Source organism: Falsiruegeria sp. JB4-1, assembly GCF_055693495.1.
Map to the genome: position 1 here is coordinate 2,900,459 of NZ_JBVFTZ010000001.1, position 113,846 is coordinate 3,014,304.

The 113,846-nt window shown below is 57.3% G+C and carries 102 protein-coding genes, 1 tRNA gene and 10 pseudogenes (2 of these 113 running past the window's edge); 59 read left to right on the forward strand and 54 right to left on the reverse strand.

The features are described 5' to 3' along the window. The 4 genes in view from ACZ1HE_RS14830 to ACZ1HE_RS14845 are tightly spaced (at most 27 nt apart) and all read left to right on the forward strand, a layout consistent with a single transcriptional unit that may run on beyond the window. On the forward strand, positions 1-587 hold the 3' portion of the coding sequence (locus ACZ1HE_RS14830; RefSeq protein ID WP_472621966.1) for a DNA polymerase III subunit delta'. It extends 535 nt beyond the left edge of the window; only the last 587 of its 1,122 coding nucleotides appear in the window; its start codon lies beyond the left edge, outside the window; its stop codon occupies positions 585-587. Then, positions 584-1,399 (forward strand): TatD family hydrolase, encoded by an 816-nt coding sequence (locus ACZ1HE_RS14835; RefSeq protein ID WP_472621968.1) that lies wholly within the window; start codon positions 584-586, stop codon positions 1,397-1,399. Before ACZ1HE_RS14830 ends, ACZ1HE_RS14835 begins: the two co-directional genes overlap by 4 nt. Next, on the forward strand, positions 1,396-2,196 hold the full coding sequence (locus tag ACZ1HE_RS14840; protein ID WP_472621970.1) for an MBL fold metallo-hydrolase: 801 nt from the start codon (positions 1,396-1,398) through the stop codon (positions 2,194-2,196). The genes ACZ1HE_RS14835 and ACZ1HE_RS14840 overlap by 4 nt, the downstream gene beginning before the upstream one ends. 27 nt (positions 2,197-2,223) lie before the next feature. Continuing rightward, positions 2,224-3,156: an AEC family transporter gene (locus tag ACZ1HE_RS14845; protein ID WP_472621972.1), complete on the forward strand. Its 933-nt coding sequence runs from the start codon at positions 2,224-2,226 to the stop codon at positions 3,154-3,156. Positions 3,157-3,312: 156 nt separating this feature from the next. Here the strand turns inward: ACZ1HE_RS14845 and ACZ1HE_RS14850 are convergent, their stop codons facing one another. Further along, positions 3,313-3,915, reverse strand: a complete 603-nt coding sequence (locus ACZ1HE_RS14850; protein WP_472621974.1) for a HupE/UreJ family protein — start codon at positions 3,913-3,915, stop codon at positions 3,313-3,315. A 402-nt stretch (positions 3,916-4,317) separates the two neighbouring features. Then, the gene (locus ACZ1HE_RS14855; RefSeq protein WP_472621976.1) at positions 4,318-5,163 is read right to left on the reverse strand and encodes a peptidyl-prolyl cis-trans isomerase; all 846 of its coding nucleotides are present in this window, start codon (positions 5,161-5,163) and stop codon (positions 4,318-4,320) included. Between the two features lie 138 nt (positions 5,164-5,301). Here ACZ1HE_RS14855 and ACZ1HE_RS14860 point away from each other — a divergent pair, with 138 nt between their 5' ends. Continuing rightward, positions 5,302-6,021, forward strand: coding sequence for a CbiX/SirB N-terminal domain-containing protein (locus ACZ1HE_RS14860; RefSeq protein ID WP_472621978.1), 720 nt, complete (start codon positions 5,302-5,304; stop codon positions 6,019-6,021). Positions 6,022-6,039: 18 nt separating this feature from the next. Here ACZ1HE_RS14860 and ACZ1HE_RS14865 read toward each other — a convergent pair whose 3' ends face one another. The 17 genes and pseudogenes from ACZ1HE_RS14865 to ACZ1HE_RS14945 form a co-directional block, all read right to left on the reverse strand. Continuing rightward, entirely contained in the window at positions 6,040-7,329 is a 1,290-nt protein-coding gene (locus tag ACZ1HE_RS14865; RefSeq protein WP_472621980.1) for a peptidoglycan-binding domain-containing protein, read from the reverse strand. Positions 7,330-7,584: 255 nt separating this feature from the next. Further along, positions 7,585-9,144, reverse strand: coding sequence for a formylglycine-generating enzyme family protein (locus ACZ1HE_RS14870; protein WP_472621982.1), 1,560 nt, complete (start codon positions 9,142-9,144; stop codon positions 7,585-7,587). Further along, positions 9,144-10,340, reverse strand: coding sequence for an ABC transporter permease family protein (locus ACZ1HE_RS14875; RefSeq protein ID WP_472621984.1), 1,197 nt, complete (start codon positions 10,338-10,340; stop codon positions 9,144-9,146). Before ACZ1HE_RS14875 ends, ACZ1HE_RS14870 begins: the two co-directional genes overlap by 1 nt. Next, on the reverse strand, positions 10,340-11,047 hold the full coding sequence (locus tag ACZ1HE_RS14880) for an ABC transporter ATP-binding protein (protein ID WP_472621986.1): 708 nt from the start codon (positions 11,045-11,047) through the stop codon (positions 10,340-10,342). Before ACZ1HE_RS14880 ends, ACZ1HE_RS14875 begins: the two co-directional genes overlap by 1 nt. A 4-nt stretch (positions 11,048-11,051) precedes the next feature. Continuing rightward, positions 11,052-12,965 (reverse strand): vWA domain-containing protein, encoded by a 1,914-nt coding sequence (locus tag ACZ1HE_RS14885; RefSeq protein WP_472621988.1) that lies wholly within the window; start codon positions 12,963-12,965, stop codon positions 11,052-11,054. Then, a complete protein-coding gene (locus ACZ1HE_RS14890) occupies positions 12,949-13,926 on the reverse strand; it encodes an SEL1-like repeat protein (protein ID WP_472621990.1) in 978 nt (325 codons plus the stop codon). The genes ACZ1HE_RS14885 and ACZ1HE_RS14890 overlap by 17 nt, the downstream gene beginning before the upstream one ends. After that, entirely contained in the window at positions 13,923-15,743 is a 1,821-nt protein-coding gene (locus ACZ1HE_RS14895) for a virulence factor SrfC family protein (protein ID WP_472621992.1), read from the reverse strand. Before ACZ1HE_RS14895 ends, ACZ1HE_RS14890 begins: the two co-directional genes overlap by 4 nt. Continuing rightward, complete coding sequence (locus ACZ1HE_RS14900) at positions 15,736-16,545, reverse strand: virulence factor SrfC family protein (protein ID WP_472621994.1); 810 nt, start codon at positions 16,543-16,545, stop codon at positions 15,736-15,738. The genes ACZ1HE_RS14895 and ACZ1HE_RS14900 overlap by 8 nt, the downstream gene beginning before the upstream one ends. 8 nt (positions 16,546-16,553) lie before the next feature. After that, positions 16,554-19,619 carry a virulence factor SrfB gene (locus tag ACZ1HE_RS14905; protein ID WP_472621996.1) on the reverse strand — a complete coding sequence of 1,022 codons (3,066 nt, stop codon included), beginning with the start codon at positions 19,617-19,619 and terminating at the stop codon, positions 16,554-16,556. Positions 19,620-19,701: 82 nt separating this feature from the next. Further along, positions 19,702-20,547, reverse strand: coding sequence for a hypothetical protein (locus ACZ1HE_RS14910; RefSeq protein WP_472621998.1), 846 nt, complete (start codon positions 20,545-20,547; stop codon positions 19,702-19,704). 7 nt (positions 20,548-20,554) lie between these two features. Next, on the reverse strand, positions 20,555-22,243 hold the full coding sequence (locus ACZ1HE_RS14915) for a trypsin-like peptidase domain-containing protein (protein ID WP_472622000.1): 1,689 nt from the start codon (positions 22,241-22,243) through the stop codon (positions 20,555-20,557). A 4-nt stretch (positions 22,244-22,247) separates the two neighbouring features. Beyond that, positions 22,248-22,937 carry a hypothetical protein gene (locus ACZ1HE_RS14920; protein WP_472622002.1) on the reverse strand — a complete coding sequence of 230 codons (690 nt, stop codon included), beginning with the start codon at positions 22,935-22,937 and terminating at the stop codon, positions 22,248-22,250. A gap of 340 nt (positions 22,938-23,277) precedes the next feature. Next, complete coding sequence (locus ACZ1HE_RS14925) at positions 23,278-24,285, reverse strand: diguanylate cyclase domain-containing protein (protein WP_472622004.1); 1,008 nt, start codon at positions 24,283-24,285, stop codon at positions 23,278-23,280. Next, positions 24,282-24,868, reverse strand: a pseudogene (locus tag ACZ1HE_RS14930) (heme NO-binding domain-containing protein). The gene ACZ1HE_RS14925 and the pseudogene ACZ1HE_RS14930 overlap by 4 nt, the downstream one beginning before the upstream one ends. A gap of 135 nt (positions 24,869-25,003) precedes the next feature. Then, a complete protein-coding gene (locus ACZ1HE_RS14935) occupies positions 25,004-26,563 on the reverse strand; it encodes a trimethylamine methyltransferase family protein (RefSeq protein ID WP_472622006.1) in 1,560 nt (519 codons plus the stop codon). A gap of 333 nt (positions 26,564-26,896) precedes the next feature. Further along, a complete protein-coding gene (locus ACZ1HE_RS14940; protein ID WP_472622008.1) occupies positions 26,897-27,586 on the reverse strand; it encodes an HAD family hydrolase in 690 nt (229 codons plus the stop codon). A gap of 41 nt (positions 27,587-27,627) precedes the next feature. Beyond that, a complete protein-coding gene (locus ACZ1HE_RS14945) occupies positions 27,628-27,912 on the reverse strand; it encodes a DUF3572 domain-containing protein (RefSeq protein ID WP_472622010.1) in 285 nt (94 codons plus the stop codon). A 95-nt stretch (positions 27,913-28,007) separates the two neighbouring features. On the opposite strand from ACZ1HE_RS14945, the gene ACZ1HE_RS14950 reads away from it, so the two are divergent. After that, a complete protein-coding gene (locus ACZ1HE_RS14950; RefSeq protein ID WP_472622012.1) occupies positions 28,008-29,402 on the forward strand; it encodes a diguanylate cyclase domain-containing protein in 1,395 nt (464 codons plus the stop codon). 11 nt (positions 29,403-29,413) lie between these two features. On the opposite strand, the gene ACZ1HE_RS14955 is transcribed toward ACZ1HE_RS14950, so the two are convergent. From ACZ1HE_RS14955 to ACZ1HE_RS14970, 4 genes are read right to left on the reverse strand one after another with little or no spacing between them, the layout of a single operon-like run. Continuing rightward, positions 29,414-29,890 carry a periplasmic heavy metal sensor gene (locus ACZ1HE_RS14955; RefSeq protein WP_472622014.1) on the reverse strand — a complete coding sequence of 159 codons (477 nt, stop codon included), beginning with the start codon at positions 29,888-29,890 and terminating at the stop codon, positions 29,414-29,416. After that, positions 29,891-30,250 carry a hypothetical protein gene (locus ACZ1HE_RS14960; RefSeq protein WP_472622016.1) on the reverse strand — a complete coding sequence of 120 codons (360 nt, stop codon included), beginning with the start codon at positions 30,248-30,250 and terminating at the stop codon, positions 29,891-29,893. Next, positions 30,243-30,806, reverse strand: a complete 564-nt coding sequence (locus tag ACZ1HE_RS14965) for an RNA polymerase sigma factor (RefSeq protein WP_472622018.1) — start codon at positions 30,804-30,806, stop codon at positions 30,243-30,245. The genes ACZ1HE_RS14960 and ACZ1HE_RS14965 overlap by 8 nt, the downstream gene beginning before the upstream one ends. A 57-nt stretch (positions 30,807-30,863) precedes the next feature. Continuing rightward, positions 30,864-31,313, reverse strand: a complete 450-nt coding sequence (locus ACZ1HE_RS14970) for an EF-hand domain-containing protein (protein WP_472622020.1) — start codon at positions 31,311-31,313, stop codon at positions 30,864-30,866. 240 nt (positions 31,314-31,553) lie between these two features. On the opposite strand from ACZ1HE_RS14970, the gene ACZ1HE_RS14975 reads away from it, so the two are divergent. Next, the gene (locus ACZ1HE_RS14975; RefSeq protein WP_472624487.1) at positions 31,554-31,946 is read left to right on the forward strand and encodes a DUF983 domain-containing protein; all 393 of its coding nucleotides are present in this window, start codon (positions 31,554-31,556) and stop codon (positions 31,944-31,946) included. Positions 31,947-31,968: 22 nt separating this feature from the next. Then, positions 31,969-32,682 carry an NUDIX hydrolase gene (locus ACZ1HE_RS14980; protein WP_472622022.1) on the forward strand — a complete coding sequence of 238 codons (714 nt, stop codon included), beginning with the start codon at positions 31,969-31,971 and terminating at the stop codon, positions 32,680-32,682. Between the two features lie 259 nt (positions 32,683-32,941). Here the strand turns inward: ACZ1HE_RS14980 and ACZ1HE_RS14985 are convergent, their stop codons facing one another. The 3 genes from ACZ1HE_RS14985 to ACZ1HE_RS14995 are packed head-to-tail and all read right to left on the reverse strand — an operon-like array spanning position 32,942 to position 34,969. Continuing rightward, a complete protein-coding gene (locus tag ACZ1HE_RS14985) occupies positions 32,942-33,844 on the reverse strand; it encodes an EamA family transporter (protein ID WP_472622024.1) in 903 nt (300 codons plus the stop codon). A 20-nt stretch (positions 33,845-33,864) separates the two neighbouring features. Beyond that, a complete protein-coding gene (locus ACZ1HE_RS14990; RefSeq protein ID WP_472622026.1) occupies positions 33,865-34,773 on the reverse strand; it encodes a fatty acid desaturase in 909 nt (302 codons plus the stop codon). Then, a complete protein-coding gene (locus tag ACZ1HE_RS14995) occupies positions 34,766-34,969 on the reverse strand; it encodes a DUF2061 domain-containing protein (RefSeq protein ID WP_108792202.1) in 204 nt (67 codons plus the stop codon). The genes ACZ1HE_RS14990 and ACZ1HE_RS14995 overlap by 8 nt, the downstream gene beginning before the upstream one ends. A gap of 116 nt (positions 34,970-35,085) precedes the next feature. Between ACZ1HE_RS14995 and ACZ1HE_RS15000 the strand changes: the two genes are divergently transcribed. Further along, on the forward strand, positions 35,086-35,949 hold the full coding sequence (locus ACZ1HE_RS15000) for a helix-turn-helix domain-containing protein (RefSeq protein ID WP_472622028.1): 864 nt from the start codon (positions 35,086-35,088) through the stop codon (positions 35,947-35,949). Positions 35,950-36,020: 71 nt separating this feature from the next. Here ACZ1HE_RS15000 and ACZ1HE_RS15005 read toward each other — a convergent pair whose 3' ends face one another. The 4 genes from ACZ1HE_RS15005 to bcoG form a co-directional block, all read right to left on the reverse strand. Then, on the reverse strand, positions 36,021-36,782 hold the full coding sequence (locus ACZ1HE_RS15005; RefSeq protein WP_472622030.1) for an SDR family oxidoreductase: 762 nt from the start codon (positions 36,780-36,782) through the stop codon (positions 36,021-36,023). Next, positions 36,779-38,245, reverse strand: a complete 1,467-nt coding sequence (locus ACZ1HE_RS15010) for a carnitine 3-dehydrogenase (RefSeq protein ID WP_472622032.1) — start codon at positions 38,243-38,245, stop codon at positions 36,779-36,781. The genes ACZ1HE_RS15005 and ACZ1HE_RS15010 overlap by 4 nt, the downstream gene beginning before the upstream one ends. Before the next feature lie 9 nt (positions 38,246-38,254). Beyond that, positions 38,255-38,578: a hypothetical protein gene (locus tag ACZ1HE_RS15015; protein WP_472622034.1), complete on the reverse strand. Its 324-nt coding sequence runs from the start codon at positions 38,576-38,578 to the stop codon at positions 38,255-38,257. A 65-nt stretch (positions 38,579-38,643) separates the two neighbouring features. Continuing rightward, positions 38,644-39,558: a 3-dehydrocarnitine:acetyl-CoA trimethylamine transferase BcoG gene (bcoG, locus tag ACZ1HE_RS15020; protein WP_472622036.1), complete on the reverse strand. Its 915-nt coding sequence runs from the start codon at positions 39,556-39,558 to the stop codon at positions 38,644-38,646. Positions 39,559-39,692: 134 nt separating this feature from the next. Here bcoG and ACZ1HE_RS15025 point away from each other — a divergent pair, with 134 nt between their 5' ends. Next, entirely contained in the window at positions 39,693-40,679 is a 987-nt protein-coding gene (locus ACZ1HE_RS15025) for a GlxA family transcriptional regulator (protein ID WP_472622038.1), read from the forward strand. Between the two features lie 68 nt (positions 40,680-40,747). Here the strand turns inward: ACZ1HE_RS15025 and ACZ1HE_RS15030 are convergent, their stop codons facing one another. Then, the gene (locus ACZ1HE_RS15030) at positions 40,748-41,794 is read right to left on the reverse strand and encodes an aldo/keto reductase (protein WP_472622040.1); all 1,047 of its coding nucleotides are present in this window, start codon (positions 41,792-41,794) and stop codon (positions 40,748-40,750) included. A 114-nt stretch (positions 41,795-41,908) separates the two neighbouring features. Here ACZ1HE_RS15030 and ACZ1HE_RS15035 point away from each other — a divergent pair, with 114 nt between their 5' ends. From ACZ1HE_RS15035 to ACZ1HE_RS15045, 3 genes and pseudogenes are all read left to right on the forward strand, one after another. Continuing rightward, positions 41,909-42,307 carry a rhodanese-like domain-containing protein gene (locus ACZ1HE_RS15035; RefSeq protein ID WP_472622042.1) on the forward strand — a complete coding sequence of 133 codons (399 nt, stop codon included), beginning with the start codon at positions 41,909-41,911 and terminating at the stop codon, positions 42,305-42,307. Positions 42,308-42,370: 63 nt separating this feature from the next. Continuing rightward, positions 42,371-43,005, forward strand: a pseudogene (locus ACZ1HE_RS15040) (ImuA family protein). 144 nt (positions 43,006-43,149) lie between these two features. After that, on the forward strand, positions 43,150-43,737 hold the full coding sequence (locus tag ACZ1HE_RS15045; RefSeq protein ID WP_472622044.1) for a YceI family protein: 588 nt from the start codon (positions 43,150-43,152) through the stop codon (positions 43,735-43,737). Positions 43,738-43,791: 54 nt separating this feature from the next. Here the strand turns inward: ACZ1HE_RS15045 and ACZ1HE_RS15050 are convergent, their stop codons facing one another. After that, complete coding sequence (locus ACZ1HE_RS15050) at positions 43,792-44,385, reverse strand: hypothetical protein (protein ID WP_472622046.1); 594 nt, start codon at positions 44,383-44,385, stop codon at positions 43,792-43,794. A gap of 4 nt (positions 44,386-44,389) precedes the next feature. Here ACZ1HE_RS15050 and ACZ1HE_RS15055 point away from each other — a divergent pair, with 4 nt between their 5' ends. Next, entirely contained in the window at positions 44,390-45,613 is a 1,224-nt protein-coding gene (locus ACZ1HE_RS15055; protein WP_472622048.1) for an MFS transporter, read from the forward strand. A 511-nt stretch (positions 45,614-46,124) separates the two neighbouring features. On the opposite strand, the gene ACZ1HE_RS15060 is transcribed toward ACZ1HE_RS15055, so the two are convergent. Continuing rightward, on the reverse strand, positions 46,125-47,795 hold the full coding sequence (locus ACZ1HE_RS15060; RefSeq protein ID WP_472622050.1) for a flotillin family protein: 1,671 nt from the start codon (positions 47,793-47,795) through the stop codon (positions 46,125-46,127). A gap of 63 nt (positions 47,796-47,858) precedes the next feature. Then, positions 47,859-48,566, reverse strand: coding sequence for an OB-fold-containig protein (locus ACZ1HE_RS15065; RefSeq protein ID WP_472622052.1), 708 nt, complete (start codon positions 48,564-48,566; stop codon positions 47,859-47,861). A 235-nt stretch (positions 48,567-48,801) separates the two neighbouring features. Here ACZ1HE_RS15065 and metG point away from each other — a divergent pair, with 235 nt between their 5' ends. Then, a complete protein-coding gene (gene metG, locus ACZ1HE_RS15070) occupies positions 48,802-50,517 on the forward strand; it encodes a methionine--tRNA ligase (protein ID WP_472622054.1) in 1,716 nt (571 codons plus the stop codon). A gap of 445 nt (positions 50,518-50,962) precedes the next feature. Here metG and ACZ1HE_RS15075 read toward each other — a convergent pair. From ACZ1HE_RS15075 to ACZ1HE_RS15085, 3 genes and pseudogenes are all read right to left on the reverse strand, one after another. Further along, positions 50,963-52,284: pseudogene (locus tag ACZ1HE_RS15075) on the reverse strand (aspartate aminotransferase family protein). Then, positions 52,281-53,039, reverse strand: coding sequence for a beta-keto acid cleavage family enzyme (locus ACZ1HE_RS15080; RefSeq protein WP_472622056.1), 759 nt, complete (start codon positions 53,037-53,039; stop codon positions 52,281-52,283). The pseudogene ACZ1HE_RS15075 and the gene ACZ1HE_RS15080 overlap by 4 nt, the downstream one beginning before the upstream one ends. Positions 53,040-53,113: 74 nt before the next feature. Then, the gene (locus tag ACZ1HE_RS15085; RefSeq protein WP_472622058.1) at positions 53,114-54,091 is read right to left on the reverse strand and encodes a GlxA family transcriptional regulator; all 978 of its coding nucleotides are present in this window, start codon (positions 54,089-54,091) and stop codon (positions 53,114-53,116) included. 253 nt (positions 54,092-54,344) lie between these two features. Between ACZ1HE_RS15085 and ACZ1HE_RS15090 the strand changes: the two genes are divergently transcribed. The 4 genes from ACZ1HE_RS15090 (at position 54,345) to ACZ1HE_RS15105 (ending at position 60,439) form a co-directional block, all read left to right on the forward strand. Further along, on the forward strand, positions 54,345-55,526 hold the full coding sequence (locus tag ACZ1HE_RS15090) for an efflux RND transporter periplasmic adaptor subunit (protein ID WP_472622060.1): 1,182 nt from the start codon (positions 54,345-54,347) through the stop codon (positions 55,524-55,526). Positions 55,527-55,529: 3 nt separating this feature from the next. After that, on the forward strand, positions 55,530-58,688 hold the full coding sequence (locus ACZ1HE_RS15095; RefSeq protein ID WP_472622062.1) for an efflux RND transporter permease subunit: 3,159 nt from the start codon (positions 55,530-55,532) through the stop codon (positions 58,686-58,688). A gap of 152 nt (positions 58,689-58,840) precedes the next feature. Further along, a complete protein-coding gene (locus ACZ1HE_RS15100; RefSeq protein WP_472622064.1) occupies positions 58,841-59,110 on the forward strand; it encodes a metal-sensing transcriptional repressor in 270 nt (89 codons plus the stop codon). Between the two features lie 3 nt (positions 59,111-59,113). Beyond that, a complete protein-coding gene (locus ACZ1HE_RS15105; RefSeq protein WP_472622066.1) occupies positions 59,114-60,439 on the forward strand; it encodes an MFS transporter in 1,326 nt (441 codons plus the stop codon). A gap of 123 nt (positions 60,440-60,562) precedes the next feature. Here ACZ1HE_RS15105 and ACZ1HE_RS15110 read toward each other — a convergent pair whose 3' ends face one another. Continuing rightward, positions 60,563-61,585, reverse strand: a complete 1,023-nt coding sequence (locus ACZ1HE_RS15110) for a LacI family DNA-binding transcriptional regulator (RefSeq protein WP_472622068.1) — start codon at positions 61,583-61,585, stop codon at positions 60,563-60,565. Between the two features lie 135 nt (positions 61,586-61,720). Here ACZ1HE_RS15110 and ACZ1HE_RS15115 point away from each other — a divergent pair. The 8 genes and pseudogenes from ACZ1HE_RS15115 to ACZ1HE_RS15150 all read left to right on the forward strand — a co-directional run bounded on the left by ACZ1HE_RS15115 (position 61,721) and on the right by ACZ1HE_RS15150 (position 68,526). Beyond that, a pseudogene (locus ACZ1HE_RS15115) lies at positions 61,721-61,911 on the forward strand (hypothetical protein). A 23-nt stretch (positions 61,912-61,934) separates the two neighbouring features. Continuing rightward, complete coding sequence (locus ACZ1HE_RS15120) at positions 61,935-63,080, forward strand: TRAP transporter substrate-binding protein (RefSeq protein WP_472622070.1); 1,146 nt, start codon at positions 61,935-61,937, stop codon at positions 63,078-63,080. 113 nt (positions 63,081-63,193) lie between these two features. Continuing rightward, the gene (locus ACZ1HE_RS15125) at positions 63,194-63,706 is read left to right on the forward strand and encodes a TRAP transporter small permease (protein WP_472622072.1); all 513 of its coding nucleotides are present in this window, start codon (positions 63,194-63,196) and stop codon (positions 63,704-63,706) included. Between the two features lie 11 nt (positions 63,707-63,717). Continuing rightward, positions 63,718-65,045 (forward strand): annotated as a pseudogene (locus tag ACZ1HE_RS15130) (TRAP transporter large permease). 12 nt (positions 65,046-65,057) lie between these two features. After that, positions 65,058-66,364, forward strand: a pseudogene (hisD, locus tag ACZ1HE_RS15135) (histidinol dehydrogenase). Then, positions 66,357-67,118, forward strand: a complete 762-nt coding sequence (locus ACZ1HE_RS15140) for an SDR family NAD(P)-dependent oxidoreductase (protein ID WP_472622074.1) — start codon at positions 66,357-66,359, stop codon at positions 67,116-67,118. The pseudogene hisD and the gene ACZ1HE_RS15140 overlap by 8 nt, the downstream one beginning before the upstream one ends. Further along, a complete protein-coding gene (locus tag ACZ1HE_RS15145; protein ID WP_472622076.1) occupies positions 67,115-68,095 on the forward strand; it encodes an alcohol dehydrogenase catalytic domain-containing protein in 981 nt (326 codons plus the stop codon). Before ACZ1HE_RS15140 ends, ACZ1HE_RS15145 begins: the two co-directional genes overlap by 4 nt. 20 nt (positions 68,096-68,115) lie before the next feature. Next, on the forward strand, positions 68,116-68,526 hold the full coding sequence (locus tag ACZ1HE_RS15150; RefSeq protein ID WP_472622078.1) for a universal stress protein: 411 nt from the start codon (positions 68,116-68,118) through the stop codon (positions 68,524-68,526). Here ACZ1HE_RS15150 and ACZ1HE_RS15155 read toward each other — a convergent pair. Next, positions 68,511-68,684, reverse strand: a complete 174-nt coding sequence (locus tag ACZ1HE_RS15155) for a hypothetical protein (protein WP_472624615.1) — start codon at positions 68,682-68,684, stop codon at positions 68,511-68,513. The genes ACZ1HE_RS15150 and ACZ1HE_RS15155 overlap by 16 nt on opposite strands. On the opposite strand from ACZ1HE_RS15155, the pseudogene ACZ1HE_RS15160 reads away from it, so the two are divergent. The 3 genes and pseudogenes from ACZ1HE_RS15160 to ACZ1HE_RS15170 all read left to right on the forward strand — a co-directional run bounded on the left by ACZ1HE_RS15160 (position 68,604) and on the right by ACZ1HE_RS15170 (position 70,712). Next, a pseudogene (locus tag ACZ1HE_RS15160) lies at positions 68,604-69,066 on the forward strand (sulfopyruvate decarboxylase subunit alpha). The gene ACZ1HE_RS15155 and the pseudogene ACZ1HE_RS15160 overlap by 81 nt on opposite strands. Continuing rightward, a complete protein-coding gene (comE, locus tag ACZ1HE_RS15165) occupies positions 69,063-69,617 on the forward strand; it encodes a sulfopyruvate decarboxylase subunit beta (RefSeq protein WP_472622080.1) in 555 nt (184 codons plus the stop codon). Before ACZ1HE_RS15160 ends, comE begins: the two are co-directional and overlap by 4 nt. Beyond that, positions 69,617-70,712, forward strand: a pseudogene (locus ACZ1HE_RS15170) (alpha-hydroxy acid oxidase). Before comE ends, ACZ1HE_RS15170 begins: the two are co-directional and overlap by 1 nt. 39 nt (positions 70,713-70,751) lie before the next feature. Here ACZ1HE_RS15170 and modC read toward each other — a convergent pair. From modC to ACZ1HE_RS15190, 4 genes are all read right to left on the reverse strand, one after another. Beyond that, a complete protein-coding gene (modC, locus tag ACZ1HE_RS15175; protein WP_472622082.1) occupies positions 70,752-71,840 on the reverse strand; it encodes a molybdenum ABC transporter ATP-binding protein in 1,089 nt (362 codons plus the stop codon). Beyond that, the gene (modB, locus tag ACZ1HE_RS15180) at positions 71,837-72,532 is read right to left on the reverse strand and encodes a molybdate ABC transporter permease subunit (protein WP_472622084.1); all 696 of its coding nucleotides are present in this window, start codon (positions 72,530-72,532) and stop codon (positions 71,837-71,839) included. The genes modC and modB overlap by 4 nt, the downstream gene beginning before the upstream one ends. Then, the gene (gene modA, locus ACZ1HE_RS15185) at positions 72,532-73,347 is read right to left on the reverse strand and encodes a molybdate ABC transporter substrate-binding protein (RefSeq protein ID WP_472622086.1); all 816 of its coding nucleotides are present in this window, start codon (positions 73,345-73,347) and stop codon (positions 72,532-72,534) included. Before modA ends, modB begins: the two co-directional genes overlap by 1 nt. A 66-nt stretch (positions 73,348-73,413) precedes the next feature. Continuing rightward, complete coding sequence (locus ACZ1HE_RS15190) at positions 73,414-74,289, reverse strand: hypothetical protein (protein WP_472622088.1); 876 nt, start codon at positions 74,287-74,289, stop codon at positions 73,414-73,416. Positions 74,290-74,463: 174 nt separating this feature from the next. On the opposite strand from ACZ1HE_RS15190, the gene ACZ1HE_RS15195 reads away from it, so the two are divergent. The 22 genes from ACZ1HE_RS15195 (at position 74,464) to ACZ1HE_RS15300 (ending at position 100,133) form a co-directional block, all read left to right on the forward strand. Next, a tRNA-Thr gene (locus ACZ1HE_RS15195) sits at positions 74,464-74,539 on the forward strand. 1,081 nt (positions 74,540-75,620) lie between these two features. Further along, complete coding sequence (locus tag ACZ1HE_RS15200) at positions 75,621-76,874, forward strand: ABC transporter substrate-binding protein (protein WP_472622090.1); 1,254 nt, start codon at positions 75,621-75,623, stop codon at positions 76,872-76,874. 330 nt (positions 76,875-77,204) lie between these two features. Further along, the gene (locus ACZ1HE_RS15205) at positions 77,205-78,095 is read left to right on the forward strand and encodes an iron-containing alcohol dehydrogenase (protein WP_472622092.1); all 891 of its coding nucleotides are present in this window, start codon (positions 77,205-77,207) and stop codon (positions 78,093-78,095) included. A 12-nt stretch (positions 78,096-78,107) separates the two neighbouring features. After that, positions 78,108-79,538 carry an aldehyde dehydrogenase family protein gene (locus ACZ1HE_RS15210; RefSeq protein WP_472622094.1) on the forward strand — a complete coding sequence of 477 codons (1,431 nt, stop codon included), beginning with the start codon at positions 78,108-78,110 and terminating at the stop codon, positions 79,536-79,538. Positions 79,539-79,697: 159 nt separating this feature from the next. Further along, positions 79,698-80,522: a cupin domain-containing protein gene (locus tag ACZ1HE_RS15215; RefSeq protein ID WP_472622096.1), complete on the forward strand. Its 825-nt coding sequence runs from the start codon at positions 79,698-79,700 to the stop codon at positions 80,520-80,522. A 179-nt stretch (positions 80,523-80,701) separates the two neighbouring features. After that, the gene (locus ACZ1HE_RS15220; protein WP_472622098.1) at positions 80,702-81,712 is read left to right on the forward strand and encodes a branched-chain amino acid ABC transporter permease; all 1,011 of its coding nucleotides are present in this window, start codon (positions 80,702-80,704) and stop codon (positions 81,710-81,712) included. 3 nt (positions 81,713-81,715) lie between these two features. After that, complete coding sequence (locus ACZ1HE_RS15225; RefSeq protein ID WP_472622100.1) at positions 81,716-82,777, forward strand: branched-chain amino acid ABC transporter permease; 1,062 nt, start codon at positions 81,716-81,718, stop codon at positions 82,775-82,777. Beyond that, positions 82,774-83,565, forward strand: a complete 792-nt coding sequence (locus tag ACZ1HE_RS15230) for an ABC transporter ATP-binding protein (protein WP_472622102.1) — start codon at positions 82,774-82,776, stop codon at positions 83,563-83,565. Before ACZ1HE_RS15225 ends, ACZ1HE_RS15230 begins: the two co-directional genes overlap by 4 nt. Continuing rightward, positions 83,558-85,720, forward strand: coding sequence for a Tm-1-like ATP-binding domain-containing protein (locus tag ACZ1HE_RS15235; RefSeq protein ID WP_472622104.1), 2,163 nt, complete (start codon positions 83,558-83,560; stop codon positions 85,718-85,720). Before ACZ1HE_RS15230 ends, ACZ1HE_RS15235 begins: the two co-directional genes overlap by 8 nt. A gap of 3 nt (positions 85,721-85,723) precedes the next feature. Then, positions 85,724-86,548: a phosphoenolpyruvate hydrolase family protein gene (locus ACZ1HE_RS15240; protein ID WP_472622106.1), complete on the forward strand. Its 825-nt coding sequence runs from the start codon at positions 85,724-85,726 to the stop codon at positions 86,546-86,548. Between the two features lie 47 nt (positions 86,549-86,595). Then, complete coding sequence (locus ACZ1HE_RS15245; RefSeq protein WP_472622108.1) at positions 86,596-89,769, forward strand: flotillin family protein; 3,174 nt, start codon at positions 86,596-86,598, stop codon at positions 89,767-89,769. Beyond that, complete coding sequence (locus tag ACZ1HE_RS15250) at positions 89,770-90,666, forward strand: SRPBCC family protein (protein WP_472622110.1); 897 nt, start codon at positions 89,770-89,772, stop codon at positions 90,664-90,666. Then, positions 90,650-91,447, forward strand: coding sequence for an FAD binding domain-containing protein (locus ACZ1HE_RS15255; RefSeq protein WP_472622112.1), 798 nt, complete (start codon positions 90,650-90,652; stop codon positions 91,445-91,447). Before ACZ1HE_RS15250 ends, ACZ1HE_RS15255 begins: the two co-directional genes overlap by 17 nt. 1 nt (position 91,448) lies before the next feature. Further along, positions 91,449-91,835 carry a (2Fe-2S)-binding protein gene (locus tag ACZ1HE_RS15260; protein WP_472622114.1) on the forward strand — a complete coding sequence of 129 codons (387 nt, stop codon included), beginning with the start codon at positions 91,449-91,451 and terminating at the stop codon, positions 91,833-91,835. A gap of 95 nt (positions 91,836-91,930) precedes the next feature. Beyond that, on the forward strand, positions 91,931-93,310 hold the full coding sequence (locus ACZ1HE_RS15265) for a xanthine dehydrogenase family protein molybdopterin-binding subunit (protein WP_472622116.1): 1,380 nt from the start codon (positions 91,931-91,933) through the stop codon (positions 93,308-93,310). 14 nt (positions 93,311-93,324) lie between these two features. Next, a complete protein-coding gene (locus tag ACZ1HE_RS15270) occupies positions 93,325-93,780 on the forward strand; it encodes a hypothetical protein (protein ID WP_472622118.1) in 456 nt (151 codons plus the stop codon). A gap of 1 nt (position 93,781) precedes the next feature. Continuing rightward, positions 93,782-94,804, forward strand: a complete 1,023-nt coding sequence (locus tag ACZ1HE_RS15275) for a xanthine dehydrogenase family protein molybdopterin-binding subunit (protein WP_472622120.1) — start codon at positions 93,782-93,784, stop codon at positions 94,802-94,804. A gap of 197 nt (positions 94,805-95,001) precedes the next feature. Beyond that, positions 95,002-95,688, forward strand: coding sequence for an AAA family ATPase (locus tag ACZ1HE_RS15280; protein ID WP_472622122.1), 687 nt, complete (start codon positions 95,002-95,004; stop codon positions 95,686-95,688). Further along, complete coding sequence (locus ACZ1HE_RS15285) at positions 95,685-96,785, forward strand: vWA domain-containing protein (RefSeq protein ID WP_472622124.1); 1,101 nt, start codon at positions 95,685-95,687, stop codon at positions 96,783-96,785. The genes ACZ1HE_RS15280 and ACZ1HE_RS15285 overlap by 4 nt, the downstream gene beginning before the upstream one ends. Then, positions 96,782-97,657, forward strand: coding sequence for an amidohydrolase family protein (locus ACZ1HE_RS15290; protein WP_472622126.1), 876 nt, complete (start codon positions 96,782-96,784; stop codon positions 97,655-97,657). The genes ACZ1HE_RS15285 and ACZ1HE_RS15290 overlap by 4 nt, the downstream gene beginning before the upstream one ends. A gap of 43 nt (positions 97,658-97,700) precedes the next feature. After that, on the forward strand, positions 97,701-98,549 hold the full coding sequence (locus ACZ1HE_RS15295) for an N-acyl homoserine lactonase family protein (protein WP_472622128.1): 849 nt from the start codon (positions 97,701-97,703) through the stop codon (positions 98,547-98,549). A gap of 33 nt (positions 98,550-98,582) precedes the next feature. After that, positions 98,583-100,133, forward strand: coding sequence for an isochorismatase family protein (locus ACZ1HE_RS15300; RefSeq protein ID WP_472622130.1), 1,551 nt, complete (start codon positions 98,583-98,585; stop codon positions 100,131-100,133). Between the two features lie 74 nt (positions 100,134-100,207). Here the strand turns inward: ACZ1HE_RS15300 and ACZ1HE_RS15305 are convergent, their stop codons facing one another. Beyond that, positions 100,208-100,933 (reverse strand): SDR family NAD(P)-dependent oxidoreductase, encoded by a 726-nt coding sequence (locus tag ACZ1HE_RS15305; protein WP_472622132.1) that lies wholly within the window; start codon positions 100,931-100,933, stop codon positions 100,208-100,210. A 224-nt stretch (positions 100,934-101,157) separates the two neighbouring features. On the opposite strand from ACZ1HE_RS15305, the pseudogene ACZ1HE_RS15310 reads away from it, so the two are divergent. Further along, positions 101,158-102,270: pseudogene (locus ACZ1HE_RS15310) on the forward strand (fumarylacetoacetate hydrolase family protein); the annotation flags it as partial. Positions 102,271-102,457: 187 nt separating this feature from the next. Continuing rightward, complete coding sequence (locus tag ACZ1HE_RS15315) at positions 102,458-102,898, forward strand: hypothetical protein (RefSeq protein ID WP_472622134.1); 441 nt, start codon at positions 102,458-102,460, stop codon at positions 102,896-102,898. A gap of 10 nt (positions 102,899-102,908) precedes the next feature. Here ACZ1HE_RS15315 and ACZ1HE_RS15320 read toward each other — a convergent pair whose 3' ends face one another. The 8 genes and pseudogenes from ACZ1HE_RS15320 to ACZ1HE_RS15355 form a co-directional block, all read right to left on the reverse strand. Then, positions 102,909-103,649 carry an SDR family oxidoreductase gene (locus tag ACZ1HE_RS15320; RefSeq protein ID WP_472622136.1) on the reverse strand — a complete coding sequence of 247 codons (741 nt, stop codon included), beginning with the start codon at positions 103,647-103,649 and terminating at the stop codon, positions 102,909-102,911. Positions 103,650-103,690: 41 nt separating this feature from the next. Beyond that, positions 103,691-104,531 (reverse strand): annotated as a pseudogene (locus ACZ1HE_RS15325) (fumarylacetoacetate hydrolase family protein). A gap of 395 nt (positions 104,532-104,926) precedes the next feature. Further along, positions 104,927-105,322 carry a class I SAM-dependent methyltransferase gene (locus ACZ1HE_RS15330; RefSeq protein WP_472622138.1) on the reverse strand — a complete coding sequence of 132 codons (396 nt, stop codon included), beginning with the start codon at positions 105,320-105,322 and terminating at the stop codon, positions 104,927-104,929. Then, positions 105,294-105,563 carry a hypothetical protein gene (locus ACZ1HE_RS15335; RefSeq protein ID WP_472622140.1) on the reverse strand — a complete coding sequence of 90 codons (270 nt, stop codon included), beginning with the start codon at positions 105,561-105,563 and terminating at the stop codon, positions 105,294-105,296. Before ACZ1HE_RS15335 ends, ACZ1HE_RS15330 begins: the two co-directional genes overlap by 29 nt. Before the next feature lie 30 nt (positions 105,564-105,593). Continuing rightward, positions 105,594-106,547, reverse strand: a complete 954-nt coding sequence (locus tag ACZ1HE_RS15340) for an alpha/beta hydrolase (protein WP_472622142.1) — start codon at positions 106,545-106,547, stop codon at positions 105,594-105,596. Next, positions 106,544-107,491, reverse strand: coding sequence for a glycosyltransferase (locus ACZ1HE_RS15345; protein ID WP_472622144.1), 948 nt, complete (start codon positions 107,489-107,491; stop codon positions 106,544-106,546). The genes ACZ1HE_RS15340 and ACZ1HE_RS15345 overlap by 4 nt, the downstream gene beginning before the upstream one ends. Positions 107,492-107,547: 56 nt before the next feature. Next, positions 107,548-109,131 (reverse strand): glycosyltransferase family 2 protein, encoded by a 1,584-nt coding sequence (locus ACZ1HE_RS15350; protein ID WP_472622146.1) that lies wholly within the window; start codon positions 109,129-109,131, stop codon positions 107,548-107,550. Positions 109,132-110,041: 910 nt separating this feature from the next. Continuing rightward, positions 110,042-110,350 (reverse strand): DUF2312 domain-containing protein, encoded by a 309-nt coding sequence (locus tag ACZ1HE_RS15355; protein ID WP_472624489.1) that lies wholly within the window; start codon positions 110,348-110,350, stop codon positions 110,042-110,044. Positions 110,351-110,458: 108 nt separating this feature from the next. Between ACZ1HE_RS15355 and ACZ1HE_RS15360 the strand changes: the two genes are divergently transcribed. Further along, positions 110,459-110,677, forward strand: a complete 219-nt coding sequence (locus ACZ1HE_RS15360; protein ID WP_472622148.1) for a hypothetical protein — start codon at positions 110,459-110,461, stop codon at positions 110,675-110,677. 13 nt (positions 110,678-110,690) lie between these two features. Here ACZ1HE_RS15360 and ACZ1HE_RS15365 read toward each other — a convergent pair whose 3' ends face one another. Further along, positions 110,691-110,906: a hypothetical protein gene (locus ACZ1HE_RS15365; protein ID WP_472622150.1), complete on the reverse strand. Its 216-nt coding sequence runs from the start codon at positions 110,904-110,906 to the stop codon at positions 110,691-110,693. Between the two features lie 265 nt (positions 110,907-111,171). On the opposite strand from ACZ1HE_RS15365, the gene ACZ1HE_RS15370 reads away from it, so the two are divergent. From ACZ1HE_RS15370 to ACZ1HE_RS15385, 4 genes are read left to right on the forward strand one after another with little or no spacing between them, the layout of a single operon-like run. Next, positions 111,172-112,035 carry an MBL fold metallo-hydrolase gene (locus ACZ1HE_RS15370; protein WP_472622152.1) on the forward strand — a complete coding sequence of 288 codons (864 nt, stop codon included), beginning with the start codon at positions 111,172-111,174 and terminating at the stop codon, positions 112,033-112,035. 34 nt (positions 112,036-112,069) lie between these two features. Continuing rightward, positions 112,070-112,498, forward strand: a complete 429-nt coding sequence (locus tag ACZ1HE_RS15375; RefSeq protein WP_472622154.1) for a YeeE/YedE family protein — start codon at positions 112,070-112,072, stop codon at positions 112,496-112,498. Further along, positions 112,498-112,995, forward strand: a complete 498-nt coding sequence (locus tag ACZ1HE_RS15380) for a DUF6691 family protein (protein WP_472622156.1) — start codon at positions 112,498-112,500, stop codon at positions 112,993-112,995. Before ACZ1HE_RS15375 ends, ACZ1HE_RS15380 begins: the two co-directional genes overlap by 1 nt. Beyond that, positions 112,940-113,365 carry a protein tyrosine phosphatase family protein gene (locus ACZ1HE_RS15385; protein WP_472622158.1) on the forward strand — a complete coding sequence of 142 codons (426 nt, stop codon included), beginning with the start codon at positions 112,940-112,942 and terminating at the stop codon, positions 113,363-113,365. The genes ACZ1HE_RS15380 and ACZ1HE_RS15385 overlap by 56 nt, the downstream gene beginning before the upstream one ends. Before the next feature lie 279 nt (positions 113,366-113,644). Here the strand turns inward: ACZ1HE_RS15385 and ACZ1HE_RS15390 are convergent, their stop codons facing one another. Then, on the reverse strand, positions 113,645-113,846 hold the 3' end of the coding sequence (locus tag ACZ1HE_RS15390) for a FliM/FliN family flagellar motor C-terminal domain-containing protein (RefSeq protein ID WP_472624491.1). It continues 851 nt past the right edge of the window; 202 of the gene's 1,053 nt are visible here — the last part of the coding sequence; the start codon falls outside the window, past its right edge; its stop codon occupies positions 113,645-113,647.

Here is a 113,846-nt window from a genome sequence, read left to right on the forward strand (position 1 = left end):
TGCTGATCTCGCACCAACCCTCACGCCTGTTGCCCACGATCCGCTCGCGTTGTCGCACGCTGCGCTTGTCGCCGCTGGACGCAGACGACATGCAGGCCGCATTGTCCCAAACCGGGACAGAGCCGCCCGCCAACCCCGATCACCTTGCCGCTTTGGCGTCGGGATCGGTTGGCGCGGCGCTGCGGCTGATCAATCTGGGCGGGCTACAGATGTACAGCGAACTCATCGCCATTCTGGGCACCATGCCCCGTCTGGACCGCGCTCGGGCGTTAAAACTGGCCGAAGCCGCCGCACAACGTGGCGCGGCAGAGAAGTTCGAGCTGCTGCTGAACCTCATCGACATTTCCCTGGCCCGCCTTGCACGCACAGGTGCCACCGGTCAGCCCCCCGAACCACAAGCGGCTCCGGGTGAGGGAGAAGTGTTGTTGAAACTGGCATCCGATCCGCATCGCGGCCGCAAATGGGCGGAAATTGCCGCAACGATCACGGCCCGAGCACGCCATGGTCAGGCGGTGAACCTTGACCCCGCTGCACTTGTCCTAGATACGGTTTTCAAGATGCAGGAAACCGCCAGTTGGGGCCAATGAGCGACTACCAGATCACACCGGAAATCACCGATAGCCACTGTCACCTCGATTTTCCCGATTTCGAGGGGCAGCTGGATACGATCATTGCAAACGCGGCTCAGGCTGGCGTCACCCGCATGGTGACAATCTGCACCCGCTTGCGCAACGAACCGTCGGTGCGCGCCATTGCCGAAGCCCACGCGCCGGTATTCTACGCCGCAGGCACCCACCCGATGAGCGCCGCCGAAGAGCCCATGGCCACCGTCGATCAGCTCATCGCAATGTCAGCGCATCCGAAATTTGTGGGCATCGGTGAAACGGGCCTCGACTATCACTACACAGCCGAAAGCGCCGAGGTGCAGAAACAAAGCCTGCGCATCCATATCGAAGCCGCGCAACGCACCGGCCTGCCGCTGATCGTCCACGCCCGCGCCGCCGATGACGACATGGCGCGCATTTTGGCCGAAGAACACCGCAACGCGCCTTATTCCTGTGTAATGCATTGCTTCTCGTCCTCTGCCGAGTTGGGCAAGGCGGCACTTGATCTGGGCTTTTACCTGTCGATGTCGGGCATCGCTGCCTTCCCCAAAAGCCAAGAGCTGCGCGACATCTTTGCCATGGCACCGGTCGACCGCATCCTGGTGGAAACCGACGCGCCTTATCTGGCGCCCCCACCCTATCGCGGCAAGCGAAATGAGCCAGCCTATACCGCCCATACCGCCCGCAAAGGGGCCGAGGTTTTTGGAATGGACTACGCAGATTTCGCGTCTCAAACGCAGGCCAACTTCGACCGGCTGTTCGCCAAAGCCGCCAGCCACAAGGCCGCCGCATGACGGGCGAGCTGCGTTTCACCATTCTGGGCTGCGGCTCGTCCGGCGGTGTCCCGCGTCTTGGCGGTCATTGGGGCGATTGTGACCCCAACAACCCACGCAACGTGCGCCGCCGCTGCTCAATGCTGGTGGAACGTGAAGGGCCCGAGGGCACAACGACCGTGCTGATCGACACCACGCCGGACATGCGTAGCCAGCTTTTGGACTCAGGCACCGGGCGGCTTGATGGCGTGGTCTACACCCATTCGCACGCCGACCATGTGCACGGCATCGATGACCTGCGCATGATCGTCTACAACATGCGCGCCCGGGTGCCGGTCTGGGCTGACGGGGACACGCAGAACGCCCTGCTGTCACGCTTTGGCTATGCCTTCATCCAACCCGAAGGTTCACCCTATCCGCCGATCCTGGACCTAAAGACCATCGACGGTACATTTGAAATCGACGGTCCCGGCGGCCCGATCTCTTTCCGCCCCTTCACCGTTGGCCATGGCTCGATCGACAGTCTGGGCTTCCGCATCGGCGATCTGGCGTATCTGCCGGATGTGGCCGAGATTTATAACGACGCCTGGGCCGAGCTTGAAGGGTTGGATTGCTGGATTCTGGATGCCTTGCGCCGTGCCCCCCATCCCACCCATGTACATCTGGAGCGCGCGCTGGAGTGGATCGACAAGATGGCCCCCAAGCGTGCCGTATTGACCAACATGCACATTGACCTGGACTATGCCGAGGTCGAGGCCGAAACCCCCGACCACATCACCCCGGCCTATGATGGCATGGTGATCCGCTACAGTTTGTAACCCAAGCCGCAAAAGACGTCGCATCCCATGTTCCAAAGCCTGATCGACGTCATTCTGCCGGTTTTCCTGGTCATCGGAGCCGGATACACGGTCACCCGCGCCGGGTTTTTCAACCAAAGCCACATCGATGGGCTGATGCGGTTCACGCAGAGCTTTGCGATCCCCTGCCTGCTGTTTCGCGCCATCGCCTCGCTGGATTTGCAGGCCAGCTTTGATCCACGCCTGTTGGCCAGTTTCTACACTGGGGCTGCGCTCTGTTTCATTGCGGGCATGGCCGGGGCGCGGTTGATCTTCAAACGGGACTGGGAGGACGCGGTTGTCATCGGCTTTTGTTGCCTGTTCTCGAACTCGGTCCTTTTGGGGCTACCAATCACCGAACGCGCTTATGGGTCGGACAACCTGACAGGCAACTACGCAATCATCGCCTTTCATTCACCCTTTTGTTACGGCGTCGGCATCACCGTGATGGAGGTGATCCGCAATCGCGGCAATGGCGGGACAAAGATGGTGCGCTCGGTCCTGTCAGCCATGTTCAAGAACGTGCTGATCCTGGGGATCGCTCTGGGGTTCATCGCCAACCTGACCGGACTGGTGATGCCGCAGGTTGTGGATGATGCGCTCGATCTGGTGATCCGCGCCGCCCTGCCGGGTGCGCTCTTTGCACTTGGCGGTGTGCTGGTGCAATACCGACCCGAAGGCGACATGCGCACCATCCTATATGTCTGCTGCATCTCGCTGATGGTGCACCCAACACTGGTCTGGCTGTTTGGCAAAACGCTGGCGCTGCCGCAGGACCTGTTTCGCTCGGCGGTGCTCAACGCCTCTATGGCCCCGGGGTTCAACGCCTATATCTTTGCCAACATGTACGGCCGCGCCAAGCGTGTGGCCGCCTCCTCGGTTCTGATGGCAACTGGGGCATCGATCCTATCTGTTTGGCTGTGGCTGACGGTGCTGGGTTAGACCAATCTTCTGCGCCTTCGCGTTCCCGCAGCATTCATTGCATGCGTTCTGCATTGCCACCCCCAAGGCAGGGCGCTCGGCCCAACGGGAGGAGATACCCCGCAAGAGGCATCTACGACGGGCGGGAGCACCCCAAAAACAAACCACTACATAGGATCAGAAACCAGCCACCCTCTCCGCCAGCCAATAGGTGGCGATACCGCCAATGGTATAGCCCATCACCAGCGTCCCGTGTGAGGCTGGATCACGCAGAACCGCGGTCACCTTCGGGGCGACCCAGCGGAGAGCGCCAAAGGCCAACAGAACAACAGCCACAAAGGCGAGCTGCCCGGCCTCAACGCCTAAGTTGAATGCCAACAACGCCAGCGGAATATCCCCTTGCGGCAGCCCGATTTCGGCCAGGGCGCCAGCAAACCCAAGACCATGCAAAAGACCAAAACCAAAAGACAAAAGCCACGGGAATCTCTCTGTCAATTGATCGCCGCCTTTCCTGCGACGCAGAATTTCGACCGCAAGTAAGACAATGGACAGCGCAATCACTGCTTCGACGGGAGGTGACGGCACCCGGATCACATCAAGAGTTGCCAAGGCCAAAGTTATCGAGTGCGCGACGGTAAAGGCAGTAACTGCTCCCACCAACCGCCACGGGTCCCGGATCAACACCAGCAGCGCAAAAACAAAGAGAAGATGGTCTAACCCTTCGAGGATATGATCGAACCCCAATGCGACGTAATCGGCAAAAACCGCCCATCCGGTCATGGCAGCTAGGCACGACAAACTGTGTCTGTTCAGCTGTGAGCCGTCTGGTCAGTGATTGATCTTCGATCCCTGAGATGCGGATCAGAACATCTGTTTGTGTAGCTTCCAGACCCTCGATTACGATGGTGTGCCCTGCCAATCCTTCTGGGCATACTGCCACCCACTGCGACACCCAGGCCGCTCCATCAAATTGCGGGTCACCCTCGGCACGCCTTGGAGCGCAGTTGGTCGGCAAATTCGCGTCGATTGCCATCGGCATGCCAGAGACATCCGGCTTGCGCCAAAACACCTGCCATGCGTTCCCCTCCAAGTGTTGTATTTGAAGATACCCCGGATCTAGTGCGTGGGCTTGCGCCATTCCTACCCAGGAGAAGAACAGGAAAAATGCTGCCAGAAGCGGCTTCATTGCGACACCAGTTGGTCTAATTCGTCACCGGAAGGCGTTTGCACTTCATAAACCGACACGAGCGCTTCGTACTGAGCCTTTGACAAAGCATCGGCCTGTTCCCGCCTCCAGTCAAACAGCACCTTGTGTTCGACTGCGGATAATTCGGGTAGCTGCGCAGACTGTCTTTCCGTCACGCGCACAAGATGGAGACCAAATCCTGATTTTACCGGGCCAGCCCATTCCCCAACCGGCAATGCCCGTAAGGCGTCCGAAAACCCGCGCCCGAAACCGCCATCGATCTGGATCGGAACAGAGGCAGGCACAATTGCGGGAAGCAGGGACGCTTTGCCAACCGACAAGGGATCGGCGCCCTCCTGCAATGCAGCCAGCCCTGCTTCAATCTCATCCTGGGTTGGGTTTTCACCAAGCAAAACCTGTTCGAACCCCACAACGCCGGGTTTTTTAAAACGGTCGGAGTTGGCCTCGAGATGCGCTTGGAGCACGGACATCTCCGGTGTCAGTGCTTGCGCCGCACTGTCATTCAGGAACTGCATTTTCTGACGCAATCGATTTCGGATCACGTTGTCATCGTTGTCCAATCCCAGGGCCAAAGCCTCGCGAACCAAAACTTCTTCGCGGATCCTAGATTGAATCAGCCCATCCAACTCCTGACGTGTTGGTTGTCTGCCCCAAGCGCTTTTGTATTGCTCAATCAATAGCGTGACATCAGCCGGAGCGATCCGCACGACGGCATTCTCAGGTTCAATCGGCTCGGACTCAGCCGTTGTTTGAAAGTAGACAAAGAGAACGACCGCCAATAATGCGAAGTGAAAAATAGGTTCGCGTACCACCGAACGCATCAAATACATCTCCCCATACGTGTACCAAAGTCAGTCTTACCTGCGAAACAATGACTCGCAACAACTGCCAAGGTAGTGAGTTGACAACTGTGCCGTGCAAGACATTTATGGCACATCGCAAGGCAGAGACATTGCATTATGCCCAAGACTCCAAACCAGGCCCTGATCGTTGCGCATGGTCAGCCATCCGAACCCGCCCCAGCAGAGGCAGCACTTGCACGGTTCGCGCAAAGGGTCGCGGCTTGTCTACCCGGTTGGGATGTCCGATCGGCGACCTTGGCCATGCCAAAGCGGCTGGAATCGGAACTGTCGACCCTTTCACCAGGTGCAGTCGTCTATCCCATGTTCATGGCCAAGGGATGGTTTGTTTCCCAAGCCCTCCCAAATCGCCTTGGCGATGCACAAGTCACGATCACCGATCCGCTCGGGTTAGAGGCTGACCTTCCCAAAATTGCCCTGGCAGCTCTAATTCATGCGGCAACCGATCTCGGGTGGTCATCTGCAGAGACAACGATCCTTCTTGCGGCTCATGGGTCTGGGCGCAGTCCGAAGCCAGCCCAGATGGCCCGAAAATTTGCCGATGACTTGAGCCTGTTTGCGCATTTCAAAGACATTCATGTCGGCTTTGTGGAAGAAGCGCCTTTCGTCGCAGACACCGCATCCGATTACCCCGATCAAAGCCTCTGCCTTCCCCTGTTTGCATGCTCAGGGTTCCACACGACGAAGGACGTCCCGCAGGCCCTTGAACAAGCAGATTTTTCAGGACACCTGCTGGCTGTTCTGGGCGACGCACCCGGTGTTCCCGAATGCGTGGCCAATACGCTGCAACAGCATCGCCACGCCATGGTTCGGGAATAGGTTCCAGGTTTGAGGTCGTTAGTTTCCAGTCGTCGGGAATACCGGCAATGCCGCCGTTCCGGTTGACGCAGGCGCACCGGTTAACGCAGTCGACAAAACCGCGATGCGATCCGGCGTCTGCCCCAGAACGGTTGCGCCGCTTTGGGCCGCATTCAGAGCCATACGCATCCAGTCACCTGCGACATTCGATTGCCCCTTGGCTACGCCCATCCCTTCACGCAGATGATGGCTTACGATCTCGCCGTATCCGAGTTGTCCCGCAGACGCCAACAACACGCCTGAGGCCATCGCCATTTCCGCATCATCCGTGCGATATCCGACCCCCAAACATACTTTACCTCCGGAAATCAACTGATCCATCGGTCTACCAGAGTTGCGCAAAAACGTCGAAGTGTCGGCAATGATCTGGCTGGGAGATTTGCTGTCTGCCCCGGCCATATGTGGAGCGATTGCCTGTGAGACTCCCTGACATTGCGCCTCGATCTGAGGTCCTGTCATATTTGGTATCGTGGCCTCGATCCGTGTGCTTTCGGCCATGGCTTGAGTGCGCGCGAGGCAGAATTGCTCATTCAGAGCAAACTCCGGATCGCTCAGGTTTCCTGCAGTCGCCAAGCCACCATTCGCCGCCGTCAGAACATTGATCTCGTTACAGTGTTCATTGGCTGAACGCGGAACCTGACCAAAAGTGAAATCGGGTAGTGCCGCGGTATTGGCGCGTGCTGGTACCGTATTCTGGACCGGAGCTACCGCCTGTTTTACCGGCGGTTGTTGTGGTTGTGTCTGCTGCGGCGTCACGATGCCCAGTTGTTCATTGCGATATGTGCGAAGCAAACCCTGTTGTCCCTGGCTGGCCAGGATTTGATTGTAGGGTGCCACGTGCGCACTCCCCAGAGCCCGCTGATGACTACCCAACAGAAAGTTGCGTTCGTGCTCGTCCAGACGCCCGTCGATGTTATAGCCCATGTCGGCCTGATACCGAGAGATACCGGCTCGGCTCTTGCGTCCAAGGGAACCATCCACAGCGCCGACGTTGTATCCAAAGTAGTTCAGCGCCGTCTGTACATTGCGGTTTTGCTGCCGCTGAGCCGATGATATCCCCGAAGATCTGGTTGTTGTACGAGTGCGAGTCTGCTGCTGCTGTTGCTGCTGGCGCTGCCTGGCTTTGTTCTTGTTGACCTCATTGATGATAATCCCGCCTAGGATTGCCCCTCCGATCAGCGCCGCGGCTTCATCAGCCTGCGCCTTTTCAACAGGGGCCAAGACCAGACTTGCAGCAACAACGCTGGCACAAACGTATTTGGAAAACATAATAATAACCTCGCAAATCCTGGGAAAACTCAACAGTTGGTATTTCTCAACAGGATCTTTGCCAATGGACTTTGAACCTTGATTGCTCAAGCCCAACAAACGTCTTGAGATTTGTCAAGCTTACGCGCCCCCAAATCCCGGTTTCCGCCGCTATTGTGAACACAGGCGCTAGTGGACAGCAAGAACGTCAAGATACAGTAAGCTGCGTTTTGCCATTTGCTCGGCAAACTTGCGCTGAGATCACCACTGTTACTGTCACGGCGAGGAAACCAGTTCCAAAAGATCAGCGGCATCCATGTCGGGACGAGCAGAAAAGGCTAACAAATCTGCAGCAAAACGGTCCAACCCCTCTCGTAAGCGGGTTTGTTCGGACAAGGAAAGCTCCTCTCTCAGCACGCCCAAGACCGACGAACGCATTTCGGGATCAGTGTCAGATGTCAAAGTCTCCAATGCAGCCCGATAGGACAACAGATAAACATCCTGTTGACGACGCATCTCTGCGATCTCTTTGACATGTTTTTGCACCTGGCGGTCGAACAATTCGCTTTGTTGTCCGGTCCGTTGCAACGAGACCAACATTCGGATGTTGGCTGCCTTTGCTTCGATTGCCGCAGCGTTGTTGATCAAGGCCTCGACAAACACCGAGCCCGCCAAAAAGGTTGAGCGGGCCGATTGCTGCAACGCAGTTTGCACCCTATCCCGATTGCGACGCAGGTCTAGTTGCAGATCTGCCAACGCCGTTTTGCGTCGCGGGTCCGGTTCAGCCTCGATCAAACCAGACAGCAACCGGGCCGGGTCGGTTGCTGTGTCTTCAGAGACGTCAGACATTTCGATCCAACGGTCTCGGATTTGGGCCAATCTCGCTTCTGATGTCGCCACATGCGTTGCGATTACAAACCGCACACCAAATGTGTCTCCGCGCAAAGGCCGCCCGGTTCGGACATCGTGCGGCGGATATTCCGTACGTTGCGCCGAATAAATCTGTTCGCTGTTCGACAAAGCCGATCCACCGCGCGTCACGATGCCCCCGACCTGCCCATGTACACGACCCAGAGCATTCAGCCGATAAGCTTCCAGCATCAGTTCTTCTGCATTGCCGTACACATCATAAAGCCCTAGCGGATTGGGTTGCCGCAAACCAATGGGGTTCAGCTTTCCGCGTCCTCCTCCGGCCCCAAGATGGATGGCATAATCCCGCATCTCGCCTTCTGCGAAAAATACAAGTCCCGAAAACCTGTTACTGTCGATCCGCGCACCGCCTCGGGTCGCATATTCCCATTCGGTTTCGGTTGGCAACCGAACGTATGCTTTTGCACCATCTGACAACGGCAGAGCGTCAGGTGCGCTCGAGTACAGCCACGCGGTGTAGTTTTGTGCCAGGGTAACACCGTCAAACCAACTCAATCCCCCACGTGCAATTCGATCCTGTCGCGCCAATGGCCTGCAATCGCCTTGCAAGGCGCGAAACTGGCCTTGTGTCAGCTCATAGCGCGCAATGAAGAAAAAGGTCGCGTCCAAACCTTGCTCTGTGAAGGACCCGCGCAGGTGGCTTTGTCGCAAGAAGTCCGAATAGCCCGTCTGCTCCAGGCTTTGCCCCAAGCGTACACGTCGGTCAGCAAGCGGGTCAGAGGCATCCATCGGCACCAAAACCTTCTGAAACGCCATCTTGCCACCACAGGGCATGGGCAGGATCATGTCCGCAGGTGCGGTTTCACTGGCCGGGTCAAATTGTTCGGCAGGCCAATTGGGCGTTTCTTCGGCTTTGGTCAGACCGGGTGTAACCAGAAGAGCAAGAGTGAGAGCAAGTGCACGCATCACACCGCCTCACGTAGTATGGTCGCAGGGTCAATCCGTTGTGCAGACCACCCCGCAGCAACTGTTACGATCAATAGAAGCCCCAAAACTGCGCATCCGATCATGAGAGCCTGCCCCATAGTAATCAATGTCAGCGGGGCACCACCGGGTAGTCCTGTATCAAAAAGGGATTGCGCGGCACGCACGGCAACCTGATAGCCCAAATAGGACGCAGCAAGTCCGACAACTGCGGTGATCATTGCCTGACAAAGCGGAAACAGCACAAGAGTCCGACCCGGAATGCCCAATAGAGCGATTGATGCAAGGACGGTTCTTTTTCTCGAAACGTTGCTCCAGAACGCCACACCCAACGCCGCTCCCAGACCGACTGCCGCCAAAGCCACGGTCAACCCAAGCGCAAGGTTCAAATTTCGCCCCAGGTTTAGCAAAGCCTCGACCTCACCGGTTCGTGCCGTGGTCGCAACGCCAAGATGCGCTTCAATCCGTGCCTGAAGTGCGGACAAGTTTTCCAGACGATCTACATAGACACGAACACCGGCATAACTGGATACGCGATCAGTAAGCTGTTTGCCCCCCTCGATGCCATGTGCTGGCAAGGCATAGGAATCATAAAATGCTTCGATCAGATCCAACACCTCGAACGGAGCCAAAATGGCGCGTCCGGGAACATCCTCATCCGACAGAACCGCCGCGACATGTGCCTCGAGCACAAGTTGTCGTGGCCGGTCCTCGGCCTGAGTGATCAATTGAATTGCATCGCCTTCGTTCAGGCCCAGTTGCCGCGACAAGGCCGCGCTGATGGCAAGAGCATCCGGAGCAAGATCAAGTCCTTCGGGCAAGGTCGGATCCCCTGCCCCGGACGGGATCATCAGGGCGGCTTCGATCCGACGACCATCCTTTGCACGCACATTCACGAAATCAAATTGCCCCCGCACCTTCGGCGTCACGAATGCAACATCAGGCCAATCCCTGATCGCCTCAAATTCTTCTGAAGAAAACGAGGCGTTGCCCGCCGTGTCGATTTGCCGACTGGCAGGATCCGCAAGCATCTCGCCCAAGAGCGCGGCATAAACACCGTTCTTGACCCCAAAAAGCAAAAGCAATGGCACCAAAACCCCGACCAATATCGCGGTGTTGCAGATTAGAAAAACACGATCGCGCAACAAATCCCGCACAGCCAACCAGACAACCAACATCACGCGTTCTCCAGCCGACTGACAACCGGATCGCCCGCTTGAACCGCAAGCGCCCGTCTGATGATGCCGTGCCGATCCAGACGCTCCAGATCATGCGAGGACAGTATCACGCCGGTCTCTTGCTCGTCCGCAAGATCCAAAAACAAGGTCAGCACCTGATCTGCCGTCTCGGGGTCCAACGCTGATGTTGGTTCGTCGGCGATCACGAACTTCGGCCTGTGCGCCAGTGCTCGCGCGATGGCTGTGCGCTGCCGTTGCCCGATCGACAAGGCTTCAGGGAGCAGTGCAGCCTGATCCGCCAATCCCAATCTGTCCAAGAGTTCCGAGCACCAAGCAGGTTCGTCAACCCTGTTGACCTTTTGCGACAAGTGCACGTTCTCGGCCACCGTCAGAAATGGCAACAAGCCACCTGTTTGAGGAACAAACCCGAACAAGCGACCGCGCCATTTAGCCAGGTCCACGTTGCGCGGTCCCTTGTCCCACAAGCGCACGAGGTCAACATCACCTGCATGATATTCCGTGTGGCTGTCAGGCGCACGCAGCAGCCCCATCACTTCGAGGATCAGGGTCTTGCCCGATCCGCTGGCCCCGGTTATCGCAACCGCCTGACCGGCATTCAGTCCGAAATTCGGGATTTCAACGCAAAATCTGCGATCTCTGTCGGACAGGCTGATGCGCCCACCAGTCATGTTTAGGCCCGCACTCATCCGGTCACGGCAATACGTCAAACGGCATTGCGAACACGTATTCCCCATCTGGTGCGCCATCATAGAGCGCAGTCCACACCGTCGGATCGTGCAACCACTTGCGATACTGCACAAGTTTCTGCCGCATCCCGTCCAGAATGCTGCGTCGGTTCATTGCACTTTGTTGCCACCTTTGTTCAGTGGTCAGCATCAACTGACTCTCGTAGGGCAGATCTTCGAGAAATTCGAGTGCTCCACCAAGTGTGTCTGCATCCGTGGAAATCAACCGATCAGGGTTCTTAGCCATCCGTGCCACTACATTGCGCACTTGAGCAAAAAAGTTCGCCGCATCCCCGGGATTGCGACTCTGCTCGCCCAATGTCAGCAGCTCCGACAGCAAATCGGCCATGGTGGCCATTTCGTTCTTGGTCACCAGAAGACGGGGTTCTATGGCTAGTCGTGCTGGATCTTCGACCGCTTTTTCCGACACCCACCCCCGGATCACATCAGGCGCCTGTGTGTCCTTGAGCCGCCCCAGATAGGCCAGCTGCATCGCGAGCCCCAAGTTCACCACCTTGCCCGCTTCAGCCGGGTCCAGCACCGGCTGTTCGTCACGTGCCACCCGGATCACATCCGTCAGCGCCGTCACCAGACGCGTAACTGTCGACTTAAACGCTTCAGGCGAGCCGTTTTCGATGCCGTAATAATAGGTCTCGTCGTTGAACCGCGACAGCGCCTTGTATTGCTGTGCGGCCCAAGCGTGCTGCCCCTGCCCGCCTGCCGGCGTCTGCAGGTGCAGGGTCATCACTGCGATGCCCTTGTCCTGTGCCGCACGCTGCAACTCGGCCGGGCCGATGTCTGATCGCGCATTCGGGTCTCGCGGGTCCTTGGGACCTGCGTCGGTGATCAGGATCACGATGCGCGCATCAAAGGGATCATTCCCTGTGGGCGACCAGTCAGTCAATTCGATCGCATCCTCGACACCGGCCAGGCTGTCCTCGTTGAAACCCGGAGAGTTCACCTGGGCCACATCCGTCGCCGCCCGGATTGTGGCCACCACTTGTGACTGATCGCGACGGCGTTCCAGTGGCAACAGCGTCTTGGTTCGATAGCCAAGCCCCGGCGCGACCGTGTCGTTGTCGCGAAAGCCCACGACGCCGAACTGCACCCGCGTCCCCACCTCGGTTCCACGAATGCCATCGATAATTTGTTCCACCGCCTCTTGTGTGCGTTCGATGTAGGGATCCATCGACTGCGTGGTGTCAAAAACAAAGACGATGCCCGCATCAAAATTGTCTGCAATGGCCCCCGCCTGTACCCCGCCCTCTTGCAAGGGGACCGAGGCCACCTGCATCAGCAGGTTGTCCTCGTAGTTCAACGGATGCAGGTCCTGAGCAAACTCAAGGATTGGCATCAGGTAGAGACGTTCGACAATGTTGACGTATTCCTCTGGCTCCACCGCCACAACACCGCTGTCAGCAGGCAGGTTGTCACCAGCGGCCTGCTCCAGCAGCTTGGCTTGCTGAGCGCGCAGGGCTTCATGCTCCATCAATGCACGCAGCTGTTCCTCGGTTTCGAACAAGATTTGCCGCTCGCGGCCGGCGGCGTTGGTAAAGGCGGCAACGATGTTCTGTTTCCAGACCACCACCTGATCCGATTTGACCCATCCCTGCGGACCTGCTGACAGGGACGGACCGACCTGTTCCCAGTTCCCTTGGCGGGCATACACATACAGTGGCTGAAAGGCGGGATACTGGCGCAGCACGTCACCATCCGGAGCCGAAAACATCAGGGCACCGGGACGAGTCAGTACTCGCTGATAGACTGTTTCCCGGCCCTCAACCAAAAGGGGACGGTCATTGGCCACGACCGGCGCTGCGGTGAACGTCAACAGGGCCAAGCCTGCAATGGACAGCATCGCCCTAACGGCAAAAATCATCATAAGCCCCCTTTTCCAACGTCTGCGACGAACCTTTTAGTCGCTCGCAAGTGGCCGTGACACGTGACATGGCCTGGGTGTCCCCAGCTGTGACCGCACGGGCATAATATTCGACGGCACGGGCTGGATCATCGGCAAAACTGAGCCCTATGAGGTTTTCGATGCGCGGGTCCAACTGGTCGCCGTCATAGAGCGTACCGAATACGCGCAGAGCCAGCGGATCCTCGGCATTGGCCGCATCTTCGATCAGCTTCAGGGCCGTGTCCGGGTTAACGTCACGGCCACAGTTACGCAGCGCTTCCAGCTGCGTGGCAAACCCGTTCAACGCTCTGAGAGCGGGCAAACCGCAGCTTTCATTATTGGACACCGGTGTGGTGTTGATCGGCAAGCTCACACCTTCTTCGCGGGTCCAGAACCATGCGGCGGCTCCAGCGGCGACGAGCAACAGCAAAACGATCCACAGCCATAACAGACTACGCTTCTTGGGCTCGGCAACCAATTCCGGTTTCGGCGCCAAATCAGGTTCGGGGTCAGGCGGGCGCTTCACCTCGGGCTCTGGTGCGGGGGCTGGTTTGGGCTGCGCGGTTTGCAACCCACCCAAACTTGCCAACCCGGCGCGTGGTGGGATGGTATCGGGCCAGGTCACGCTGAAGGCGCGGCCGTCCACTTCGATCACCAGGGGCGTGTATTCTTCAAGCTTGTTGACGATGTCTGGCCCGATCCGCACCCAATCGGCCCCATCGTGGCGCAGCACATCATAGGGTCCGAAACTGGATTTTTGCGGCTGCCAATTGGGGTTTCCGACCTCGACACGCGCCTCGGCAACCGGTGTCAGCCAGCGTTCGGAATAGGCATCGCGCACCGCAACCGTGACCACATCCGGCAGGCTGCTGCCGGGCAGTTCGATAAACCCGTAACCGCCCATGGGCTGTTGCGGGTCAGGATGTAGCACAAGGCTCATGAATGCGCCTGCCCAACCAGATCAGACAGGATGCGACCCAGACGCAGATTCTGATCGACGTTGATCTGACCACCCAAACCGTCCTTGGCATTGGCCACAAACAGCGCCTCGATCGCAAAGACCCAATCGGTCCATATCTCTTCGGCTATCGCGCGCGGCTGTGCAGGTAGATCATCCACTGTGTCCGACGGGGCCTGCGGTGCGAAAATTGCACGGTTCTTGCCATCCGCCGTCTGCACCTGAGGACGTTTGCTTTCCGGCAAATCAGTCATGCCCAAGGTAGCCACAAAGCGGTTGATGGTCTCTGCCCCCAAGATTGAGGCAGGTTGCGCCTGTTTCTCGACTGTCAGACCAAAATTGACCTCTTCCAATTGCGCCGCCGTCTGCGCGCTCAGCCCTGTCCGGCGGGCGGCGTGGATCAGTTCGGTGACCAGGTTGCCGGATGTGTCCTGACTTAACCCATATGCCTCGCGCCGGGTGACATCGTCGCGAAATGCCTTCATCGCATCGATCCAGATTTCCAGCGCCGTATCCGCCTGAAACTGCTCCAGCGTCATGGTGCGCACGTCTGTCTGCGCGTCTTCGGTCGCCGGGCGCCCCGGACGCTGCCTGCCGGGACGTTGCCGGGTCGGTGTCTGTGTTTCGGCCGCAGCGGAACTGACGGCGCTGGTGATGCGAACAGAACTGGGCACCCGGGAAATCCGGCCTTCGATCTCTTCTTGATCGACCATCAAAGCCGCCATCAACGCGCCAAAGCGGTGCCGGTTAAGCGCTTGTTCCAGATCGTCGATGACCAGGTTGGCGGCCTCTTGTTTTTCGGTTACGCGCTTTTCCACGTCGTCTGAAACATGGAATGGCGTCATCGCGCGTGCCAGATCACCTCGCAACGCGTAAAGTTGCGCCGCGATCTGACGCAACTTGCTGTCCGGTTTGCAAACCGCTTGCAGCGCCTGCGTCAGATAACTGACCCCACCGTCATTCAGCGACAGAGCTGCATCCCAGGCCTGTTCCGGATTGTGGAAATGTCGCTGCACTGAGGGCGCTTGCAAGCATCCCTCGCGCAGCTCCGCCACGCGGCCTGCCTTTTGTGGGCGGATCTGCAGCTCTTGCTTGGCGTCTCCGTAGTCGATCAAACCGTCGACGTAGTAGTTGGGATTGCGCAACCAATAGCAGTTATCAAAGGGCTTTCCGGGCCGCCACTCAGCCACCCAAGGATCGCTGCCCTTGCCGAATTTCTCCAGCAAAGACGCCTGCATTCGCCGTTCAAACCGCGTTTCATCCCCACCTTCGGCTGCACTGTCACCCAGATGCTTATCGAATTTGGTCAGCACCATGAACAGAACGCATTCGCTTCCGTCGCGCTGCTCGGCAGTGGCCCCATGGGTGGCCGCAATCCAATTTTGTACCAGCCCCGGCAGGTCAACCGTTTCCATGTTGCTGTCTGGAATGCACAGCAGCATCGAGGTGATTTCCTGGTTCTGCACATAGCGGTCAAAGAGATAGGCCACCTTACCGCGCAACAGCAACTCTGGCAGGATTTTCTCTGGATCCGCAAAGGCTTGACTTAGGTCTTGCTCAAACCGATTGCGCGCACCAGGGAAATCCAACAGATCGGTTTCGGCAAACATCTGCGACGGCAGATCGCGCATCGGCAGCACCAGCTCCGCCGCCAACCCACAAACCACGGACCGGGGCAGCGTGACCTTGCGCCCATCAGTGGTGGTCAGGCTCAGTGGCGCACCGTCGGACACTCCAGACAACGTTTTGACGTCGATGATCGAGGTTTCACGCGGCACCAAAGCATCCAGGCTAAGCAAAAGCTTCTTCGGCGTGGCCCAATTGCGCCAAGGCTCCGGCGAGGCGGACAAAAAGGTCGGAAAACGGCTGATGCCCGCCCCAGATTAAGGCAAAGAACGCCGCCCGGTCCGCCTGTGACAGGCCTGGCGCGATCACGGCCGCCTCCTCCCATAGCGGTTTCAGCGCAGCGGCATAGGCTTCGCGCCCAAACGCCGCCTCGATATACTCACCGATCTCGTGAACCTCATCATAGCTGAGCCCCGGCTGCTCCCCTCCCGAGCGCGCTTTATAGGCATCCAGATGCGCGGCAATCTCGGCTGGTTCTGGCACCGGCTCGGATCGGTCACCGTCCATGAAAAACGAATTGGCGATTGTGCGGATGATGTCCGCCTCGGACAAGAGCGTCAGCTTGACTGGTGCGCCAGCGGGCGTGTCGGCCTTTTCCATCGTGAACCGGGTGACAAGGCCGGTGCTTTCGCCTTCGCCTTCCGGATTGATCTCGCGGATGTAGTCGAGTTGACCACCAGCCCCTTCGAAATTGGCGACCAAAGGCCCCGTATCTGGACGCGCCAAAACCGAGACCAGAAAGCTTTTGCCCGCCTGGCTTGGCCCAAAGACGCTGACCGACATGCGGGTTTGTGCCGCGCGACTTAGCTTGCGCGCACGACGAGCCGATTTGCGCATCATCTGCACCAGAGAGCGCGCCTCGGCCCCTACCAGATCTGCGTTTTCAGGGTCTTCAACCCAAGCCAAAGCCTCGCCCGTCAGCTCCGCGATTTGCGTGCAGGCTTGCGCCAGTTGGTCTTGTTCTTGACTACTCATGCCCAACCTCACAACCGGAACAGCCCGGTGTCGATCCAATATTCATCTTCAAACCCCAGCGTATGCAACCGCAGCTGCACCTCTGCCGGTTTCATGGCGTCGCCTTCAGCATCTTCGACCTCGGTCACGGAAAACGCCTCGCGCATGGCTTCGCGTCGCAGAACGGTTTCCGAGGTTTCGATCTCGGGGTCTTCGTCAAATTCGGTCCGTTCGAAAGTGACCCGCAAAGGCGCGCGTGACTGCGCCGATTGTGACGCGAAATCAAGCCGGTAGAGCGGCGTTGTTGTCCACCGTTCCAGCGGCAGTTGCCGCGCACCCAGATAGACGGGTGTGTACATCGTGATCTCGGCCTCTAGGTCCTGAGCTGACTTACGCGCGTCCAGATCGACATTCGAAAACAGGATGCGATCCGACATGATCTGGCCAGAACTGTCCATCTCGCCAATGTAACGTGCGGTGGATTGCATGCGAAACGCCTGCGTCGTGACCTTGAAGTTAGGGATGCGCGCCTCGCTGAGTGCGATCAGCATGCCCCCCACGGCAACAGTGGATTTCGGGTCGCCAATGCGTTGTGTGACCGGATCGCGGAATGGATACCAGCGCCCGGTCTTGTAGCTGTGCATGGGGATCAGCCGATGTGGTGGCACTACCATCATTTCTTGCAAGATAGCCCGCACCGCAGGCAAGCGCGAGGGGCGTCCGGTCAGCAGCACTACATCGACGCCAAGATGCGCGATCACCTCGGCCAGATTGCTGAGCACCTTCTGGAACACCTCGCGCGCAATGGCATCCACATCCTCGCGGCTGAAGGACAGTGTAACTTCGGCCAAATTGAATTCTTCTGCGCCCAGACTAGCGGCCGCCTCCTCAAGATAGGCGGTCAATGCTTCCGGCACCGCATGATCGGCAAAAGGTAGCACGTCTGAGAGGGCAATCGAGAGCCCCTCGAACTCATCCGCCGTTTCGCATGCTTCGAGGATGGCGACGGCCACGGGCATCAGCACGCGCAGAGCAAATTGCCGACGTTTCTGAATGCTCTGCTGATCCAGCCCACCGGTATCTCCGGTGAACAGCTCGCGGATCTTCTCTTCGGCATAGCGTCCGCCAGCATCCTCGATCGCGCGGCGTAGCCCCGGCAGGATCACCGTGGCGATCACCCGTTGCAGCAACTCGTCGCCCGCCACCCGAAACCCTTCGCGGAAAGTTTGTTGCGGATGCAGAACGCGCCCAGCCTCTCCCCAATAGGTCGTGACCATCAGATCCGTCGTGCCGCCACCGATGTCGATGCAGGCCAGCCGCAGGGACGGTTCCGGCTCAGCCCCCGGCGAGGGCGGGCGGGCAGTGCCCTTGAGGTTCAGGAAGCGATCAATGCGGCCGTCGAACTTCTGCGTCAGTTCCGAATACAGGTAGACCAACTGGGAACAGCTCGCCTCGTCCCAATCCACGATCAGTTCGGGCGGGCGTGAAATTGCACTTTCACCTGCGTTCAACCCCATGAGTGACCAAACCAGATCCAGCGCGCCTTTGGCCTTGGACCGGATGATTGCCTGTTCCTGCGCGGTGGTGGCCGTGGGCAGGGTCAGAATAATGCGATCCAACCGGCGCGGCAGTTCCGATTGTTGTCGCCGCGCGCGGGATGCAGGTGCGTTCACCTGAGCCAGTGCATGGGCAATGATCTCGGCCAGCATGAAACCAAAGAGCGAGGCACGGGAGAACCGGGGGCGGATCGCTTGCGCCTTGTTTGTCTTACCACGCGGGCGCAGTTTCGCGCGTTCATCCGCTTCGATCTGCGTCAGCACGTCGCCGGTTTCATTGAGGAACCGCATCCCTGCCCGCAGGGACTTGGGCAGGTTGTTCGGGTCGGAATGGTGATGGAACCGCCAGTCCTGTTGCAATGGGCTGTCATCCCATAGGTAGCGTTTGGGACTGCTGAGACCAGACGCCGTCTCGGTCCCCTCTTCCCCCGCCACAAGGCGCAGCGCCTCGGGGCCTGTGCGTACAAAGCTGGGCCAAATGAACGCGTTGCGCCGACCAGATCGGCTGGCAAAGCGGTCATTGCCCATGCGGAATTCGGAAAACTCCACGCGACTGTCAAACAGGCCGGAATACATCCTCTCGGGCTGACTGAGATCGCGAATTTCCAGTGGGAAAGACCGTGCCAGATCAAGCCGCGTTTCACCCGGAAACCGCTCGATCAAAATACCACAGGTACGCGAGTTGCCGACGTCCAGCACCAACTCGACCTCGACCGGCGTTAGCCCCTCGCGCTTGGATACGGTGTTGGTCAGTCGCAAACGCGGGATGCTGATCGCGGCGTCTACCAGCCGCAGAAAGGCCAGATACCGCGCCCAATGTTCGAACTTGTGTGGCAAGGTGTCATGGATAATCCGGCGACCGGGGCGCTCTGCACGTTTGTAGGACATGAACAGGTCATCCAGCCAGTCAGACACCCATTTTTGCAAATCAAGCAAAGTGCCGTCCGCGTCCGGCTCCAACCGCCGCAGGAACCAATCCATTCGCGCAGGATCAGATACAAATTTGAAATCCCTGGATTTTTCCGCATCCACCCGTTCGGGTGCCAGATATTGCATCCCCTGCTCTGCATCTGCCAGCGCGGTGTCCAGTGACAGCTGCACCCGGTGGGTGTGACCAGTATCGCGATCAGGCTCGTCCAGCTCAACCACCCGCATCCTTGCCCAAGTCGACGGGCCGGGATCAAACCGCTCTTCGCCACCCGCGCCCCGGTCGGATTTGATCCGCAGCACCGGAACGGGTACCCATTTCGACAAGAAAGGCTCGAGCGCAGCCACGGAACGCACGGAATAGGCGTCATCATCGGCCTGTTCTTCACCCATCAACGTCAGATCGCGCTCCTCATCCCCGCTTAGCGGTAAAAGCGCCCATTCCTCTTGCGCGTCGTCGCCACCCACGACCCGTTCGACAAAACGCGCACTTTTGAGTTCCAACGAGTCCAGCTGAAAGCCGAAATCAAGAATTTGCACCCCGGAATAGGGCACCAGGGTGATCTCATCCCGCCAATCCACCAACCGGGCCAGATGTTCAGAGCTTTGCATGCGTATCCCTTAATTCGCTGATGAGAATGGGTTTAACCGAGTGTAGAGCGCCTGCGCCCGTCCTGCCAAGCGCCTGAGCGTCTCATTCGGAGATGGGGGCAAGGCGCCTTTCTGCGTGGGTTTGGGTTTGGTTTCTGGGGCTGGCGTTGCTAAGCAACACCGGGACCACGGCGCGGCAGGCCCGATCGGTCAAGGCTATCTCATGCTCGAGGCGTGCAACACGTTCCTGTACCACCTGTTGTTCCGAATATGCTGCCGAGAGCGCCGCCGCCTCTTTCTTGCAATGATCCGGCCCCCACGGCGCCAGCGCACAGGGAGCCAGCACCAGCCATAGGATTAGTGTCAGGATCGCTGCCAACAGAAGCCATCCCAGCACGATCAACCACCACCAGATTAAACGGAACCGGCCTTGCCTGTCGGCCCCCTGCTGTGTCAACGGTACGGAACGGGGCACCATGGCGGTCAGGATGCCGCGCACACCGTGCTGCTCATCGCGAACCCAGGCCCAATGCACCAGAACCGGCTGTAACCCGGCCTCGCCCTCAACCACATGGATCATACTGTCGGCTGGGATTTCAACCGCGTTGGCCCAGGCCTCTCCTAACCGTTGGTCATCGGGTTGATCGCTGTTTCGCAGGGCCTCAGCCAAGGCCATTATTTCTCCAACAAGCCGCCCAAGGGTTGCCTTGACCACCGCTTGTTCAGGCGGTGGCAAGTCGGTCAAACGCTGCGACTGCCCCGGGAGACGCGCATACCAGTCAATCTGATCTCCGTGATCGGTCACCATTGGCTCGGCAAAAAGGGCGGCGTGCTCAGCACCCAGCCGCTGCCGGATCGTGGTTGCTACCAATTCGTACGATCTCTGCGCGGCCGAACCCAAGGGCTGCAACCCTTGGGTCGAGGTGGTGACAAGAAGCGCGCCGGTCATTTCTGGATCACTCCTTGGCCGGTTCGCTGGCTGCTGCAGTAAAAGGGTGCACTACGGGCTGGCAAGGGGTTTCGACCACTTGTGGGGCGGCCGCCGTACCAGCCAGGAAAGACAACAGATCATTGATCGCCAAAGCATAACCACGGTTCTGCAACGGCCCCTTGCGTACAAAGCTATTTACACCCACTACGCGCCCGCACATATCCACCAGCGGTCCGCCGGAGTTACCACTGCTGAGCGCTGCTGAATGCATCAGTACGTTGGTGTCCGGTCCAATCTTTTGTTCTGTATTGACGATACCGTCCGTCACAGTCAGCCCCGGAACGGCCCCGACCTCGCCCGATTGAAGAGCTGCAAAGTCGCCATCGATCTCAAGCACATCGCCAGGGTATCCGGCGGCAATCACATTGTTGAGCTTCAGCGATCCTGTTCCACCAAACAGGTCGAAGGCAGGTGCCTCGAGATCTGGAACCTCAAGCAAGGCAAAGTCCTGCCCCGTGTCCGCCAATGGCCCTGCCGACTTGACAACACTTGCGGTCATGGGTTTTCCGGCGGCCTGTCCAGCAACGGCCAATCGCCCAGGTGCGGCACCTTCGATCACATGATGATTTGTCACGACCAATCCAGGCCCAACCACAAAGCCTGACCCGGCCGTCAATCCATTCGCCGTTCCCGCAAGAACTAAAACCGTACGCGCTTCGATCATGTGCAGCAGCGACTGCGGAGATTCCGGGTTTTCCGGGTCTTGAACCACAATGCGATCCGTCGCATTGGGCAGGAACGCATCTGGAGCCGCCTCGGTGGTTTGTGGGAAAGCCTCTCCCTGTTTGGGCGGCACCAACCCTTCGGGCGTTTGCCCGTTTGGCAAAACCAACACCCCGTCAGCGCGGCACACTGCACCATCCAATGCCTCGCGCAACGTACCTGCCCGGTCCCGTAACGCGTCGTTGTGGGCAAGCTGTGCCTGAAGAGTAGACTTTTCGGTCACAACCAGGTCGTTCTTCGGAAACAGGCGTGTCCCCGGCTGTAGCAACCACACCAGAATTCCGCTTGCGAGCAGCAGCAGAATTAACAACGGAACCCATGCAAGGTAGGACAAGCGCCGTTCGGGACGCGAGGGTTCGACAGGGGCGGGCGTCGGCTGCGCAGTAAAGTCCGGGGCCGTCACGGGCGTCATCGCAGGTGTCTCGGATGGCGGGCGCGCGGGTGCCTGAAGGTAGCGCCCCAATGTGGCGTCGAAATGTGCCATCCGCGTCGACACATTCGCACCATTGCCGCCTGGCAATAGCCCCCAATTTGTGATCACCGGACGCCCGTCTGCGACCATCACGTCTTTGGCGCCAAGTGTAGACAAAGCGCCCCATACCAGATCTGCATGAGCAGGTTCTTCGGCCAAAGCCCGTAAGGGTCGCAGATGATCTGACAAATACGCGGCGATCTGGGATTGTTCGGCAGACGACAACTTTGACATCGGCAAAGCCTCTTCCGAGGCCTCTGCGTACCAAGAAATGCTTGGCGCTGCGGCATCGTTGCCCCTGCTCAAAAGCGGGTCAGCAAAAAGATTTGCCACCTCAGGCCCCGCACGATCGGTCAATAGGGCGTGCAATTCGCCGTATCGTTCCAGTACCGGTCGACCGCCCGCATCCACCAGATCACCTGTAGTAACCTTGGTTTTGGAGAGAAACTGTTCGGCCATGGCGTTATCTCCTTGCCCTGCGCAACGTCGCATTACTGCGCCCGTTGGTTTCTGGCTGATAGGTATCGCAATTCGCGTTGCCTTGATTGTCTAAGCGGCATGTGATGTCGCGACGGAAGATAGAGGAATTGTTGTCACATTGCAGGTTACCAGGTTCGCGCATGGTCAACCGTCCATTGCCAGGCATCCGCCCCGTCAACCTCCCCTCGCACCGAACGCCATTTGTTGAACGCATGACTTCCGTTCCATTGCCGTTCTCGTCAAAACAAATTCGCCAATAACGAAAGCGGGTGATGGCGCCTGTGTTGATTTCGCGCACAGCATAGTTTGACGACAGTTGCCAACACCCTTCCATTACAGAAATATCGTCGTTGTCAAAGGCATCCGGAGCAAGCCCACTCGGGCTTTTGGGTTTCGGTGGTGGCGGCGGAGGTGGTGGAGGCGGCGGCGTAGCCTTGCATTGCATCAGGGCAAGTTTCCGCTCCAACCCAAGAATATCAGCCGTCAGGCTGGCTGTCAGACGATCCGCCTCTTTCAACTTTTGTCGATCAGCCAGAACCTCTTTGTCGGTGCAAAATGAAATGGTGCGGTCGCTGAACGGCATCCGCACGCCGCAAGAACGCAACAACAAATGGGCGCTTACCCCAATCACCCCGACAAGTAGGACGGCCATCGCCGCTACGACAATTCGCATTCAATTCTCGGTTTCGACCCGCTTCACAGTGTACAGCCCCGCCGCATCAGGCCTCTGGTTCTTGCATTGTAATTGCAGTCAAGCTTAGGCGGTGAGTGCAGAAACCTGCAAGCACTTGTTTCGCAGGCGTTTTCCCAGTGCGGGTTTTCGCCGCTGGTCATACCAGTCTCTGGATTTAGAATTGAGAAGACCAAACCGGCTTGGCCCAGCGCCGATAGTCAACCCTGACAACCCGACACGGCCTTAACGAGCCAAATTTTCAGATGTGGCAACATCCCTTTGTCGTCACCTGACACGTCTACCATCGTCTCGTGAGGTGCTCCTGTGCTCTCCCGAGGTTCTAAGGCTGAGATGATCCCATCATGTCCTGCATCTTAGGTTCATATAGGCGGTGACACGCGCGCCCGGCTCTTTTCGCCGAATAAAGAGCGAGATCTGCAGCATGCAGCATACCCGCGGGATCAGGTCTCAAAAACTGCGAAGACTGAACGATGCCAATACTGGCAGAGATCTTGCAGATCTCTGACTGAAACGGAATGGGTTCCTCCAGGCGTGTGATCAGTCGATGCGCTATGCTACTTAGTCGATTTTCATCTTGCAGGCCGTTGAAAATCAACACGAACTCATCACCTCCAACACGTGCTACGGTGTCGTCTCCGCGAGTTTCTTCAACCATGACCCGAGCAACCTGTTGCAAGACATGATCTCCGGCGGCGTGTCCTAAAGTATCATTCACGGCCTTGAAGAAATCCAGGTCGAGATGCATCAGCGCAAAGCTTGATAATGACGCGGTCAACCGATCCAGAATATGATCCGTAGCGCGCCGGTTCTTGAGCCCTGTCAGCGTATCCGTGAAAGCCTGTTCCTCAGCAGCAATCATTGCGCCCTGCAGGCGAAGGTTCAAGGTGCGCGAGGCTTCCATCGCGGCGGATTTTGCTTCGACCAGATACAACAGTTCGATGGCCAGATCAGTACCCGAGAAATCTGCACTGGTCAGGGCATAGTCTCTCACTGCATCCAGGATCGAAATACCGAAGGACAAGTTTACAACTGCACCTTCGTCACCCGGAAGCGGTACAATAACGCCCTTCAAAGCAGTTCTTGGATCATCGCGAAATTGCAAATGCAGTTTTGCACCAGATACCGCCAGCAGTGCGGGCATGGTCGAAATGGACCGCGGACGCATCAATTCAAACAATTCGAGAAACCGTTGACCCTGCATCGGTTGATTTGGCCGCAACTTCTGCAGCGTTGGTCCAACTTGTTGCACCCGCCCGTATTGGTCCAGCAATACAAACATTGGACAAAGCCGCTCAAGCAGCACTGCCAATTCCATGCGATCAATCATATGGAAGGCGCTCCCAACTCGAAACTGCGCCCTTCGGCAAAAGCACTTTCGATCAATGTGATCGAAATCACTTCGGCTTTGCCCCTCGATCCACTGTGCTCCAACATCGCCAATGCGCCATAGTCGTCGGCCATAGCTCGCAAAACACCAATCATCACATGTTCAAACCCTGGCAGTCCTGGGTGGCAGGTTAGCGTGAACTCGTTCTGAGCGTGCTCGTCAAGCTCAAGAGGCGGTAGATCCAGGTCCGACACTGCGAGCCTCGCCCGATCTGGAAGATCATCCAGGGAATGCAGAAAATCGACATAGTTTACCCCCCGAACCGTAGCAACCTTCGCAACGCTTCGGTGTTCGGGTTTGAAACCAGATAAGTTCCCAGATCCTCCAATACTTCTCGCTGCGGGCGTCCCAATTCCGCACACATGGCATCCAGCACCTGCGCAGTCAATTTGGCATCATAAGTCAGCATGGCCTCAAACTCGACCAATCCCAGGTTGGCCAACTCCGTCATGCGAATCCATCGAGATTGCCCGTATGTGTTACAGACAAAGGATTGTATTGCCCTGTTGATCAGCCCATGCATGCAAGGGTCCCCGAGTTCTTTGCCTTGCTACTTTCACACGGGATTACTTAATAAAGCGCCAACAGACGCACAGTTCGCCCAGAAACCTAGGCCCCTTGAAAATATCTGCGATTTCAACCAGTAGCGTGCGCCAAATCAGAAATCTGTTGGCGCGCCGCCTTCGGATTTGCGCCGCGCGACAAACTCGGCCAATTCCTCTCGGATCGAAGCATCCATTGGTGGTTCTTCAAAGTTGGCGATGATTTCCTTGAACAAATGGTGGGCGCGTTCTGGTGTCCAAATACCACCGGCTGCCTCCCAGCCTTCGTAATTCTTCCAATCGCTCAGAAACGGTTGGTAGAAGGCCGTGGTATAGCGATCCTGAGTATGTTGGATGCCAAAGAAATGCCCGTCATTGCCAACCGCCTTGATCGCGTCCAGAGCGATGTCATCTGGTGTCGTAGCGAAGGTCTCGGGTTCGAAATACCGTTGGATTTGCTGCAAGATTTCGCAATCCATGATAAATTTTTCTGGGCTGGCTATCAGGCCCCCTTCGAGCCAACCTGCAGCGTGATAGACCATGTTGGTTCCCGATTGGACGGATGCCCAGAGGGAATTCGACGTCTCCCACATCGCTTGCCCATCTGGCACATTCGCCGCACAGACCCCGGACGACCGCATCGGCAGGTCATAAAACCGCGCCATTTGCCCTGTCATCTGTGTGGCACGCATGTATTCAGGCGTACCAAAGGCGGGCGCCCCTGATTTCATGTCCACGTTAGAAGTGAACGTGCCGATGACGCAGGGGATGCCGGGCCGCACATATTGGAACAGCGCTATGGCGCAGAGCGCCTCGGCCAGCGACTGCGCCACAGCCCCCGCCATCGTTACCGGTGCCATTGCCCCGGCCAAGGTAAAGGGTGTCACAACAATCGCCTGCCCCCGCCGCGCCAGACGCAGGCAACCATCGATCATCGGGTGATCATGTTTCAATGGCGAAGTCGAGTTGATGTTGGTGTACATCCGCGGCTTGGCCTGGAACTCTTCTTCCGTCAGGCCACCCGCTATGCGTACCATTTCCATCACGTCCTCGACCCGCTCCTTGCCAAGCGAGTAGGCATGCATGGCCTTGTCGGTGATGGTCAGTTTGTCATAAAGAACATCCAAGTGACGGACGCTGGCATGAATATCGACGGGTTCGACCGGATATCCGCCTGCGAAATGGATACAGTTGAAATACTGTGTCAGCTTGAGAAGGTTGCCACACATCTCGCGATTGCCGGGAACCTTCTTGCCGATCTCCATATCCCAATAGTTTGGCGGGGACGAAACATTGCCGAACAACATGACATTGCCGCCGACAGTCAGTTCACGGTCTGGATTGCGCGGCGTGATGGTGAAAGTGCTGGGTGCCTTGGCAATCATCTCCATGATCCAGTGGCGATCAAAGCGAACAATGTCGCCGTCGATTTTGCACCCCGCTTGACGCAAGATACCCAAGGCCTCTTCGTTCAAAAAGGCCACACCAATATCTTCGAGGATGCGCATGGCGCCTTCGTGAATGGCTTCAACGCCTTCTGGGCCAAGGGGCTCTGTCGGCCGATCCACGTTGACCGGCAAGCGCCACGGCATTTGATCAATCACTGCTCCACCACGTCTGGCAGCCGCCCCTGCCCGGCCACCGCTGCGTCGTTTTCGTCCTGACGTCTCTGCCATGGGTCCTCTCCTCTGTGCCCTAAAGAATAGAAGGCCCCAGTCACACAAAGGAACGCCGCTCTATCCGCGACAATTCTTGTCGTATTTCAAACAAGAACAGGCGCTTTGGACCTTTGGCTGGATTGTCAGGTTTTTTTGCAGGGCTCCCGCACCCGAGCCATTCCGGCATTGTCGGTACCGCTAGCGACTTTGGGCCAGGCTCATGTGGGCTCTGCCCACATGAGCCTGGCCCAACGGGAGGAGGTGTTTCGCTAGAAACATCGACGACGGGCGGGAGAATTTGGCTGTTTCCTGGTCAGGTATTCGGCCTGACCGATTGTTAGGGCAGCCCGATCAGCGAGCCAGCCAGTCGGCGATATGGCCAATGTTTGGCAATACCACATCGGCATGTGGCGTCAGGTCATTTTCAGACGCCATACCTGTCAAAACGCCGATCGTAGTCATGCCCGCAGCCCGCCCCGCCATCAGGTCGTGGGTGCTGTCGCCAACCATGGCGATCCGCCCGGGTTCAACGCCAACGTGCGCGGCAAATGCCAACAACTGCCCTGGTGCTGGCTTGGCGCCATGACCGCTGTCAAACCCTGCGATGAAGTCAAACTTGTCCTGAACACCGGCTGCAGACAGATGTGCGCGTGCCGGACTTTCTGCATCGTTGGTGGCAACGCCCAGCTTCAACCCTTTTGAGCGCATTTGATCCAGGAATGCGGCCAGTGGAACGGCTTCGGCCTGCGGTGCATGCGCGGCCTCTTCGTTGATCATATCCACCAAATCAACATGAGACGTATCTGGAAAAAAGACCTGAATGGCCTCGGCCACTTCGCCTGGCGTGCCCGCAATCACTATGCTGTCGGACGCATATGTGTTGGTTTCCACATCAAACCCGATGGCTTGACCAATCTCTTTGGCGCGTTCCCCATCACCACCTGAAATCCGCAACAAAAAGGACGTGGCAAAGGCTTCCCATGTGGCGGCAAACTCAAAAAGTGTGCCGTCCTTGTCAAACAATAGCGCGTCTACAGGCATCAAAAGTCTCCGGCCATTAAGGGTGATCGCTGTCCATTGGATCAGGTCCAATGCATATCTGAGGGTCCGGCCAACGCGGCGCGGGCCTGCATCGGATGGTCATAAGGGATGGTATTGGCATCGCAAAACGACACCACCCAAGCATCATCCATCATAAGGAAATCCAGTACCGAGCCCAGGAATTCGGGGTTGGCGACCTGCTCTTTGACGTCCGCCTCAGAAGCGCCTGTGGAGCCTAGGAAAACCGGCAGCAATTCATCGTTCCCGATCAGCCAACTCAGAGCCTTCAGAGCCAGGGTTTCGGCGGCATCGGCGGAAAGTCGCATGGGTGCTCCGTCAAATTCAGGGCGGAAAGGGTTTGTTAACCAGTCTCATAAACACTTTAGCAAGAATTGAAAGCAACTGTCGAAAGGTTGGACCTGTGCAAGGGACAATTTTGATACTGGATGGCGTCTCGACCAATCGCATCATGCTCAAGGTGCAGCTGTCGGCTGCCTGGTATCACGTCGTGCAGGGCGATCGGCTCATGGGGCTGGAAACACTGGTTCGACGTGCGCAGCCGGATCTGATCCTGACTGCTATGGCACTTCCGGATGGAAATGCCTTGGACGTGCGGAACTTATTGCAAAAGGATGAAGCAACTGCAGGCATCCCGATCGTTGCGATCGCCGCCGAGAACGATCAGGCCGCGCGCCTGACGGCTCTGGGCGCGGGTATAGATGACGTGCTGAACCAGCCTTACGACGACGTCATTTTGTTGGCGCGCATTCGCAGTCTGATTCGCGCCCATACCGGATCCGAGGAATTGCGTATGCAAAGTGGGTCACAGGCTCTGGGTTTGGCAGAGACCGCACCTGCCTTTCATGGTCCCCTTCCAGCCAGCAATATCGCTCTTGTCACACAGACCCCTGGCACAGGCGCTGTGTGGCGGGCCCGTTTACAAGGGCGCACGCGTCATCGTCTGGATCTGCACAAGATCGACGACATGCAGAACCTGCTCAGTGAGCGGGAGCCTGACGCAATCGTGGTCGAGCTGTGTGACAGTCAGACGGGCTTGCGTTTGTTGGCCGATTTGAGGGCACGAAGCGTTACCCGTAACTCGGCCGTGATTGCCGTTCCCAACCCCGCCAATGCCCATCTTGCTGCGGACGCGCTTGATCGTGGCGCGGATGACGTAATGCCATCAGGGTTTTGCGTAGAGGAACTGACGTTGCGCCTGGATACGCAATTGCGTCGCAAAGCGCGCGTAGATCGGTTCCGCAGTTCCGTGCGTGACGGCTTACAGGCTGCCCTTCTTGATCCGATGACCGGGCTGCACAACCGCCGGTTTGCGATCCCTGAGTTGTCACGTATCGCTCGGAATTCCACCTCATCTGGTCAGAGCTTTGCTCTGATGATGGCAGATCTGGATCATTTCAAACAGATCAATGACAGCTACGGCCACCCGTCCGGAGACGCCGTCTTGATAGAAACCGCGCGACGCTTGCGATCTCAACTACGACCAGGCGATGTACTGGCACGTGTTGGTGGAGAAGAATTCATGATGGTATTGCCGGACACGAACCGGGCTCAGGCACTCGAGATTGCAGACAGGTTGTGTCAGCGCATCAACCGAGAACTGTTTAGGGTTCCCGGCCGAAATACTCCGATCCCGGTCACTACCTCGATTGGTCTTTTTGTCAGTGACTTACCTTGTCTGAAGTCGTCACCGCAGGCACAGGACGTTCCCAGCTTGATCGAACAGGTCGATCGGGCCCTGTATGAAGCCAAAGGCGCGGGCCGCAATCAGGTATCACTGATCGCGACCGCCGCCTAAGACACCCTGTTTTAGTCCCTTTTTTTGTGTTTTGACTTTCGATGACGCACGACTTCTTCAAGCCTGTCAGCGTAGGCCGTGCGCTCAGCGTCGGTCATTGTAGAAATGCGCTGGAACCAGGTGTCCTGCACGGAACGGTGAAACTTCTCTCGGTCTTCAAGCTGCCGGTTCATCAGATCGCGCAACCTGTCGCCATCAAAGGGCACTGCACGCATGGCATTTACAATTGCATCCACATCGCGAAACCCGTCACGCCGCCGCGCTTCGTGCCCGGAGCGGCTGTGCTCGCGCATCTCCTTGCGCACGTCATCTGGCAGGGCTCGGTACAAGGCCGACCCAAGGCTGCGCGGCGGATGTCGTATGCTATCGGGCCCGCCGAAACGCAGTGCCGCACCAATCATCAAACCAATCACCAGAAGGTTCAGAGCTAGTGAGACTATCAACAGAATACGCAGCCAGTTCCTTTTTGATCCACTATTGTCCGTCATCTACCCGTCCTCCGTCAGAATCCCGGTGTCATCGACACCGAAAAGGAGATCCACTTCGATCTGTTGTTGAAAGATCAACCCGACTGGATCGGGAAGAAAGTCCGGCGGCGCCAACCCGATCCACACCCCTGCGGCACAAGTGGTTGCAAGGCCGCCTAGGCCAGTCCACCCTCCCAACGTTTCGTTGATCTGCCGTAAAATGCCACGACGGTGCACCGGTGTGTCCTCGGTTGCACTCAGTGCCGTTTGAACTGCCCTCGCCTCGGCCAGAATTTTGGATTTCAGATGGTCGGGCAGCAAGTCTCGCTGATTGCGCGCTGTCGCAAACATCCGTTCAAGTTCGCTATCGTTCTCAGTCATCGCCATACCCCAGTTCTGGTCGCCGCGCCGCCAAGGTTGCGGCCAATGTACGTTTGCCCCGGGCAGTCAGACTTTCTACCGCCTCGACGCTAATATCCATGATCCCCGCAATTTCGGGGTTGCTCAGTTCCTCGATGTGGCGAAGCACCACAGCTTGCCTTTGTCTTTCGGGAAGTTGCATCAGAGCCTCTTGCAGCGCATCCATCCGGTCACCATCCAGCATCTTTTCGGCAGCACTGGGGGCGTCATCTTCAGGCTCGGGAACTGCGTCCAGATCAACCGAGCGACGCTTTCTTTTGATATCCAGACACAGGTTCAGAGTCACTCGGTATAGCCAAGTCGAAACTTTGGCTCGACCCTGTTCCCACTTTGGTGCAATCCGCCACAATCGCATCATTGCATCTTGTGACACATCCTCGGCCTCTGCCCGATTGCCAAGCACACGCAGCGCTACAGAATAGGTCCGAGGACCCAATCGCGCGGTCAAGTCCTTCGCCGCCTGCCCGTCACCATTGGCAAAAAGCACCAGCAACGCATCGTCGCTAATGTCGGTCATGGCGGTGCACCCGCCATGACCGGTTTCAGGTATGAAGGCAAAGTCTTCCACCCCCGATCAGTCTTGATCCTTGTGACCACGTTTCTTGCGGTGCTCCTTCATGCGTTCGCGAGCCTGGGCAAATTCTTCGGCCGAAACCCCGCCACTGCCATCTGCATCCATACGGTCAAAGAACTTGCCTGCGCGCCGTGGTTTCGGCAATTCGTCGGCTTCCAGAAAACCGTCCTTGTTGGCATCGTGCCGTTCGAACATCTTTTCTGCCCGTTTTCCTGCACGTTCCTGTGCCATTGCCGTCGCTTCTTCAATGCTCAGCTTACCGTCGCCATCGGTGTCAGCTTTGGTGAAGCGTGCTGTACGATACGCGTCCATCTCCGCCTTGGTGATTTCTCCATTCCCATCGGTATCAAGTTCTTGAAACGTAGCGTGCGAGCCTTTGGCCAACACGACTGTCCCCGTCATCCCAACAGCGGCAACCACAATCGCAGCGATAAATCCTGTATGTTTCATTGCGGATCTTCCTTTGCTTTTCAGACGGCCCTGCGCCGCCCTCCATAAAGTTCAAACGAAGTACATCTCAATTTCCGTCGCCGTCGTCGTACCTTTTTTGTACACCTCTTCATATGGTCCTATATGTTTGTAGCAGGGAACAGAGTTTGCGACATCCAGCCGCAAGGACACAAAGACCTCTTCCTGAAGTTCGCGAACAGGCGCACAAGGTCGAATGAACATTGCATGAGTAAAGATGAAATGACCGATCAAACTGTTGACCCTTCGACCGACCGCCCGACTTGGCCAGCGGTTTTCAACGGATTTCGTTGCAAATGCCCCAGCTGCGGCAAAGGCAAATTGCTGCACAGTTACCTGAAGGTAAACGATACCTGTACTGAATGCGGGCAAGAATTGTTTCACCATCGTGCCGACGACGGCCCCGCATACCTGACGATTCTGATTGTCGGGCATCTGTTGGCGCCAACCCTTCACGTGGCTTATGTTCAGTTCCGACCCGACCCGATGACGCTGTTTACAATCTTTGCTCTTGGTTGTGTGGGACTGTCGCTCTACCTTCTCCCCAGATTGAAGGGAGTGGTTGTCGCCTATCAATGGGCGCGACGCATGCACGGATTTGGAAAACCCGGCTGACCCTTCGAATTCGCGAGGGGCCATGAGCACAACTGAAAGCATCGATAAAACCGCAATCCGCAATGCGGCCACCGTCATCGTTTTGCGCGACCGCATGGGCGATCCATCCATTCTGATGGGGCAGCGCGGCGCCAAGGCCGCATTCATGCCGAACAAGTTTGTTTTTCCCGGGGGTGCAGTGGATGCAGCAGACGCGCGTGTACCACTGGCCACTCCTTTGCCTGAAGTATGCAATAATCGCCTACGTGACGATTCTCCCGAGGGGCTTCAACACCCACTGGCAGTAGCGGCGATTCGCGAACTTTGGGAAGAAACCGGCCTGGTTCTGGGCAAGCCCGGATCGTGGGACGGCGATGTGCCTGCGGATTGGACGACATTTGCGGAAACGGGCCATTTGCCGTCAGCGCAAAGCTTGCAATTCGTTTTCCGTGCACTGACCCCGCCGGGTCGCCCCCGCCGGTTCGATGCGCGGTTCTTTCTAGTCGATGCCAATGACATTCAGGGGGATCTGGATGACTTTACTCATGCCTCGGACGAGCTGTCACATCTGCAATGGATCAAATTGACCGAGGCCCGCCAGTTCGACTTACCGTTCATTACCGAGGTGGTTCTGGCCGAAGTCGCCGGTCGTGTCCAGGATCACAACCCGCCAGAATCGGTACCCTATTTCCACAACAACGACGAGGCTAGTTTGTTCTTGCGTCTGCGCGGTTATCCAATGCCGGACCATCCCTGACCGGGGCGTCCGCGCAACTTAGGCAAACGCCGCTTTTGGGGGAAAGGGAACACTCCCGCCCGTCGTCAGTTTTTCTGACGAAAAACCTCCTCCCGTTGGGCCGGGCCTCGCTGCGCTCGGCGGTTGTTTCTTCATAATTGATCTAAGCACTCCATCGGAAACGGACTTGACCGCGCCGGGCACCGCCCGGCGCTATGCCCAAGTCCGTTAGCGGAGCTGACGCAGTCAGGTCTGCTCGGACGCGGGAGTTCCCCGTCCTTCAGATAGCCATCACCAGAGCTAGGATGGACACTCCAAGAAGGGCAATACCCGCAATCTCGCGTCCCGTAATCTTCTCTCGGAAAAACAGAACCGAGGCCATAAGGCTGAAGATCAGCTCTACTTGCCCCAACGCTTTGACATAGGCCGCGTTTTGCAGCGTGAACGCCAGGAACCAGCAAAACGACCCACCCATGCTGGTCAGACCAACAAACAGGCCTGTGTTCCGTGTCTCCCAAACCGCGCGCAATTCAGCCCGGTCGCGCCATGCAAGCCAGGCCGCCATAGCGATCATCTGAAAGCTGGTCACAGCTGCCAAAGTGATCCCCGCCCGGAACGCCGGTTCCAGATCGCTCAATTGCAGCGAAGCGCCACGATAGCTAACGGCGGAAAAGGCGAAGAGAACGCCGGAACCCAGTCCCAACACCGACGCTCGATTTGTCAGGTGGCTCCACCATTTGCCATCCCCACCCGGCGTCTTGGACAGCAAGAGCACTGCCATCAAACCGATAAGGATGGCGACGAAACCCCAGATCGACACGCCTTCGCCCAGAACAATCAGACCTACCAGAGCAGTCTGGATCACCTCGGTTTTTTTGAACGTGATCCCGACCGCAAAGTTGCGCTGCTTGAACAGTGCCACCACGCAAATGGTGGCCAGAATCTGCGCCGTCCCCCCGACAACGGCAAAGCTCCAGAACGTCAGGTCAAGCGTCGGTAGGCTGCGCCCGCTGATCAGCAGATAGGCCAGCAATCCGGCAACAACCAGCGGCGCAGAATAGGCAAAGCGTGCAAACGTCGCGCCAGCCGCTGAAAGCTTCACGGTGCTGAGCGACTTTTGCAGCATGAACCGCACCGTCTGAAAGGCCGCGGCGGCAAGGGTGACAGGTATCCATAAACTCATGCGCCCCGTATGACCGGGATTTACGCGTCAGGCCAGAGCGGATGCGGCACCGGATCTTTAGGCTTCAGGAAATAGAGGCGAAAAACCTCTGCATATGAGCGATAGACATAGCCCTCGTTGCAGCCCAGATAGCGATCCTTGTCGGCGCGATAAAGTGCTGGCAGCCGATACCAGGGGGCCTGCGGGTTCATGTGGTGCACCACGTGCAAGTTGTTGTTGAGGAACAGAAACGCCAGCAGGCCACGTTCTTCTATCACCACGGTCCGGGCACGAGATTTCTCATGCGAGCGATGTTCAAGAAAGGTGCGGATCTTAACCAGACCAAGCCCGATGTAGGCCGAAAAAACCCAGGCCCAGACCGGCATTGCCGATTGCATCACGATCCACAGAACAATAGCAACGCCGGGCAGATGCAAGCCCCAGGCCAACCAAATCGCCCGGTCCCCGCGCGCCGCACCGCGAATCTCTTCCAAGGTAAAGCAGATCTGCCCGATCAACGGGCCCAAAACAATCCGGCCCAGCATCGTATTGTTGACGGTATAGAGTACGCGTTTCCATCCCGGCATGGCGTTCCATACCACGGGGTCCTGAAAATTCGATTCCGGGTCATCATAGGGATCGGTCAGGTTCGCGTCCTGATGATGCGCCAAGTGCTGATCGCGAAAGCGATTGTAAGGAATGAACAGCGTCAGCGGCAAGGCCATCAGCGCCTCGTTCAGCCATTTGGTGCGGAACGGATGCCCATGCAGTGCCTCATGCGTCAGCGACGAATGCATTGCGGCGATCACGCCGCCAACAAGAACCGCGGCCAAGATCGACCATTGCGCAAACCAGAAAATGACAATGGCCCACGCGGCGTAGCAGGCAAGGATCAGAGCAAATGTGCCCCACTCGGGGGTCTTGGCGGGTTTACGAAGATTTTCAGACATTGCGGCCCCAACGGATACCTGCCCAAACGCGTTCATAGATCAGATACATCGTCAGGCCGATGGCCGTGTTGACGAGTGCCAAAGTGCCGCCAATGGCAGCCGAGCCGGTGGCGATGAGCCCCACCAGGGTCATCATGCCCAACCCCATCAAGTTCCAGATCACCGCCTTGACCAGGGACCTTTGCCGCGTTTCCATTCTGCCTCCGTTTGTGCCGTCTTTTTGGTATTCACAGATTTGTTACCCGCACGAGAGGCCGTTGAGAATTCCGAATATGATTAACAAAACTCAGCAGATGTGATAATTATCAGCATATGATTGAAAAGATCGACAAACGCATCCGCGCGGCCCAGTTCCGCCTGCGCATGGCCAAAGCGATGGAGGACGGCAAAGTCAGCCAAAGCGCTCTGGCGCGCCAGGTTGGCGTAGACCGCTCGACCATTTCTCAGCTGCTGACCGATGATGGCGCACGGCTCCCCAACGCCCATGTTGTGGGCGCCTGTGCCAGCGCCTTAGGGGTCTCGGCGGACTGGCTGCTCAGCCTGTCGAACCGACCGGAAAGCGCCGCCGAACTGCTGGCCGGGTCGCTTAGTCTGACCGAAGCGCCGCGTGCTCTGGTGGATGAACGTATCTTTGATTGGCACCAAGAGGCAGCAGGTTACAAGATCCGTTATGTCCCGGCGACCCTGCCCGACATGCTCAAGACACGCGCGCTGCTGGAATGGGAATATGCCCCGCATCTGGGACGTACGGCGGATCAGGCCATCGGCGCGTCTGAGGATCGCTTGACCTGGATGCGCAGTGCGCAGTCGGACTATGAGATCGCAATGCCGCTCTATGAGATCCATTGCTTTGCTCATGCGTCAGGATACTACCATGGGCTGCCATTGGACGTGCGGTTGGGACAGATCGATCATTTCCTGACGCTCGCAGAACAGCTCTACCCCAGGCTTCGTATCTATCTCTTTGACGCCAAGCGGCTCTATTCAGCGCCGGTCACGATCTTTGGCCCCTTGATGTGCGTATTTTATGCGGGCGGTCATTACTTGGCGTTCCGAGACAAGGACCGGATCGAGACATTCACGCGCCATTTCGACACCCTCGTGCGCGAGGCTGATCTGACCGCCCGCGACTTTCCCAGGCATCTGCTTCAACTGCGTGATGAAATCACAACATGACCCATCCACTCACGGGACCACGTTTTTAAAAAAATCGTGGTCCAAAGTTTTTCTAAAACTTTGCGTGCCCCTCATACCTTAGGGTCAGGGTTCACCGTGTGCCCGTCGACGGCAATCACCTGCCCCGACACCAGCCGCGCGCCATCCGAGGCCAGGAACACCGCCATCGCCCCGATGTCGCGCCCTTCGATGAAGGACCCCATCGACGTGCCCGAAGCATAGCCCGCATAGACCTGATCGCGGGTCATGCCTTTGGCCGCGGCCTCACGCACCATTACGCCTTCGATCCTCGGACCTTCGACTGATCCCGGACAGATCACGTTGCACCGTACGCCATGCGGCCCAAGTTCCATCGCCAGCGTCTTGCCCAGACCAACCATCCCCCATTTGGCCGCCGCATACGGCGCGCGGTTGGGGTAGCCGTATTGCCCGGCCGTGGATGACGTGATCAGCACACACCCGCTGCCCTGCCGTTTCAGCATCGGTGCCGCGTATTTCGAACACAGGAACGCACCTTCGAGGTTGACCGCAAGACAGGCCCGCCAAGCGTCTAGTTCCACATCCTCGATCAGTGCTGTTGGCCCCGCGATGCCAGCGTTGGCACACAGCACATCCAATCCACCCCAGGCGGCTTCGACCTCGGCAAACCACGCCGCAACCGAGGCTTCGTTGGCGACGTTCACCTCGCTACGCTTCCAGCCCTCAGGACATGTGGCCAACGCGGCGGTATCTACATCCGCGACCCAGACCTGAGCACCGGTCTCGGCAAAAGCCTCGGCCACGGCGCGCCCAACCCCGGACGCACCAGCCGTAATCAATACCCTCTGTGTCATGCAGGTTTGCGGATCGCGTTGCCCGCCCCTTCGGGATAGGGCAATCCGCCCTGCCCCTCGGCAATCCGCGCCATCGCCGCTTCAATCGCCTCGGACGGCGCACAGGGGCGCCGCGTTTCTAGATCTACATGTAGCAAAAAGCTTTCACCCGTCGCCAGCAGCTTGTCCCCCTCATACATCGAATGGAACAGATGCAGCTTTTTACCTGCCCCCAACAGCATCTGCGTTCGCACTTCGATCTTTCGGCCCGCATGGGTTTCATCAATGTGACGGATGTGCGTCTCGGCAGTGAAATAGCTGCCTCCGCTCGCGATGTAGTCCGCATCACAACCAATGATTTCCATGAACCGGTCGGTGGAGTTGGCAAAGGCCTCCAAGTATTTGGACTCGGTCATATGCCCGTTGTAGTCGGTCCAATCCAGCGGCACGGCGCGCGCCAATGTCAGGATCGGCTGGCTCAGGTCCGCCTGATCCAGGGACGGCAAAGCCCCCGGTTTCAATACCGCATCATGAGCGTTCAGCACCGCACCGGCACCCCAGTTCTGCGCCTTGAGCGCGCGCATCATTCCAACCAGGTTGTTGTCCCGAATACGTTCCAGCTCGCGGATCGAATGCATCCCCGATTGCGCGTCCGACTGACCGGCGATCAGATCGACCAGCTCATCTGTAAACTCGGGCACGTCCATTAGTTTGGTCCAGGGCCATTCCAGTGCGGGGCCAAACTGCGCCATGAAGTGCTTCATACCAGCCTCGCCACCCGCGACGCGGTAGGTTTCGAACAGACCCATTTGCGCCCAACGAATGCCAAACCCCATGCGGATGGCTTCGTCGATCTCTTCGGTGGTGGCGACACCATCCTTGACCAACCACAACGCCTCGCGCCAGACGGCCTCAAGGAAGCGATCCGCAATATGCGCGTCGATCTCTTTCTTGACGTGCAGCGGGAAGAACCCCACCGATTTCAGCAGGTCCTGCGTATGTGCCACAAATTCCGCGCTGTTGGCGGCGGTCGGCACCACCTCGATCAGCGGCAGCAGGTAGACCGGGTTGAACGGATGCGTCACCATGATCTGCTCGGGCCGCAACGCGCCTGTCTGCAGCTCGGACGGTTTGAACCCACTGGTCGAGGAACCGATAACCGCACCGGGATCACACGCCTCTTGCAAGCCTTTGTAAACCTTCAGCTTCAGGTCCAGCCGCTCTGGCACGCTTTCCTGAATCCATTCCGCCCCCTGCACCGCATCAGCCATTTCAGCGTGAAAGGTCAAAGCCCCTTCTTCGGGCAGCGGCACATCGCTCAACCCCGGCAGCGAACGACGCGCGTTGTCCAGAACTTCACCAATCTTGCGCTCGGCCTCAGGGTCCGGGTCAAACACCCGCACGTTCCAGCCATTGAGTAGGAACCGCGCGGCCCATCCGCCGCCGATCACACCACCGCCGATGATTGCTGCCGTTTTTGTCATGTTAGTCCTCTAGTCGATGCAGATCACCAATTCGCGTCCGGTTTCGTCCAAATGGGGAATGCAACCGTATTGCGGGGTGACCGCGCTACATTGTTTGGTTTCCGACAGACAGAACCCTTCGCAGTCCGTCGCAGTTTCACAAGTCTTGCCTGCATCCGAGAGCGGGAGAACGCACGTCCGCCGTTGCGCCTTGCCAACGATCTCAACGGTTCCACCTTGCGCCGTGCAGGCCTGATCTTCGGGCTTGTTGGCGATTTCAACTGGATCCGAAGGCAAACACGCCCCCAGCAGAGTCGTGGCGGCAAATGCGAAACAAACAGACATCATGCGCATGTTGATACTCCTTCACATGATGCCTGCTGTATTTCCTTTTCGCTTCATCGCCCACAAGGGGAACTTCAGCCCTTGGGAGCCCGTTTCACCAGACCCAGCTTCTCGCGGACTTCCTGCGGCCCGATGACCCGCGCGCCCATGTTCTCGATGATCGAGCCCGCCCGTTCCACCAACTGCCAGTTCTCGGCCAACACGCCTTTCTCCAGCCACAGGTTATCTTCCAGACCGACACGCACGTTGCCACCCGCCAGAACGGCTGCTGCAACATAAGCCATCTCGTTGCGACCCAGCGAGAACGCCGAGAAGGTCCACTCGTCTGGCACGTTGTTGACCATCGCCATGAACGTGTTCAGATCGTCGGGTGCGCCCCACGGCACCCCCATGCACAGTTGCACCAGCGCGTTGGGTTCCAGAACCCCCTCTTTCACCAGCTGTTTGGCAAACCAAAGGTGCCCAGTATCAAAGGCTTCGATCTCGGGCTTAACGCCCAGATCGGTCATCATCTGCCCCATGGCGCGCAACGCGCCGGGGGTGTTTGTCATGACATAATCGGCTTCGGCAAAGTTCATCGTGCCGCAATCCAGCGTGCAAATCTCGGGCAGGCATTCGGCCACATGGGCCACCCGCTCGGACGCGCCAACCAGGTCAGTTCCTGCCTCGGCCAATGGCAACGGGTTCTCGATCCCGCCGAATACCATATCGCCGCCCATGCCAGCAGTGAGGTTCAGTACCATGTCCACTTCCGCGTCGCGAATACGGTCCGTCACTTCACGGAACATGCCCAGATCGCGGGAGGGGGCGCCGGTTTCAGGGTCGCGCACGTGGCAGTGCACAACTGCCGCACCTGCCTTGGCCGCCGCAATCGCACTGTCGGCGATCTGCTTGGGCGAACGGGGCACATGGGGGCTGCGATCTTGCGTCCCGCCCGAGCCGGTCACGGCGCAGGTGATGAAGACTTCGCGGTTCATTTCCAAAGGCATTTGCGTTTTCCCTTCGATTTACCGTCTTTTGCCTGTGCTTATCCCCAGGCTTGTCCACGGATTCCAATTTGCGTTCATCCCCGACTCTGGCGCAGCTTTGTCACGAGAACTTCACATGATGCGAATCGAACTTGATGAAATCCGCAAAAAACATACTTCAGCCCGAGCACCGCGCCCTGAAAACGGCCGTTTTGGTGCTGGATGATTGCAACACGCTCAGCTTCGCGGCGGCCGTTGATCCGATGCGCGCAGCCAATCGGCTGGCCGACCGCCCGGCGTTTGACTGGGACTATGTCACCGCAACGGACGCGCCCGCGCATCTGACCAGCGGCCTGGCCGTACCCGGCATCCCGCTGGCTCGGTTGGAGGGCTGTGATCTGTTGATCGTCATCGCCGGTTTTCAATTGGCGCGCCACGCCACCCCCAGCTTGCTGGCCGGTCTGCGCCGCATCGCGGCCAGTGGAGCCACAATTGCTGGCATTGACGGTGGCCCCTGGCTCATGGCCGAGGCTGGTTTGCTGGATGGTCACTCTGCCACCACCCATTGGGAAGACTTGGACAACTTCGCTAACCGCTTCCCCGAGATCGAGGTTCTGCGCGACCGCTTCACCCTATCCGAAGGCCGCCTCACATCCGGCGGTGCCATGCCCGCAATCGAGATGATGTTGCACATAATCGCCGCCCGCCATGGGTCCGGCTTTGCCTCACGCGTTTCGGGCCTATTCCTGTATGATGGCGCGCCCGCACCAACAAAACCGCAAAGCCGCACCGGGTTGCCCTATCGCCACAACGCGCTGACCGCCAAGGCCAACGCCCTGATGGAGGCCGCGCTGGATGAGCCGATGCCACTGACCGACATTGCCTCCACCCTGGGCACCAGCCCTCGCACGCTTCAGCAACAATTCCGCCTGCGCCTGAACACCACGCCGCAGGATCACTATCTGCACTTGCGCCTGGCCGAAGCTCGCCGTCTTGTCACCGACACGGAAATGCCGCTGATGGATGTGGCCATGGCGACCGGCTTCACATCGCAATCCAGCTTTGCCCGCGCTTTTCGTACGGCGCACGGCCTAACGGCCCGCGACCTAAGGCAGGACCACGGGCAACCCACACACCACTAGATTTCTTCTCGGTGAAAATACGGCGGGGAGAGCCGCAGGTGGGGGGCAGCGCCCCCTTCCCGTCCGCATCAATAGGGCATCGGATGCGCTCGATGCGCGGCGTTGATTTCATCCAGCACCTCTGCAGACAAAACAACATCCACCGAGCCCAAGATGTGCTCCAACTGCTCCATCCGCGTTGCCCCAAAGATGGCCGAGGCCATGAACGGACGGGTCCGGCACCACGCCAAGGCCATATGCACCGGATCCAGCCCGTGCTTTTGAGCAATTGTTAGATAGACATCCACCGCATCGTAGACACGCTCGGAATGACGCCCTCCAAGTTCAGGGCTGATTGCCTTGCGAGACCCGTCCGGCACCGCCCCGCCTTGATACTTACCTGTCAGCAACCCTGTGCCCAAAGGTGAAAAGGCCATCAGCCCCACATCTTCGTTCACGCTCAATTCGGCCAGATCGGTGTCATACATCCGGCACAGCAGCGAATATTCGTTCTGGATTGTCGCCACACGCGGCCCATGTCCGGCCTCGGCCAATCGCAACCACTGCGCCGTGCCCCAGGCGCTTTCGTTCGACAGCCCAAAGGCCCGGATATTGCCCTTGTCGACCTGAGCCTGCAGCGCCTCCAGGCACTCGACCATATTCTCCAACACCTCAGCAGGGTTCTGCCCCGAGGGATCAAAGGTCCAGTTCTGCCGGAACATGTAGCTGCCGCGATTGGGCCAGTGGAATTGGTAGAGGTCGATGTAATCCGTCTGCAACCGCTTCAACGAGCCCTCAATCGCCTCTGGAATGGTCGCCGCCGAAATCGGCGCGCCGTCACGGGCGTGGGCAAAACCCGCGCCCGAGTGTTTCGTGGCCAGAATGTAATCGCCCCGCAGGCTTGCGTGGGCCGCATTCCAAGTGCCAATGATCTCTTCAGTCCGCCCCACGGTTTCCGCCGAGATCGGGTTCACCGGATACATTTCGGCCGCATCAACAAAATTGATGCCCGAGGCCAGCGCCAAATCCAACTGCGCATGGGCCTCGGCCTCTCCAGTCTGAGTACCAAAGGTCATCGTGCCCAGGCACAGTTCGGACACCTGCAGGCCGGTGCGGCCCAACGGGTTCATCTTCATGGGAAATCCTCTCACTGCTTGGGCGCAGACCCTAGCGGGCAATCGGGCAGAGGCAACCCCTTGTCGGCCGCCCTAATTTCAGACAGCCTGCATAGTGACAAAGGGGAGAGAGCAATGCCGCAAACCATTACCAAAGGGATCAAGACGCTTCTGGCCGAGGCCAACGAACAGGTCGAAACCATGCCCGTTGCCGAGGCCAAGACGCTTTACGACAATGACGACTATGTCTTTGTCGACCTGCGCGACATCCGCGAGCTTCAACGCGCAGGCATGATCCCCGGCGCCTTCTCCTGTCCGCGCGGGATGCTCGAATTCTGGATCGATCCCGACAGCCCCTATCACAAGGACGTCTTCAACCAGGACAAAACCTATGTCTTCTACTGCGCCAGCGCCTGGCGCTCCGCACTCAGCGCCAAGATTGCCCAAGAGATGGGCCTCTCCCCTGTGCTGCACCTTGAGGGTGGGTTCACCGAATGGCTGAAACAGGACGGAGCCGTGCAGGAAAAGTCCTAAAGAAGCGTTGCCTCTCTTCGCACCCCAATTGAGAACAAAGAGGGAACATGATACAGTGTGATCATGTCGACTCACCTGCTCAAACGCCACACCAATCGCCGTACCGGGCCAGCGCTGCCCCTGCACCCCGAGGTCTCCTTGCAATTGGCCCGCGTGCACGAAGCCTGCGGCCCGGCGCGGCGCAGCTTTGCCCTGTGGCTGGCCGGGAAAATGCAAGGCCCCATCCTGTGGATCGCACCCGCGTGGGAGGCGGACCGACTGAACCCCGACGGGATGCTGGATTTTGCCGATCCGGCGCGGTTCATCTTTGTCCACCCCCGCCGGACCGAGGATCTGCTGTGGAGCATGGAGGAAGCCTTGCGGGCCGGCGCCGTGCCGCTGGTAATTGGGGATCTACCCGCAGCCCCTGCCCTGACACCCGTGCGGCGGATGCATCTGGCGGCAGAAACCGGCGGCACCCTGGGCAAGGCACCGCTTGGGTTGCTTCTGACCCTGGTGATGGTGGCTCGCAAGGGATTGAGAGCCGCTGGCACATGGCCCCCACTCACAGTGGTACGAAACGACGCTGGCAGCTGGAGCGCCGCCGCGCCCGCGCCCTGCCCCCAATGACCTGGATCGCCACACAAACCCGGCCCCGCGCCGGATTGACCCTTGCACGGCATTCCGACGAACCGTGTTCTGGGATCACACCCGGCTGACAATACGGTGAAAACCGCAGACTTTTGCACATGCGCAGGCCATTTCATGTCAGGCTAGTCCCACAAGGATGCCCAATGAAGCCTATTCCAAGACCAGACCAGCCTCGACAGCCCACTAGTTGCGGATTGAACTCAAAACCACAGTTGAGCCGCCGCGCGATGGTTCTGTCACTGGCCAGCCTTCCGTTTGCCAGAGCAGCCTATGCGAGGCCCACGCGCTATGAGTTGGACAAGCAAAATTCGTCTGTCGGCTTTTCATTCAAACTCTCAGGGGCGGCACAACATGGCACGATGCCGGTCAAAAGCGCCGACATCATGATTGACCCGCAAGACCTGGCTGCTAGCTCTGTCGACGTGACTGTAGATGTGACACGCGCCAAAACAGGGCTGTTTTTTGTCACACAGGCCATGACCGGCGCCGAAGTACTTTACGCCGAGCGATATCCGGTCATTCGCTTCACCTCGACCCGCGTCCAGCTGGGGGCCAGGGGGCGCATATCCGACGGCGCACAAATACATGGCAAACTGAAAGTGCGTGACGTTGTTCAGCCAGTTGTTTTAACAGCAGAAATCTACCGGCAACGTGGCAGCGCTACTGGAGACCTCAGTCAACTCAACGTCCGGCTGGGCGGGCAGATCAGCCGCGACACATTCGGCGCTTCTGGCTACAAGGATCTTGTTGCCGACACGGTCGCATTGGACATAAGGGCGACTGTCAAACAGGTAGAATGACAGCCGTGAAACGAGGTGGCCATGGCAATGAATACCTGGCCTGCATAAGTCCCCTCACTTGATGCGGGCGACATAGCGCTCCTTGTTCTGATTGACTAAAACGAGTTTGCCGCCGTTTACCACGTAAAGATCGAACCGCGGGTTGCTATATCCGATGCAACGCATTCCGCTGTCGTAGAACTGGTATGTATTTGCGGCCCACTTCTGCGAACCAGAATGGTAAGAGTATGAGCCATTCTCCCAATATTGCTCGTATTCGCCACTGGGAAAAATGACCTTTCGTCCTGACAGGTTCTTTTTCAGCCAAGCGGCATTCACACGCTGATCTCCGCTTTGCAAGAAACTCTTTGCAACTGCAGGAGACGATTTCGGACAGGCAGCCAGAGCAACCGTTCCAATGCAAACGAACACCAACGACAAGATCAATCGACCCATAAAAATTCTCCGAAATAAGTTCTGTTCAATCCAGCGTTGCGAAACCAAGAGATGCTCCGCCCGCCCAAGAACACCATAATCACAAGCGATCCACATCACGAAAGAAAAAACGGGGACCGGAAACCATCCAACAAATATTGAAAATCGACCAAAATCGACCTGCACAGGTCGATTAATCGCGTGCATCCCACGACAAAGCACGTAAGGCTGCACAATTATGCGCCTGATCGTTTCATTTGCCGCCCTATTCTTGTCCGTCGTCTTGTTGCAACTTTCGACCGGAGGTGTCGGCCCGCTCGATGCCATCTCGGGGCTGACATTGGATTTCAGCAAAGAGCACATCGGTTTGCTGGGGTCGGCGCATTTTGTCGGCTTTTTCATAGGTTGTTGGTGGGCGCCACGCCTTATGGGAAGCATTGGCCATTCGCGGGCTTTTGCCGTGTGCACGGCATTGGGTGCCATGGGATTGATCGGCCATACTTTGACCGAAAACCCATATATCTGGGCCGCTCTTAGGATTGCGTCAGGCACATGCGTTGCCGGTTGTTATACCGTGATCGAAGCTTGGCTGAATTCCAAAGTCACCAACGAGAACCGGGGCCGCGCAACTGGTACCTATCGTATCGTGGATATGAGCGCCTCGCTGGGAGCGCAGCTGATCATCGCCATTCTTCCGCCTGCGTCATACGTCTCGTACAATCTCCTGGCCATTCTTTGCTGCGCTGCTCTACTGCCTCTCACCCTGACGAAAGCCAGTCAGCCCGAAACACCTAAGGCGCCGCGTTTGCGACCTAAATTGGCCTGGCGTTGTTCTCCGCTTGCAGTTGCTGGCGTGATCGTGGCGGCGCTTAGTTCGGCCTCGTTCCGAATGGTTGGCCCCGTATACGGGCAGGAAGTAGGCTTGGAGATCGATCAGATCGCCTTTTTCCTGGCCTCATTCGTTCTGGGCGGCGCACTGGCACAATATCCAATGGGCTGGTTGGCAGACAAATTCGACCGCCGCTGGGTCTTGATCTGGCTATCTGCAGTGGCGGTCGTCAGCTGCGGCATTACAATGGCAGCCAGCGGCACAGGTACTCTGGGTGTGATGTTGGCCGCAGGGTTCTTTGGTTTCACCACCTTCCCGATCTTTTCGGTTTCTGCCGCGCACGCCAATGACTTTGCCACATCCGAACAACGGGTTGAGCTGTCGGCCGCGCTCATGTTCTTTTTTGCACTAGGCGCAATAGCATCGCCTTATGTGTCATCCTCGTTGATCGACGCCTATGGGCCAGGGGCGCTATTTGCCTTTGTCGCATCAGGCCACGTTGTACTGATCGTCTTCGGCCTGACCCGTATGCGAGCTCGTCCAACACCCGATGAGCGCACCAACTATGTCTACGCGCCACGCACGTCGTTCACCATCGGGCGACTTCTGCGCAAGCAGCGCGAGGGAAAATAGGAACACGAGACAACGAAGAAGGTCATCACCGAAGAAAACCGACGGGATCCTGTGGGCTGCTTTGTTGGTAATGCGCTGATTGTGCTTCGAGAGGCAAATTGTAAACTGGGGCGATGAAAAAGTGGTTCAGGAAAACAGTCTTTGTAGTTTGCACGGGTTTTTCAGCAATTTTCCTCTTTGCGTACTATCAGTCCAACTTCAAAAAGAGGGACTGTTTCAACGAGTTGGGCAGATGCTTTGAGAGCGATGCAATGGTTGTTCATTTGGAACAGTCAGGTGCAGCATGGCTGCCCTTGGCCATGCTCGCATCCGGTGTTGCGCTCTATCAACTCTGGTGTTTGACCCGTTGACCCATGGCACTTTAGCCTCTCAGTGAACAATTGACTAAGTTGCTGGACATTTGCCGACCGAAGCCGGAAGGCCAATGGCTTGCGTCATGTGCCCATTTGTTCCGGCTTCTACGGAACAAATGGGCCGGAAGAACCGGCCCATTTAGCTTGCTAATCGTTGGTTAATGGGTCGTGGATTCAACGTCCGCAGCTTCGATGTTTTGAGCAACCTCCTCGGTCACCGGCCCCAACACGCCATTTGCCACGCCGCTCACGCCGTTTTCCATCGACAAGCCCAACTCTTCGCCCAGCTTCTTGAGCGCGGGCATCTGCACGGCCATGCCCATGATCGAATCCAGTGCCTGGTTCACCACTGGCTTGTCGCCGCCTGCACCGCCGCCGGTCGCTGGCATGCCGACACCGCCCACTTGGTGGATCTTGATCGAGTCGATCTTTTCGGCCGGTTTGACCATCTCGGCCACGATCCCCGGCATCGCCTCGATCCGTGCCAAATCGACCTTCATGTCGATCAGCTCGGGCGACAACACATTCTCGGCCTCGACAATCGCGCGCTTACCTTCAGCTTCGGCCAGCATGTCGTTTTTCTTGGCCTCGGCCCGGATGTTGAGCGCATCGGCCTCGGCCTGCGCCTCTTCACGGCGTGCTTCGGCGCGGTCTGCTGCAGCTTCTTTCTCGGCTTGCGCCGCCAATCGGATCGCGGTCGCCTGACGCTCGGCCTCACGAGTCGCTTCGATCAAAACGATCTGCTTCTGACGCTCGGCCTCGGCCACTTCGCGCGCGGTTGCCACGGCTTCGGTCGCTTTGGTTGCTTCGGCCCGGGCCAGGTCGGCAGACGCACGGGCGCGGCTTTCCTCTTCAGACTTCTGCGCGATGATGATCTGGCGTTCCTGTTCGGCAACCTCCAGTTCGCGCTCTTTCGAGATTTCAGCATCGCGGATCTTCCGCTCGCGCTCAATCTCGGCGGCGCGGATGGCCTCTTCCCGCGCAATCCGGGCGCGTTCGGTTTCACGCACCGAATCCTCCATCCGAGCCGCAATCTCGGCCTCTTGTGCAGCTTTCATGGTTTCGACCTGCTGCGCCTGCTCGATGCGGGCTTGCTCTTCGTCTTGCTCGATCAGCATCCGCTGACGCGCGGCTTCCATCGCAGCACGGCGCACTTCGACCTCGGCATCCGCATCAATCTGCGCGCGCTCTTTCTTGGACGTCGCGATGACTTCGGCCAATTTGCGCATACCAACGGCGTTAAAGGCGTTGTTCTCGTCCAAAGCTTCAAATGGGGTCTGGTCCAGAGCCGTCAGCGAGACGGACTCCAGCGACAGGCCGTTTTTCAACAGATCCTCGGACACCGCATTCTGCACCTCTTGTACAAAATCAGCGCGGTTTTCATGCAGACCGTCCATGGTCATCTGGGCCGCCACAGCGCGCAGGCCGTCGATCAGCTTACCTTCGATCATCTCGCGCAGTTGCTCGACATCGAATGTCCGGCTGCCAAGTGTTTGCGCAGCCCGCGCGATCCCCTCCTCAGAAGCCTGTACGGAGACGTAAAATTCAACGCCCACGTCCACACGCATACGGTCTTGGGTGATCAGAGCAGCCTCGCCGTTGCGCTGCACTTCAAGGCGCAGGGTTTTCATGTTCACCGGGCTCACCTCGTGCAGCAGCGGCACGACAATGGTACCCCCGTCCATGATCACCCGCTTGCCACCTGCCCCTGTCTTCACAAGGCTGATCTCGCGGGTAGACCGGCGATACAATCGGCCCAGAACAAGGCCAATCAAAAGCAAAACAACAATGACTGAGGCGACAACAATCGCCAGGAATTCAAATTCCATGCTTAATCCTCCACTTTGGAATTTTTTGATAGTTTTCGACCTAGGTAGGTCGGGCCTGTCGCGTCACTCGGACAGGCCGATCAGAACAAATGCACCGTTTCGGCGATTGCGTAACACCAGCACTTCGGTGCCTTGACCCAGTGTCTCACCGTCTTGCAGGGGTTCGGCCCGCAGGTAGTGGGAGTTTCCGTAGCGGTCGGTTACACGTACCTCGGCCGGGCGACCGCGCGCGGCAGTGCCTTGGGTGATCACCCCACGGCTGCGCGCCAACATGCGCTCAGACACGGCTTCGGTCTCGGTCTTGGGTAAAAGGCGGGCAAAGACCGCGCCAAAGCCACGTGCAAACCACAGACCGAAGGCCCCCGCCGGGATCGCAGCCCAGATCGCAGGCAGGTCAGCCCCGATCAGATTGCGCAAGGCGATCTGCAGGCCCATGCCGCTCAGGCCAAAGCCCATCAGCAAAACCGCAAGCCAGATCATAAAGGGCATGCGCCCCAGACCTAGCCAGCTTGCCGGACCCGGAGCGGCCATTTCAGGCGCAACATCCGGTTCTACGTCAGCGATTTCAAAGGCATCCGCATCCACGTCGATGTCCAGATCCAGATCACCAAGTTCCGGCGCAACATCGACATCCATGTCGAGTTCCCCGTCACCGGCCATCAGGCTTCCACCCAAGAGCAGCGCAACCAATTCCAGCCCCAGCAAACCGACAAGCAATGCCAGTGCCAAAGTGAACGGTGCAAAAGCTGCATCAAGTAGAAATTCGAACATCAAAACCCCTTCGGTATACATTTGTATGCAATCAAAATGGGAAGCCCGCCACAACTTTTCAAGACATTACAACCACAAAAGACAACCAAAGGTAATGTCAACATGAAGCCAAAGCGACCTTTCGCGCCTGTTTCATGTCAAAGCGGTGACAGGAAAATCGCGCCAAACAAAGGCCGCCCTTTTGCTGGCCCGCGACATGGGTTAGACGGGCCACAGACATCAGACGGAAGCGGATATGGCACGGATTCTCATCACCTCGGCGATTCCCTACATCAACGGGATCAAGCACCTCGGCAATCTGATTGGCTCGCAGCTGCCTGCGGACCTGTATGCGCGGTACAACCGCGGCCGGGGCAACGAGGTCATGTTCCTGTGCGCCACCGATGAACACGGCACCCCGGCCGAACTGGCCGCCGCCAAGGCGGGCAAACCGGTGGCGGAATACTGCGCCGAAATGCACGGTGTGCAGTCGGATATTGCAGACCGGTTCGGGTTGAGCTTTGACCACTTTGGCCGCTCATCCAGCCCGCAAAACCACAGGCTGACCCAGCATTTTGCGGGCAAACTGGCGGACGCCGGGTTGATCCGTGAAGTGAGCGAAAAGCAGGTCTATTCCAACGCCGACGGTCGGTTCCTGCCAGATCGCTATATTGAGGGCACCTGCCCCAACTGCGGCTATGACAAGGCGCGCGGCGACCAGTGTGAGAACTGCACCAAGCAGTTGGACCCCACCGATTTGATCGAGCCACGTTCGGCTGTCAGCGGCTCGACCGATCTGGAGGTGCGCGAAACCAAGCACCTCTATCTGTGTCAGTCGCAGCTCAAGGATCAGCTGGACGCCTGGATCGACGGCAAAGCGGATTGGCCGGTGCTGACCACGTCAATTGCCAAGAAATGGCTGCATGACGGTGACGGCCTACAGGACCGTGGCATCACCCGTGATCTGGATTGGGGCATTCCGGTCAAAAAGGGCGACGCCGACTGGCCCGGCATGGAAGGCAAGGTGTTCTACGTCTGGTTCGACGCGCCGATTGAATACATCGCCTGCGCTGGCGAATGGGCCGAGGCGAACGGCAAGGCGGACGCGGACTGGGAACGCTGGTGGCGTACCGACAAAGGCGCGGGGGATGTGAAATACGTCCAATTCATGGGCAAAGATAACGTGCCATTCCATACACTGTCGTTTCCGGCGACCATTCTGGGCTCGGGCGAGCCATGGAAAATGGTCGACCACCTGAAATCGTTCAACTACCTGAATTATGACGGCGGTCAGTTCTCGACCAGCCAGGGGCGCGGCGTGTTCATGGATCAGGCGCTGGACATTTTGCCCGCGGATTACTGGCGCTGGTGGCTGTTGAGCCACGCGCCAGAGAACAGCGATAGCGAGTTCACTTGGGAAAACTTCCAAACCTCGGTGAACAAGGATCTGGCCGACGTGCTTGGCAATTTTGTCAGCCGCATCACCAAATTCTGTCGGTCCAAATTCTCGGAAGCTGTGCCAGAGGGCGAATACGGCGAGGCAGAGCAGACGCTGATTGCCGATCTGACCACCCGCGTACGCGCCTATGAGAAGTACATGGAGGCGATGGAAGTTCGTAAATCCGCTCAAGAGCTGCGCGCGATCTGGGTTGCAGGCAATGAGTATTTGCAAAACACCGCACCATGGACCGCGTTCAAGACTGATCCTGCCAAAGCTGCGGGACAGGTGCGCATGGGTTTGAACCTGATCCGCTTCTACGCGGTGCTGAGCGCGCCGTTTATCCCTACAGCCTCAGCCAAGATGCTAAGTGCGATGAACACGCTCGACACCAGCTGGCCCGACGACGTCGAGGCGGCGCTGAACGCCCTGCCCGCCGGGCATGAGTTCACCGTGCCAGAGGTGCTGTTTGCCAAAATCACCGACGAGCAGCGCGAAGAATGGCAAGAGCGGTTCTCGGGCATTCGCGACTGATCAACACATCCGCGGACACGACTAGCCACCTGCTGTTCTCAAGACGGCAGGTGTTCCTACGTTTGCGGGACTCTTAGTCGACGATCGGTTGCGACAGCACGAATTCCTTTTGTTGCTGTTCGGCTGTGGTACCGCCTTCAGCCTCACGTACGCTGTGCCCTATGTCGGAGCAGACCTGGAAATTGCCGCTGCAGCACAGGCGGACTTTTGGGACTGTAACCCCTCGGGCAGGCTTTTGACCGGATTGCTACAGCCAGACAGAACCAATGGCACTGCCGCCAAAACAATAAGTTTCTTCATTAGACATTCCCCCAAAATTTTTTCCATTTTGCGCGAAAATTCAGAAAACGCCAAAGATTCCTTGCAGCCCCTTGTTTATTAAATGAAAGTCTCGGCTCGAACTGTTTCCGAAATTATAACAATCCCGGGCAATTTCCCTCATTGTCTACCCAACTGCAGTTTCGATCGCCTCCGCCAGGCGTGTCGCTATCAATTGCGGATCGGTGTCGGACATAATGAATGGAGGCGCGAGCAGGACATGATCCCCAGATCGGCCATCACGGGTGCCCGGCATAGGATAACATATCAATCCGTTCGCGACCGCTGCCTTCTTTATTTTCCCGGCCAACCCAAGCGCCGCGTCAAAGGGTGACTTTGTATCCCGGTTTTCCACCAGTTCGACCCCCCAGAACAGACCGCGCCCCCGAATATCCCCGACGTACGGGTGTTGCCCCAGCGTGTTGTTCAAGGCGGTTTCCAACACCCCACCCAGCTCGCGCACCCGTGGCATCATGCCAGGATCCGTCAATTCACGAACCACAGCCAGACCAGCCGCCGTCGCTGTCGGGTGACCGATATATGTGTGACCATGTTGAAAGAACCCCGATCCCTCTGAAATGGCGTTATAAATCGCCCCAGAGCACAGCATCGCGCCAATTGGCTGATAACCTGCCCCCAACCCTTTGGCGATGGTAACGATGTCAGGTCGCACATCCTCGCCGTTACATGCGAACAGATGACCCGTACGCCCCATCCCGCACATGACCTCATCCAAGATCAGCAAGACGCCGTATGCGTCACAAATTTCACGGATGCGCGTGTAGTAGCCTTCAACCGCCGGAACAGCTCCCAACGTGGCACCGACAACTGGTTCAGCCACAAAGGCCATAACCGTTTCTGGTCCAAGGCGTAAAATCTCTTCTTCCAATTCATTCGCAACGCGCTGGCCATACTCATAAAGGCTCTCACCCGTGTCGCGTTCGGCATATTCATAGCAAGGCGCAATATGGCTTACCCCGATCAGTAACGGGTCAAATTGCTGACGACGCCAGGCGTTCCCACCCGCCGCTAGCGCACCAAGCGTGTTGCCGTGATAGCTTTGTCGACGCGCAATCAAGTTACGGCGTTCGGGCTGCCCGATTTCCAAAAATACTGCCGAGCCAATTTGATCGCCGCCTCAACCGCTTCGGAGCCACCGGATACGAAATACACGCGCTCGATCCCGGCGGGGGCATTGGCAATCAGCAAGTCAGCCAGTTGTTCAGCAGGTTCCGAGGTAAAAAAGCCGGTATGTGCAAAGGCCAAAGTGTCAATTTGGTTTTTGATCGCCTCTCGTATGCGTTCGTTTGTATGCCCCAAGCACGACACCGCCGCCCCGCCAGAGGCATCAAAGTACCGTTTTCCATCGCTGTCGATCAAATAGCATCCATCTCCGGCAACCGCGGTAGGCAGGGATGAATGGCAATGACGCGGAAATACATGACTCATGCGGCGTTCCTTTCAAAACAGGCTTTCAAAGATGATACCGCATCGGCATTGCTACGCCAAAGCGCTCCGTCTGGAGCGGTCAGATTATTCTCGAATCCAACTCGCAGGATTTCTGCACCTGACGCTGCAGCCCGGTTCAGGCAGGTTTGTTCGCTTGCTCCAAACGCGCAAACTGAAAACCGCAGATCGCGCATGGCAGCGACAAATTTAAACAATTCGTCCTGTGTCCCGGCGCGAGGCGGTTCATAGGTCCCCAGTACACAGATGACCTCGTCCTGTTCCGGGTGCACGACGCCTTCTCTTCTCCAACGATGCAGCAAGGCAATATCCGTGGCGTCATAGGCAATATGCTGCACACGTGTGCCTTGGTCGGCGCATAGATGGTAGAGTCCGCGTGCAACTTCTGGGTCGCGGTTGATTTCACGAACAGAAACGCTGGCCCAATCCGGTGAGACTTTGGCCAGGCAGTCGAATTGGTCCTGTGGGCCATAAAGGCCCGCGGATTCAGTCGTAAGTTGAACCTGCATCTCGGGTACTGCTCCGCCCAGCGCAGCAATCGCTTCATTGTATCGCCCAGCGTCCAAAGAGTGTCGCCCTTGCTCATCGCGCACATGCAGATGCAATGCTCTCGCTCCCGCGATAAAACAGCTCTTCGCGGTGGCAACGATCTCGTCCAGATCGACTGGCAGGTTCGGATGATCCTCTTGAGTTTTTCGAGCACCGTTCGGAGCAACCATGATCAATGGGATAGGCATATGACGCTGTCCTTGCTTCAACTGCCACTGAACTAGTCCGCAATTTCAATTAAGAACTTCGAATTTTCGACATGTCAGCGCGGATTTTCCGACATCCCTTTTTCTCGCCCCATGCGATCATCCGAGGGCAACACGCCAAAAAACTTTTGATAGTTGCGCGAAAAGGTGGCCGCTGAATACCCGTAGTCCATCGCAATTTCGAGAAGGCTTCTGCGCCCGGCCATTACATCCAGACGCGCGTCTTCCAGTCGCAACTCTTTATAAACATTTGAAGGGGTTCGACCAAACTCCTGCAAAAAAAGCCGCTCAAGCTGGCGTTGTGAAAGTCCTTGCGCCGCAGCTATGTCCGTAAGCGGTAGCGGGTCAAACAAATTTGCCCTCATCGCACCCAGCGCCGCATAGACACGCTGATTGGCCGTTTCAAATCGCATGTCAGAAACACGTCGCTGCGTGGTCCGCCCGTCTCTTACTGCGTCAATAATCAAGCGAGAGGCAATATCATCGGACAAGTCTGCGCCAAACTCACGACGCACCATCCACAACATCAAATCTGTGGCCGCCCCGCCTCCAGCGCAGGTTGCAAAAGAACCATCGACGACAAACAACGAAGCGCTCACCTGAACCAGCGGATGTGACTGACGCAAGTATTGCACGTCTTCCCAGTGAGCAGCGACCCGTCGCCCATCCAACAGCCCGGATTGTGCAAGACGAACCACCCCGGATGAAATTCCCCAGACCGGGTGACCAAGCCTGGCCCAGTCCCGCAACTGTGCTACATAGTTTGAGGCCCTAGTCCGATTGGCACTGGCACCTGCCACGGCGACAATCACGGTGCGTGGCGCAATGTCATCCAATTTGGCGTCCGGAATCAGCTGCAACCCATTGGAGGCCGCAACTGGTGCGTTGGTCATAGACACGGCGCGGTATTCTATGCCTGAGTTGGTTTTCAACTGACCAATCAACCTAAGAACTTCTACTGCAGACGAGAATGCTTGCATCGTAAAGCCTTCGTCTAGAAGAAAGGCAAAGCTCCTTAGATTCTGATTGTGCATCCTATGGTCCTCGGAACCCGCAATTCCAACTGGGTCGACTGAGAGTCGTTAATGATAGCTACCCTGATCGCAAATCAAAAAATCAGTGTGTGATCAATGTTAAGCCTACCACTGTCAAAAAAACCATTGGTTGAGATAATCCCGGAATACGGCCATCCTATGGACAAATACACGCCGACTCGCGTCCGAGGCCGAACCTTTACAGGTGTTTGGCTCATTGTGCGCCAAATACAAAATCCGAGGGGCTCTTCGAATGATCGACAGATCCGATTACTTACGTCCAGACAATAAATACACTCTGCGTCACGGTCTGATTGGCCTCGTCGCTTCGTTCAGCATTTTTTCGACACCCGCTTTGGCGCAGGATGAAGCCGCCGAAAACACGCCTGCCCCGAAAGTCAGCGTTGCCGCGGCATACACCCAGGACATCACCGACGAGGCCGTTTTCATCGGTCGAGGCGAGGCCATCGACAAAGTCGAAATTGTTGCACGCGTCAGCGGCTTTTTGCAAAGCAAGAAGGTCGAAGACGGTAGCTCGGTGGATGAAGGCACACTTTTGTTTGAGATTGAGCCCGATCTCTATGAGGCGACCCTGGAAGCCCGCAAAGCGGACCTGGACCGGGCCGAAGCCGAACTGGAATTGGCAACTGTAGAGTTGGAACGAAAGGAAGAACTGCTGCGGCGAGACGCGGTTCCCGTTTCTGAACGCGATATCGCGCGCGCCAATGAACTGGTAGCCGAAGCTTCGGTCAAATCGGCGCACGCCGCAATTCAACAGGCCGAGCTGGATTTAAGCTACACCAATATCCATGCACCGTTTGCGGGGCGTATTGGCCGCACTGAAACCTCGATTGGTGACATCGTCGGCCCCTCAAACGCGCCGCTGGTTACCATTGTTCGCGAAAGCCCGATCTATGTGGAATTCTCGCTGAATGAAAAGCAGTTGATCACTGTTCTAGAGCAGTTGAATCAGTCAACCGCATCCCTCGTAGAAAGCGGACAAAGCCCCGACGTGTTCCTGGAACTTCCCAATGGCACACCGTTGGACGAATCTGGTGAGATCGTGTTTGTCGACAACCGGATTGACCCATTGACTGGTTCGATTTCATTGCGGGCCGAGTTCAAGAACGAAAGCCGCTTGATCGTGGACGGAGCCTTTTTGCATGTTCGCATTCAGGCGCTGGAGCCCACACCGCGGGTTCTGATACCACAAGCTGCTTTGCAGCGTGATCAGCGCGGGGATTTTGTTCTTGTCGTGAACAATCAGCAAATGGCCGAACAGCGCTATATCACCACCGGAGAGGTAGTTAACACGGCAATCATTGTGCTGGATGGGCTACAGGCCGGAGAAAGTGTGATCGTCGAAGGATTGCAACGAGTTCGACCGGGGGTTGCTGTGGATGCCGTAACTGCGGCTGAAAGCGTCGGGGACTGATCGATGTTCTCAGCCATTTTCATTAGCCGTCCGAAGACGGCGCTTGTCATTTCGCTGGTGCTGACAATCTTGGGCGGCATCGGTTATTTCGCCCTGCCCGTCGCACAATTCCCTGACATTACGCCGCCTGTGGTGAGTGTTTCTGCCAACTACACCGGAGCCAACGCAGAAACCGTCGAAAACGCGGTGGCCGCCCCGATCGAGGCGCAGGTCAACGGCGTGGACGATATGATCTATATGACGTCCACGTCAGCCGACAGCGGATCGTACTCGCTTAATGTGACGTTTGAAGTTGGTACCGATCCAGACATCGCTTCGGTCAACGTTCAAAACCGTGTTGCACAAGCGCTGGCCTCTTTGCCGACCGAGGTTACTTCGTCCGGCGTGGTTACGCAGAAGTCCTCGACCAACATGCTGATGGTGATCACGCTGACGTCACCGGACGGCACCTACGACGACGTGTTCTTGTCGAACTATGCATCGATCAATCTCAAGGATGCGCTGGCAAGGGTCGCAGGCGTTGGCAAGGCCGATGTTCTGACGGACCTGAGTTATGCCATGCGCATATGGATGGATCCCGACAAGATGGCAGGCCTCAGCATCACGCCCGGCGATGTCATCAATGCAGTGCGTGAACAAAACACTGAAGTGTCAGCAGGCGCCATCGGTGCGCCGCCTGTACCGGGCAACCAGACGTTCCAATACACGATCAAAACCAAAGGCAGGCTGACATCCGCGCAGGAGTTCGAGGACATTGTCGTTCGCACAGGCGACGCGGGATCGGTCGTACGTATCAGGGACATTGCCAAGGTTGAATTGGGTGCTCAATTCTATTCCGCTTCTGGTTTCTACGAAGGCCAGCCCGCCACTGTTTTGGGAATTTATCAAGCGCCCGGCGCAAATGCTCTGGCCGTTTCTGAACGTGTAACTGCTGAATTGGAACGTCTGTCCCGCACCTTCCCGGACGATGTTGAATACGAGATCCCGTTCAACTCCACTGACTTTGTGGAGCAATCGTTGAATGACGTGGTTTCAACCCTCATGCTCACCTTTGCACTGGTGATCTCTGTGGTGTTCGTTTTCCTCGGCTCACTGCGCGCGACGTTGATCCCGGCGGTGGCGATCCCGGTTTCCCTCATTGGTACATTTGCCTTCCTGTTGGCATTTGGCATGTCGCTGAACACCATCTCGCTCTTTGCTCTGGTTCTGGCCATCGGGATTGTTGTGGATGACGCCATCGTCGTGGTGGAAAACGTCGAACGGATCATCGCCGAAGAGGGTCTGCCCCCAGTAGAGGCAACGCGCAAGGCCATGGGACAGATCACTGGACCGGTTATTGCGACCACGCTGGTTCTGCTCGCTGTTTTCGTACCTGTAACCTTTATGCCCGGGATCACGGGGCAACTGTATTCGCAGTTCGCGGTAACGATCTCGACCGCCGTTGTCATTTCCTCGATCAACGCGCTGACGTTGTCACCTGCCATGTGTGCGCTTGTGCTCAAGGCGCGTTCCGGCCCTCCCAAGGGATTGCTGGCCGTGTTCGAAGGGTTCATTGGCGGCATGCGCAACGGCTATGTCGGTATCGTCAGGCGATTGTTGCGGGTACCAATGATCGGTCTGGCGATCATCGCAGCTTTTGGTGTCGGTACTGGGGTGCTTTTCACAAATACTTCCAAAGGATTTATTCCACTCGAAGACAACGGCTACCTCTTTGTCGATGTTCAGTTGCCCGACGCGGCGACGCTGAACCGCACCGAAGAAGTTACCGCGCGCGTCAACGAACAATTGCGCGAGATCCCGTGGGTTGCAAATACAGTCCTTGTGAATGGATTTTCACTGCTCAATGGGCTGATCACCAACGGCGCGATGATCATCGTCAATCTGGATAATTGGGACGAACGCCAAACGGATGAACTGAGTGCCAATGGCATTCTAGATCAGGTTCTTGCAGTTGCTTATGGAGAAGCTGCGGCCTCGATCGTGGCGTTCAACCCACCGCCCATTCAGGGTCTGGGCATGTCGGCAGGTGTAGAAATGGAGGTGCAGCAGACAGCAGGCGGATCAGCACAGGAACTTTCTGCTGCTGTGGGTTCATTTGTCTACGCCGCCAACCAGAGCGACGAGATCGCGCAAGCCTATACCACCTTCCGCGCCAATGTTCCGCAGCTCTTTGTGGATCTGGATCGCGAAAAGGCCAAGACGCTACAGGTGTCCGTGGCAGAAGTGTTCCAGACCATGCAGGCGCACTTGGGATCGTACTATGTCAACGACTTCAATCTGTTCGGTCGCGTCTATCGCGTTATGATACAGGCTGACGGTTCCTACCGGAACAAGGTCGAAAGCATCGGCAATCTTTATGTGCGCTCGACCCAAGGTAAAATGGTGCCACTTGGAACGTTGATTGACGTCGAGAACGTGCTGGGCCCGGTATTGCTCAAACGGCACAACCTGTTCCGCTCGGCCACTGTGACTGCTGTTCCGGCCCCAGGCCTGTCGACCGGGGACGCGATCCGGGTGATGGCCGAGACTTCAGAAACCGCTCTGCCGCCTGGATATGCGTATGAATGGACGGGCACCGCACAGCAACAGCTGGACTCTGCTGGCCTTGTGCAAGTGATCCTGATGCTGGCGGTTCTCTTTGGCTATCTGTTCCTTGTCGGGCAATACGAAAGCTGGACCATGCCAGTGTCGATCCTATTGTCAGTGATTGTCGCCATGTTCGGTGCCGTCGCTGCAGTTGCCATTGTTGGCAGCGACATCAATCTCTATACGCAAATCGGGATGATCATGCTGATCGGGATGGCCGCGAAGAATGGTATTTTGATCGTTGAGTTCGCGATGGAACAAAGGGCCGCGGGCAAGACCATCCGAGAAGCAGCAGCTGAGGCCGCCCATCAGCGTTTCCGCGCTGTCATGATGACGGCCTTGTCATTCCTTCTGGGTGTTGTACCGCTGCTTGCCGCAAGTGGTGCAGGTGCGGCAAGCCAGAAGGCCATCGGTGTGGCCGTGTTTGGCGGCATGTTGGCTGCCACGGTTGTTGGGGTTGTTGTTGTCCCAGTACTCTATGCTGTGATGCAGGGAGCTCGAGAGTGGATTAAGGGAGAAAGCCGCAAGGGCGATGATCCCGAGCCGCCCGACGGAACAACCACCCCTGCTGAATAGTCAAACCCAAAGCCCCGCCAATCCGGCGGGGCTTTGTCGATTTGGCCTTCTGGACGGAGTTATTTCTCGTCTGGAGCATCTCTGGTTTCTACGCGTGAACCCATCCAGGTTGCCAATATTGACCCATCCCCCCGGGGGGATACAAACTCAAGATGAACGATCCTCATCTCCATAAATCCCATCCCAGAATTTCAGCAAGATTGAAACGTGCCAGAGGACATTTGGACAGCGTAGTCGCCATGATCGACGAAGGTCGTCCTTGCACTGATATCGCCCAACAGCTGCATGCGGTTGAAAAGGCCATCACAAGTGCAAAGCGGGCGCTAATTCATGAACATATTGACCACTGTCTCGACGCGACCATGAACAGTGCAGATACTGACAGCACGGCCGACTTTAAAGAAATCACAAGGTATTTGTGACCAATGCTGAACGTTCTGCGGCACCGGGCTTATCGCCACATGTTTCTGGCACAGCTGATTGCCTTGCTTGGTACAGGGTTGGCCACAGTTGCCCTGGGGCTTCTCGCGTTTGACCTGGCCGGTGATCAGGCCGGTCTCGTTCTTGGCACCGCTCTGACCATAAAAATGGTGGCTTATGTGACATTGGCGCCTGTGGCCGCAGCCTTTGCAGAACAATTGGACCGGCGTAGGCTTCTGGTCGTACTTGATATCGTTCGGGCCAGTGTCGCCTTGTGTCTGCCTTTTGTTACCGAAATCTGGCAGGTCTACACGCTGATATTCGTCTTACAAGCAGCATCGGCAGGATTTTCCCCCACATTTCAGGCGACAATACCTGACCTGCTTCCAGACGAGGAGGAATACACCAACGCCCTGTCTTTGTCCCGGCTGGCATACGATATGGAAAACCTGCTCAGCCCCATGCTCGCTGCTGCCTTGCTGACACTTGTGGCCTTTGATGCGTTGTTTGTCGGGACCTCTATTGGCTTCATTGCGTCTGCCTTATTGATCGTAACTGTCGCGCTCCCATCACCCAAACCCAGCAAGCGGCGCGGCGTTTGGGACCGGACCACGCGCGGCCTGCGCATATATCTGGCGACCCCCCGTTTGAAGGGTCTGCTGGCCTTGTGCATGACGCTTTCCAGCGTTGGCGGAATGGTATTGGTCAACACTGTGGTTCTAGTCCGGTCAGATCTTCAACTGGGGGAAACAGCCGTGGCGCTGGCCCTTGGCTGCTTTGGAGCCGGGTCCATGATGGCGGCTGTTCTGTTACCCAACTTGTTGCGCACCCTTTCAGACCGCCCTGTGATGATTGCAGGGGCAACACTGATGTGTGTCACCTCTCTGACACTTGCCATTTGGGTCGCTCTGCTGGGTTTGTCCCTATCGGCACTTATGTCGAGCTGGTTCCTGATCGGCTTGGGGTATTCCGCAATCCTTACCCCCTCCGGTCGGCTTTTGCGACGATCGTCACAAGCAGAAGATCGCCCTGCCCTCTTCGCGGCGCAATTCACCCTAAGCCACGCGTGCTGGTTGATTGGTTACCCGCTTTCCGGTTGGTTGATGTCCAACTATGGAACCTCTCCAACCCTTGTCATTTTGGGGGCTACGGGTGCGGCAACGCTGGTGTTGGCAATTTGGCTGTGGCCAGCACGTGATCCCGATATCGTACCACATGAACACACCAACCTGCCTGCGGACCACCCGCATTTGCATGACGGCCACGAACACGGTTTCGTAATTGACGACTTGCACAAGCGCTGGCCGGGACACAACCAGACCCGCCGATGAACCTCGCAAGAACGACCGTTAAAAACTCACCGAGAACGAGTGTTGCGGCACTTTGTACTGAAATATGACGACGTCTCGACGGTCAAACTTCTGAGAAAAGCAGGCATGCAAAGGTCATTGTCACTATCGGGGCGGTTTGCCGAGGGATTGACGCGAGACAATATGTGTCTCGATGCATGTCGAGACACCCGGCGAGCGCCCTTCGACCATGGCAATCAATTCCAAGGCAGCCTTGCGCCCCATTTCCCGATGCGGCACGTGAACCGTGGTCAGAGATGGAATGACAATATCCGCCAGCTCTATGTCGTCAAAACCGGTAATCGACACATCGCCTGGAACCGAAAGACCCATGCGCTGCGCCTCACGCAACGCGCCTACTGCCAGGACATCGTTTCCGCACATGACTGCAGTCGGAGGATCTTGTGCATTCATCAGTTGACCAAAGGCTAATGCTCCCTTGTCAATTTCATAAGGTGTTTCAATCAACTGTATCGCGTCCGGGTCCACACCACTGGCTGTCAGAGCGTCCTTGATTCCGCGCACACGATTGAGAGCCCTATCATTCCCTGTTGTAATACCCGAAATCACACCGATCCGGCGGTGCCCAGAAGAGATCACGCATTGTGCCAATTCGAACATCGCACCAGAGTTGCTGAACCCAACTGACGGCCGCCGCGCATCGGGCAGAAATGACCATGCAACCAGTGCTGGCACCTGATGCTGGTCCAAATAGCCATAAATCTCTTCCGCTCGTTCATGGCCAATAAGCAAAATTCCGTCGACGCCTCTCGCCACCAAGGTTCGGATCTGCTCGCTTTCGACTTCGGGCCTATAGGCTGAACTGGAAACAAGTAATGAATATCCCTGTTCATGAAGCTGATCCTGAAACGCCTGCAACCCTCGCGCAAAGATCGCATTATCCATCGTCGGGATGATTGCTCCAATACTATAGCTGCGATTGGCTGCCATGATGCGTGCCGCGATGTTCGGCGTATAGCCTAGTTTCTCAACGGCTTGCAGAACCCGGGTTCGGGTTTCCGCGACGACACGACCAGAAGAATTCAGGCACCGGGAAACAGTAGCCGTCGAAACGCCTGCCTCTTTGGCCACGTCGTTAAGTGTTGGTACAGTACGGCTTTTTCCCATTTCCGCTTCTATCGAGTTGTCTGACCTTCTGTCTATCACAAATTTCACAATCCGCCACCAGTTGATGTAAGCGCTTGCATTTCAAATGTAAGCGCTTACAACTTACGTTGAACCGACTCACACTGGGAGTGCTACATGTTTCTTGCTGCCGCGATCGCAATCTTTGTCTTCTTCTTTACAAATGTTGCTTTGGGGGCTTTTGCTTAAGCAGCGCATTTCTCGGTGACGTGGGAGAAATGTTGGTTCTATTTGCGGCATCGATCATGTTCGTCGTCGCAATTCTGAAAAGAGAAGCTGACGAAACAAACAAAAACAACGGCAGCTGAAACAATCCATTGGGAGGAATACAATGAAAAATGAGACGGATTCACTAAAGTCTGCCGAGCGACGGAACTTTTTGAAGCTCAGTGCTGGTGGAAGTTTCACCGCCGCAATGGTTGCAGGTGCCGGGGGTGTATTGTGGTCATCCGAAGCTGCTGCTCAGACCGCCAGGGAAGAAAAAGAGCGCGAATCCGCAGCGGCCCACATCATGACCGTCGCTACCGCATATGTATTGGGTGCGTCACGCAGCTATCCGATCATGCAGTTGGATCTGAAAGAGAACATTCAGAATGCCACCAACGGCAAAGTTTACGTCAAGCTTGCTCCAGGTGGACAGTTGGGCGCCGGTGGCGCACTGGTGCAAAAAGTTCAAGGTGGCACGATCCAGGCCGCGCAGCATTCGCTGTCAAATTTCGCCCCCTTCGCATCGACCGTTGACTTGATTAACATGCCTTACCTGTGCGGCTCGAACCAACGCTTTACTAATCTGGTAAACTCGGACTTTTGGAAGGCCGAGGTAGAACCCAAGGTCGAATCCAATGGTTTCAAGGCACTGTTCTATGTGAACATCGACCCCCGCGTCGTCGCGGTCCGGAAGGGTGGAAATAAGGTGATGAGCCCGGGCGACATGTCCGGTGTCAAATTCCGCGTTCCGGGTTCCAAGATGCTACAACAATATTACCGCATGGTCGGTGCCAACCCAACACCCGTTGCTTGGGGAGAGACCCCCTCCGCGATCAAACAGGGTGTCGCCGACGCGCTAGATCCCTCGGTCGGTGCACTTTACGTGTTTGGTTTCAAAGACATCCTGAGCCATGTGACATTTACCCAAGCCGTGCCAGACAGTCAGGTTTATTCCTGCAATCTGGAATGGTTCAACTCTCTGCCCGCCGATGTGCAAGAGGGCGTGATGTGGGGTGCGGAAATGACCGGACACCAGAACCTGTCCAAGGTTCCGTCCGCGCGCGCCTACGCCATGTCGGAACTCGCCAAAGCTGGCGTCGAATTCCACTCGCTCAGCGATGATCAACTGGGTGAATGGAAGGAGGCAGGCGGCTATCAGCGTTCGGAATGGGATGAGTTCAAGAAAGAACTCGCCGGGTCCATGGATAACTTTGCCAAAATGGAAGAGGCGGCCAGCACGCAAGGCAAGTACTTCGTGCACGACGCCTGATTTCTCATGACACAGGCGCTCTTGTCGGGCGCCTGTTTTCCCTTTTGATGGCATGAACTGTGAGCGTCTTGACGGGGCGCTTCTCAAGGCGTGTCGAACGTTTAGGATTGACGATGAATATCCTGCGAACAATCGACAAAAATGCGGAGCGTTGGCTGCTCTTGACGTTTTACGTGATGCTGGTGGCCACGATGGCAATCGAAGTCATCCGGCGCGAACTCTTTGCCTATTCCTCGATCTGGGGTGAAGAGATCGTGCGTTATTCCTTTATCTACCTGGCCTGGATCGGGGCTGCAGCAGCAGTCAAGGACCGAGCCCACATCCGAATTGACGTGATCCTGCATTACTTCGGGCCGCGGATGAAGGCTGCGTTCTACATCTTTGGCGATCTCGTGATGCTCATCGTTGCCCTCGTGGCGCTCTACTGGTCGTACGAGACCGTACATGTCTCGGCGAAGTTCGGCTCGGTCAGCCATGGACTGCGCATCTCTATGGTGTGGTTCCTTATGGCGGTCCCCCTTGGCTTTGCCCTGATGACATGGCGCCTGCTGCAGTCTTTGTGGCGCGATATCAACGACTTTCGAACCGGACGCCCCGTGTTCGAAGGCGAAAAAATGTTTGATTGAGGGAACGCAACATGCTTTGGCAACAAGTCAATCAAACCGTTGAATTGGGTTGGGATTTCTATCTGCCCGTTCTGATGTTCGTGGGTCTCATCGCCATGGCCGTGCCTGTCTGGGCCGCCATCGGTGCCGCTGCGATCACCATGCTTATCATGTCCGGCGATCTGCCGCTAAGTGCCGTTGGTGAAAGCCTGTTCACTGGGATCGACGCCTTTGCCCTGACGGCTGTTCCGCTGTTCATCCTGACCGGAGACGTTCTGGTACGCACTGGCCTTAGTCGCAAATTTCTGGACGTGGCCGAAGCGCTGACCTGCTGGACCAAGGGCGGCTTTGGCTCGGCCACGGTTCTGGTCTGCGGTATGTTCGCAGCCATATCGGGCTCGGACGCGGCAGGCGCGGCGGCGGTCGGTCGGATGACCATCAACCGTCTGGTCGAAAGCGGCTATCCCCGTCCCTATGCCTGTGCGCTGGTGGCCGCCGGTGCCTGTACCGGTATCCTGATCCCGCCCTCGATTGCCTATATCATTATCGGCCTTGTACTGGGTATTTCTGCCTCGACCCTGTTCCTGGCAGCCCTTATCCCTGGCCTGGCAATCCTGGTGTCGATCCTTGTCACCAACATCATCATGAACCGCCTCTACAGTTATGAAACCGGTGGCAACATGAGCGTTAGCGAATGGTCTGCCAATCTGCTGCAGTCGCTGAAATCCGGTTGGTATGCCTTTATCGTACCTGGCATCATCTTTTATGGCATCTTCTCAGGTCGTCTGACTCCGACCGAGGCCGGTGCCACCGCTGTGGTCGTGACCATCATCATGGGTTTCATCCTGAAAACTTTGAAACTGTCCGACTTCCCGGCCATGTTGGTAAGTTCAGCCAAGGTCAACGGTGTTATCCTGCCCATCATCGCATTCTCGGCCCCCTGGCTGAAGCACTGGCGATCATGGGTGTTCCACAGGGGTTCGTCACCGCCGTGACCGGTCTGACCGATGATCCGGCCATGTTGATCCTGCTGATGATCGGGATCCTGATCGCCGCCGGTTGCGTCATGGAAACGACACCAAACATTGTGATCCTTGCACCGATCCTGAAGCCGCTGGCCGACAACATCGGCATGAACGAGATTCAGTTCTGCATCATGATGATCACCGCGCTAGGTGTGGGTTTCATCACACCACCCCTTGGTCTGAACCTCTTTGTGGTTTCGGGCATTACCGGCGAATCGATCCTGAAAATCGCTGCACGCGCTGTGCCCTTTGTTCTGACCATGCTGATTGTGGTACTTCTGATCGCATATGTTCCCGCGATTTCCACAACCCTTCTTCCTGATATCTACAAATAGGACCTCCCTGCAATGACACGCGAATACCTCAAGCAGGCAACGCTAACTCCCAAATCAAACGCCGCCGAGACGCACCTGATCGTCAAGGAAATCCTGGACGAGATCGAAGCGGGCGGTGATGCGGTTGCGATGAAATACGCCGCCAAGTTCGACCAGTACGAAGGCAACGTTTTGCTAACTGCAGAAGAGATCCAGGCCGCCTGCGACCTGGTGCCTGAAAAACTCAAGGCCGACATCCGCTTTGCCCATGACAACGTGCGCCGCTTTGCTGAACTGCAGAAAAGCACGGTGTGTGATGTGGAAACCGAGATCGCGCCGGGCTTTGTCACGGGGCAAAAAGCAATCCCCGTGGATGCAGCAGGCTGTTACGTCCCCGGTGGCCGCTACAGCCACATCGCCAGCGCAATCATGACCGTGACCACGGCCAAAGTGGCGGGCTGCAAACACATCACCGCATGTTCCCCCCTCGCCCCGGCGTTGGCGTGGCCCCCGCGATCGTTTACGCCGCCCACATCTGCGGCGCGGACAAGATCATGGCCATGGGCGGCGTGCAGGGTGTCGCTGCGATGACCTTTGGTCTGTTTGGCCTACCCAAAGCCAACATCCTTGTTGGTCCCGGAAACCAGTTCGTGGCCGAAGCCAAGCGCATCCTTTTTGGTCGTGTCGGCATCGACATGATTGCAGGCCCCACCGACAGCCTGATCCTGGCAGATTCAACGGCGGACGCCCATATCGTCGCCACCGATTTGGTGAGCCAGGCCGAACACGGCTATAACTCGCCCGTCTGGCTGGTCACCGACAATCGCCCCCTGGCCGAAGAGGTCATGGCATTGGTCCCCGACCTTATCGCCGATCTGCCCGACACCAATCGCGAAAACGCCACCGCAGCCTGGCGCGACTATGCCGAGGTAATCCTGTGTTCCGACCGCGAGGCGATGGCCGCCTGTTCCGATGAATACGCGCCCGAACACCTGACCGTGCAGGCCGAGGATCTGGATTGGTGGCTACAGCGGCTCACCTGCTATGGCTCTCTGTTTTTGGGTGAGGAAACCACGGTGTCTTACGGCGACAAGGCGACCGGCACCAACCACGTGCTGCCCACCTCTCGTGCAGCCAGCTACACCGGCGGTCTTTCGGTACACAAGTACATGAAGATTGTTACCTGGCAGCGCGCCACACGCGAAGGTTCAAAGGCTGTTGCCGAGGCCACGGCTCGCATTTCGCGTCTGGAAGGAATGGAGGGCCACGCTCGCGCGGCCGATGTACGTCTTGCCAAATACTTCCCGAATGAAACCTTCGATCTGACTGCAAATGGCTGAATCAGGAAACCTGTTTGACCTGACCGGAAAGGTCGCCTGCATCACGGGTGCAAGCTCAGGGTTGGGGCGTCAGGCGGCCCTCACCCTGGCTTCTGCAGGCGCGCGCGTTGTGCTGGTGGCGCGCCGCGAAGACGCATTGCGCAAGGCATGCCAGGACATTGGAGCAGGAGCAGCCCATGTAAGGGCAGACATAGCCGACAGGTTTCAGATAGACGATTTGTGCTCGGCAATTTCGTCCCCATTTGGTGCGCCTGACATCCTGGTTCACGCCGCAGGTGTCAACACGCGTGAGGCCGCGGATGACGTAACCTTGCAAGGTTGGGACGCCACTTTGGCGTTGAACTTGTCGGCTCCCTTTTTCCTTAGTCAGGCATTGGTTCCGGCAATGAAGAAGAAAAACTGGGGGCGGATCGTGAACTTTGCGTCGTTACAGACAACTCGCGCCTTTCCAGGTGGCATCGCTTACGGCGCCACCAAAGGCGGGATCGCACAGCTGACCCGCGCTATGGCCGAAGCTTGGTCTCCGTTTGGTATCACTGCCAATGCCATTGGACCTGGTTTTTTTCCAACCGAGTTGACGCAGGCAGTCTTCGAAGATGATGAGCGCGCTGCGCGCAATGCGGCTCAGACCTGTATCGGTCGCAATGGCAGGCTTTCCGATATGGACGGTCCAATCCTGTTTCTGTGCTCTGAAGCATCCGCTTATGTGACCGGCCAGGTTCTGATGGTTGACGGAGGGTTCACCGCAAAATGAAAGCACTGGTCTACGAAGGGGTAGAGACCCTTGTTTGCAGAGACATACCTGAACCGGTCTCGAACGTCGGAGAACATCTCGTTCGAGTTTCAGCCGTCGGCATCTGCGGCTCCGATATGCATGCCTACCTGGGCCATGATGCGCGTCGCCCTGCCCCGCTTATCCTAGGACACGAAGCTGCGGGCCTGATCGAAGGCGGACCACAAAGCGGGCGTCGCGTCACAATCAATCCTCTGGTCAATTGTGGTAATTGCTTGGCGTGCACGTCCGGCCGTGAAAACCTTTGCCCCGAGAGGCAGATCATCTCCATGCCACCGCGCGAGGGAGCCTTTGCACAATATGTCTCAATGCCAGACGCCAATTTGGTGACAGTTCCCGATAGCGTTTCCCTGACCAAGGCTGCTCTGGCTGAGCCTCTGGCAGTCAGTTGGCACGCTGCGCGGTTGGCTCTAGAGGCCCTGCACCCTGCCATGGATCGGCGCGCCGTCGTGATCGGCGGAGGTGCCATTGGGCTTGCTGCTGCTTTGGCCCTTAGGGCAATGGGAGTCGAAGATGTGGTGATCGTTGAACCAAACGAAAGCCGACGACGTTTTTTGAACGAACGCTGCGGTCAAATAACTGCGACGTCGATAAGCCATACTGCTCCATTGGTGGTCGATGCCGTAGGCTATGCCAAAACCCGCGAAATTGCTTCAACATATGTACAGGCAGGTGGTGTAATCGTTCATGTGGGCCTTGGCGAAGACACCGGTGGCCTCGACATCCGGCGGATGACACTGCAGGAAGTTACCTTTATCGGCACCTATACCTATACGGCTCAGGATTTTCGCGATACGGCCCAAGCCATTTTTGATGGCAAGCTAGGTTCCCTGGATTGGATTGAAGAACGCCCACTATCAATGGGTGCCAAAGCCTTTAAGGATCTGAGGCAAGGGATTGTCGCCGCCCCGAAGATCGTGCTTGATCCTTGGAATTGACGCCCGAAAGGAGACCCCTAATGTACGACAAGATACTGGTTCCTATGGCCCTGGACCACGGCCTGTCCCCAGATACGCTTCAGGTGGCCCAATCCCTCAGGGCCCCAGGCGGCCAGATCATGGCGCTACACGTTCACGAAGCCCCGCAAGGGTCAGTTGCCGCTTTTTTGGACAAGGATGCTGTGCGTGAGGGGTATGAACGGGCCGTACAAGTACTCAAGGAAAAAACCGAGGGTTTGGACGGTGTCGAGACGGCAATCGTCAAAGGTCACACATACCGGTCAATCATTGACTATGCCACCACCCATAACATCGGGTGCATCGTCATTGGATCGCACCGTCCGGGGTTCAGCGATTTCCTCCTCGGATCGACTGCTGCCCGTGTGGTCCGCCATGCGCCCTGTGCAGTCCACGTTTACAGAAGCACCTGAAACATTAAGTTCACACAGAAGGCATACTGCCCATGACCATAGACGCCCGGATAACGGATGATCTGATCTCGAACGGGATCGAATTCGTCACCACCGTACCCTGCAAACAATTGGCCGGGGTGATCGAGGAAATCGACGCCCGCCCTGAAATCCACCATGTCCCCTCGAACAAGGAAGACGAAGGGATGGGCCTGTGTGCTCGGCGCCTGGATGGGTGGCAAACGCCCCGCCATCATCATGCAAAACACCGCCATCGGGGTGACCATCAACACCCTGGCGACGCTGATTCAGTACTATCGCATGCCACTGCCGATGCTGATTTCATACCGTGGAGAGTTGCGCGAACCGGTCGCCTGCCAGGTCGAAATGGCCGTTCACACCAAGGCGCTTCTGGCGCAGCTGAACATCCCAACCTACCATTTTCATTGGCAAAAAGACGTCGAAGAGCTGGATAACATCCTGAAATATACCTTCATGTGCAACAAGCCCGTGGCGATCCTGACCGACGCCAACTTCTGGGGAGGCTATGGCGACCAATGATCCGTTCAGAAATTCTTAAAGAAATCGCCCCTATCCTGCGCGAGCAGCTTGTGGTGTGTAACATCGGCATCCCCAGCCAGGAGCTGCACGCCATCGATGATCAGCCCAGCAATTTCTACATGCTGGGGACGATGGGACTTGCGTCCTCGATTGGCCTGGGCTTGGCTTTGGCCCAACCCAAACCGGTGGTGGTGATTGACGGCGATGGCTCGATCCTGACCAATCTGGGGACCTTGCCGACGATCGCCAACAACGTGGCGGACAACTATGTGCTGCTGATCATCGACAACGGGTCATATGGCTCGACCGGGGATCAGCCGACCTATGCGGGGATGAAAACCTCGCTGACGGCGATGGCGCGCGCGGCAGGGTGCGAGAATGTGGTCGAATGCCAAGCGGAAGAGACTGGCGCGGCACTACAAGCGGCGCTGGACAGCGGCAAGATGACCATCATCGTCAGTAAATGCGAAAGCGGCAACGCAAAGATGCCTGTCATCACCATGGACCCTGTCGTCATCAAAGACAGGTTCATGAAAGCCGTCATAAGCTAATGAGCGCCACATCCATCCATTCAGCGGAAGACGCCCGGCGTCTGGCCAAGCGGCGTCTGCCCTGGATGATTTTTGACTATATTGACGGCGCAGCCGGGTTAGAGACTGGCGCTGTCCGCAATCGAGCTGCATTGGACGACATCGTTTTACGCCCCCGCATTCTGCGGGACGTGAGCCGAAGATCGCTGGCGACCGAAGTATTTGGTGTCCCGACTGATCGCCCTTTTGGCATAGCCCCGATGGGCATGTGCAATCTGTCAGCTCCAGGCGCCGATCTGATGCTTGCGAGGCTGGCTGCCAAATACAGTGTTCCACACGGCGTATCCACGGTTGCCTCAACACCATTGGAACAAATCATTGAAACTGCAGAGGGTCACGCCTGGTTTCAGTTGTATTTCAGCGGGGATGGAAGCGGCACGTTCAAACTCTTGGACAGGGCTGTGACGGCGGGCTACGAAACCTTGGTGCTGACGGTCGATGTTCCCGAAGTTGGCCGCCGCCCGCGGGAGTTGCGTCATGGGTTTACCATGCCATTTCGAATTGGCCTCAGCCAGTTCATCGACTTTGCGCTGCACCCCCGCTGGTCTTTGACCACCTTGCTCAAGGGCAAACCGACCATGGCGAACTTCGACATGCCCGGGTATGATTTTGATCGCACAGAAAGCCGGGCCCGAGCGACCTGGGACACACTGGCCCAGCTCAGGGAAAGGTGGCCTGGAAAACTGGTAGTAAAGGGCGTTCTGGATGTAGAAGACGCTCTGCGCCTCAAACAAGTAGGTGTCGACGCCATACAAGTGTCCAGTCATGGCGCAAGACAACTTGAGGCCGCGCCGAACCCGGTCGAGATGCTCTCCGCGATCCGCGGCAAATTGGGAGCGGACTTTCCGGTGTTCTATGATTCCGGGATACGGTCGGGAGAAGATGTTCTAAAAGTACTTTCCTCGGGCGCAGATTTTGTATTTATCGGACAGAATCCTGCAGTTCGCCATCGCTGCAGCGGGTGAAGCTGGTCTGCATGCGCTTTGGGATGTCCTCAGCAGCGAACTAAGCATAGCTATGGCACAGACAGGTACGACATCGCTGAAACGCGCTTAGAACTGATTGAACAGAACCTGCGCTAAGCCTTTCGCAGAATCAGCGCGTTGCGATATCAACCCGAGCAACGGCCACAGCCTTGATCACGGCATGTACGTCTACGCCGGGTGTTAGCTTCAACGCTTCCGCCGACCGACGTGTAATCCGCACAAGCAAATGATCCTCGCCGGATTTGATCCGAACCAGCATTCCCGGCCCACTTCCAGGCCGCATCTCGGTTACCTGCCCTTTGAGAATGTTGAGAGCGGAAATATCCTTGGGGCGATTGCGCGCAATCATGATGTCGTGCGCGAGAATGCGAACTCGCGTTGAGGTGCCTTCTTCCTGATCCATTTTGGGAAGGAACAATCGCCCTCCAGACACGTCCAGTTCGGTCAGGCCGTCGACGTGGTGTCGATAAACCGTAGCGGGCAAGACCGACCCTGTTTCGCGCAGTCCCAGTTGCTGGACCGACGCCGGATCGGAAAAGACTTCACCCGCTGTTCCCGATCGAGAAACCCGACCATTTTCTAACATGACTACGGATGTTGCCAACCGGGCAACTTCGGCTACCGAATGGCTGACGTATAGGACAGGAATATCTGTTTTTTCGTGCAGTTTTTCCAGAAACGGCAGGATCTCTTCTTTGCGTGCATTGTCCAGCGCCGCCAGGGGTTCATCCATTAGCAACATGCGTGGCCGCGACAACAGCGCCCGACCTATGGCCACACGTTGTTTTTCCCCGCCGGACAAAGACCCCGGTCGCCGATCCAGCAAAGCACCAATGCCCAACAGGTCAACCACCTCGTCCTGCTTTGGACCGACCGCTTCGGGTGGAACAAAACGGGTGCCATAAAGCAGATTTTGTAGAACACTCATATGCGGAAACAGGCGACCGTCCTGAAAAACATACCCCAGACGCCTTTTGTGAGGTGGAATATCAACGTTTAGAGCAGTGTCGAAAATCGGTTCTCCATCCAGAATGATGCGTCCGCTGTCTGGGCGCAAAAGCCCGCTTACTGCGTTGATAACACTCGTCTTACCAGCCCCGGATGCGCCAAACAGCGCGGTGATGCCACGAGGCGCTTCAAAACTCACATCCAATGAGAACTCTGGCAGACCGTGTTTTATTGCCAAACTCAGACTCATGAACCAGACACCCGGTTTCTGGCCCGTCTTGCGAGCAATTCCGACGCCACCAAAGCCCCAAGTGCAAGGACAACCGACAAGGTGACCAGACGCAAAGCCGGTCCCTCACCCCCGGGGATTTGGAGGAACGTATAAATCGCGGAAGGCACAGTTTGAGTTTGTCCGGGAATATTGGACACAAAAGTAATCGTTGCCCCAAACTCTCCCATTGCTTTGGCAAACGCCAAAACCATGCCAGTGATGACACCCGGTAAAACCAATGGCAGCGTCACTGTCATAAAAACCGAAACACGTGACGCCCCAAGTGTGGAAGCCGCCTGTTCCAGCCTGGGGTCAACCGCTTCGATCGCAAGGCGGATGGCCCGAACCATAAGAGGAAAGGCCATAATGGCCGCTGCCAGAACCGCGCCAGTCCACCTGAACGCCAAAACCAGACCAAAGGTGTCTTCGAGCCATCCTCCGATCAGGCCGCGCCGCCCAAACACCAACAGCAACATATATCCTGTCACAACTGGCGGAAGGATAAGGGGCAGATGTACCAACCCATTCAAAACCTGATGCCCCCGGAACCGCCAGCGGGCAAGCGCATAGGCGACGAATACTCCGAAAGGCAGACTGAGAAAAACAGCCCAGAATGACACCTTCAGAGACAGCATAACGGCTTGCCATTCTTCGGGTCCAAACCAGCCCATCATTCAGGCTCCTGCGTCGTGCTGAATCCGTGTTTGGCAAATATCTCGATCGCAGGCTTAGAACTCAGGTATTCCAAAAATGCGCGGGCATTTGGTGTGTCTTCGTGGCTGACAATTGCAGCAGGGTAAATAATTGGATCGTGGGTCTCTTTGGCGAAAACTCCAAGCGTTCGAACCTCGTCACTTGAACCGGCATCGGTTGAATAAACGACACCCAACGGCGCTTCACCAATGGCAACCAGTCGCAAAGCCGCCGCGACATTGTCCGTCTGGACCAACTTGTCCTGCACCTGCTCCCAAAAGCCCATGGCCGTCAGCGCCTGTTTCCCGTAGATCCCTGACGGCACAGCCTGAACAAGTGCAATCGCCAGTTTTTCGTCACCCAAGGCCTCATCCATCCGCGCACCAGACACAGGCTCAAAATCTGTTTCAAAGTCCGATGAGGCAATCAAAACAAGGCGATTGGTCAACAGATCACGCCGCGTATCCTCAACGAGCAGGCCCTCTGCCTCCAACAGATCCATCCACGCCGTGTTTGCAGAGATGAAAACCTGCGCTGGTGCCCCATGCTGAATTTGACGAGCCAAAGTGGAGCTGCCCCCATACGAACGATGCACGACAACTTCAGTTTCCATTTCATAGCCACGGACAATCTCGTCCAGCGCGGGTTTCAAACTTGCAGCAGCAAAAACAGTTACGGGGTTTGCCCAGCCCGGCACAGACGTCGCGAGTAGAGCAACAAAAAAGGCTGCCAGAAACCCCCAATTTCCTATTCGTTCAAGCATGTCAGGCCCAGTCGTATCGTCGGTGGCCATATCCCAGTTTCACAAACGCGCAACGTTCAAGGTGGAACGCTGAACCAGAGTTGGGTAGACGACGCGTCATGGGGCTATGAAGGTAACGCCAGGAATGCGCTGGATTGCCAGAACATCCTCGTCGTAGATCTCTGTTACCTCTTCCACCATTTCTTCCGTCCACCCCTCGAGGTCAAGTTCTTCCTCGACCTGATCTTCGATGGCATACTTGTCCAGAAAGGCAGAAATCACGCGTCGGCGCTGCATCTCGGTCATACCTTGGTGTTGATGCAGATAACCCCGGAATCGTTTCATGCCTTCGGTACTCATGATCTCAGACAATAGTGAAAACCCACCCGTCATTCGGGCACCGTGTTCCAGCCCTGCAAAGTCTCGCATGATTTGCCCCCATAACAGAGGCGTATCCTCATTGCACCAGATGGTCAGGGGTACATCGGGCGCAGCATCCCGAATGCGTTGGATCATTTCTGACCAGCGCAGGTTCAGGGGATTCGTGCTTAGAAGGACCTCATTGATGCGCGCTTGGGACGCGTTGGCCAAAATGGCAGGAATAAAGAAAGCCGGGTTGCAGATGGCCATGAAGATTTCGATCTGATCATAAGGGAACAGCTGACTCAATTGCCGAACTCGAATGTCAGCCAAAGGATAGAAGATGTCCCCTTCCACCGAAAAACGCTGAGATCCAAAAAAATGCGGATTGGACAACAACATGCGATCCGCCACCTCGTCGTCCAGAATCGCATCTATAAGCACATCGCGTGCGCCATCCGAAGGCTCTGCCTGCTCCATAGCTTCAAAAGCATCCTTGAGCAGCGTTCGATATTTCCCCGGCCCCGGAACAGCGATCCCTCGTTTGCTAAAGGCTTCCTTGTTGTACAACATGCATTTCAGCAGACGTTCGTCATCCGTGCCGTGTGCTCCGGTATGAAAGATGATCTGCATCTTTGCGCCTTTTGCCTTTGAAAAATAACAATCATCTTCTGAGTTATCGCGTTGTCAGAACCCAGTCAAACGCGTTCGCTGAACGGCCATGGAGGTGGAAGGTAAAACAATCTGCGTGTAGCGTTTTTTTTCGTCTTGCAGAACCTGTACTTTGTCTTTAATTCGAGCGCCACGGCCCCTATAGCTCAGCTGGTAGAGCAACTGATTTGTAATCAGTAGGTCCGCGGTTCGAGTCCGTGTGGGGGCACCATTTTTCAAAGACTTAGCAGGAACTGCCCATCGTGGTATGCTCAGAAGGGCAGCGAACAGGCGTTTTGCGTCGCTGATTTCGTTTGCCCTTTTCGTGAGCTATTGTCTCCAGTTCGAGGCCGACTCTTTCAAGGCGAAGAGTGCTGAAATCAAAACGGCTTGGATAAGAAATCCGATCATAATAAGGGCCTGCTCGTTTTGTTCGTGCAGGTCCTAGCAAGCCAAACCTGTATCCGCCTTAGCGTGGGATTAAATTCAGGCGAGCGTTAACCCTTTCTTAATTCTTCGCCCTCTCCTCATCTCGGTGGCAATGCCAGAGATCAGCACGGGCTCTGGCATGACACCATCGATCAATTTGAGTTTCTCCTCCCCCGTTATCCAGTCTGTAAAAGCCAGCTGCTTAACCAGACCACCCAGCGGTGTCTGGTCGTCAACTTCGATCGGTGTATGTTTCAACCCTATATGATCGATCGCGCCCTACCATATCGTGTATGTGATGGATCTGGGATTGACCCCCTATACACGCGCAGCTTGGGCCCCGCCAATGTAACGAATGACACTTAACTGGCTCCAAAACCGGCCCTGTAAACAGGGTCCGCTACAAGTACTGCTGCATTTCGTGAGGCGTGTCGGCCGTCCAGCACGATCCTGATCTTCTCTTCCGCTGAATACTGCTTGCGGGTGGCTCTTAAGTGTTCCGGGTTTCTGTCTCATCTCCACTCCTTGGTGGTTACGATGTGCCAGAAACCCTCTCTTATCAAATCACCCTAAACTGTCCCATTGGTGCTGACGTCAGACAATTCAGCCGGAAAATTAGGTCAACACTATACCTGAAAAAGTGACTTGGAAGTTGGCCAAAGCACCGCAGCATAGGTGGATAACCACGTCTCTTGAACTACACGGGCCTTTCCCCGCACGTAGCGAAACGGCGCAAAACCGCTAGCAATTCAAAAAAATCAGACCAAAGGTTACATCGCATCACTCTCCGAAATTTGGATTGGAAACTTCCTGACGCAGGCTTGGTTGGTCTGCCGCGCGGCTTCCGCGCAAAGGGCCAATTCAAACATCGCAGGGAGGAAAACATGCGATTGAAGTACCTGACTACTATATCCGCCGCCGCGCTGATTTCGGCTGGCGTGGTACAGGCGGAACCGCTCAAGGTAGGTTTCCTGGCCACGCTTGAGGGCACCTATACTGTGCTGGGCGAAGATGGCCTTCGCGGCTTCAAGGTCGCGTTGGATGAACTTAACAACATGGCAGGTGGCCGCGAAATCGAAGTGATTATCGCAGCAACCGACGCCAGCCCCGACAGCGCCGTGCGCGCCGCCCGCAAGGTCGTTGAGCAGGATAAGGTCGACGTCGTGATCGGCCCGCTTTCCGGCTCGGAAGGGATCGCGTTGCGCGACTACTCCAAGACGCAGCCGCAAGTGACCTTTATCAACGGCATTTCGGGCGCGCAGGAAACCACCTGGGTTGATCCTTCGGAAAACTTCTTCCGGTTCAATATGGACGGCGCGCAGTGGTCGGCAGGCCTCGGCTCGTATGTCTACAATGAAAAGGGTTATGAGACCGTCGCCACGATTGGCGAGGACTATTCCTTTATCTACACGCAGGTCTTTGGTTTTGCGCTGGAATATTGCCAGGCGGGTGGCGAGATCACCGACCGTTTCTGGGTCCCGCTGGGCACCAAGGATTTTGGCTCGATCATCGCGGCCCTGCCGGATGACGTCGACGCGATCTATCTGGGTCTTGGCGGCGGCGACGCGGTCAACTTCCTGAACCAGTACCAGCAGGCCGGTGGCGACGCCAACCTGATCGGCGGCACCATCATGGTGGATGGCACGGTTCTGAACTCGAAAGGCTCGGCCAAAGAAGCGCTGATCGGCGTGCCCTCTTCGGGTCCGCAAGCGGATGACTGGGACAACGCGAACTGGAAGAAGTTCGTGAAAGCCTATCAGGACCTGTTTGCCCCGGAAGATCGTTTCCCGAGCCCGGCGCTGATGGCCACAGGCTATTATAATGCGACCACCGCCATGGCGCGTTGCATGGATGCGGTGAACGGTGATCTGTCCGACGGTCATGCAGGGTTCCGCGGTTGCCTGTCCACCCTCGTGCTGGAAGACGCCCCCAACGGCCCGATCAGCCTTGACGGAAATCGTCAGGCCATTGGCACCAACTTCCTGACCGAAGTGGTTGAAAATGCCGATGGGACGCTGTCAAACCAGCTGATCCAGGTGATCGAAGGTGTGAACCAGACTATGGGGATCGACGAAGCAGCCTTCCGCGCGATTGGCTTACCGAGCCGCGAAGTGCCCGAGTGTAAAACCTCGTACTAACCCGGCACCAATGCCCCTCGGGCCAACGGGCCCGGGGTGTTTTATGCAAATCTCATTTTAACTTTGGCACCCGGAAGGGGAGGAGACGTCAGTGACCCTGATAGACTACCTGAACCGAGTGCATTTTGCCGAAAGCATCCTAGAAGAAGCGCTCTGGGGGGAACTGGATCAAAGGCGCGACGCCAAGTTCCTTATCCTGACCACGTCTGAAGATTTGGAAGGCGAACTGGGCGAGAGGATGAAAAGCGGCCTGCCAAGCCAGTTGGATACCGTCACCTGCGAAGTGAGCGGCGGCGTTCCGACCGAGGCCGAAGCCAAAAAGCAGCCGCAGTGTTTCGTGAAACCCAATGTGATGCAATCCTCGCAGGTGGTCGGGGTTACGTTGTCAATCTTGCCAAGGCGGTGCGCCTGCTGGTTGGGCACGATGCCTCGCTTTCACGGTTTTCTGAATCGCAGGGCGGCGCCGTCCATGTACCCCGAACCTTGCCGGACCTGATTGCGGTGCCGCGGTTGCAGGGGTTTGTCGCCGGGTTCAACGGGCTAATCTCTATCATTCTGGAAGACGGGAGGATGATCGACATCGCCAGCCGCGGCATCGTCCCCACCGTGACAATCGGTGATCCGACCGTGGCAACGACTGAACCCGCGTCTGTTCAGGCAAGCGCCTGTATCGATGCCGTGACGCTATGCGCCGAGGCATTGCTGTCGCCAAACTACAATCCCCCTGCAAGCGGGCTGGCGATGGATGGGTTCAGAAGAGGAATGCAGACACTGGGATCGATTCCACATCACGCCAAACCTGAAACCATCCGCGAAATCATGGCAGCAGGCATTAATGCCGCACTGGTCCAGCAAAAAGGTCTGGGGTTGGCCCATGCGATCACCAGCAGCCTGTGCGCGACCGTTCTCGGATCCTTGGACAAGGGCGCGATCAAACGGCTGCTCTTGCCCGAAGTCATTGATTTTTATCATGACAACTCCGTTCTGTCCCGATCCGCCCTGATGACCGCGATGGAGATGACCAATCCACTTGATGTCGCCAAGACCCTCCGCCGGGCAATGCGCGACATGCCGCTGGAAAACTCTTTGGGCGCGATGGGAATTGAAGAAGACCACATTTCACTAGCCTGCGCCCGGGCCGCCGGGCACCGCGCCATGTCGAACACACCGCGCCACGCAAGCGCGGCGGATATCCGAAAAATACTGACATCTCTACTCTGAGGAATACAGGTTATGAAACCACTGCTGATCAACGGCGAAACGATCGTGACGACCGCCGCCATCGAAAACATCAACCCCTCTGACACAACGGAAGTGATTGATCGCTTTGCGGTCGCAGGCAAAAGCGAGACGCAAGCGGCAATTGACGCAGCACGTGCGGCGTTTCCTGCGTGGTCGCAATCGGGGCTTCAGCAACGGCACGACATCCTAAAAACCGTTTCGGACGAGATCATGGCCCGACGCAGTGAACTGGGCGAGTTACTGGCCCGCGAAGAAGGCAAAACGCTGCCCGAGGCCATTGGTGAAACCATCCGCGCAGCCCAGATCTTTGATTTCTTTGCAGGGGAAGCCCTGCGCCTGGCGGGCGAGGTTGTGCCATCGGTCAGGCCAGGCGTCGGTGTCGAAATCACGCGCGAGCCGGTGGGCGTCGTTGGCATTATCGCGCCGTGGAATTTTCCGATCGCCATACCAGCGTGGAAGATCGCCCCTGCCCTTTGCTACGGTAACACGGTGGTTTTCAAACCTGCCGAGCTTGTTCCGGGTTGCGCATGGGCGCTGGTCGACATTATCCAGCGCGCAGGCGCTCCGGCGGGTGTCATCAACCTCGTGACCGGACCGGGGAGAATTGTCGGGCAGACCATGCTGGACAGCCCCGATATTGACGCGATCAGTTTCACCGGGTCGGTGGCGACGGGCCAGATCGTGGCCCACGCCTGCACGGTGCAGATGCGCAAGTTCCAGCTTGAGATGGGCGGCAAGAATCCGTTGGTCATTCTGGACGACGCGGACATGGAGATTGCTCTTGATTGCGCGGTCAACGGCGCATTCTTTTCCACGGGGCAACGCTGCACGGCGTCTTCGCGGCTTATTGTGACCGAGGGCATTCACAACCGGTTCGTGGAAGAACTCGCCGAACGGGTGCGGTCGCTGCATGTCGGCCACGCACTGCACGAGACAACACAAATCGGACCGGTCGTTGACGAGACACAATTGAAACAGGACCTGGATTATCTGGATATCGGGGTTTCCCAGGGCGGCAACCTGCGGGCCGGGGGCGATCTGGTTGAGCGTGAGACCAAGGGGCATTTCCTGCAGCCTGCCCTGATCACCGACACGTCCAATGACATGCGCATCAACCGCGAAGAGGTGTTTGGTCCGGTGGCCTCTGTCATTCGGGTCAAGGACTATGACGAAGCGTTGGACGTGGCGAATGACACCGAATTCGGGCTGTCCTCTGGCGTTTGTACGACCTCATTGAAACACGCGACCCATTTCAAACGGAACGCACAGGCAGGCATGGTCATGGTCAACCTGCCAACGGCGGGTGTTGACTATCACGTGCCGTTCGGAGGCACCAAGGGATCGAGTTATGGCGCCCGCGAACAGGGTCGCTATGCCGCCGAGTTCTTCACCACGGTCAAAACCGCATACACCCTGCCCTAAGCATGAAATCCGGCGTCTCTCAAAGAATGCATACATTACCCACAGTCTCTTTCTTGGCGCGGGAGTCTTGCTTTTTGTCGCTGGACCCCGCGATAATTTGGGTGCGGAACTAAACGCCAAATCAAAAGAGCGTTGGTCCGCACAAAGGGAGGAACAGCCATGAGTGAAGCCGTTGCGGTTCACCATGGTGCGTTTGGGAGGACGGCTCTTTATGAGCTGGACAAGTCATTCGTGACACATGCGCACCGTGAGGGGCATCTGATATTCTATGTGAACGGAGGCCCCGCCGGCGTCGATGTCGGCAACACGCCGATAGACCTGAGCGAGACACGCGCTGCCGCTGTCAGTCCGTGGGAGCCCCACAATTTCCTCAAACCCGAAGGCGACCCGACCCTGTGTCTGGTCATGTACATCAAGCCGATGTGGTTTCTCGAAAACAGCCAGTCCGCCGAGGGGGTGCTGGATTTCGGGCGTCCCGAGATCCAGGTGACCACTGAAATCCGGCGCTGGATCCTGCGCCTGACATCCTTGCTCTTGGAGCCTCAGGACGATGCGGCCATGGATGGCTACATGTTTGAAATGACGCGCATTTGCTATGACCAGAGCTGGAAGCGTTGCAAGGAACGCTCACCGCTGGGGCGTCTGAAATCACGGTTTAGCGATTTTCGTGTGCGGCGCAGTCTGCGCCTGATGCAAGAGAACTATTCGGAAGAAATCCAGATGGACGATCTGGCCCGCCAGGTTGGTCTGTCACGTCCACATTTCTTCAAGCTGTTCAAGAAACAGATGGGCATTACGCCGAACCTCTATCTGAACACCCTGCGCGCGGAACATGCGATTACCGAGCTCATGACCACCGGAAAGTCGGTCACCGACATCGGACATGATCTGGGGTTTTCCTCGCAGGCGAGTTTCACCCGGTTTTTCGCGTCGAACGTCGGAATCCCACCCAGCGAATACCGCCGTGTCGCGCATGAGACCTGATGCTTTTCCCGATGCGGGGTGAAGCGAGAAGACTGACGGGTATGCCGATTCTGCAACGACCTCTTCTAGCCTTTCCTCAGGACCAAACGGGCATCACGACCCGCGGTCTTCAGGGAGGAAGAACTCATGAATCGATACCGTTTCGATAACGGTAACGCGCAGCTATCTGCGAGGATAGCATGAGGCGATTGGTCGACAAACATCCTGTCTGGTCCGTTATCCTGTTTGTGCTGGCGGCAATCCTGTTGTGGATGATATTTGCGATCTGGCCAGATTGGCTGAAAGACCTGATTGGCCGTAAGAAGGTGTTCCTGAACGCGCTATTCAACGGCATCACGTTGGGCGGATTGTACTTTCTTGTCGCCAGTGGATTTACCCTAATTTTCGGCCTGATGCGCAATGTGAATCTCGCGCATGGCTCGCTGTATTTGCTGGGCGGTTATGTCGGTTACATCACAGCGGAGGCTACCGGTTGGTGGCTACTGGCTTTTCCGGTGGCCTTTATTGTCGTGGGGGCCTTTGGCGTACTTCTGCAAATCTTTGTGTTCCGCCGCATGGAAGGTGAGGACCTGCGCCAGACGCTGGTGACTATCGGAATCTCGATCGTCATGGCCGACCTGATGCTTTGGGCCTGGGGCGGTGATTTCTACAATATCTCACCGCCGGAATGGCTGAGCGGGCCAATGCAGACGTTCTTTGTCACCACTGTCAAACGCTCGGGAGATCTGGTTTACATGAAGTACCCGCTGGTGCGGATCGTGATCTTTGCCGCCTCTATTGTCGTGGGCGTGGGTATGTGGCTGCTGTTGAACCGCACTCGCATTGGCATGCTGATCCGCGCAGGCGTGGATGACCGCGACATGCTGTCGGCCACGGGCGCTCGGATCCAACTGGTCTTTGTTGCCGTCTTTGCCTTTGGCGCGGGACTGGCAGGCGTCGCCGGAGTCGTCGGGGGAACCTTCCAATCCGTAGCCCCCGGTGAAGATGTCCGGTTCCTGCTGGCGTCTCTTGTCGTGGTGATTGTCGGCGGTATGGGGTCGATCCCCGGCGCGGCGCTCGGGGCACTTTTGATCGGGTTGGCCGAGCAATTCGGCTCAGTCTATTTCCCGACCTACGCCGTGGTCCTGACCTTCCTGATCATGGTTGTCGTGCTGGCCTTCCGGCCGCAAGGCCTGATGGGGAGGGGCTAAGCCATGGCCGTGATCGAAGATAAGATCGCCTCTACCGACATCGAGCGCAAAAGTTGGCTCGAGCGTATTCCGGCAGCCTATTGGCTGGTTGGCTTTGTCCTCTTGGTGATGCCGACCTTCGCGTCCAATTTTGTGCTGTTCCAGATTTTCGGTTGGACCTTTATTCTTGGCATCATTGCCCTGAGCCTGATGTTTCTCGGCGGATATGGCGGCATGGTCAGCCTGGCCCAGATGAGCATAGCGGGGTGCGCTGGCTACATGGTGGCCATCTTTGGGACCAGTGCCATCAGCGACATTTCGATGAACTGGCCGTGGTACATCGCAATCCCAATAGCCTTGGCGATCGCGGTATTGTTCGGCACGCTGATCGGCTGGCTGGCGGTGCGCACCGAGGGCATTTATACGATCATGATCACGCTGGCTATTGCCGCTGCATTCTTTTATTTTGCACGGCAAAACTATACTATTTTCAACGGTTTTTCCGGCTTCAACGGGGTTCTGCCGCCTGCATTGTTCGGTGTCGATTGGCGGGGATCCACAGCATTCTACTACCTGACCCTGTTCTGGGCTGCTTTGGCATATTTCGCGGTGCTTTACGTCTCGCGATCGCCTTTTGGGCTAGCGCTGCAGGGGGTTCGTGACAACCAGCGCCGCATGTCAGCACTGGGCTATAACGCGAATGCGCACAAGGTTGCGGCCTTTGCCTTTGCCGCGTTTCTGGCGGGCATTGGCGGCATCCTGCTAACCTGGCAGTCGGCACAAATCTCACCCGGCACGGCAGGGATTTCCCCAGCAATCGACGTCCTTGTCATCACCGTGATCGGTGGCATGCGCCATCCGGTCGGCGCCTTTATCGGTGCCTTTATCTACGTCATCCTCAAGACCTTTGCGCTGGATGCGCTGGTGGCGTTGGGGCTGAGCGGAGAACGGTTTCAACTGTTGATTGGTATGGGGTTCCTGATCATCGTGTTCTGGTCACCGGACGGCATTCTGGGTCTTTGGGACCGCTGGAAAGAAAACCGCAACAAGGACCCGCTCTTGGATCGCGGAGGTGACGCGCCATGAACGCTCCTGCCAATGTCGCGGAACGGCTGAGTGCAACGGGCACCTCCAATGCGCTGGAAATGCGCAATGTGTCGAAGTATTTCGGTGCGCTGGCGGCGCTTGAAGACATCAATATCACGGTGCGCCCCGGCGAGCGGCGTGCCGTGCTGGGATCGAATGGGGCGGGCAAAACCACGCTGTTCAACTGTGTCACTGGTGACTTCAAGGCGACCACGGGCAATATCCGTTTCTTTGGCGAGGATATCTCTGAATTTCCGCCGCATGAACGCATCCGGCGCGGACTGCGGCGGACGTATCAGATTTCGCTGTTGTTCACGGGCCTCAGCGTACGTGACAACATCTACCTGTCCTGTGTGGGCGTCTCGCGCAGCCGGTTTTCGTTCCTGCGGGCGCGGCGGGATGATGCGCTAATGGCGGCGGCGGACAACCTGGTGGACATGGTGCATCTGAGCGATGATCGGGACACCATCGTGTCAAACCTCAGTTATGGTCAGCAGCGCCAGCTTGAGATCGCCATGGCGTTGGCGGGCGCACCACGTTTCATCCTGTTTGACGAACCGGCCGCGGGGCTCTCGCCCACCGAACGGCGCGAACTGGTGGAAATCCTGAACGGGCTGCCCGGCCACATGGGTTACATCATTATTGAGCACGACATGGACGTTGCCCTGCGCGTCGCCGAGAGCGTCACAATGATGCATAACGGGCGCATTTTTAAAGAGGGAAAACCTGCCGAGATCGAAGAAGATCCCGAAGTGCAGGCGCTGTACCTGGGAGGCGACGATGAGTGATCGCAACGGCCCCCCTGCCCTCGAGGTGCGCGATCTGAATGTCTATTACGGACACAGCCATGCCTTGCAAGGGGTGGATCTGCGGTTGGACCACGGCGTCCTCTCTGTTGTGGGCCGCAACGGCATGGGAAAAACCACTCTCTGCAAGGCGATCATGGGGCTGGTGCCGGTGGCGTCGGGGGATATTTCCTTTGGCGGGCAATCACTGGTCGGCAAGACCCCGGCAGAGATCGCGCGGATGGGTGTTGGCTATGTGCCTCAAGGTCGCCGTCTCTGGCCGTCTCTGACGGTGGATGAACACCTGAAACTGGTGGCCAAGCGCGGTGGTGCGTGGAATGTCGAGCGGATCTATTCGACCTTTCCGCGACTGGCCGAGCGCAAGTCAAACGGCGGCGCACAGCTGTCAGGAGGCGAGCAGCAGATGCTGGCGATTGCCCGGGCCTTGCTGTTGAACCCCAAGCTGTTGGTCATGGACGAGCCGACCGAAGGTCTGGCCCCGGTGATCGTGCAGCAAGTCGAAGACATGCTGGTCAGGCTGGGCCAGGAAGGCGGCATCGAAGTCCTTGTGATTGAACAAAATATCGGCGTTGCCTGTGCGGTGGCCGAAAGCGTTGGCATCATGGTCAACGGCCGGATCAACCGGATCATGGACAGTGGGGTTCTGTCCGCCGACCGCGACTTGCAACAGACGATGCTGGGGGTCGGACGTCACGCACATGACGAAACACCCGAGACCGCGCCAAGCGAACAGGTGCCAGAGGAAAGCCATCACAGCACGATCAAGAAGGTTTACCTGTCAAATCCGTCGACCCCGACACGCTGGTCGCGTGCCGTACCAGTGCGTGTGATCGAAGGAACGGCTCGCACCGTAACACCGGATCGGCGCGACGCCGAAACGCCTACAGCTATGGTGCAACGTCCGCGCGGTGCCGGAGCGTTGCTTGTCTGTGGAACGCTGGACACCAAGGGGCCGGAACTGCGCTTCATGCGTGACATCCTCAAGGATCAAGGGCTAGCCGTGCGTCTGGTGGATCTGTCGACCTCGGGCAAGCCCTCGGGGGCCGAGGTGCCGCCGCATGCCGTGGCAGGGTTCCACCCGCGCGGATCAAGCGGCGTCTTTACCGGAGATCGCGGCACCGCTGTGTCAGGAATGACGCTGGCCTTTGAACGCTGGATGCAGCTGCAGACGGACGTGGCTGGCGTTGTTGCTGCCGGCGGTTCTGGTGGGACGGCGCTAGTGGCCCCCGCCTTCCGTAGTCTGCCGGTGGGCGTCCCGAAAATGATCATCTCGACTGTAGCTAGTGGTCAGACCGAGCAATATGTCGGCCCGTCGGACATCACCATGATGTATTCTGTGGCCGATGTGCAGGGCATCAACTCGATCACCCGCGAGGTGCTGGGCAACGGCGCGCATGCTCTGGCGGGAATGGTCAAGGGACGCCGCGCGGCGCAACCGCAACAAAACGACAAACCCGCCATCGGGTTGACGATGTTCGGGGTCACGACACCCTGTGTGCAGATGGTCACGGCGGAGTTGGAAGAGGATTTCGACTGTCTTGTCTTCCACGCCACCGGCACCGGCGGGCGTTCAATGGAAAAACTGATGGACAGCGGCATGTTATCGGCCGTTGTTGACCTGACGACCACCGAGGTCTGTGACATGGTCGCGGGCGGCGTGTTCGCCGCCAACGAGGACCGGTTCGGGGCCTCGATCCGCTCTGGCCTGCCCTTTATCGGCTCTTGCGGCGCACTCGACATGGTGAACTTTAACGCGCCCGACACGGTACCCGAGCACTACCGCGGCCGGAACCTGTACGAGCACAATCCGCAGATCACACTGATGCGGACCACTGTCGAAGAAAACATCAAGATGGGCCACTGGATTGGCGAGCGGCTGAACGAAATGACAGGGCCGGTCCGGTTCTTCCTGCCCGAAGGTGGTGTCTCGCTGCTCGATGCGCCGGGAAACCAGTTCTGGGACCCCGAAGCCAATGCCGCCCTGTTCAAGGCGCTGGAAGAGACCGTGCGCCAGAACACCAATAGGCAATTGGTGCGCGTGCCCAACAACATCAATGACCCGGAGTTTGCACAAATCATCGTGCAGACCTTTCGCAGTTTCCATTCCGCCGAACGGCGCAATTCCGCAGGAGAGTAATCCATGTTCGACCGTATCGAGTTGATGACCAAGTTCCGCGCCATGCGCGATGCAGGCGAGCCGATCATCGGCGGCGGTGCAGGCACCGGCCTGTCCGCAAAATGCGAGGAAGCGGGCGGCATCGACCTGATCGTGATTTACAACTCGGGCCGCTACCGCATGGCCGGGCGCGGCTCGCTCGCCGGGCTGATGCCCTATGGCGATGCCAACGGCGTGGTGATGGAGATGGCGGGCGAAGTGCTGCCCGTGGTCAAGAATACGCCAGTTCTGGCAGGGGTCTGTGCCACCGATCCGTTCCGATTGATGGACAAGTTCCTTGATGACGTGAAGACCACCGGCTTTTCCGGGGTGCAAAATTTCCCGACCGTGGGTCTGATTGACGGCAGTTTCCGGGCCAATCTGGAAGAGACAGGCATGGGTTACCAGCACGAGGTCGACATGATCGCGAAAGCGCATGAGCGCGGCTTGCTGACCACCCCTTATGTGTTCTCGGAAGAAGACGCTGCCGCGATGGCCAAGGCGGGGGCCGACATCATCGTCGTGCATCTGGGCCTGACCACGGGTGGCAGCATCGGGGCCGAAACCGGCGTCACGCTGGAGCAGGCGCCTGCCCTCACTGACGCCTGGGCCGCTGCAGCGCTTGCGGTCAATCCGGACACTATTGTTCTGGTGCATGGCGGCCCCGTCGCCACACCACAAGACGCTGATTTTGTTCTGAAAAACACCAAGAATTGTCATGGGTTCTATGGCGCGTCGTCCATGGAACGTTTGCCGACCGAAGTCGCGCTGACCGCCATGACGGCTGAGTTCAAGAAGATCGGCCGCTAAGGCCGGGAAGATTTGGTCGCACCAGCGACTAAAGGGAGGAAAGAAAGATGACAGGGCAACTCATCGGACAACTGATCCTTTGGCTAATCACGGCTGTGATCGCCATATTCATCCTCTACTGGGTGATGCACTGGCTTTACCGCCGTTCCACGAAAGAGGTCGCCTTTGTCCGGACCGGTTTCCTGGGCGAAAAGGTGGTGATCGACGGCGGCGCATTTGTCTGGCCAATCATCCACGACATCACGCCGGTGAACATGAACTCGATGCCGCTGGCGGTGACACGCGAGCGCGATGACGCGCTGATCACCAAGGATCGAATGCGGGTCGACGTGGATGCCGAATTCTACGTGCGTGTCGCCCAGTCGAAGGATGCCGTGAGCCTGGCCGCGGCCACACTGGGCCGTCGCGCGTTGGAGCCTGAGCGCCTGCATGCCTTGCTGGAAGGTAAGTTCATCAGCGCCCTGCGCACTGTTGCCAGTGAAATGACCATGGAAGAACTGCACGAAAACCGGAACGCCTATGTTGCCCGCGTTCTGGAAGCCGCGCAGGACGGTCTGAACAAGAACGGTCTGGAGCTGGAAAGCGTTGCGGTCACGGACATTGACCAGACCGACATTGAGTACTTCAACCCGTCCAACACCTTTGACGCCGTGGGTCTGACCAAAGTCATCGAATCGATCGAAGAGCGGCGCAAGCTGCGCAACGACATCGAACAGGACACCATGATCCGCATCCGTGCGCGCAATCTGGAAGCCGAGAAAGAGGCGCTGAACATCGACCGCGCCAGCGAAGAGGCACGATTGGATCAGGAACGCGATGTGGAATTCCGCCGGGCCCAACAGCGCGCGGAACTGGCGCGCGAACGGTCCGAGCGCGAGAAAGAAGCCGAACAGGCCACCCTTTCGTCGCGCGAAGCCATTGAGACCGCGCGTATTTCCAATGAGCATCAGATCGCAGAGGCGCGGATCGCCTCGGAACGCGATATTCGCCAGCAAGAGATTGAGCGCCAAAAGGTTGTCGATCAGGCCGAAATCTCGACCCGCGAGACCATCGATAAGGCACGGATTAAAACACAAAAGGAAACTGACGCGGCCGAGATCGCCGCCAAGGAAGCCATCGAAAAGGCGCGTCTGGCGCAGGAAAAGGCCATAACCGAAGCACGGATCGACAAGGACCGCGAGACGCAAAGTCAGGAAATTGATCGTCAGCGCGTTGTTGATGAGGCCGACATTTCCGCCCGCGAAGTGGTGGAACGCGCCCGCATTGCGCAGGAAAAGATCATCACCGAGGAGCGGATTGCCTTGGAGCAATCCACCAAGGAACACGAGATCGCCCGCAATCTTGCCGTGCAAAAGGCAGAGATCGCCAGCCGTGAAGCTGCCGAAAAGCTGCGGATCGTGCAGGAGAAGACGGTAAATGCCGAGCGCATCACCTCGGATCGTGAAACCCGCGCGCTGGAAATTGAGCGTCAGAAGGTTCTGGAAGAGGCCGAGATCGCCTCGCAACAGGCCACGGAAGCGGCCCGCATTGCCCGTGAAAAGGCCCTGAGCGCGGAACGTATTTCTGCCGAGCAAGACACGCGCAGCCGCGAGATCGAACGACAAAAGATCCTCGACGAAGCCCAGATCGCGGCGGCCGAAGAGACCTCGAAGTCGCGGATCGCGCAGGAAGAGCGTGTGCGCTCGCTCGAGATCGCCCGCAACCAGGCGGTGGACGAAGCTGAAATCGCCAGCCGTGAAGCTGTCGAAAAGGCCCGCATCGCGCAGGACAAGCAGGTGGCCTTTGACCGGATTGCTGCTGACGAGGAAACCGAGGAACGCGCCGTGCTGAAGGCTGCTGCGCTGGAATCGGCTCAGATTGCGGCCAAGGAAGCGACCGAGGCCAAGCGCATCGCGCAAGAGAAAGCGACGACCGCCGACCGGATCGCCTACGAGAAAGAGACACGCGAGTTGGAAATCGCCCGCAATCAGGCCGTGCAGGAAGCCGAAGTTGCGGCAGGTGAAGCGGTGGATGCCTCGCGCATCGCCAAGGATGCCAAGCTTGCCGTCAAGCGGATCGAAAGCGAAGAACGCACCCGCGAACGCGACGTGGCCAAGGCCCAAGCGGTTGAAACGGCAGAGATCGCCAAGACCGAAGCGACCGAGGCGGCACGGATTGCAAAAGAGAAAAAACTCGCCGCCGAGCGCATCGCCTATGAGCAAGACATGCGCGAACGCGAGATCGCCCGCAACCGTGTGGTGGATGCTGCCCAGATCGCGGCCGAAGAAGCCATCGAGGCCGCCCGCGTGGCCAAGGAAAAGACAGTGGATGCCGAAAAGATCCTGGCAGAACAGGAGTTGGACGCGAAGAAACTCGGCCGCAAGAAGGCGCTGGAGCAATTGGAAATCTCTCGCGTACAAGCCCTGCGCGAGGCCGAGATTGCCAGCCAGGAAGAGGTGGAGCGCGCCCAGATCGCCAGCGAGCGTGGACTGGACGAGGCGCGCATCGGTCATCAGACCGAGCGTCGCCAGCGCGAGATCGCGCGCGAGCAGACCGTGGAAGAAGCGGCGATGGAAAAGGCCATCGCGCTCTATCAGAAGTCGCTTGAGGAAAGCGCGGCAGCTGCCGAGGCGGACATTGCCCGCGCCCGCGCTGTTGAAGCGGCTGAAAAGGTTGCCACAACCAAGGAAACCGAAGAGGCCGCGCGCCGCAAATCGGTCGATGTGGTTATGGCCGAGAAACTGGCCGAGGAAAAACGCATCGCTGCCGAAGCCGAAAAGGTGCGTGCAGCCGTCGAAGCCGAGGCTCAGAAGCTTATCAACGAAGCCGAAAACGTGCTTACCGACGAAGCCCGTCATTCGCTGTTCAAGCGCAAGATGCTGGAGCATGTCGAGGGCATCGTCGCCGCGAGCGTCAAGCCGCTCGAGAAGATCGACGAGATCAAGATCATGCAACTTGGCGGCAATGGCGCCGGTGGTCTTGGTATGGGCGGCGGCGGTTCCGCTGGCGGCGGTGGCGGTGGCGGCGACGGCAACAGCCCCACCGACGAGGTGATCAACTCTGCACTGCGCTACCGCGTTCAGGCGCCAATGATCGACAGCCTGCTGAGCGACATTGGTGTCGATGGGTCCAACCTCGCCAAATCCAGTGTGCTGCGTGACGCCAGCGACCTTGGGCGCGCGGGCAACGAAGCCAAGCGCCTGATGGGTGATGGCGGCTCAAAATCCGGGGAGAAAAAGTAAATGGCCCGCGTTTATACCTCAACCGTCATCGGGGCGAGTGCCGACCGCGTATGGGAGCGCGTGCGCGGCTTCAACGACCTGCCCCGCTGGCACCCCCGCATCCGCGATAGCCGCATCGAAGATGCGCTGCCCGCGGACAAGGTTGGCTGCATCCGCAACTTTAACCTGCAGAACGGCGACAACATCCGCGAACAACTGCTGGGTCTCAGCGATTACGACATGTTCTGCACCTATTCGATTCTCGAAAGCCCCATGCCGCTGACCGAATACGTTGCAACGATCCGGTTGACCCCGATCACCGACGGCGAGCGGTGCTTTGCCGAATGGTCGGCTGAGTTTTCGTGCGACCCGGATGTCGAGGACGATCTGGTGAATGGCATAGGCAACGATGTCTTTCAGGGCGGGTTCGACGCGCTGAAACGGCATTTCGGGGTTGAGATGGTCAAGGTGATCCGCAGCACGATCCTTAACGCGCCGATTGATGCGGTGTGGGACGTGATCCGCGATTTCAATGGCCATGACCAGTGGCACCCGGCGGTCGCGACCAGCCAGATCGAGCGCGGCAACCCCTCGGACCTGGTGGGGTGCGTGCGGCGGTTCAAGCTTGAGGACGGCTCGGAGTTGCGTGAGCAGCTGCTGACGCTGTCGGATATCGAACAGAGCTTTTCCTACTGCCTGCTCGACACCCCGATCCCGCTTTTCAACTACGTCGCCCATTGCCGCCTGTTTCCGGTGACCGATAGCGATGTGACCTTTTGGGAATGGGAAAGCCGGTTCGACACCCCCGGGGACAGGAACAGGAGCTGGCCGAAATGGTCGGCGACAAAATCTACAGCGCAGGCTTTGAAGCGGTCCGCGCGCATATGGGACTGGAGGCGGCATGAGCATTTCCGTTGAAACCTATTCCACCGTCGCCGAGGCGGCTTCGGCCATGCGGGACGGCAGCGAATTTCTGGGCGGTGGCACGATGGTGGTGCGCGGGCTGAACTTTGCCACGCCGACCTATACACGCGTAGTGCGCAGTACGGATGCGTCCCTGCAAGAGGTACGTCCCGAAGCGGCCGGTTTGCGCATTGGGGCCGGGGCGACCATGACTCAGTTGATGCGGGCAAGCGGTGCAGAGTTCCTTGAGCCCGTGGCGCGCTCGATTGGCGGCCCTGCGGTACGCAACATGGCAACCGTAGGGGGCAACCTATTCGTGCGGTCTCCGTTCGGAGATCTGGGTGTGGCCCTGCTGGCGCTGGACGCGCGCGTCGAGATGTCAGACGGACAATCTCTGGCAATCGAAGACTTCTATGCGCAACGCGACCGTTTGCGGGAGCTGGTGGCCGCCGTGATCGTCCCACGCCCCGCGCATGGCGCCTTTCGCTACCGGAAAGTCACCCGTACCAAACCCAAGGGCGCTGCAGTGATGACAATCGCAGTACAGGTTCCAGGCGGCGGGCGCGTCAGCGGCGCGCGGATCGCCTTTGGGGCCATGGGCGCAACACCCCTGCGTGCAAAGGACGCCGAAGCCGCGCTGGATGGCGCAAGCCTGGATGCCAATGGTGTGCAGCGCGCCTGCGAAACGTGCTGCAACGGTCTGGACCCGCAAGACGATTCACTCGCGTCTGCCTGGTACCGCCGCGAGGTTGCCCCGGTGCATCTGCGCCGCCTGTTGCTGGGTGAGGAGACCTGACATGACCAAAACCCCGATCCAATTCAACCTGAACGGCGCAGACATTGGTGTCTTTGCCGAAGGTGGTGCAAACCTCTTGGACGTGCTGCGCCGCGACGCCGGGGACCTGACCCCGAAACAGGGCTGTGCCCAAGGTGGATGTGGCGCCTGCAGCGTGCTTATTGATGGAGAGTTGCATCTTGCCTGCCTGACTCTGGCCGAAACCGCAATTGGCAAGCGGATCGAGACGACCGCAAGCCTGTCCACCGGTCCGGATATGCATCCGCTGCAAAAAGCGTTTGCCGAAGGGTTTGCAGCGCAATGCGGGTTCTGTAGCCCCGGCATGGTGATGGCGGCCAAGGCGCTGCTGCGGGACAATCCCAATCCGACACGCGACCAGGTGGCTTAGCGCCATCGCAGGCAATATCTGCCGCTGCACAGGTTACGAGCCGATCATCAATGCGATTCTGACTGCCGCGACTGAAATGCGCGGGAGGGGGCAGCATGAGCAGCGTAGAGTTCCGCAAAGACCTGTTTGCAGACGAGCGGCAGGATGATCTGAGAGAAATCGGCAAACCGATCGTGCGTCAGGACATCATTGGCCACGTCACGGGGCGGTCAAAGTTCTACGATGACCACCTGTTTGACGGGCTCTTGCACATGCGCTGCGTGCGCTCACCGCACCACCATGCACGCATCCGCAACGTCGATGTGTCTGCCGCCGACCGCATGCCCGGCGTGCGCCGGATTATCTGGCCGCATGATGTGCCATATAACATCAACACACTGTTATCGCTTATTAATTTCGGACGCGATGATGAGCAGCTTCTGAGCGACAAGAAGGTGTCTTACCAGGGCGAGCCGATCCTCGCCATCATCGCCGACACCGAGCGTCAGGCACGCGAAGCGGTGGCAGCGGTGCGGGTGGACTGGGAAGAGCTGCCGCATGTGCTGGATGTTGAAGAAGCCATCAAGCCCGGCGCGCCTGTGGTGAATGAAGAGTATCCCAACAACACGTTCGACTATCACGACCTCTACGATCACCAGAAACTGCGCTTTGGCGACGTGGAAACGGCGCTGCAACAGGCCGATCACGTGATCGAGGGTGAGTATCAAATGTCCCCCATCGAGCAGGCTCCGGTCGAGACCTGCGGTGCCATCGCCGCGCCCGAAGAAAACGGGCGCTTTGTCTGCCACACGGCCACGCAGGCACTCTTTTTCTCGCTCGGAGTGACGGCCAAGCTGTTGGATATGCCCTCGTCCAAGTTGCACTTTATCGGCGGCACGGTGGGCGGCGGATTTGGCGGCAAGGTCGACAGCCTGCACGAGCCTCTGGCCGTTCTTGGCGCGCATCTGACGGGCCGCCCCGTCAAATCCATGTGGGACCGCACCGAAGAAATGCGCGTGGGCGCGCCCCGAGGCGCCGAACGCTGGCGCATTCGCGACGGGGTGATGAATGACGGGCGCATCATAGCTCGTGAGTTCACAGGCTTCTTTGACAGCGGAGCCTTCACGCGCCTCAGTTCCTACGCGATCATCAAGGGCACCGGCCACTTGCCTGGCCCTTATACGATCCCCAATGTCTCGTCGAACGTCTATTGCGTTTACACCAACCGCACGCCAGCCACTGCAATGCGCGGATTTGGGATCACAGGGGTAGATTTCGCCATCGAGTGTCATATGGACAAGGTGGCCGAGGCCGTCGGCATGAACCCGGTCGAACTGCGTATTCTGAACGCCTATCGCGACGGCGACGTCAAGGCGCATCGTCGCTTTGCCAAGAACACCGCACTGATCGAGTGCTGTCAGGTGGCCGCACAAAAGGCGGGGATGCGGCTATCACCCGAGACCGAACGGGCCTCGAGCAAAGAGGGGGCGGCGTAGGCTGGCGCGCCGAGGTGCCGGAAACGCTGACCGATGACATGGGACGTATCGGAGACCGCAGACAGCGCGAGATCCCGCCCCAGCCTATGGGCGGCGCAACGAACAAGGGGCGGGTTCCTGCTGGGACGATGGGCGAAGCTGTTGTGGCTGCCGAGGTGCAGGACGCGGATATGGAGATTGACCCCACGCGGATCGGGCATTCGGTGTCCAAGGCTTTTGAAGCACAGCCCCAGGCTCCGCAACCGGCAATGACAAACGCGGGCATCCCTGCTCCACAGCAGACGCCACCGCCTGCTGCTCCACCAGTGTCAACGCCCCAACCCAGCCCGGCACCTGCGCCCTCAGCTTTTGCCGAACCTTCGGCGCCACCACCGGCGCCAACCGCCGCCTATAAGCCCGACCAACCGTTTCAGCGTGGCATCAAACGCCCCGGCGTCTCGCGCTTTATTTCCGGCACAAGGAGACGTTGAGATGAGCATTCACAAGGGGCGCGGATTTGCCTGTATCAACTACCCCATTGGCATGAATTTGGGCGGTGATCCCGCCCAGGCGCTGGTGCACTCGACCCCGGATGGCAAATTCAAGGTCACCATGTCGGCCATCGATCTGGGACAGGGCATGAAATCCGTCACCCGCCAGATCGCTGCCGAGGCACTGGGCGTGCCCATTGCGGATGTCCATGTCGACACCGCCGACAGCGACACCGGCCCGCATGACATGGGCTCGTTTGCCTCACGCGGGACACACCGTATGGGCAACGCCGTGATCCGCGCCGCAACCGAGGCAAGGACAGCGCTTCTGGAAGCCGCAGCCGAGGAACTGGAAGTCAACGCCAGCGATCTGGAAACCGACGGACGCGGCAATATCCAGGTCAAGGGCGCGCCGGGGCGGTCGATCACTGTCGAAGAAACCGCAGAAGCCGCCCAATTCAAACAAGGGCGTACGCTGTCGGGCCGTGGCATTTTCCTGATCCCCCCTTCGGATGCGGACCCTGACACCGGCGAAATGTCACCGGTGACAACCTTCGCCCACGCAGCCCTTGTGGTGGATCTCGAGGTGGATGACGAAACCGGCGAAGTCACCGTGAACCAAATCAACTCGGCCTACGAGGTAGGCCGCGCCCTAAACGCCAAACTGGTGGAACAGCAATTGATTGGTGGCGCGTGGATGGGTGTCAGCCACGCGCTCTACGAGACAACCGAACCCTATTATCCGGTCCGAGACCACATGCCCGGCGACTTTGTCGAATACCTGCAACCTGGGCCGGGCGAGGTCGTGGACCACAACATCGCAATTCTGGAACGCCCCGCCGAGGATGGGCCGTTTGGCGGTAAGGGGCCGGGCGAAATGTGTGCGAACCCCGTACTGCCCGCGATTGCCAATGCGGTTTACAACGCCGTGGGCGTGCGCTGTGACAGCCTGCCGATCACGCCGGAAAAGATCCTGCGCGGGCTTCAGGCAAACGGTGGCGCGCGGCCACAGGGGGCGCTCTGATCCATGGCCGTGCGCGCGTCCATATCCGGCATATCCAGCCCTGCCGACCTGCAACGCACCTTGCGGGACGCGCAGTATTTGGCGGATGAGGGGTTGGCAACGGCAGCCTATCTGGCGCTGGCTTTGGGCAAGCCGCTGTTGTTGGAGGGCGCGCCGGGGTTGGAAAAACCGAAGCGGCCAAAGCGATTGGCGCCGTTTTGTCACGGCAGGTCAGCCGCTTGCAGTGTTTTGAAGGCATCGATGCCGCGGCGGCGATCTATGAATGGAATTATCCCCGCCAGATGCTGGCGATCCGGCAGGCCGGGGATGCCTATGTCAACATCTACGGAGATGAGTTCCTGCTGGAGCGCCCCTTGCTCGGAGCATTGCGGACACCCGCCGATACGCTGTTGCTGATCGACGAGATCGACCGATCGGACCATGAATTCGAAGCCTTCCTGTTAGAGTTCCTGTCGGATTTCACCATCTCGATCCCCGAAACCGGAACAGTCCGTGCCACCCAGCATCCGGTCGTGGTGCTAACATCGAACCGGACCCGCGATTTGCACGAAGCCTTGCGTCGACGTTGTGTTTATCACTGGATCGACTATCCCGACCCCGCGCTCGAGGCCGAGATTGTGATGGCGCGCGCGTCCAGCGTCGCCCAAGGCACAGCGGATGCGGTTGTGGCAGCAGTCGGCCGGCTGCGACACGAGCCGCTGGCCAAGCCCCCCGGTGTTGCCGAGACCATCGAATGGGCCGAAGCGGCAACATTGCTACATTCGCAAGGCAATCCGTGGCCTGACGCCTTCCTGCGCTCAATCGGCGTGGCGCTCAAGGACCACGACGACCTGACCTATATGCAGCCCAATCTGGGCAGCGTGATACCGGGCATGGCCGCATGAGGTTGCCGCAGGCCGCATATCCTTTTGTCGAATTTCCGGCGATCCTGCGCAGTCATGGCTTTGCCATCGCGCCGGACCAGACCATGGGGTTCATCGAGGCCATTGGCCTGCTCGGGCCGCAAGACATGAGTGATATCCATGCCGCAGGGCTGGCCATGCTGGCCATTCCGCATGAACGGCAGGCCGAATATGACGCCCTGTTCCGCGCATATTTCATGGGGCAGGCCGTTGCCGCCCCCGCCGGAGGGGAAGACGACGACGAGGTTCAGGTGCATGAACCCAGCGGTGAGACACAGGAAACTGTGGTCGATGAAGACGAAAGCGAAGTCGGCGCCGAGGCGGTGCGTGGCGAGCGTCTGGCCCATCGCGACTTTGCCGGGATTGAGGAAGACCTCGCCCTGAGAGAGTTCCGCCGTCTGGCCCCTGCCCGCCTGCCCCGCCGCCTGTCCTATCGCCGCGCGGCGTCGCGCCATGGCGACCGGTTGAACATGCGGCAGGCGCTGCGGGAAGCCGTCCGGCGCGACGGTGAAGTATTCACCCTGCCCCAAACGCGGCGCAAGAAGCGCCAGCGGCGCATCGTGTTGCTGGTCGATGTTTCCGGCTCGATGAAAGACCGCACGGACAGCACGCTGCGTTTCGCCCACGCTTTGGCGCAATCCGCCGACCGGTTCGAAGCCTTTACGCTGGGCACCCGGCTGACCCGGATCACCTCTGCCCTGAAGATCACCCATCAGGCCGAGGCGCTGTCTCGCACCGGCGCACTGGTTGCAGATTTTGACGGCGGTACGAGGATCGGTGACGCTCTGGACGCGTATCTAAACGTGCCGCGCTTTGCTGGATTTGCCCGTGGCGCGGCCGTCATCGTCTTGTCAGACGGGTTGGAGCGTGGCGATCCGGCCGCGATGATCGCCGCTGTCCAACGCCTTTCACGTTTGGCATGGCGGCTGGACTGGCTCACGCCTCTGGCAGGAGGCGAGGGCTACGCCCCGCGCACAGAGGCCCTGCAAGCAGTCCTGCCCTGGCTCGACAGCCTGTCAGACGGAAGCCGGACAAGTGCCATCGCGTCTCATGTCTTGAACCTTGCGAGGGCGGCATGATCGACGCGCATCACCACATCTGGCGGCAAGCGGACCTGCCGTGGCTTCTCGGCCCTGAACAACCGCGAATTTTTGGCCCCTATGCACCGATCATGCGGGACTATTCTATCGAAGAGTACCTTGCCGACATCAAAGACTCTGGCATCACCAAATCTGTCTATGTCCAGGCCAATTGGTCACCGGACCGGTACGAGGACGAAGTGGCCTGGGTGCAGTCGGTCGCGGATCAACACGGCTGGCCCCACGGGATCGTGGGCTATGCCGATTTCACAGTTGATGATGTGCGCCCACAATTGGAAAAGCTGAAGGACTATACCTTGATGCGCGGCATCCGCCAGCAATTCCATTGGCACGAGAACCCGCTTTACCAGTTTGCTCAGCGCGCTGACCTGCCAGCCGACCCCACCGTACAAAAGAACATCGCCAGACTCGCCGACTATGGCTGGTCCTTTGATTTGCAGGTGTTCACCAGCCAGATGGCTGACGCCGCGAAACTGGCTCGTGCCTGCCCTGACGTGACCTTTGTCCTGCAACACGCAGGCATGCTGGAAGACACGTCGGACAAGGGATGGGCGGCATGGCGCGACGGGATACGCCGCCTTGCGGAATGCGCGAATGTTGTCACCAAGCTTTCTGCCTTTGGTACCTTTATCCACCGCAACGACGCCAGTTTCATTCTCGAGATGATCACCGAGACCGAAAAGATCTTTGGCGCGGAGCGCTGCATGTTCGGCTCGAACTATCCGATCGAAAAGCTCTGGACCAGCTATGACGCGCTGTTCACTGCCTTTCAGCAGGGCGCATCGGCACTTTCGAACAAAGCGCAATTCGCAATCTTCAATGACACCGCCGAGCGGGTCTACCGACTTTGACCAATAAGGGGCAACAGCCCCGTGACGACAGGGAGAATACAATATGGCCTTAGCAATCCACGTACTCGATTACGGCGATATCGAACTGGAAACTTCGTTCCTTGTGCTGGGGCATGAATGCGGCCGTGTGCGCCGCGTGCCGGTATATGGCTTTCTCATTCTTGGCGGTGAATACCCCGTGCTGGTCGATACCGGCTATCGCGACAACGCGATCATGGAAACGCTGGGGATGCGCGGGTTGCAATTCCACGACAACATGATCGAGAACCAGCTGGCCAAGCACGGCCTCAAACTGGGCGATATCCGCTATATCCTGCACACCCACCTGCATATCGACCACGCGGGCAAAGATGACCTCTTTCCGATGAATACAACCGTGGTTCTGAACCGCCGCGAGATGGAGTTTTCGGTCTCGGGTATCATGTACCCACAATACCCCAAGCCCGACATCAAGCACCTTGTCGACCGTATCTACGAGGACGGCGCGATGCGGTTTCTAGATTTGGAAATCACCCAAGCCGAAGAGATCATTCCCGGCGTCTGGTGCGAGGCGGCAGGTGCCCATACCGAAGGCTCGATGAACGTGATTGTCGAGACCGCCGAAGGGCTCGCCTGTATCTGCGGCGATGTAATCTATGACTTCAACGATCAGATCGTGAATCAGGTGCGCGTGAACAACTTCATGGAACCGCAAGTGACGGGCAACCACTCCGGCTCAAAACGCGGGGAGAAGGCGGCGATTAAGCGACTCTTGAACAACTATACATTCCTGCTGCCCGTGCATGACAAACCCGCCAAGATCGAGAACCAACAGGTTGTCGGACGGCTTGGCATGTCGGTGCCCGGCCCGATGACCGAGACGCTGCCCGCACGGCAGTGGTTCCCCGTCTGAGCCTTTTGAACGACCAACCCGAGGACGCCGAAAATGCCCCATAAAGCCACAGATGCCCGTTTCAGCTCCCTGATCGACGCCGATGCGCCGGTGAAACAACTCGGGTCAGGGTTTACCTTTACCGAAGGCCCCCTCTGGCATCCGGTGGAAAAGCATCTCCTGTTCTCGGACATGCCCGCCGATGTGCGTCGCCGCTGGACACCGGATGGGCAGGTGAGTGAAGTCATGCGCCCCTCGAACAAGGGCAACGGCATGACCTATGACGTTGGCCTGAACCTTCTGGTTTGTGAACATGCCACCAGTTCGGTGGCCCGTTTTCGCCCCGATGGCACACGCGAGGTGATGGCCAGCCACTTTGAAGGCCGCGAGCTGAACTCGCCCAACGACATCTGCGTGCGCTCGGACGGGGCAATCTACTTCACCGATCCCACCTATGGCCGGATGCCGGGCTTCGGCGTGGAACGCCCCCTGCAAATGGGGTTTCAGGGCGTCTATATGCTGCCCCCCGGCCACAAACCCGGGGACGAGGCCGTTCTGGTCAGCGACCGCTACATGTTCACGCAACCGAATGGCCTGTGCTTCTCCCCATGCGAACGCTGGATGTGGGTGAATGACACCGAACAGGCCAATATCCGCATGTTTGACGTAGCCCCTGACGGAAGCCTCTCGAATTCGCGCATCTTTGCCAGCGGCATCAAGGACGCCCTTCGCGCGGGTGTGCCCGACGGGATGAAGGCCGACAAAGATGGAAATGTCTATGTCACCGCGCCGGGCGGCGTCTGGGTCTATTCCTTTGAGGGTGTGAAACTGGGCGAGATCGAAGTCCCCGAGATGGTCGCCAACATGCATTGGGGCGGCGACAAATGGGACACATTATTCATGTGCGCCTGTACCGGGCTTTATGCGGTGCAGATGAAAACGCGAGGCCGGGAAGAGGCTTTCATGAAGGCCGGAGGCACTCCGGCCGAAGAAGGCTCCGGTCTTCGGCTCAACCCGCGCAAAACCGCGCTGATCATTCAGGACATGCAAAATGACGTCATCATGGACGGTGGCGCCTTTGCCGAGAGCGGCGCGCCGGATCACGCGCGCGAACAGAACGTGGTGGCCAACTCGCGCCGTCTGGCCGAGGCCTGCCGCAACGCCGGTGTCACCGTGCTGCATGTCTGGTTTGTCTGCGAGCCGGGCCATCCGGGGATGCCGGACAATTGCGGTCTCTACAGGGGCGCGGTCGAGGCTAATGCGCTGGTGCGCGGCACATGGGGAGCGCAACCGACTGCGGGTCTCGAACCCCAGGGCAATGACATGATCGTCGAAAAGATGAGCATGTCCGCCTGGGCGTCGTCACGGCTGGAAACCATTCTGGCGGCAAATGGTATCGATACCATCATCAGTACCGGCGCCTGGACCAACATGAGCGTCGAACACACCGCGCGCACGGCTGCCGACAAGGGCTATCACGTGCTCGTGCCGGAAGATGCCTGTTCCACCATGAATGCCGACTGGCACAACGCCTCGGTCAACTACGCCATGCAGAACGTCGCTACCGTCACTGACGTAGACACAGTGATCGCCGCGCTATCTTGAACGCAGCCGGTCGTTTTGGCCCAAAATATCCCGGGGAGTCGTCGCAGGCGGCGAGGGCAGCGCCCCCTTCCCGCTCAATAGGTGGCGCGCCCGCCAGAGAGATCAAACACCGCGCCAGTCGAAAACGAGTTCTCAGGTCCTGCCAGCCAGACGATCATCGCTGCGGCCTCGGCCACCTCAAGGAAGCGCCCCCGTGGAATTTTGGAGAGCATGTAATCGATATGCTCCTGGCTCATCTGGTCAAAGATCGGCGTGCGCGCCGCTGCCGGTGTGACGCAGTTCACGGCGATGTCGAAATCCGCCAGTTCCTTGCCCAGCGACTTGGTAAACCCGATCACCCCCGCCTTGGACGCGGAATAGGCGCAGGCGTTGGGATTGCCTTCCTTCCCGGCAATGCTGGCGATATTCACGATGCGCCCGTAATTGCGGTCTTTCATCCCCGCAATGACGACCTTGTTGACGTGATAGGTGCCGGTTAGATTTATATCGATAATCTGTTTCCACGCGTCGTTGTCATAGTCTTCAACGGTTGTGTTTGGCCCAGCGACGCCTGCGCTGTTTACCACGCTATCAATGTGGCCAAACGCGCGGGTTGTCTTTTGCGCAGCCTCTTGAACGTTGCGCCAATCGGTGATGTCACAATCGACAACCAACACCCCCTTGCGAGCGGGGTCTTCGTCGATAGCGCGACGAGCCTGATGGATGTTGGCATCCCAAATCGCCACCTGCGCGCCCTTAGACAAAAACGCATCTACCACCGCCAAGCCGATACCCTGGGCACCCCCGTTACCACTGCGCATGTCCCTGAAAATGTCACTCTGATCCCTCTCTTCCATTCTGCGACCGCTGTCGGCCGCCCTTGTTTCCTACCTACCGGATTAAGAGGCTCAACACGTAACCGAGGCTCTTATTTTTTGGGCGTTTCCCGACTTACGCCTCCCCGCTTTGGTACGCCATGGCTATGGTGACGGGCAGGACAAAACGCAGGAGCATGGACATGGGTGTATTTCTGAACGAAAGCGAAATGCACGGGATCTTTTTGGGGCGCGTCTGGAACCCGAAGGCAAGCGGGCCATCGGTTGTCACTTTGCGAGCAGGTAAAGTGATCGACATTACATCCTTCGATGCACCAACGGTCCGCGACATTTGTGAAATGGAGGACCCCGCAAACTATGTGCGTAATGCTGAAGGGCACGAGCTTGGGGGTCTCGGAGAGATCGCCAAAGCCACCGTGGGCGATACTGAAGCGGTTCATTTCCTCGCTCCGTGTGACCTGCAGGCCGTCAAGGCCTGTGGGGTGACCTTTGCGCAATCCATGGTCGAACGGGTAATCGAAGAACGTGCGGCAGGCGATCCGCAGGCCGCCGAAGCGATCCGTGCCCGCGTTGGCGATCTGATCGGAGACAGTTTGCGCAATATCCGTGCAGGCTCTGCCGAAGCTGTCACCGTCAAAGACGCCCTGATCGACGAGGGTTTATGGTCACAATATCTCGAGGTAGGTATTGGCCCTGATGCCGAGGTGTTCTCCAAAGCCCAAACGCTGTCTTCTGTCGGCCCAAATGCCGATGTGGGTCTGCACCCCATCTCGAAATGGAACAACCCCGAGCCCGAAATCGTTCTGACAGTCTCCTCCGCCGGGCGCATTGTCGGCGCAACCCTTGGCAATGATGTGAACCTACGTGATGTCGAGGGGCGCTCGGCGCTTTTGCTGTCCAAGGCCAAGGACAACAACGCCTCTTGCGCCATTGGTCCGATGATCAGGCTGTTTGATGACGGATTCACACTGGACGATGTGCGCAGTGCCGAGCTGGACCTGATCGTGCTGGGAGAAGACGGATACGAGTTACGCGGCCATTCCTCGATGAAGCAGATCAGCCGTGATCCCGAGGATTTGGTTGGCCAGACCATCGGGCGCCATCACCAGTATCCGGACGGTTTTATGCTGTTCCTCGGCACCTTGTTTGCCCCTACCGAGGATCGTGACGTGCCCGGCGAAGGGTTTACCCACAAGATCGGAGACATTGTCACCATATCATCTCCGGGGCTGGGTGCGCTGAGCAACAGGGTGCGCCTGTCGACGGAATGTGCCCCGTGGACCTTTGGGGTCAGCCACCTGATGCGCAACCTCGCGGCGCGCCAAGCTTATCTAAAAGAAAGAAACTGTGGGGTATGCCGGTGGCTTCCCGACCCTGCCCCTTCCGCTAAGATCAACAAAACAGGTTTCACGAGGGACGAACATGGCTGGCGAGTTCGAAAAGACGGTGCATCACGGAATTGCGGCATCACGCTGGCTGCTTGCGCCTATGTACTTGGGTCTGGCCCTGATGCTGATCGTGTTGCTGGTGCAGTTTGTCAGGGACTTTTTCAACAAGCTTCCGGAAGTGTTCCAGATGGGCGCGCTCGAGGCACTTGGCCCGATCCTGACATTGGGGCTGGTGATGATCGCGGCGCATGCCGTGCTGCTCTTGCTGCAAACCGGGTATCAGGTGTTCCGCCCCGGCCTTGCCCCCGAAGTCGAACCGGATGACGGACAGGGGCGGCTGGATTTCACGCCTTTGCGCAACCGGCTGTTGGGCCTTTCGGTTGTCTTCACGCTGGTTCTGTTGTTGCAGCAGTTGATTGGAATGGCTGGTGCGGATCCGGCATCCGGCTGGCAAAAACTCCAGCCTCTTGCCGGAGTGTTGGGGCTGTTGCTGGTCGCTGCATTGGTTCTGGCGGTTGCAGATTGGTTCAAGGCTCTGGTGAAACGCCGGTCAGCCGATTGATCCCTGTACGTTAGATGGAGATGCCGCCGTCAGGGTGGATGGTCTGTCCTGTAAACAGCGCTGCTTCATCAGACGCCAGAAACGCAACAACCGAGGCCACTTCGTCTGCCGTGCCCAAACGACCCATGGGTTGGCGGCTGATAAAGAACTCCCACGCCTTGTCGTAACTGCCGAACTCGGCCTCAAGTTCGGCCAAGCGGTCGCGCATGCTGGGGGTGTCGATGGTTCCGGGGCAAACCGCGTTGCACCGAATACCGCCCGCCACATAGTCGGCGGCCAGCGCCTTGGTCAGCCCGATGACACCTGCCTTGGTGGCACAATAGGCCGCGCGTTTGGGGAGGCCTTTGATTGCGCCCGCGACCGAGGCAATCGTGACGATGCTTCCGCCATGTTGCTTCATTTTGGACACCGCCGCCGACAAAACGTTGTAGGCGCTGTCCAAGGTGATCGACCGCGACCTGTGCCAGTCCTCGGGGCTACATTCCTCGATGGTGCCCTGATGCACGTAACCCACGGCGTGAACCATGACGTCGATCCTGTCAAAACCGGAAAAATAAGCCTGCACGGCATCGTAGTCAGTGGCATCCAAAGCCGCCGTTTCCATACCCTGTGCGTCGCTCAGAAAGGCGCCGTTGAGATCCGAGGCAAAGACTTGCGCCCCCTCGGCCCGCAGCCGTTCTGCACATGCGCGGCCAATTCCCTGTCCGGCCGCAGTGACCACCGCCACTTTCCCATCAAGTCGCTTCGACATGTCCAGAGCCATGATGTTTCCCCTTGGCAATATGCTGAGTATTACAACGGTGTAACCGTCTGCTCCTGCTCACCGAGCCCTTCGATGCCCAGCCGCACCACGTCGCCCACCTTGAGCCAGACTTGCGGGTCCATACCCATGCCAACGCCAGGGGGTTCCCGTGCAGATCAAGTCACCCGGTTCGAGCCGGATGAACTCGCTCAGGTGGCTGACGATTGTCGCACAATCGAAAATCATCGTATCGGTATTGCCGGTCTGCATCCGCTGATCATTTACGTCCAGCCACATGGGTAGGCCCCTAGCCTCGCCCAACTCGTCCGTGGTGACAATCCACGGGCCGGTGGGGCAGAAATGCGGAAAGCTCTTGCCCTTGGCCCATTGGCCCGAACGCTCGAGCTGCCAGGCGCGCTCGGACACGTCGTTGACCAGCGTATAGCCCAGGATGTGGTCCAGCGCCTCGTCACGCGAAATGTTCAAAGCGGTCTTGCCGATGACAATCCCCAACTCGACCTCCCAGTCCAGCTTGGACATTTTCGGGCTGTAAAGGATGGGATCATTCGGCCCGCAAAAGGTGCTGGCCGATTTGTTGAACAGGATGGGTTCTTCGGGGATCGGCTGCCCGGCCTCTGCGGCGTGATCAGAATAGTTGAGGCCAATGCAATAGATATTGCGCGGTTGCGACATGGGGGTGGAAATGCGCGCGTCCGTCAAATCGACAACGGGCAATTCATCCAGCTTCTCTGCCGCCAGTTTGGCCGAAAGGCCCCAGATTGTGTCGGGGCCGAAGTCATCAACGACTGACGACAAATCCCTGACTAAACCATCTTTGTCCAGAACACATGGCTTCTCTCTCCCGGGGGAACCTATACGCAACAGCTTCATTGTTCATCCTCACTCAAAGTGGCGTACAGCGTGAAACTCGCAAACGCCCATGTAAAGCCCCTGAATTGGCGTGAGATACCAATCGGTCTTTTTCTCATTCAAGGACAAAACTATTTTCGGACAACAGATCACGAATTCAGAATGTCTGACGTCAGCGCCAAATGGGACAGTTTAGGGTGATTTGATAAGAGAGGGTTTCTGCCACATCGTAACCACCAAGGAGTGGAGATGAGGCAGAAACCCGGAACACTTAAGAGCCACGGCGAGAAGGTCGTCAAAGACATCCGCCGAGCCACCCGCAAGCAGTATCAGCGGAAGAGAAGATCAGGATCGTGCTGGGCGGTCTGAAGGGCGAAGACAGGAGGCAAGACTATCCCCTGCGCAGCAGGACGCCTTTAGGATTTCTGCGCCTGCCCCATGTCGCGTTTAATGCGACCTGCACCTGTGCCAGGACCAAACGCTTTTTCTGTATCCTTGTCATACAACGCAATTAGGCGTTTGAATTTGTACCGCCCAAACGGTTCTTCAACGACCACACTGTAATTTGCATCGCGTCCCATCCAATCGCGAAGTTTTTCATGCGTGACCGGATCATGTATGTGCCCCGGCGTAGGTTTTGGCACATCGCCCCATTCATAAGGAACCGAAACAATGACCAGCTCACCCAATTCCAGCAGTCGACGCGCGAAACGCTTTGCATCCGGAACGTGTTCCAAAACCTGAAAACAGGAGCAAATATCAAAAGTCTTATCGAATTCGAGCTCAAAAATATCGCCCTGAATTCCCTTCACGCCTGGCGATCTCGTAGGGCACCCGAATGTCGACAGACGTCCGTTCCGGAATCCAATCCCACCAATCAAGGTACTGGCAATTTCCGGAACCTACATCGATCAGACTGTCCGCCTTGGCACCAACGCTTCGCATAATGTGATCAAGGTACTTGTAGTACATCATATCGCTGCGCTGGCGCCAATACTTACCAGAAGAATAGCCTTTAAAGGCGCCGTCTGTCTTACTAGGTTTCTCGGTCATTTCGCTACGCCTTGCGTTACATTCGTTTTGTTAGACGGCCAGTTTTTGTTTCAAACCGAACCACCCGAACTTAGGCTTCGGAGTTAGACTGTCAATTGCAGAAACAGCTTCCATGGCGCTGGTAAATGATCTTGGAGATTCTGCGCGACCATGTCCACCGGGGTCAGAAAACAAAATCGAACACATCGTTTCAGAATGAAACTGTGCGGGGCAGTCTTCTTTAGCTTTCATAAGAGGAGTGGCCCCCAAAGACGAGCAAAACGGGAAGTAATGATTAATGTAGTGGTGTTCGTCCAAAATGTTTTGAAGCAAAACCAGCTTTCGACCCTTGAACCGGTCCGGTTGACCAATAAGGCTTACTCGCTCTGGTAGATCGCTCAACGCTTCTGCGCGGGTTCGCTTATCCAGACAAAGCTCCAAATAGCGTTCTACGTTTTTCCGCTCATATGCGGCGATGTTCGTTTGGGGATTTACTGCGACCGCGCCAGCCTTAGGAAGAAAATCCAACATACGGATTGCGGCAAAACCGCCGCCACTCGAACCATATGTCCACACTCTATCAGCCTCGACTCCAATCTTAGACGTCAGGCCATCTACAATTTCGGCAACAACTGGCAAAGGATCGAATTTTGTCGTTCCCGTGTACCATGCAAGACCAAGTTTACTTGCCAAATAGAGCGAAGGGTCGGAAACAAACAGGCAGTGTCCAGGGAAGTATGATGCCCGGGTCCACCTTTGGAACAAAGGCGGGTCAAACTTGCTCCTCATGGCATCACCGGAAAAGAGTACGAAAAGCTTGTCGGATCCAGCTTTTGGCTGCCACAAGAAATCGAACCGAAAGCCTTCTCGCTCCAAATGCAGGACTCTGGGTGAATCTCCAAAATCCTCACTTGAGGTAAATTCGCGTCTTTCGATCGAATTCAATTGTTCCAAGCTTGTCTTGCCCGATGTTCTTGGAACATTCAGCAGTTTATCGTTGGTCACTTCTTTTCTACTCCTGCATTTCTGAGCCGCTCAATATGCATCTTGTAGCTGAAATGGGAAGACACGTAGCGACGCGCGCGCTCGACTTGGTCATCATAGGCAACTGGATCAGCATGTAGCTTGCGAGCGATTTCGACAGCCGTTTGAGGTGTCGCATAGATTGCTGCGTCAGCAAACAGCGGCCGATAGATCTCTGGCAAGATTACCGGAACCCCTACCGCCATCGCTTCAATAATTGTCCTACCAAAACTCTCAACCCATTCTGGGTGAGAGAAATAAATCCAGACGTCCAATTCAGCTATGAAGTCTCGCGGGTGAATCGACCCAAATGGATATACGGTCCAATTCGACGGGACATTTCCGATGAGCGACGCTGGTGTTTCAGCTCCACCAAGTATGTGTACCTCTACGTCGTCTGTGTTTGGGTACGCGGCAAGAGTATCCACGCGTGTATCTAGCCACTTGTGTACGCTATCACGCGAGTGACGACCTATTCGCAGGCGATCCGACGACGTGCGTTTTCTCGCCCCGCGATCCCATCCCTCAATATCGATGATATTGTGCCAATCTTCATCCGACAGATGAATATGGCCAAGTTCATCAGAATGATGTTCAGTTAATGCATCACGAACCAGGGGACCGATTGGGTGCCATGTCGCATCCTTGCCAAAGTAGCGGCGGATGTTCTCGGCGCAGTCCGCCAGCTTGTACCGCAGAATCCGATCGTCTGAATAGTCACTGAACGGAGGTTGATTTATGACCACCTTGATGTTTTTGGCATCAATTTTCGGCATGAACCGGCTATGACGATACAAGGCAGGAGGGTAACGCACGATCAGCAGGTCACAACTTGCGTGTTCCCCATAGCTCAGGACATCGACAGAACGACCATCCACCTGGTTCCACACTTCGTTTTGTATGGGACGGTCGATATTCGCGTTCACGTCGTATCGGTAAATGGGAACGATCGCAGACCGCAGTCCGGCTTGTTTCTGGCAAATCAAGTCCTGCGCGTTGGAATGAGAGTTGCCCCCAAAAGCCTAAACTCAGACGCCAGGATAACATCGTAATGGTTCGATTTCGGGAACTTGCCTTTGCCGGTCCTCATGATGAGTGGGACTGGAAAGGGTCGGTTTTCTGCGTCATTTGAATACCGAAGCGCTTCTGGCCTGTCGTGAATTGCCTTTTGCGCCTGCAGATATTGACGCCGTACGCCAAAGGGCAAACCATTAATGCCAAGCGCGTCGTCTGCAACAATCGAAGTCTCGGAATCGCGTTGAAACGAAAGCGGTCCAGACTGGATGTGCTGAACTGCATCTTTGCCCCAAATCGTCTGGATACGGCGGATCAACTCGTTGTCGGCGGCAAAACGGACCGTATCCCAATACCCCAGCCGTTCCCTCATTGGTTCCCGACGGAACATGAAAGAAGACGTGTTGGTGATCAGGAATATGCCTTGCCCTGTCCATCGAGTGAAGGAAAGATCCGAAAAAATACGCGCCTGTTGAGTGGTGCATCCAATCACGGCCTCGTTTTCCATCAGGAATCGGGCCTGCCTTTCCAGCTTTTCCGGATGGGACCAGTCATCAGCGTCATGGATTGTCACATATTCACCACTCGCCACATCCAGACCGTGGTTTCGCGCTACATAAGCGCCGCCATTCACCGGCATGCGGATAACCCGAATCCTTGGGTCGTCTTTTTCAAAACTTTCCGCAACCAGTGTTGTATCCATGCTCGGCGAGCAATCGTCGAGTACGATGATTTCCAGGTTTTTCCAGGTTTGCTCTTGCAATGACCTAAGTGTAGTTGGAAGCGTGTCGCCGGCTTCGTATGCCGCAATTAGCACGGAAATCTTTGGCCCGTCGTTGACCGAAGCAAGTGCACTTGCCGAAGTCAATCTGTCGTAGGGGGTTGGGCCATTGTCCTGTAAACTCAGAGGAGAGATGTCGTACCTCTCCAAAACTTCATTTATGGCATTCAAGCGTGCTTCAGGTGTCGTCTGAAAATTGACCGCAGCCAACAAATTGTCGGGAGATAGTCTGCCAGTCGTCTCAGCGGCTCGCAGAGCGGCAAGACCTTTGTCAGTTTCTTTCAGAAAATAGTGACACAACAATTCAACAGTCAGCAGCCTGTCACGCATTTCAGCCGACTTGAATTCGGTCCGGGCACGCTCGACAAAAAAGAGCGCTTTGCGCCACCCGTCCGGGGATCTTTGACGCATGTACCACAGCGCCAGTTCACGCGCGGCTTTACTGCGTTCCTCCGCGTTCTTGCTCGTTTTGAGTATCTCATGCAGATCTTCGAGCGGCTGGTCGGTGAATCCGAGACAAAGCAGCTTTTTTCGAATGGTTGTGATCAGCTTCGAGGAAGCTTTGTTGAATTTGCCTTCAATTTCTCGACGCAGGCGACCTTCGGCCTTACCAAACTTCAGATAATGAACGAGCGGGTTTATCCCACTTCTTGAAACGTCGGGGTAATTCTCAAGGTAAAATCGAGTGTCAAAGTGCTTTCCGGGGTTTCGCCCAAGCGCTGCGCCATAGCGCAAGTAATGAAGCGATGGCTCCATTCCCAGCTTGGCCACGTCTGGATAGGTTCTAAGGTACCATTTGCTATGGAAATCCTTCGACCTACGTAGAAGTCGAACCAGCTCAGCTTCATCTTTTTGGTCAATCGAGTCATTGGGGCGTGAATGATTCTTGCCGCTAACCATGATATCTCTCAGAAAAAAATAATTTCGTGCGTTGACTAGACCACTTACCTGCCTTGATCAACCTAGGATCGATCCAGAATTGCCCTTCCCTCGCGCTACTTTCAAGGGGCGAATTGTCATGACCTGAGCCTACACGAGCCAAGGCTCTGAACCAAGGCTCGCAATAGCGAAAAACACTTGTGCTTCCCTTAGTCGAAGGCGAAAGATTATACTTTAAGCAGTTGTTTATGAACACTTTCACACAAACAGGCAAAAAGTCGCCTGACATTCTCCGAGATCGGCCCCTCAGTTGTATCAACCACCCATGTTGGAGTGTGAAAAAGCTGATTCAATGTTGGGAATCGGTCACTGAGTTCGGTGCTTTCACCACTTAATCTGTCCTCAATGACATAACTTGCAGCGCACGGATAAGTACGCACAGAGACTCGCCCATGAGTAGATTTAGAATCGGTGAAATCGCCTTAAATCTGTCGTTTGTCGACTTCGCTTCACCTTGCTCTTTCACAGGTGTGATCCAACCAAGGACGCAAAGGGCGTCACACGAAATCAAACAGCACGCCATTCCACAAAATAGTAAAATGTGACAGCCCAAGCGACGCAACAAACCTCTGCGACGCATCAGACCAGTTGCCGATGCTCAAAGCCGACCAATCGTTTCTGATATCCAAAGCCTGGGCCTCAAACGAAGCTTCACGGCCCGCTACACATGCAGGTCCGGTTTTTTATCGTCCAAACCTTCTGCGATTTGGGCAATGCAATGCAGAAGCACTTTGAGGCGATGTTAGGTCATCCCAAGCGCTTCTTTGTACATCTCGAGTACGGCTTCTTCTTCGGCGATGTCGTCTTTGTCCCGCTTTCTCAGGGCAATGACCTTACGCATGACTTTGGTGTCGTAACCCCGAGCCTTCGCTTCGGCCATCACCTCTTTCTGCTGATCGGCGATGTCTTTTTTCTCGGCCTCAAGCCGTTCGACCCGCTCGATGAATTGACGTAGTTCGCCCGCAGTCACACGGTAGTTTGCTTCGGCCTGAGACTCTTCCACGATCAGTTCTCCGTCAGTGTCGGTTTTGAGGTGAGATGCGGAATACATCGCCCCTGAACCTGCTGCAAGCATCCATTGCCGATTGCAGTCATCGTCTTGCGCCATACGCGTCAATCCGCTAACCGCTACGCCATCATTCACAGGGGCAAGTGCATCATGTTCGAATTTATTGTCTGGGGAGGTGCTGCGCTGTCGCTTGCCGGGCTAGTCGGTCTAATCTGGTGTATTCTGCGGGTGAACAAAGCCCGCAAAGCAGGGTTGAGCGACGACGAATTACGAGCTGCCGTTCAGGCCGTTCTGCCATGGAATCTGGGGTCGCTGTTCTTGTCGGTACTGGGCCTTATGATGGTCATTATCGGCATATCCTTGGGCTAAGCCCAAGGCCCGATCAGACCGGCATATTGTCAAATCGCGCTTCGATTGCTTCGTCGCAAAGAGTTGCATCCAGCCGCACTAGCCGCGTCGGGATTTTCGTTCCGCTCATACGTAGCTTGGCAATAACATGGCTTAACGCAGGTTGTAGCTCCAAGCGCAGGGCCTGATTTGCTCCATCCAGGCGTTCTTCGAGTATCTTGGCTTGCTGCAGAAGTTCATGATCGGACATGTGTTTCCTCCCCTATAAGTTGAACTTAGCCGGATTCGTGTAACAATTGTGCAAAACCGCATTGCGCAGGTGCGAACTCTGACCAAAGCACAAAAGAGTGGCGAAAATCTGTGATTTGGCTCGATTTCCAAGCAATGCTAACATCGGCTGAAGGCAACTTCCTTGACCCATCTCAAAGTCCCACTTGCCGGTCATCACTAAACCTGTTGCAACATATTCTGCTTTTTATATATAAACTCATGAAACATCGCGGAGAGAGAAACCTATGACACCTTTTGTGAAAGCCTTCTTTGACGAGGCAACCTTCACCGTGTCCTACCTTGTGCGAGAACCCGAGGGGCGAGCCTGTGCAATTATCGACAGCGTGCTGGACTATGATCAAGCGGCAGGTCGAACAGATACGTCATCGGCTGATGAAATCATCCGTTATGTGAAAGAAAACGATCTCAAGGTCGAATGGCTGCTGGAAAGCCATGTTCACGCTGATCACTTGTCTGCCGCACCTTATTTGCAGGAAAAGCTTGGGGGCAAAATTGGTATCGGGCACAATATTACCATGGTTCAGGACACGTTTGGTAAGGTGTTCAATGAAGGAACCGAATTCCAACGCGATGGAAGCCAGTTCGACGCGCTCTTTACTGAAGGTGACAGCCTGCACATCGGGCAGATGCGTGGCGATGTACTGGAAACACCGGGGCACACTCCGGCTTGTCTGACTTTTGTCATCGAAGACGCGGCCTTTGTTGGTGATACGCTTTTCATGCCGGATTTCGGAACAGCACGTTGTGATTTTCCAGGCGGCTCATCCGAGACCCTTTACCAATCCATTCAAAAGATCCTCTCACTCCCCGACAGTACGCGTATTTTTGTGGGTCACGACTACAAGGCCCCTGGTCGAGACGAGTTTGCCTGGGAAACCACGGTGGGGGAACAGAAAGCCCTCAACATTCACATCGGTAAAGGCCGCCCCGTCGAAGAGTTCGTCGCGATGCGCGATGCCAGGGATGCCACTCTTTCGATGCCACGGCTGATTTTGCCATCGTTGCAGGTCAACATGCGCGGCGGTCGAATGCCCGAGCCCGACGCGCAGGGCGATGTCTTTCTGAAAGTGCCGATCAACAAGCTTTGAAGCGGCCAGGAACCTCATACAAGGGAAACTGAAGATGCCAATCGATTGGATATGGGGCCTGTTTGGCGGTGTAATCATCGGCCTTGGCGGGGCCGTACTGCTTCTGGGAAATGGTCGCATCATGGGTGCGAGCGGTATTCTCGGGGGGCTTGTTGACCGTTCAGGCTGGGGGACCGCGGCGGAAAGATGCGCTTTTGTTGTCGGCGTCATCGTGGCCCCATTGATCGTAAATCAGGTTTTCGGCCTTGGGGCCGAGACCCATCTCACGAGCAATTGGGGTCTTGTCGTTCTTGCTGGGCTTCTTGTCGGTGCAGGAACCCGGATCGCCAACGGATGCACATCGGGTCACGGGGTTTGCGGGATTTCAAGGTTCTCGCTGCGTGGAATTGTTGCCACCGTTTTCTACATCCTTGCAGGCGGCCTCACCCTCGTCTTCTTTCGTCACCTACTGGGAGTGATCTGATGCGCGTTCTGATTGCCCTTTTGTCTGGCTCTCTTTTTGGGACTGGGTTGCTTTTGTCAGGCATGACCGACACGACAAAGGTTCAAGGATGGCTGGACGTGTTTGGCAACTGGGATCCGACATTGGCCTTTGTCATGGGAGGGGCCATTCTTCCGATGCTGCTGGCCTGGAGGTTGACCCACAACAGACAGCCGCTTTCAGGAGGCAGTTTTCCAACCCCTCCCCGCCCAGAACTGGATCGTCGACTGATTACCGGATCAGTGCTGTTTGGCATGGGTTGGGGACTGGTAGGCTTGTGCCCCGGGCCCGCCGTGGCCTCCTTGACCTTTGGCGGTACCGGCGGCCTGATTTTCGTGGTCGCAATGTTGGCAGGTATGAGTTTTGCACCAAAACTGGGCTCGCAACTGGACAGACTCTGCTGCTGCCGCCTAAGGAACTGGTATGGATATTCGACCGATCACCGACCGCTATTCAGTCTCGCCGCAAATCTCGGTTGAAGACGTCCCCGCAATTGCCGAAGCCGGCTATACCAAGGTCATCTGCAACCGGCCCAATTCAGAGGTTCCGCCCAGCCATCAGGCAGACGCAATCGAACAGGCTGTACGTCAAGCAGGCATGGAATTCGAGGTATTGGAACTGACCCACCAGACCATGACCCCTGAAAACGTGTCGTTGCAACGGCAAATGGCAGAGTGTGGAGACGGCAAGGTTCTTGCATATTGCGCATCCGGAACCAGATGCTCAGTCGTTTGGGCACTTGGTCAGTGTGGAGAATTGAAGCCAGAAGAAATCTTGTCCAAGACTTCGGCCGCCGGGTATCAATTGGATGGTCTTCGTCCGACGCTTGAACAACTCAGTCAATCCTGAAACAGCGTTCTTTTTGCGATACAAACTCTGCAGCTAGTAAGGGTGGCGGTTGTTACAGCACCGTCATCAGACGGCTCGTTTTTGGACCGTTTGTAGTGGAAACAAACTGTGCACCACGCATTCCTGTTGGTTAACCGGTTGCTGACTTCCAATCCAAGAACTTGAAACATCCCAAGTTCTGAATGCGCCAACCCAGACTACCGACGCCAACAACAGTCATAGTCCATCATTTGAAAACAAGGTTCTTGCTTCAAGATCGCTCGCACTCACGTCGAACCGCTATGGGGTAAGATTCTTCTCAAGAGTGGGCAATCCAGCCAACTCTGAGATTTCTGCAGCGGCCTGCTCTGGGCTCAGCTGCGGTAGAGTCTGTTCCGAATCTGACCTGGAATTGCTATTTTCAACCACGTTGGACTTATCAGTATCCACTGTCTCGGCCGCTGTTTCGACAGTCGGAGTATGTTCGATGATGTCTGGGCCA

Excerpts from the sequence above, each read along its gene's own strand:
- ACZ1HE_RS15245 (WP_472622108.1), top strand. The coding sequence starts at position 86,596 with ATGACAGGGCAACTCATCGGACAACTGATCCTTTGGCTAATCACGGCT.
- ACZ1HE_RS15085 (WP_472622058.1), bottom strand. The coding sequence starts at position 54,091 with ATGCACAATCAGAATCTAAGGAGCTTTGCCTTTCTTCTAGACGAAGGC.
- ACZ1HE_RS15265 (WP_472622116.1), top strand. The coding sequence starts at position 91,931 with ATGAGCAGCGTAGAGTTCCGCAAAGACCTGTTTGCAGACGAGCGGCAG.
- ACZ1HE_RS15005 (WP_472622030.1), bottom strand. The coding sequence starts at position 36,782 with ATGACACAGAGGGTATTGATTACGGCTGGTGCGTCCGGGGTTGGGCGC.
- ACZ1HE_RS15255 (WP_472622112.1), top strand. The coding sequence starts at position 90,650 with ATGAGCATTTCCGTTGAAACCTATTCCACCGTCGCCGAGGCGGCTTCG.
- modC (WP_472622082.1), bottom strand. The coding sequence starts at position 71,840 with ATGAGTCTGAGTTTGGCAATAAAACACGGTCTGCCAGAGTTCTCATTG.
- ACZ1HE_RS14940 (WP_472622008.1), bottom strand. The coding sequence starts at position 27,586 with ATGCCTGTAGACGCGCTATTGTTTGACAAGGACGGCACACTTTTTGAG.
- ACZ1HE_RS14910 (WP_472621998.1), bottom strand. The coding sequence starts at position 20,547 with ATGACCGGCGCGCTTCTTGTCACCACCTCGACCCAAGGGTTGCAGCCC.
- ACZ1HE_RS15190 (WP_472622088.1), bottom strand. The coding sequence starts at position 74,289 with ATGCAGATCATCTTTCATACCGGAGCACACGGCACGGATGACGAACGT.
- ACZ1HE_RS14835 (WP_472621968.1), top strand. The coding sequence starts at position 584 with ATGAGCGACTACCAGATCACACCGGAAATCACCGATAGCCACTGTCAC.
- ACZ1HE_RS14995 (WP_108792202.1), bottom strand. The coding sequence starts at position 34,969 with ATGGAAACGCGGCAAAGGTCCCTGGTCAAGGCGGTGATCTGGAACTTG.
- ACZ1HE_RS15105 (WP_472622066.1), top strand. The coding sequence starts at position 59,114 with ATGCTGAACGTTCTGCGGCACCGGGCTTATCGCCACATGTTTCTGGCA.
- ACZ1HE_RS15355 (WP_472624489.1), bottom strand. The coding sequence starts at position 110,350 with ATGTATTCCGCATCTCACCTCAAAACCGACACTGACGGAGAACTGATC.
- ACZ1HE_RS15300 (WP_472622130.1), top strand. The coding sequence starts at position 98,583 with ATGCCCCATAAAGCCACAGATGCCCGTTTCAGCTCCCTGATCGACGCC.
- ACZ1HE_RS15200 (WP_472622090.1), top strand. The coding sequence starts at position 75,621 with ATGCGATTGAAGTACCTGACTACTATATCCGCCGCCGCGCTGATTTCG.
- ACZ1HE_RS15370 (WP_472622152.1), top strand. The coding sequence starts at position 111,172 with ATGACACCTTTTGTGAAAGCCTTCTTTGACGAGGCAACCTTCACCGTG.
- ACZ1HE_RS14925 (WP_472622004.1), bottom strand. The coding sequence starts at position 24,285 with ATGATTGATCGCATGGAATTGGCAGTGCTGCTTGAGCGGCTTTGTCCA.
- ACZ1HE_RS15365 (WP_472622150.1), bottom strand. The coding sequence starts at position 110,906 with ATGTCCGATCATGAACTTCTGCAGCAAGCCAAGATACTCGAAGAACGC.
- ACZ1HE_RS15025 (WP_472622038.1), top strand. The coding sequence starts at position 39,693 with ATGAAATCCGCAAAAAACATACTTCAGCCCGAGCACCGCGCCCTGAAA.
- ACZ1HE_RS14960 (WP_472622016.1), bottom strand. The coding sequence starts at position 30,250 with ATGACTGAGAACGATAGCGAACTTGAACGGATGTTTGCGACAGCGCGC.
- ACZ1HE_RS14980 (WP_472622022.1), top strand. The coding sequence starts at position 31,969 with ATGAGCACAACTGAAAGCATCGATAAAACCGCAATCCGCAATGCGGCC.
- ACZ1HE_RS15150 (WP_472622078.1), top strand. The coding sequence starts at position 68,116 with ATGTACGACAAGATACTGGTTCCTATGGCCCTGGACCACGGCCTGTCC.
- ACZ1HE_RS15210 (WP_472622094.1), top strand. The coding sequence starts at position 78,108 with ATGAAACCACTGCTGATCAACGGCGAAACGATCGTGACGACCGCCGCC.
- ACZ1HE_RS15275 (WP_472622120.1), top strand. The coding sequence starts at position 93,782 with ATGAGCATTCACAAGGGGCGCGGATTTGCCTGTATCAACTACCCCATT.
- ACZ1HE_RS15095 (WP_472622062.1), top strand. The coding sequence starts at position 55,530 with ATGTTCTCAGCCATTTTCATTAGCCGTCCGAAGACGGCGCTTGTCATT.
- ACZ1HE_RS15035 (WP_472622042.1), top strand. The coding sequence starts at position 41,909 with ATGCCGCAAACCATTACCAAAGGGATCAAGACGCTTCTGGCCGAGGCC.
- ACZ1HE_RS15010 (WP_472622032.1), bottom strand. The coding sequence starts at position 38,245 with ATGACAAAAACGGCAGCAATCATCGGCGGTGGTGTGATCGGCGGCGGA.
- bcoG (WP_472622036.1), bottom strand. The coding sequence starts at position 39,558 with ATGCCTTTGGAAATGAACCGCGAAGTCTTCATCACCTGCGCCGTGACC.
- ACZ1HE_RS15065 (WP_472622052.1), bottom strand. The coding sequence starts at position 48,566 with ATGTTCGAATTTCTACTTGATGCAGCTTTTGCACCGTTCACTTTGGCA.
- ACZ1HE_RS15290 (WP_472622126.1), top strand. The coding sequence starts at position 96,782 with ATGATCGACGCGCATCACCACATCTGGCGGCAAGCGGACCTGCCGTGG.
- ACZ1HE_RS14915 (WP_472622000.1), bottom strand. The coding sequence starts at position 22,243 with ATGGCCGAACAGTTTCTCTCCAAAACCAAGGTTACTACAGGTGATCTG.
- modB (WP_472622084.1), bottom strand. The coding sequence starts at position 72,532 with ATGGGCTGGTTTGGACCCGAAGAATGGCAAGCCGTTATGCTGTCTCTG.
- ACZ1HE_RS14840 (WP_472621970.1), top strand. The coding sequence starts at position 1,396 with ATGACGGGCGAGCTGCGTTTCACCATTCTGGGCTGCGGCTCGTCCGGC.
- ACZ1HE_RS14845 (WP_472621972.1), top strand. The coding sequence starts at position 2,224 with ATGTTCCAAAGCCTGATCGACGTCATTCTGCCGGTTTTCCTGGTCATC.
- ACZ1HE_RS15335 (WP_472622140.1), bottom strand. The coding sequence starts at position 105,563 with ATGACCGAGAAACCTAGTAAGACAGACGGCGCCTTTAAAGGCTATTCT.
- ACZ1HE_RS15250 (WP_472622110.1), top strand. The coding sequence starts at position 89,770 with ATGGCCCGCGTTTATACCTCAACCGTCATCGGGGCGAGTGCCGACCGC.
- ACZ1HE_RS15215 (WP_472622096.1), top strand. The coding sequence starts at position 79,698 with ATGAGTGAAGCCGTTGCGGTTCACCATGGTGCGTTTGGGAGGACGGCT.
- ACZ1HE_RS15320 (WP_472622136.1), bottom strand. The coding sequence starts at position 103,649 with ATGTCGAAGCGACTTGATGGGAAAGTGGCGGTGGTCACTGCGGCCGGA.
- ACZ1HE_RS15015 (WP_472622034.1), bottom strand. The coding sequence starts at position 38,578 with ATGCGCATGATGTCTGTTTGTTTCGCATTTGCCGCCACGACTCTGCTG.
- ACZ1HE_RS15110 (WP_472622068.1), bottom strand. The coding sequence starts at position 61,585 with ATGGGAAAAAGCCGTACTGTACCAACACTTAACGACGTGGCCAAAGAG.
- ACZ1HE_RS15360 (WP_472622148.1), top strand. The coding sequence starts at position 110,459 with ATGTTCGAATTTATTGTCTGGGGAGGTGCTGCGCTGTCGCTTGCCGGG.
- ACZ1HE_RS15315 (WP_472622134.1), top strand. The coding sequence starts at position 102,458 with ATGCTGATCGTGTTGCTGGTGCAGTTTGTCAGGGACTTTTTCAACAAG.
- ACZ1HE_RS14890 (WP_472621990.1), bottom strand. The coding sequence starts at position 13,926 with ATGAGCCTTGTGCTACATCCTGACCCGCAACAGCCCATGGGCGGTTAC.
- ACZ1HE_RS15145 (WP_472622076.1), top strand. The coding sequence starts at position 67,115 with ATGAAAGCACTGGTCTACGAAGGGGTAGAGACCCTTGTTTGCAGAGAC.
- ACZ1HE_RS14865 (WP_472621980.1), bottom strand. The coding sequence starts at position 7,329 with ATGTTTTCCAAATACGTTTGTGCCAGCGTTGTTGCTGCAAGTCTGGTC.
- ACZ1HE_RS14900 (WP_472621994.1), bottom strand. The coding sequence starts at position 16,545 with ATGAGTAGTCAAGAACAAGACCAACTGGCGCAAGCCTGCACGCAAATC.
- ACZ1HE_RS15235 (WP_472622104.1), top strand. The coding sequence starts at position 83,558 with ATGAGTGATCGCAACGGCCCCCCTGCCCTCGAGGTGCGCGATCTGAAT.
- ACZ1HE_RS15120 (WP_472622070.1), top strand. The coding sequence starts at position 61,935 with ATGAAAAATGAGACGGATTCACTAAAGTCTGCCGAGCGACGGAACTTT.
- ACZ1HE_RS14875 (WP_472621984.1), bottom strand. The coding sequence starts at position 10,340 with ATGTTGGTTGTCTGGTTGGCTGTGCGGGATTTGTTGCGCGATCGTGTT.
- ACZ1HE_RS15260 (WP_472622114.1), top strand. The coding sequence starts at position 91,449 with ATGACCAAAACCCCGATCCAATTCAACCTGAACGGCGCAGACATTGGT.
- ACZ1HE_RS14905 (WP_472621996.1), bottom strand. The coding sequence starts at position 19,619 with ATGCAAAGCTCTGAACATCTGGCCCGGTTGGTGGATTGGCGGGATGAG.
- ACZ1HE_RS14850 (WP_472621974.1), bottom strand. The coding sequence starts at position 3,915 with ATGACCGGATGGGCGGTTTTTGCCGATTACGTCGCATTGGGGTTCGAT.
- ACZ1HE_RS14920 (WP_472622002.1), bottom strand. The coding sequence starts at position 22,937 with ATGCGAATTGTCGTAGCGGCGATGGCCGTCCTACTTGTCGGGGTGATT.
- ACZ1HE_RS14985 (WP_472622024.1), bottom strand. The coding sequence starts at position 33,844 with ATGAGTTTATGGATACCTGTCACCCTTGCCGCCGCGGCCTTTCAGACG.
- ACZ1HE_RS14975 (WP_472624487.1), top strand. The coding sequence starts at position 31,554 with ATGACCGATCAAACTGTTGACCCTTCGACCGACCGCCCGACTTGGCCA.
- ACZ1HE_RS15030 (WP_472622040.1), bottom strand. The coding sequence starts at position 41,794 with ATGAAGATGAACCCGTTGGGCCGCACCGGCCTGCAGGTGTCCGAACTG.
- ACZ1HE_RS15285 (WP_472622124.1), top strand. The coding sequence starts at position 95,685 with ATGAGGTTGCCGCAGGCCGCATATCCTTTTGTCGAATTTCCGGCGATC.
- ACZ1HE_RS15080 (WP_472622056.1), bottom strand. The coding sequence starts at position 53,039 with ATGCCTATCCCATTGATCATGGTTGCTCCGAACGGTGCTCGAAAAACT.
- ACZ1HE_RS14965 (WP_472622018.1), bottom strand. The coding sequence starts at position 30,806 with ATGACCGACATTAGCGACGATGCGTTGCTGGTGCTTTTTGCCAATGGT.
- ACZ1HE_RS14860 (WP_472621978.1), top strand. The coding sequence starts at position 5,302 with ATGCCCAAGACTCCAAACCAGGCCCTGATCGTTGCGCATGGTCAGCCA.
- ACZ1HE_RS15000 (WP_472622028.1), top strand. The coding sequence starts at position 35,086 with ATGATTGAAAAGATCGACAAACGCATCCGCGCGGCCCAGTTCCGCCTG.
- ACZ1HE_RS15155 (WP_472624615.1), bottom strand. The coding sequence starts at position 68,684 with ATGGTGGATTTCAGGGCGGGCGTCGATTTCCTCGATCACCCCGGCCAA.
- ACZ1HE_RS15385 (WP_472622158.1), top strand. The coding sequence starts at position 112,940 with ATGGATATTCGACCGATCACCGACCGCTATTCAGTCTCGCCGCAAATC.
- ACZ1HE_RS15295 (WP_472622128.1), top strand. The coding sequence starts at position 97,701 with ATGGCCTTAGCAATCCACGTACTCGATTACGGCGATATCGAACTGGAA.
- ACZ1HE_RS14935 (WP_472622006.1), bottom strand. The coding sequence starts at position 26,563 with ATGGCAGAGACGTCAGGACGAAAACGACGCAGCGGTGGCCGGGCAGGG.
- ACZ1HE_RS14885 (WP_472621988.1), bottom strand. The coding sequence starts at position 12,965 with ATGATTTTTGCCGTTAGGGCGATGCTGTCCATTGCAGGCTTGGCCCTG.
- ACZ1HE_RS14990 (WP_472622026.1), bottom strand. The coding sequence starts at position 34,773 with ATGTCTGAAAATCTTCGTAAACCCGCCAAGACCCCCGAGTGGGGCACA.
- ACZ1HE_RS15055 (WP_472622048.1), top strand. The coding sequence starts at position 44,390 with ATGCGCCTGATCGTTTCATTTGCCGCCCTATTCTTGTCCGTCGTCTTG.
- ACZ1HE_RS15100 (WP_472622064.1), top strand. The coding sequence starts at position 58,841 with ATGAACGATCCTCATCTCCATAAATCCCATCCCAGAATTTCAGCAAGA.
- ACZ1HE_RS15140 (WP_472622074.1), top strand. The coding sequence starts at position 66,357 with ATGGCTGAATCAGGAAACCTGTTTGACCTGACCGGAAAGGTCGCCTGC.
- ACZ1HE_RS15220 (WP_472622098.1), top strand. The coding sequence starts at position 80,702 with ATGAGGCGATTGGTCGACAAACATCCTGTCTGGTCCGTTATCCTGTTT.
- ACZ1HE_RS14870 (WP_472621982.1), bottom strand. The coding sequence starts at position 9,144 with ATGCGTGCACTTGCTCTCACTCTTGCTCTTCTGGTTACACCCGGTCTG.
- ACZ1HE_RS14970 (WP_472622020.1), bottom strand. The coding sequence starts at position 31,313 with ATGAAACATACAGGATTTATCGCTGCGATTGTGGTTGCCGCTGTTGGG.
- comE (WP_472622080.1), top strand. The coding sequence starts at position 69,063 with ATGATCCGTTCAGAAATTCTTAAAGAAATCGCCCCTATCCTGCGCGAG.
- ACZ1HE_RS15380 (WP_472622156.1), top strand. The coding sequence starts at position 112,498 with ATGCGCGTTCTGATTGCCCTTTTGTCTGGCTCTCTTTTTGGGACTGGG.
- ACZ1HE_RS15305 (WP_472622132.1), bottom strand. The coding sequence starts at position 100,933 with ATGCGCAGTGGTAACGGGGGTGCCCAGGGTATCGGCTTGGCGGTGGTA.
- ACZ1HE_RS15090 (WP_472622060.1), top strand. The coding sequence starts at position 54,345 with ATGATCGACAGATCCGATTACTTACGTCCAGACAATAAATACACTCTG.
- ACZ1HE_RS15375 (WP_472622154.1), top strand. The coding sequence starts at position 112,070 with ATGCCAATCGATTGGATATGGGGCCTGTTTGGCGGTGTAATCATCGGC.
- ACZ1HE_RS14880 (WP_472621986.1), bottom strand. The coding sequence starts at position 11,047 with ATGAGTGCGGGCCTAAACATGACTGGTGGGCGCATCAGCCTGTCCGAC.
- ACZ1HE_RS15230 (WP_472622102.1), top strand. The coding sequence starts at position 82,774 with ATGAACGCTCCTGCCAATGTCGCGGAACGGCTGAGTGCAACGGGCACC.
- modA (WP_472622086.1), bottom strand. The coding sequence starts at position 73,347 with ATGGCCACCGACGATACGACTGGGCCTGACATGCTTGAACGAATAGGA.
- metG (WP_472622054.1), top strand. The coding sequence starts at position 48,802 with ATGGCACGGATTCTCATCACCTCGGCGATTCCCTACATCAACGGGATC.
- ACZ1HE_RS14955 (WP_472622014.1), bottom strand. The coding sequence starts at position 29,890 with ATGACGGACAATAGTGGATCAAAAAGGAACTGGCTGCGTATTCTGTTG.
- ACZ1HE_RS14855 (WP_472621976.1), bottom strand. The coding sequence starts at position 5,163 with ATGCGTTCGGTGGTACGCGAACCTATTTTTCACTTCGCATTATTGGCG.
- ACZ1HE_RS15125 (WP_472622072.1), top strand. The coding sequence starts at position 63,194 with ATGAATATCCTGCGAACAATCGACAAAAATGCGGAGCGTTGGCTGCTC.
- ACZ1HE_RS15060 (WP_472622050.1), bottom strand. The coding sequence starts at position 47,795 with ATGGAATTTGAATTCCTGGCGATTGTTGTCGCCTCAGTCATTGTTGTT.
- ACZ1HE_RS15225 (WP_472622100.1), top strand. The coding sequence starts at position 81,716 with ATGGCCGTGATCGAAGATAAGATCGCCTCTACCGACATCGAGCGCAAA.
- ACZ1HE_RS14945 (WP_472622010.1), bottom strand. The coding sequence starts at position 27,912 with ATGCGACTTTCCGCCGATGCCGCCGAAACCCTGGCTCTGAAGGCTCTG.
- ACZ1HE_RS15240 (WP_472622106.1), top strand. The coding sequence starts at position 85,724 with ATGTTCGACCGTATCGAGTTGATGACCAAGTTCCGCGCCATGCGCGAT.